This window comes from Pseudomonas sp. 21615526, from assembly GCF_013386245.1.
Lineage (GTDB): Bacteria > Pseudomonadota > Gammaproteobacteria > Pseudomonadales > Pseudomonadaceae > Aquipseudomonas.
Map to the genome: position 1 here is coordinate 55,798 of NZ_JACAOM010000033.1, position 90,880 is coordinate 146,677.

The 90,880-nt window shown below is 60.4% G+C and carries 101 protein-coding genes and 2 tRNA genes (1 of these 103 cut by a window edge); 78 read left to right on the top strand and 25 right to left on the bottom strand.

Going from position 1 to position 90,880, the window contains the following annotated elements:
* The 23 genes from HX786_RS11990 to HX786_RS12100 form a co-directional block, all read left to right on the top strand.
* Window positions 1-1,319: the 3' portion of a phage portal protein gene (locus HX786_RS11990; RefSeq protein WP_178912113.1), read on the top strand. 163 nt of this gene lie to the left of the window's left edge; 1,319 of the gene's 1,482 nt are visible here — the last part of the coding sequence; its start codon lies off the left edge, out of view; the stop codon is at window positions 1,317-1,319.
* On the top strand, window positions 1,316-2,455 hold the full coding sequence (locus tag HX786_RS11995) for a head maturation protease, ClpP-related (protein WP_178912114.1): 1,140 nt from the start codon (window positions 1,316-1,318) through the stop codon (window positions 2,453-2,455). Before HX786_RS11990 ends, HX786_RS11995 begins: the two co-directional genes overlap by 4 nt.
* On the top strand, window positions 2,452-2,790 hold the full coding sequence (locus tag HX786_RS12000; RefSeq protein ID WP_178912115.1) for a head decoration protein: 339 nt from the start codon (window positions 2,452-2,454) through the stop codon (window positions 2,788-2,790). Before HX786_RS11995 ends, HX786_RS12000 begins: the two co-directional genes overlap by 4 nt.
* Window positions 2,791-2,853: 63 nt before the next feature.
* Entirely contained in the window at window positions 2,854-3,849 is a 996-nt protein-coding gene (locus tag HX786_RS12005) for a major capsid protein (RefSeq protein ID WP_178912116.1), read from the top strand.
* 2 nt (window positions 3,850-3,851) lie between these two features.
* Complete coding sequence (locus HX786_RS12010) at window positions 3,852-4,172, top strand: hypothetical protein (RefSeq protein WP_178912117.1); 321 nt, start codon at window positions 3,852-3,854, stop codon at window positions 4,170-4,172.
* Window positions 4,169-4,828 carry a hypothetical protein gene (locus HX786_RS12015; protein ID WP_178912118.1) on the top strand — a complete coding sequence of 220 codons (660 nt, stop codon included), beginning with the start codon at window positions 4,169-4,171 and terminating at the stop codon, window positions 4,826-4,828. Before HX786_RS12010 ends, HX786_RS12015 begins: the two co-directional genes overlap by 4 nt.
* Window positions 4,818-5,336 (top strand): hypothetical protein, encoded by a 519-nt coding sequence (locus HX786_RS12020; protein ID WP_178912119.1) that lies wholly within the window; start codon window positions 4,818-4,820, stop codon window positions 5,334-5,336. The genes HX786_RS12015 and HX786_RS12020 overlap by 11 nt, the downstream gene beginning before the upstream one ends.
* Window positions 5,333-5,926: a phage baseplate assembly protein V gene (locus tag HX786_RS12025; protein ID WP_178912120.1), complete on the top strand. Its 594-nt coding sequence runs from the start codon at window positions 5,333-5,335 to the stop codon at window positions 5,924-5,926. Before HX786_RS12020 ends, HX786_RS12025 begins: the two co-directional genes overlap by 4 nt.
* Before the next feature lie 55 nt (window positions 5,927-5,981).
* Window positions 5,982-6,188: a hypothetical protein gene (locus HX786_RS12030; RefSeq protein ID WP_178912121.1), complete on the top strand. Its 207-nt coding sequence runs from the start codon at window positions 5,982-5,984 to the stop codon at window positions 6,186-6,188.
* Window positions 6,189-6,193: 5 nt separating this feature from the next.
* Window positions 6,194-6,520 carry a GPW/gp25 family protein gene (locus HX786_RS12035; protein ID WP_177120606.1) on the top strand — a complete coding sequence of 109 codons (327 nt, stop codon included), beginning with the start codon at window positions 6,194-6,196 and terminating at the stop codon, window positions 6,518-6,520.
* Window positions 6,517-7,398: a baseplate J/gp47 family protein gene (locus HX786_RS12040; RefSeq protein WP_178912122.1), complete on the top strand. Its 882-nt coding sequence runs from the start codon at window positions 6,517-6,519 to the stop codon at window positions 7,396-7,398. Before HX786_RS12035 ends, HX786_RS12040 begins: the two co-directional genes overlap by 4 nt.
* A 1-nt stretch (window position 7,399) precedes the next feature.
* Window positions 7,400-8,005 (top strand): phage tail protein I, encoded by a 606-nt coding sequence (locus HX786_RS12045; protein WP_178912123.1) that lies wholly within the window; start codon window positions 7,400-7,402, stop codon window positions 8,003-8,005.
* The gene (locus tag HX786_RS12050; protein WP_178912124.1) at window positions 8,002-9,930 is read left to right on the top strand and encodes a phage tail protein; all 1,929 of its coding nucleotides are present in this window, start codon (window positions 8,002-8,004) and stop codon (window positions 9,928-9,930) included. The genes HX786_RS12045 and HX786_RS12050 overlap by 4 nt, the downstream gene beginning before the upstream one ends.
* A gap of 12 nt (window positions 9,931-9,942) precedes the next feature.
* Complete coding sequence (locus HX786_RS31895) at window positions 9,943-10,377, top strand: phage tail assembly chaperone (protein ID WP_256735286.1); 435 nt, start codon at window positions 9,943-9,945, stop codon at window positions 10,375-10,377.
* A gap of 102 nt (window positions 10,378-10,479) precedes the next feature.
* Window positions 10,480-11,643 carry a phage tail sheath family protein gene (locus tag HX786_RS12060; protein WP_178912125.1) on the top strand — a complete coding sequence of 388 codons (1,164 nt, stop codon included), beginning with the start codon at window positions 10,480-10,482 and terminating at the stop codon, window positions 11,641-11,643.
* 18 nt (window positions 11,644-11,661) lie between these two features.
* The gene (locus HX786_RS12065; protein WP_177041966.1) at window positions 11,662-12,165 is read left to right on the top strand and encodes a phage major tail tube protein; all 504 of its coding nucleotides are present in this window, start codon (window positions 11,662-11,664) and stop codon (window positions 12,163-12,165) included.
* Window positions 12,166-12,176: 11 nt separating this feature from the next.
* Complete coding sequence (locus HX786_RS12070) at window positions 12,177-12,482, top strand: phage tail assembly protein (RefSeq protein WP_178912126.1); 306 nt, start codon at window positions 12,177-12,179, stop codon at window positions 12,480-12,482.
* A gap of 142 nt (window positions 12,483-12,624) precedes the next feature.
* Window positions 12,625-15,126, top strand: a complete 2,502-nt coding sequence (locus HX786_RS12075) for a phage tail tape measure protein (RefSeq protein ID WP_178912127.1) — start codon at window positions 12,625-12,627, stop codon at window positions 15,124-15,126.
* 12 nt (window positions 15,127-15,138) lie between these two features.
* Window positions 15,139-15,984, top strand: coding sequence for a phage tail protein (locus tag HX786_RS12080; protein WP_178912128.1), 846 nt, complete (start codon window positions 15,139-15,141; stop codon window positions 15,982-15,984).
* Window positions 15,959-16,165: a tail protein X gene (locus HX786_RS12085; RefSeq protein ID WP_177041855.1), complete on the top strand. Its 207-nt coding sequence runs from the start codon at window positions 15,959-15,961 to the stop codon at window positions 16,163-16,165. The genes HX786_RS12080 and HX786_RS12085 overlap by 26 nt, the downstream gene beginning before the upstream one ends.
* An 81-nt stretch (window positions 16,166-16,246) precedes the next feature.
* Window positions 16,247-17,290 (top strand): phage late control D family protein, encoded by a 1,044-nt coding sequence (locus tag HX786_RS12090; protein ID WP_178912129.1) that lies wholly within the window; start codon window positions 16,247-16,249, stop codon window positions 17,288-17,290.
* Between the two features lie 73 nt (window positions 17,291-17,363).
* Window positions 17,364-18,011, top strand: coding sequence for a glycoside hydrolase family 19 protein (locus HX786_RS12095; protein WP_178912130.1), 648 nt, complete (start codon window positions 17,364-17,366; stop codon window positions 18,009-18,011).
* Complete coding sequence (locus tag HX786_RS12100) at window positions 18,008-18,532, top strand: lysis system i-spanin subunit Rz (RefSeq protein WP_178912131.1); 525 nt, start codon at window positions 18,008-18,010, stop codon at window positions 18,530-18,532. Before HX786_RS12095 ends, HX786_RS12100 begins: the two co-directional genes overlap by 4 nt.
* Before the next feature lie 81 nt (window positions 18,533-18,613).
* On the opposite strand, the gene HX786_RS12105 is transcribed toward HX786_RS12100, so the two are convergent.
* Entirely contained in the window at window positions 18,614-18,967 is a 354-nt protein-coding gene (locus tag HX786_RS12105) for a hypothetical protein (RefSeq protein ID WP_178912132.1), read from the bottom strand.
* 409 nt (window positions 18,968-19,376) lie between these two features.
* Here HX786_RS12105 and HX786_RS12110 point away from each other — a divergent pair, with 409 nt between their 5' ends.
* Together HX786_RS12110 and HX786_RS12115 are read left to right on the top strand one after the other, a co-directional pair.
* Window positions 19,377-20,060, top strand: coding sequence for a response regulator transcription factor (locus tag HX786_RS12110; RefSeq protein WP_218647732.1), 684 nt, complete (start codon window positions 19,377-19,379; stop codon window positions 20,058-20,060).
* The gene (locus tag HX786_RS12115) at window positions 20,057-21,394 is read left to right on the top strand and encodes a HAMP domain-containing sensor histidine kinase (RefSeq protein ID WP_178912134.1); all 1,338 of its coding nucleotides are present in this window, start codon (window positions 20,057-20,059) and stop codon (window positions 21,392-21,394) included. The genes HX786_RS12110 and HX786_RS12115 overlap by 4 nt, the downstream gene beginning before the upstream one ends.
* A gap of 634 nt (window positions 21,395-22,028) precedes the next feature.
* Here the strand turns inward: HX786_RS12115 and HX786_RS12120 are convergent.
* A complete protein-coding gene (locus tag HX786_RS12120) occupies window positions 22,029-22,199 on the bottom strand; it encodes a hypothetical protein (protein WP_003208685.1) in 171 nt (56 codons plus the stop codon).
* On the bottom strand, window positions 22,199-22,951 hold the full coding sequence (locus HX786_RS12125) for a zeta toxin family protein (RefSeq protein WP_256344341.1): 753 nt from the start codon (window positions 22,949-22,951) through the stop codon (window positions 22,199-22,201). The genes HX786_RS12120 and HX786_RS12125 overlap by 1 nt, the downstream gene beginning before the upstream one ends.
* 142 nt (window positions 22,952-23,093) lie before the next feature.
* Here HX786_RS12125 and HX786_RS12130 point away from each other — a divergent pair, with 142 nt between their 5' ends.
* The 37 genes from HX786_RS12130 to recX all read left to right on the top strand — a co-directional run bounded on the left by HX786_RS12130 (window position 23,094) and on the right by recX (window position 51,574).
* Window positions 23,094-23,828: an XRE family transcriptional regulator gene (locus HX786_RS12130; RefSeq protein WP_032899152.1), complete on the top strand. Its 735-nt coding sequence runs from the start codon at window positions 23,094-23,096 to the stop codon at window positions 23,826-23,828.
* Between the two features lie 610 nt (window positions 23,829-24,438).
* Entirely contained in the window at window positions 24,439-24,777 is a 339-nt protein-coding gene (locus HX786_RS12135; protein WP_003208680.1) for a phage holin family protein, read from the top strand.
* A 22-nt stretch (window positions 24,778-24,799) separates the two neighbouring features.
* Window positions 24,800-25,315, top strand: a complete 516-nt coding sequence (locus HX786_RS12140; protein WP_177041851.1) for a hypothetical protein — start codon at window positions 24,800-24,802, stop codon at window positions 25,313-25,315.
* A gap of 3 nt (window positions 25,316-25,318) precedes the next feature.
* Window positions 25,319-25,927: a phage baseplate assembly protein V gene (locus tag HX786_RS12145; RefSeq protein ID WP_102604888.1), complete on the top strand. Its 609-nt coding sequence runs from the start codon at window positions 25,319-25,321 to the stop codon at window positions 25,925-25,927.
* A gap of 12 nt (window positions 25,928-25,939) precedes the next feature.
* Window positions 25,940-26,272, top strand: coding sequence for a phage baseplate protein (locus HX786_RS12150; RefSeq protein WP_003208675.1), 333 nt, complete (start codon window positions 25,940-25,942; stop codon window positions 26,270-26,272).
* Window positions 26,269-27,264, top strand: a complete 996-nt coding sequence (locus tag HX786_RS12155; RefSeq protein WP_178912135.1) for a baseplate J/gp47 family protein — start codon at window positions 26,269-26,271, stop codon at window positions 27,262-27,264. The genes HX786_RS12150 and HX786_RS12155 overlap by 4 nt, the downstream gene beginning before the upstream one ends.
* Window positions 27,261-27,890 (top strand): phage tail protein I, encoded by a 630-nt coding sequence (locus HX786_RS12160; protein ID WP_008433535.1) that lies wholly within the window; start codon window positions 27,261-27,263, stop codon window positions 27,888-27,890. The genes HX786_RS12155 and HX786_RS12160 overlap by 4 nt, the downstream gene beginning before the upstream one ends.
* Complete coding sequence (locus tag HX786_RS31900) at window positions 27,891-30,014, top strand: phage tail protein (RefSeq protein WP_256735287.1); 2,124 nt, start codon at window positions 27,891-27,893, stop codon at window positions 30,012-30,014.
* A 2-nt stretch (window positions 30,015-30,016) separates the two neighbouring features.
* Window positions 30,017-30,652 carry a hypothetical protein gene (locus tag HX786_RS12170; protein ID WP_178912136.1) on the top strand — a complete coding sequence of 212 codons (636 nt, stop codon included), beginning with the start codon at window positions 30,017-30,019 and terminating at the stop codon, window positions 30,650-30,652.
* 98 nt (window positions 30,653-30,750) lie between these two features.
* Window positions 30,751-30,924, top strand: a complete 174-nt coding sequence (locus HX786_RS12175) for a hypothetical protein (protein WP_008433539.1) — start codon at window positions 30,751-30,753, stop codon at window positions 30,922-30,924.
* A gap of 2 nt (window positions 30,925-30,926) precedes the next feature.
* Entirely contained in the window at window positions 30,927-32,093 is a 1,167-nt protein-coding gene (locus tag HX786_RS12180) for a tail protein (RefSeq protein ID WP_003208663.1), read from the top strand.
* Window positions 32,093-32,599: a phage major tail tube protein gene (locus tag HX786_RS12185; RefSeq protein WP_003208662.1), complete on the top strand. Its 507-nt coding sequence runs from the start codon at window positions 32,093-32,095 to the stop codon at window positions 32,597-32,599. Before HX786_RS12180 ends, HX786_RS12185 begins: the two co-directional genes overlap by 1 nt.
* Before the next feature lie 51 nt (window positions 32,600-32,650).
* The gene (locus HX786_RS12190; RefSeq protein ID WP_008433541.1) at window positions 32,651-33,232 is read left to right on the top strand and encodes a phage tail assembly protein; all 582 of its coding nucleotides are present in this window, start codon (window positions 32,651-32,653) and stop codon (window positions 33,230-33,232) included.
* 127 nt (window positions 33,233-33,359) lie between these two features.
* Entirely contained in the window at window positions 33,360-35,558 is a 2,199-nt protein-coding gene (locus HX786_RS12195; protein WP_178912137.1) for a phage tail tape measure protein, read from the top strand.
* Window positions 35,558-35,941 carry a phage tail protein gene (locus HX786_RS12200; RefSeq protein WP_003208656.1) on the top strand — a complete coding sequence of 128 codons (384 nt, stop codon included), beginning with the start codon at window positions 35,558-35,560 and terminating at the stop codon, window positions 35,939-35,941. The genes HX786_RS12195 and HX786_RS12200 overlap by 1 nt, the downstream gene beginning before the upstream one ends.
* Window positions 35,934-36,146: a tail protein X gene (locus tag HX786_RS12205; protein ID WP_003208655.1), complete on the top strand. Its 213-nt coding sequence runs from the start codon at window positions 35,934-35,936 to the stop codon at window positions 36,144-36,146. The genes HX786_RS12200 and HX786_RS12205 overlap by 8 nt, the downstream gene beginning before the upstream one ends.
* Before the next feature lie 9 nt (window positions 36,147-36,155).
* Window positions 36,156-37,163: a phage late control D family protein gene (locus HX786_RS12210; RefSeq protein ID WP_177067279.1), complete on the top strand. Its 1,008-nt coding sequence runs from the start codon at window positions 36,156-36,158 to the stop codon at window positions 37,161-37,163.
* A gap of 64 nt (window positions 37,164-37,227) precedes the next feature.
* Window positions 37,228-37,818, top strand: coding sequence for a hypothetical protein (locus tag HX786_RS12215; protein ID WP_177022718.1), 591 nt, complete (start codon window positions 37,228-37,230; stop codon window positions 37,816-37,818).
* On the top strand, window positions 37,815-37,997 hold the full coding sequence (locus tag HX786_RS12220) for a DUF2635 domain-containing protein (RefSeq protein WP_087695298.1): 183 nt from the start codon (window positions 37,815-37,817) through the stop codon (window positions 37,995-37,997). Before HX786_RS12215 ends, HX786_RS12220 begins: the two co-directional genes overlap by 4 nt.
* Window positions 37,997-39,493, top strand: coding sequence for a phage tail sheath subtilisin-like domain-containing protein (locus HX786_RS12225; protein ID WP_178912138.1), 1,497 nt, complete (start codon window positions 37,997-37,999; stop codon window positions 39,491-39,493). Before HX786_RS12220 ends, HX786_RS12225 begins: the two co-directional genes overlap by 1 nt.
* A 64-nt stretch (window positions 39,494-39,557) precedes the next feature.
* Window positions 39,558-39,905, top strand: a complete 348-nt coding sequence (locus HX786_RS12230) for a phage tail tube protein (RefSeq protein WP_010170089.1) — start codon at window positions 39,558-39,560, stop codon at window positions 39,903-39,905.
* Entirely contained in the window at window positions 39,902-40,198 is a 297-nt protein-coding gene (locus HX786_RS12235) for a phage tail assembly protein (protein WP_102369827.1), read from the top strand. The genes HX786_RS12230 and HX786_RS12235 overlap by 4 nt, the downstream gene beginning before the upstream one ends.
* 5 nt (window positions 40,199-40,203) lie before the next feature.
* A complete protein-coding gene (locus HX786_RS31905) occupies window positions 40,204-40,329 on the top strand; it encodes a hypothetical protein (RefSeq protein WP_010170085.1) in 126 nt (41 codons plus the stop codon).
* Entirely contained in the window at window positions 40,329-41,945 is a 1,617-nt protein-coding gene (locus tag HX786_RS12240) for a hypothetical protein (RefSeq protein WP_177036156.1), read from the top strand. The genes HX786_RS31905 and HX786_RS12240 overlap by 1 nt, the downstream gene beginning before the upstream one ends.
* Window positions 41,932-43,170, top strand: coding sequence for a DNA circularization protein (locus HX786_RS12245; protein ID WP_177022723.1), 1,239 nt, complete (start codon window positions 41,932-41,934; stop codon window positions 43,168-43,170). The genes HX786_RS12240 and HX786_RS12245 overlap by 14 nt, the downstream gene beginning before the upstream one ends.
* A 3-nt stretch (window positions 43,171-43,173) precedes the next feature.
* Window positions 43,174-44,211 carry a phage baseplate assembly protein gene (locus HX786_RS12250; RefSeq protein WP_178912139.1) on the top strand — a complete coding sequence of 346 codons (1,038 nt, stop codon included), beginning with the start codon at window positions 43,174-43,176 and terminating at the stop codon, window positions 44,209-44,211.
* Between the two features lie 16 nt (window positions 44,212-44,227).
* The gene (locus tag HX786_RS12255) at window positions 44,228-44,737 is read left to right on the top strand and encodes a phage baseplate assembly protein V (RefSeq protein ID WP_177019268.1); all 510 of its coding nucleotides are present in this window, start codon (window positions 44,228-44,230) and stop codon (window positions 44,735-44,737) included.
* Window positions 44,737-45,135 carry a phage GP46 family protein gene (locus tag HX786_RS12260; RefSeq protein ID WP_178912140.1) on the top strand — a complete coding sequence of 133 codons (399 nt, stop codon included), beginning with the start codon at window positions 44,737-44,739 and terminating at the stop codon, window positions 45,133-45,135. The genes HX786_RS12255 and HX786_RS12260 overlap by 1 nt, the downstream gene beginning before the upstream one ends.
* A complete protein-coding gene (locus HX786_RS12265) occupies window positions 45,125-46,165 on the top strand; it encodes a baseplate J/gp47 family protein (RefSeq protein WP_177022726.1) in 1,041 nt (346 codons plus the stop codon). Before HX786_RS12260 ends, HX786_RS12265 begins: the two co-directional genes overlap by 11 nt.
* A complete protein-coding gene (locus HX786_RS12270) occupies window positions 46,153-46,752 on the top strand; it encodes a YmfQ family protein (RefSeq protein ID WP_087695306.1) in 600 nt (199 codons plus the stop codon). The genes HX786_RS12265 and HX786_RS12270 overlap by 13 nt, the downstream gene beginning before the upstream one ends.
* 11 nt (window positions 46,753-46,763) lie before the next feature.
* Window positions 46,764-47,861, top strand: a complete 1,098-nt coding sequence (locus tag HX786_RS31910; RefSeq protein ID WP_372846727.1) for a hypothetical protein — start codon at window positions 46,764-46,766, stop codon at window positions 47,859-47,861.
* Window positions 47,861-48,298, top strand: coding sequence for a phage tail assembly chaperone (locus HX786_RS12280; protein ID WP_157721310.1), 438 nt, complete (start codon window positions 47,861-47,863; stop codon window positions 48,296-48,298). The genes HX786_RS31910 and HX786_RS12280 overlap by 1 nt, the downstream gene beginning before the upstream one ends.
* Before the next feature lie 28 nt (window positions 48,299-48,326).
* The gene (locus tag HX786_RS12285) at window positions 48,327-48,884 is read left to right on the top strand and encodes a glycoside hydrolase family 19 protein (RefSeq protein WP_177022727.1); all 558 of its coding nucleotides are present in this window, start codon (window positions 48,327-48,329) and stop codon (window positions 48,882-48,884) included.
* Window positions 48,872-49,384 (top strand): lysis system i-spanin subunit Rz, encoded by a 513-nt coding sequence (locus HX786_RS12290; RefSeq protein ID WP_177022728.1) that lies wholly within the window; start codon window positions 48,872-48,874, stop codon window positions 49,382-49,384. Before HX786_RS12285 ends, HX786_RS12290 begins: the two co-directional genes overlap by 13 nt.
* A gap of 71 nt (window positions 49,385-49,455) precedes the next feature.
* Window positions 49,456-49,956, top strand: a complete 501-nt coding sequence (locus tag HX786_RS12295) for a CinA family protein (RefSeq protein ID WP_003208648.1) — start codon at window positions 49,456-49,458, stop codon at window positions 49,954-49,956.
* A gap of 83 nt (window positions 49,957-50,039) precedes the next feature.
* Window positions 50,040-51,098 carry a recombinase RecA gene (gene recA, locus HX786_RS12300; RefSeq protein WP_003208645.1) on the top strand — a complete coding sequence of 353 codons (1,059 nt, stop codon included), beginning with the start codon at window positions 50,040-50,042 and terminating at the stop codon, window positions 51,096-51,098.
* Between the two features lie 8 nt (window positions 51,099-51,106).
* Complete coding sequence (gene recX, locus HX786_RS12305; RefSeq protein ID WP_003208644.1) at window positions 51,107-51,574, top strand: recombination regulator RecX; 468 nt, start codon at window positions 51,107-51,109, stop codon at window positions 51,572-51,574.
* Between the two features lie 166 nt (window positions 51,575-51,740).
* On the opposite strand, the gene HX786_RS12310 is transcribed toward recX, so the two are convergent.
* Together HX786_RS12310 and HX786_RS12315 are read right to left on the bottom strand one after the other, a co-directional pair.
* A complete protein-coding gene (locus HX786_RS12310; protein WP_003208643.1) occupies window positions 51,741-52,850 on the bottom strand; it encodes a TIGR00730 family Rossman fold protein in 1,110 nt (369 codons plus the stop codon).
* A 375-nt stretch (window positions 52,851-53,225) separates the two neighbouring features.
* The gene (locus HX786_RS12315; protein WP_003208640.1) at window positions 53,226-53,666 is read right to left on the bottom strand and encodes a PA3611 family quorum-sensing-regulated virulence factor; all 441 of its coding nucleotides are present in this window, start codon (window positions 53,664-53,666) and stop codon (window positions 53,226-53,228) included.
* Between the two features lie 205 nt (window positions 53,667-53,871).
* Here HX786_RS12315 and HX786_RS12320 point away from each other — a divergent pair, with 205 nt between their 5' ends.
* The 3 genes from HX786_RS12320 (at window position 53,872) to HX786_RS12330 (ending at window position 55,925) form a co-directional block, all read left to right on the top strand.
* Window positions 53,872-54,582, top strand: coding sequence for a tRNA-uridine aminocarboxypropyltransferase (locus HX786_RS12320; RefSeq protein WP_178912141.1), 711 nt, complete (start codon window positions 53,872-53,874; stop codon window positions 54,580-54,582).
* 254 nt (window positions 54,583-54,836) lie between these two features.
* The gene (erdR, locus tag HX786_RS12325; protein ID WP_003208636.1) at window positions 54,837-55,487 is read left to right on the top strand and encodes a response regulator transcription factor ErdR; all 651 of its coding nucleotides are present in this window, start codon (window positions 54,837-54,839) and stop codon (window positions 55,485-55,487) included.
* A gap of 75 nt (window positions 55,488-55,562) precedes the next feature.
* A complete protein-coding gene (locus tag HX786_RS12330) occupies window positions 55,563-55,925 on the top strand; it encodes a diacylglycerol kinase (RefSeq protein WP_003208635.1) in 363 nt (120 codons plus the stop codon).
* On the opposite strand, the gene HX786_RS12335 is transcribed toward HX786_RS12330, so the two are convergent.
* Window positions 55,922-56,848: a LysR family transcriptional regulator gene (locus HX786_RS12335; protein ID WP_003208633.1), complete on the bottom strand. Its 927-nt coding sequence runs from the start codon at window positions 56,846-56,848 to the stop codon at window positions 55,922-55,924. The two genes, HX786_RS12330 and HX786_RS12335, sit on opposite strands and share 4 nt — an antisense overlap.
* Window positions 56,849-56,972: 124 nt before the next feature.
* On the opposite strand from HX786_RS12335, the gene fpr reads away from it, so the two are divergent.
* Window positions 56,973-57,752, top strand: a complete 780-nt coding sequence (fpr, locus tag HX786_RS12340; protein WP_003189055.1) for a ferredoxin-NADP reductase — start codon at window positions 56,973-56,975, stop codon at window positions 57,750-57,752.
* Window positions 57,753-57,855: 103 nt separating this feature from the next.
* On the opposite strand, the gene tsaA is transcribed toward fpr, so the two are convergent.
* From tsaA to rimO, 5 genes are all read right to left on the bottom strand, one after another.
* A complete protein-coding gene (tsaA, locus tag HX786_RS12345; protein ID WP_178912142.1) occupies window positions 57,856-58,551 on the bottom strand; it encodes a tRNA (N6-threonylcarbamoyladenosine(37)-N6)-methyltransferase TrmO in 696 nt (231 codons plus the stop codon).
* Window positions 58,552-58,555: 4 nt separating this feature from the next.
* A complete protein-coding gene (locus HX786_RS12350; protein ID WP_003208629.1) occupies window positions 58,556-59,017 on the bottom strand; it encodes a DUF1456 family protein in 462 nt (153 codons plus the stop codon).
* A gap of 77 nt (window positions 59,018-59,094) precedes the next feature.
* The gene (locus HX786_RS12355; protein ID WP_178912143.1) at window positions 59,095-59,805 is read right to left on the bottom strand and encodes an rRNA pseudouridine synthase; all 711 of its coding nucleotides are present in this window, start codon (window positions 59,803-59,805) and stop codon (window positions 59,095-59,097) included.
* Window positions 59,806-59,876: 71 nt separating this feature from the next.
* Entirely contained in the window at window positions 59,877-60,350 is a 474-nt protein-coding gene (locus tag HX786_RS12360; RefSeq protein WP_003208626.1) for a GNAT family N-acetyltransferase, read from the bottom strand.
* Window positions 60,351-60,453: 103 nt separating this feature from the next.
* The gene (gene rimO, locus HX786_RS12365) at window positions 60,454-61,794 is read right to left on the bottom strand and encodes a 30S ribosomal protein S12 methylthiotransferase RimO (protein WP_218172220.1); all 1,341 of its coding nucleotides are present in this window, start codon (window positions 61,792-61,794) and stop codon (window positions 60,454-60,456) included.
* Between the two features lie 301 nt (window positions 61,795-62,095).
* Between rimO and HX786_RS12370 the strand changes: the two genes are divergently transcribed.
* Complete coding sequence (locus HX786_RS12370; RefSeq protein WP_003208622.1) at window positions 62,096-63,997, top strand: potassium transporter Kup; 1,902 nt, start codon at window positions 62,096-62,098, stop codon at window positions 63,995-63,997.
* 54 nt (window positions 63,998-64,051) lie between these two features.
* Here HX786_RS12370 and HX786_RS12375 read toward each other — a convergent pair whose 3' ends face one another.
* The 4 genes from HX786_RS12375 to HX786_RS12390 all read right to left on the bottom strand — a co-directional run bounded on the left by HX786_RS12375 (window position 64,052) and on the right by HX786_RS12390 (window position 68,620).
* Window positions 64,052-65,338 carry a virulence factor family protein gene (locus HX786_RS12375; RefSeq protein WP_003208620.1) on the bottom strand — a complete coding sequence of 429 codons (1,287 nt, stop codon included), beginning with the start codon at window positions 65,336-65,338 and terminating at the stop codon, window positions 64,052-64,054.
* Window positions 65,338-67,980: a bifunctional lysylphosphatidylglycerol flippase/synthetase MprF gene (mprF, locus tag HX786_RS12380; RefSeq protein ID WP_178912144.1), complete on the bottom strand. Its 2,643-nt coding sequence runs from the start codon at window positions 67,978-67,980 to the stop codon at window positions 65,338-65,340. The genes HX786_RS12375 and mprF overlap by 1 nt, the downstream gene beginning before the upstream one ends.
* Before the next feature lie 280 nt (window positions 67,981-68,260).
* Window positions 68,261-68,337: transfer RNA gene (locus HX786_RS12385), tRNA-Met, on the bottom strand.
* A 206-nt stretch (window positions 68,338-68,543) separates the two neighbouring features.
* A tRNA-Met gene (locus HX786_RS12390) sits at window positions 68,544-68,620 on the bottom strand.
* 291 nt (window positions 68,621-68,911) lie between these two features.
* Between HX786_RS12390 and dinB the strand changes: the two genes are divergently transcribed.
* Entirely contained in the window at window positions 68,912-69,970 is a 1,059-nt protein-coding gene (dinB, locus tag HX786_RS12395) for a DNA polymerase IV (protein ID WP_134327257.1), read from the top strand.
* Between the two features lie 115 nt (window positions 69,971-70,085).
* Here dinB and HX786_RS12400 read toward each other — a convergent pair whose 3' ends face one another.
* The 4 genes from HX786_RS12400 to HX786_RS12415 all read right to left on the bottom strand — a co-directional run bounded on the left by HX786_RS12400 (window position 70,086) and on the right by HX786_RS12415 (window position 74,854).
* A complete protein-coding gene (locus tag HX786_RS12400) occupies window positions 70,086-71,039 on the bottom strand; it encodes a hypothetical protein (protein WP_003208616.1) in 954 nt (317 codons plus the stop codon).
* 20 nt (window positions 71,040-71,059) lie between these two features.
* On the bottom strand, window positions 71,060-72,775 hold the full coding sequence (locus HX786_RS12405) for a proline--tRNA ligase (RefSeq protein ID WP_008433579.1): 1,716 nt from the start codon (window positions 72,773-72,775) through the stop codon (window positions 71,060-71,062).
* A gap of 179 nt (window positions 72,776-72,954) precedes the next feature.
* Complete coding sequence (locus HX786_RS12410) at window positions 72,955-74,496, bottom strand: AmpG family muropeptide MFS transporter (RefSeq protein ID WP_008433581.1); 1,542 nt, start codon at window positions 74,494-74,496, stop codon at window positions 72,955-72,957.
* Between the two features lie 43 nt (window positions 74,497-74,539).
* On the bottom strand, window positions 74,540-74,854 hold the full coding sequence (locus HX786_RS12415) for an MGMT family protein (protein ID WP_218166212.1): 315 nt from the start codon (window positions 74,852-74,854) through the stop codon (window positions 74,540-74,542).
* A 202-nt stretch (window positions 74,855-75,056) separates the two neighbouring features.
* On the opposite strand from HX786_RS12415, the gene HX786_RS12420 reads away from it, so the two are divergent.
* The gene (locus HX786_RS12420) at window positions 75,057-76,064 is read left to right on the top strand and encodes a DUF481 domain-containing protein (RefSeq protein ID WP_003208606.1); all 1,008 of its coding nucleotides are present in this window, start codon (window positions 75,057-75,059) and stop codon (window positions 76,062-76,064) included.
* Between the two features lie 15 nt (window positions 76,065-76,079).
* Here HX786_RS12420 and HX786_RS12425 read toward each other — a convergent pair whose 3' ends face one another.
* The gene (locus HX786_RS12425) at window positions 76,080-76,838 is read right to left on the bottom strand and encodes an SDR family oxidoreductase (RefSeq protein WP_178912145.1); all 759 of its coding nucleotides are present in this window, start codon (window positions 76,836-76,838) and stop codon (window positions 76,080-76,082) included.
* Between the two features lie 75 nt (window positions 76,839-76,913).
* Between HX786_RS12425 and HX786_RS12430 the strand changes: the two genes are divergently transcribed.
* The 4 genes from HX786_RS12430 (at window position 76,914) to groL (ending at window position 80,428) form a co-directional block, all read left to right on the top strand.
* Window positions 76,914-77,645 (top strand): HugZ family protein, encoded by a 732-nt coding sequence (locus tag HX786_RS12430; RefSeq protein ID WP_003208603.1) that lies wholly within the window; start codon window positions 76,914-76,916, stop codon window positions 77,643-77,645.
* Window positions 77,646-77,711: 66 nt separating this feature from the next.
* A complete protein-coding gene (locus tag HX786_RS12435) occupies window positions 77,712-78,188 on the top strand; it encodes an FxsA family protein (protein ID WP_008433587.1) in 477 nt (158 codons plus the stop codon).
* A gap of 249 nt (window positions 78,189-78,437) precedes the next feature.
* Entirely contained in the window at window positions 78,438-78,734 is a 297-nt protein-coding gene (gene groES, locus HX786_RS12440; protein ID WP_003208599.1) for a co-chaperone GroES, read from the top strand.
* Between the two features lie 50 nt (window positions 78,735-78,784).
* Window positions 78,785-80,428, top strand: a complete 1,644-nt coding sequence (gene groL / locus HX786_RS12445; protein ID WP_003208597.1) for a chaperonin GroEL — start codon at window positions 78,785-78,787, stop codon at window positions 80,426-80,428.
* 131 nt (window positions 80,429-80,559) lie between these two features.
* Here the strand turns inward: groL and HX786_RS12450 are convergent, their stop codons facing one another.
* The 5 genes from HX786_RS12450 to HX786_RS12470 all read right to left on the bottom strand — a co-directional run bounded on the left by HX786_RS12450 (window position 80,560) and on the right by HX786_RS12470 (window position 86,877).
* Window positions 80,560-81,987 (bottom strand): glycosyl hydrolase family 8, encoded by a 1,428-nt coding sequence (locus tag HX786_RS12450; protein ID WP_178912146.1) that lies wholly within the window; start codon window positions 81,985-81,987, stop codon window positions 80,560-80,562.
* A gap of 85 nt (window positions 81,988-82,072) precedes the next feature.
* Complete coding sequence (locus tag HX786_RS12455; protein WP_177022732.1) at window positions 82,073-83,368, bottom strand: HAMP domain-containing sensor histidine kinase; 1,296 nt, start codon at window positions 83,366-83,368, stop codon at window positions 82,073-82,075.
* Window positions 83,358-84,056 (bottom strand): response regulator transcription factor, encoded by a 699-nt coding sequence (locus HX786_RS12460; RefSeq protein ID WP_102369812.1) that lies wholly within the window; start codon window positions 84,054-84,056, stop codon window positions 83,358-83,360. Before HX786_RS12460 ends, HX786_RS12455 begins: the two co-directional genes overlap by 11 nt.
* Window positions 84,057-84,129: 73 nt before the next feature.
* A complete protein-coding gene (locus HX786_RS12465; RefSeq protein ID WP_003208590.1) occupies window positions 84,130-84,873 on the bottom strand; it encodes a phosphatase PAP2 family protein in 744 nt (247 codons plus the stop codon).
* A 54-nt stretch (window positions 84,874-84,927) separates the two neighbouring features.
* Window positions 84,928-86,877: an LTA synthase family protein gene (locus HX786_RS12470; RefSeq protein ID WP_178912147.1), complete on the bottom strand. Its 1,950-nt coding sequence runs from the start codon at window positions 86,875-86,877 to the stop codon at window positions 84,928-84,930.
* A gap of 201 nt (window positions 86,878-87,078) precedes the next feature.
* Here HX786_RS12470 and colR point away from each other — a divergent pair, with 201 nt between their 5' ends.
* From colR to HX786_RS12495, 5 genes are all read left to right on the top strand, one after another.
* A complete protein-coding gene (gene colR / locus HX786_RS12475) occupies window positions 87,079-87,762 on the top strand; it encodes a two-component system response regulator ColR (RefSeq protein WP_003208587.1) in 684 nt (227 codons plus the stop codon).
* Entirely contained in the window at window positions 87,752-89,032 is a 1,281-nt protein-coding gene (locus HX786_RS12480; RefSeq protein ID WP_008433601.1) for a HAMP domain-containing sensor histidine kinase, read from the top strand. Before colR ends, HX786_RS12480 begins: the two co-directional genes overlap by 11 nt.
* 188 nt (window positions 89,033-89,220) lie before the next feature.
* Entirely contained in the window at window positions 89,221-89,901 is a 681-nt protein-coding gene (locus HX786_RS12485; RefSeq protein WP_003208584.1) for a class I SAM-dependent methyltransferase, read from the top strand.
* A 4-nt stretch (window positions 89,902-89,905) separates the two neighbouring features.
* Window positions 89,906-90,622 carry a lipopolysaccharide kinase InaA family protein gene (locus HX786_RS12490; RefSeq protein ID WP_023659223.1) on the top strand — a complete coding sequence of 239 codons (717 nt, stop codon included), beginning with the start codon at window positions 89,906-89,908 and terminating at the stop codon, window positions 90,620-90,622.
* On the top strand, window positions 90,622-90,852 hold the full coding sequence (locus tag HX786_RS12495; protein WP_008433604.1) for a hypothetical protein: 231 nt from the start codon (window positions 90,622-90,624) through the stop codon (window positions 90,850-90,852). Before HX786_RS12490 ends, HX786_RS12495 begins: the two co-directional genes overlap by 1 nt.
* Window positions 90,853-90,880 lie beyond the last annotated feature (28 nt).

Genomic DNA, 90,880 nt, shown 5'->3' on the forward strand with positions numbered 1-90,880 from the left:
CGCGTTCGCGGGCGGCGGTGCGCAATGACCCGTACGCGTTCAACGTCATCGACAAACGCGTCAGCAACTTGATTGGCACCGGCATCACGCCCAGGCCGACCACGGACGACGACGAGCTGCGCAAGCTCAAGCAGCAGCTGTGGGATGACTGGGTGGATGAGGCGGACGCCGATGAGCTGACCGACTTCTACGGCATGCAGGCTCTGGTGGCGCGCACCGTTGAAACGGCCGGTGAATGCTTTGTGCGATTGCGACCCCGCAGCCCGAGCGAAGGTTTGGCTGTGCCGCTGCAATTGCAGGCGCTGGCCCCTGAATTTGTCCCTCACGATAAATTCGAGATGGCCAAAAACGGCAACGTGATCCGCGCCGGTATCGAGTTCAACCCGGCGGGCAAGCGGGTGGCGTATTACATGTACCTGTCGCATCCCCGCGACTCGTCGTCGTTGAACGCTGGCTACAACCAGTTGGTGCGCGTACCGGCAACACAGGTGCTGCACATCTTCGAACCGATGGAGCCTGGGCAACTGCGTGGCGTGCCGCGCTTGGCGCCGGTATTGAAGCGCTTGCGTAGCCTGGACAATTACGACGACGCGGTGCTGTTCCGTCAGGAAGTGGCGAACTTGTTCGCGGGGTTCATAAAGCGTCCCGCACCGGAGGCTATGCAGCAGCCTCGCGATCCCACTACTGGTATGCCATTGAACCTTGACCGTGACGGCTTCACGCCGATGGTCGCCCTTGAGCCCGGCACCATGCAGGAGCTGGGGCCAGGTGAAGAGGTGGAGTTCTCCAAGCCACCGGATGCCGGCAACAACTATCCGGACTTCATGCGGCAGCAACTGATGGCTGCAGCGGCGGGTTCTGGTACGCCTTACGAGATACTCACCGGTGACATGCGGGAGGTCAACGACCGTGCGCTGCGGGTCGTACTCAACGAGTTCCGGCGGCGTCTGGAGCAGCTGCAATTCGGCGTGTATGTGCATCAGCTATGTCGCCCGGTTCGGGCCGCCTGGATGGACATGGCGGTGTTGTCGGGTGCCCTGGTACTGCCGGATTACGCGCAACGTCGACGCGAATATTTGCGCACGCGTTGGGTGCCGCAGGGATGGGCCTACATCCAGCCGGTGCAGGACGTGCAGGCGCGGCGGATGGAAGTGCAGGCGGGCTTTGCTTCACGTAGCGAGATGGTGCTGCGTACCGGCTACGACGCGGAAACGGTCGACACGGAAAACGCTGCGGATCTAGCCAGGGCCACGCACCTCGGACTCAACTACACGACTCTTGAAGCCATCGAGACGATTGATGACAAGGAACAACCATGAGCAAAAAAGCCAAGTCCCGCGTTTATGACAAAGCGGGCAAGCAGGTAAAGGTCGCTGATAAGAGCTGGTACACCTTCCAGGCCAGTGGCGAAGCCGAACAGCGCAACATCGAGATCTTCGTCTACGGCGAGATCGGCGCCTGGGGCGTCACCGCCAATCAGTTCGTGCAGGACCTTCGCGCCATGGATGATGGCGTGTCGCCGGTGATCGTTGCATTCAACAGCATCGGTGGCGATCTGTTCGATGGTCTGGCGATCCACAACGCGCTGTCGCGCCTGGGTGAGCGCTGCACCGGCCGTATTGACGCCCTGGCTGCCAGCGCGGCCAGTGTCGCGGTGTGCGGCGCTCACCGGGTAGTGATCGCGGCCAACGCCATGTTGATGATTCACAACCCTTACACCTTCACCGGTGGGGACGCTGAAGACTTCCGCCGTGTCGCCGATGTGCTGGACCAGACCCTGGAAGCGATCATCGCGGCCTACAAAGCTAAGGCACCGGACATTGACGAGGCCGAACTGCGGCGCATGGTTAATGCTGAAACCTGGCTCACCGCAAATGAGGCTGTGGCCTTGGGCCTTGCTGATGAGGTGGGTGACGGCCTGAAGGTTAGCGCCTGTCTCGGCCAGGGCATTGTATTGCAGCGTTTCCAGCATACCCCGCCTGAGCTGCTCGCCCAGCTCGATGAAGAGCCAGAGGTGGAGCTGCCAGAGCCGAACGATCCACCGGCGCCGGTTCCCGTGCTGGACGCGGCAAAACTGGCGCTGATGGTCACGCAAGGTTGCGCAGCAGCAGGCATCAGCAACCTGGTGGAACCGCTGCTCGCCGCCACCAAGCTCGAAAGCGAAGCGGTGATCCAGGCCGCCCTGACCAATGCAAAAGCGCTGCATGGCCTCTGCGTTGCGGCGCGGCTGCCAGAGCTGACCGGCGAATTTATCACCGCTGGCCTGGACGAAGCCGCAGTCCGTGCGCGGTTGTTCGACAAGCTGGTAAGCAGCGGCGGCACTTTTGAAATCAACAGCAGCCTGCCGCTGGACAATGACCCCGTACCGGTCAAGGCCAAGCAGGTTGATCCCCAAGCAATTTGGAGCAGTCGTCAGGCGGCTCAGAATGGAAAACCGAAAGGAGAAAGGGCATGAAAATTGAATTGATGCACGCGGGCGAATTCGTGCTGTCCGAAGGCAACGGCAACATTTCCCGCGAAGCGATCAACGTCGCTGCAGGTGCCGCCCTGGAGCCGGGCCAGATCCTTGGCCTGGTCACCGCGACCAGCGAGTTCGCGCCATACCAGCCGACCGCCGAGGACGGCACTGAAAACGCCATAGCTATCCTCTACGGCCCGCTGAGCGAGTCTGATGTTGTTCGGCGAGGTCGTGCCATCGTGCGCCTGGCCGAGGTCAGCGAAGCGCATTTGACCAGCCTTGATCCCGCCGCTGAAAAAGCGCTGGGCGTCAATCACATCATCGTCCGCTAAGGCGACAACCCCCGTTTATCCATCCCGCCAAGTGCGGGATTTTTCGTTTCTGGAGAGTACCCCATGGCCGATATCGCCATTTTTGAAGACGATGCGTTCACCGTCGCCTCGCTGACCGCTGCAATCAACGAACAGGAATACCTGCCGGGCCGCATCAGCAGCCTCGGCCTGTTCCGCGAAGAAGGCATCACTACCCTGACTGTTCAGATTGAAAAGGACGGCGACACCCTGGCCTTGGTACCGGCAGGTGAGCGCGGCACCTCGGGCTTGGTAGTCGGTGCGACTAAGCGCACCCTGATCCCATTCAACACCGTGCACCTGCCGGAGCGCTTCACCATCAAGGCTGATGAGATCCAGGGCATCCGTGCCTTCGGTACGCGCACTGAGTTGCAGTCGGTGCAGGATGTGGTCAATAAACGTCTGGCCAAGGCCCGTCGTCAGTTGGACGCCACTCACGAGTTTCAGCGCATGGGCGCATTGAATGGGCAGGTTCTGGACGCCGATGGCAAAACGGTTCTCTTGGACATCTATAAGTCTTTCGGGGTGAGCCGCAAGAAGCTGCCGATGGAGTTGAACAATCCTGATACAAAGGTCCGTGTCAAATGTGGCGTGGCGCTGGATATGCAGGAAGAGGCGTTGGGAAGCGTCACCAGCTCCGGTTCCCGTGCGTTCTGTGGCAAGAACTTCTGGAACAAGCTCATTGCTCACAAGTCGGTAGAAGACACCTATCTCAACACCTTGCAGGCCGCTGCATTACGCGGTGATGCCCGTGAAAGCTTCGAGTTCGGCGGGATCGTCTGGGAGCGCTACCGTGGCAAGGTCGCTGGTATTTCGTTTGTCCACGACGACAAGGCGTTGCTGATTCCCGAGGGCGTGCCGGATTTGTATATCTCGACCTTCGCGCCGGCGGATTATATGGAAACGGTCAACACCGAAGGCATTCCGTATTACAGCAAGATCGAGCCGCTGCCGTTCAACAAAGGTATGGCCGGTGAAGCCCAGTCCAACCCGCTGCACCTGTGCACCCGGCCCCTGGCGCAGATCCTTCTGGAACTCTGATCGTGGCCTTCCGCGATCTGATCGACGACATCGACGACGTGGTGTTCGAAACCCTGGGCGATTCCGCCCAGATCGAAGGCCGCGCCGAGCCGGTGCTGGGCATGTTCATGGCGCCATGGATGGCGCCGAAGTTTGGCAAGACCCAGACCGCCATACGCGAACCTCGCTTTGAGGTTCGCGTCCGTGATTCAGACGGTCTCAGCAAAGGCCTGCGCGTCACCGTCGATCTGCCGGCCCTGGACGGTGGCGGCGAATACGACCTGCTGCAGCTGGAGCCCGGCGGCGATGGCTTGGTGGCCCTGATCTTGAGGAAGCGTCCATGAGTGTTGGCAGCTACGCACAGCAGAAACGCGACGGTGGCTTGATCAACATCCAGCCGTCACTGGCGGATCTGAAGATCTTTCAGGACTTCGCTCGGCTTGTACCGAAAGCCGCGGCTGCAGCGCAACGGCGAGCGATCAACAAAACCTTGGGGTGGTTGCGTACCCACATTGCCAGGGCGGTGGGCAAGCAAGAGCGCATCGCCATTGGCGCCGTCCGGCAACGATTGCGCGCGTACCCCACCAGTGGCGGCGCGATGCGCGGCAAGTTGTGGTTTGGCCTCAACGCGATTGAGGCCAGTCGCATCGGTCGGGCACGTCAGACGGGTAGGGGCGTTTCGGTGGCAGGACGGCGCTACCAGGGTGCATTTTACAAACAGGTGTACGGCAACAGCGCCGATATCTGGATCCGTACTGCCAGCAAACACTTCAATAGTGATGACTACCCCGAGGCGACTCAAGGCCGGCGGCGCAGTGGTTTCGTTCAGGAAAACGACAACCGCTTTCCGTTGGCGAAGGCCAAGGTATCACTGGAGCAGGCCCGGCCGCACTTTGAGGCGTGGATCAAACGCGCCGATGAACAGCTGCTGGTTGTCCTCGAGCAAGAGCTCAACTACGAACTGCAGAAGTATCTGAAGGGGAGCGCCAATGTCAGATGAGCCGTTCAGCCTAAGCCAGTTGTACCAGGCTATCGAACAACACCTGACGCAGCATCTATCGGGTATTCAGGCGGTAGTGTTTTGGCCGGATATTCAGGAAAACCAAGGCATTCCACTGCCATCTGTGTTTCTGGAAATGGCCGAGCTTGAGCCCGGTACCGATATCGGCACCGGCGAAACCAGCGTGGTCTGTAAGTTCGAGGCGCGAATCATCGTTGACCCGATTCAAGCCAATCATCACGAGCAGGCTGTGCACCTGGTGTCGCAGCTGGCGGTGCTGCTCCGACAGCAAAGCTGGGGGCTTGAAGTCAACGTCGCGGAATTTGTGCGTGCTACTCAGGACTGGACCAAGCCTGAGCTGGATGGCTATGTCGTGTGGGTGGTTGAGTGGACTCACCAGGTCTATTTGGGCCTTGAGGTTTGGCCTTTCCCTGAAGAGAAGCCGAGCATGCTCAAACTCAATCTGTCGGCCTTCCCGGATGCCGATAGCTCAGGGGGCGCGCCATGAGTTATCAGACGGGCGAGCATGACCGGATGATCGCGGCGATGTTGATGCCGTGTGTGGTGGTCGGGGTGGATCTGGCGGCCCCGGCCGTGCGGGTCAAATCGGGCGACTGGGTTAGCGCCTGGGTGCGCTGGCACAGCCAGGCTGCCGGCAAGGCCCGCCACTGGCGTGCGCCGACCATGGGCGAGCAGGGAATTTTGTTCAATCCCAGCGGCCAGGCCGGTATGGGCACGTTTGTTCCGGGGCTGTACGGCGGCGCCGGTGCCGCACCGGATAACCGGGATCATGTCGAGGTGTGGCGCTTTGATGATGGCGGCTCTCTGGTCTATGACTGGGAGGCCAACAGCTACACGATCACTTTGCCCACGGGTACGGTGAGCATCAAGGTAGGGGCGACCGAGGCGGTCGTTACGGATAACGCGGTGACGGTCACAACGACCAACGTCAAGTTGATTGCAGACGTTGCAATTGAAGGTTCGTTATCCGTAACGAAAGACGTCTCTGTCCAGGGCGCTTTGCATGCCGTGAAAGGCATCACCAGTGCCGGCAAGATCATCGACGCCGGCGGCAACAGCGCGAACCACAAACACTAGCTGTTCAATTTCACTGGCCCGCCGCGTGCGGGCTTTTTTGTGCCCGGGAGAAACCATGGCCAAGACTTCTGATAACCCCGTCGCCGGCGTCGCGCCTGGTTTAACGTTCCGCGACAAGCGCTACACCTCACGCACCGTGATTCTGCCCGACAGCGGCCGCGCTTTGGCGGTCACCAAGGCGCAGGTATCGGTCCCGGCAGCGGATACCGAGGCGCGGGCTTACCTCGAAACCAACGAGGAATTCGAACTACTGCAGGAGTGATTTAGATGATCGGAATGGACCGCCACACCGGCCAGCCGATTTCGGGCCTTGCGCATTTGCGCCAGTGCATCGAGGACATTCTAAGCACCCCGTTGGGAAGTCGTCGGGAGCGGCCGGAGTACGGCAGCAAGCTGCGTCGTTACGTGGATATGCCGGTTAACGAGGGCTGGAAGGGGGCGGTTCAGGCCGAGGCGAGCAGGGCGCTAGGCCGCTGGGAGCCCCGCCTGAAGCTGGAACGCGTGCAAGCCGTCTCTGTCCTGGGCGGCCTGATCAAGATTCAGGTCACCGGTAGCTACCGGGGCGAAAGCGTACTGCTAGAGGTAAGTGTATGAGTATCGTTGACCTGTCGGAGTTGCCGGCGCCTGACGTGCTTGAGCCCCTGGACTTTGAAGAGGTCTATGCGGAAAGGCTGGGTGTCTTTCGCGAGTTCATGGGCGACAACTGGAGTGCACCGCTTGAGAGTGATCCGGTGGTCAAGCTGCTGGAGGTCGGTGCCTATGTGGGCATCGGTGATCGCGCCCGGGTAAACGATGCCGCCAAGGCGTTGCTGTTGGCCCATGCAATCCGTGGCGACCTCGATCAGCTCGGGGCGAACGTGAACACCCCGCGCCTGGTGATCCAGGCGGCGAACCTTAGCGCTATACCGCCGGTGGAGGAGGTCAGGGAGGGCGACGATGCTTACCGCGAGCGGATCCAGTTGGCCTATGAGGGCCTGACCACGGCGGGGCCGCGCAACAGCTACAAGCTGCATGCCCGCAATGCGTCTGCCCTGGTGGCGGATGCATCGGCGGAAAGCCCCTCGCCGGCGTGCGTTACGGTGACGGTGCTGGGCCTGTCGGGGGACGGGGCGGTGGGCCCTGAGTTGTTGGCCGTGGTAGCCAGTGCGCTCAATGACGAAAACGTTCGGCCCTTGGGCGACCGGGTGACGGTGCAAAGCGCCCAGGTGCTGCCGTATCGCGTTGACGCCGTGCTGCATATGAAAGGCCCCGGCCCTGAAAGCGCCGTCGCGCGGGATGAGGCGGAAAGACGACTCGCTGCCTGGATCAACCCGCGCAGACGCTTGGGGGTTGAGGTGGCGCGCTCCGCTGTGGACGCGCAGCTGCACGTCCCAGGCGTTTCGCGCGTTGAGCTGACCGGGTGGAAGGATCTGGCCCCTACAACGGCTCAGGCGGCGTTCTGCACCGGCTATAGCGTCAAGCTGGGGGAGTGACATGAAAAGCCTACTGCCGATCAACAGCACCCAGCTTGAGCGTGCGATTGAGGCGGCGAGCGCGGATAAGACCGTGATCCCGCTGCGTTCGCTCTACAACCCCGCGACGTGCCCCGTTCCTTTGCTGCCGCACCTGGCGTGGGCCTGGTCTGTCGACCGCTGGGATGACCGCTGGACGGAGGCGGCCAAGCGCAACGCCATAAGGTCGTCGTTCTACATCCACTCCCGCAAAGGAACCATTGGCGCGTTGCGCCGTGTGGTGGAGCCGCTTGGCTACCTGCTGGAAGTGACTGAGTGGTGGCAGACGGTGCCCGAGGGGGCGCCGGCCACCTTCGCCCTGAAGGTCGGTGTGCTGGAAAGCGGCATTACCGAGGAAATGTATCAAGAGCTAACCCGGCTCATTGATGACGCCAAGCCCGTCTCGCGGCATATGACGGGATTGGCCATCAGCCTGGAAGCGCAAGGCACCATCAATATCGGTGTTGCCGTTTATGACGGCGACGTACTCGACGTCTACCCACCCGCAGCGCGTGACATTGAAGTCAGCGGCTACATCGGTGTGGCTGGGCGCGAACACAGCATTGACACCCTGGACGTGTACCCATGATTGATAAGAACTCGCAATTTATGGCGATCCTCACCAATGTGGGGGCCGCCAAACTGGCTAACGCTAACGCCTTGGGACTTCCCTGGAAGATCACCGCTCTGGCGGTTGGCGATGCCAACGGTACCGATCCGGTCCCTAGTGCCACGCAAACAAAGCTGGTCAATGAGCTGCGGCGTGCACCGCTTAACCAGCTTGTTCCTGACCCGAAAAACGCTGCTGTCATTGTGGCTGAGCAGGTCATTCCCGAGAACGTGGGCGGCTTCTGGATCCGTGAAATCGGTTTGTATGATGAGGACGGCGATTTGGTGGCAGTTGCCAACACTGCCCCGACCTTCAAGCCTTTGCTTGCGCAGGGATCCGGCCGGACGCAAATCATTCGGATGAACCTGATCGTCTCCAGTGTGACCAACATCGAATTGAAGATTGATCCGTCGGTGGTACTGGCTACCCGCGACTATGTTGAGTTGGCAATCACCGAGGCTTTGAACAAGCAAGATTTCAAGCACTCCGTACTGGTAGCCACGACAGCCAACACCACGTTGAGCGGTCTTCAGACCGTTGACGGCGTGGCGTTGCAAGCCGGGGCCCGAGTTCTGGTGAAGAACCAAGTGACGGCCAAGGACAACGGCCTGTGGGTAGTTTCCTCAACTGGCCCATGGAAACGCGCCGAGGATGCAGATACCAGCATCGAGGTGACGCCAGGTCTATTTGTGAGCGTCGAGACGGGCACGCTCAACAGCGACAGCGTTTGGCAGTTGGTAACCGATGCGCCAATTGTCCTGGGCACTACCGCGCTGACCTTTGAGATGGTGGCGGGGCGTACGGGAGTCAACGCGGGTTCATATGGCAAGGTTACTGTCGACAAGTACGGGCGGGTCATTGCCGGCACGAACCCGACTACGCTCGCTGCGGCCGGGATCACCGATGCACTGTCGATTAATGGCGGCACCCTGCAAGGCAATGTCCAACTGACGGAGAACAGCAGATTCTATATCGGGCCGGGAAATACGCCCTCATGGGGATTGGGAGTGTTTGCCGGGGTGCCCGGGTCAATTAAGGGGGGCGTTGGCTTCTACGGTGGCTCTGACGGTGCATTCAAGACCGCATTCCTGGGGCTGGGAACTGATCCTTGGTCCAGCGGCCCCGGCATCCGGATCAAGTCGGAGGGAATTGTTGAGATCAGCGGCACGATCACTGGAAGCGGAGCTGGTTTGTACTCTGTGCCCTTTGCTGCGCTGACAGGCCTGCCGAACACCTTGTCTGGCTACGGCATTGCATCGGCGAGCCAAACGGAGGCTGAGCAAGGCTCTGACACGACCAAGCCGATGACGGCGCTACGGGTCTGGCAGGCAATCGCGGCCAAAGTTGTGCAGGCGACAACAAGCATTGCCGGCATCGCCCGTATCGCGTCGCAAACCGCTGTTAACACAGGTACTGAACCGACGACGATAGTCACCCCGTTAACCCTCGCTACCCGTCTGAGCGCGCTGTGGCAGGCAGCTCAAGAGGGTGTCCTGGGCGTTATACAGCTCGCCACTCAACCGGAGGTCAATGCCGGGACCGACGACACAAAAGCTGTGACGCCCAAAAAGCTGCGCGCTGGTGTTTCATGGGTGCTTGGCGCGAATGGCTACATTGCAATGCCGACCTGGCTGGGCGGCTGGATTCTGCAATGGGGGTTAGCCGTCGGGGTTGGACAGGCGACCAACAGCGGTACGTCTCAAGGCCCTGGTCGTGACGTGTCTCTTTCCGTGACGTTCCCGACCGAAATCATGTGGGTGGGCGCCTGCATGGCCTTTACGACGATGATCACCGGAGCAGCATTCGCGCCTGGAGCAGGGTACGTGTCGAGGTCTGTAATACGGGTTCAAAACAACTACACCCAGTCAGCAGGCGACATCGCTTGGCTGGCGCTTGGCCGATAAAGAGGTACACCTATGGCAGCGTTTTACAGCCCCTCAGAGCGTGGTTTCTTCGACACTGCGCTCAATAGCAAAAAGCAGATTCCGACAGATGCGATTGCGATCACCGAGCCGCAGCGAAGCGAGCTGCTGGCAGGGATAGCGCGCGGTCTGATCGCGCAAGTGTCCGAGAGTGGTTCGCTTCAGCTGGTCGAACCGCCGGTTGATCCCGATGCCGTGGCCCTGGCTGAACGCGCTTGGCGTGATGGAGTACTGACGTCAGCAGCTTGGCTGCGTGATCGGCACCGCGACCAGCTTGAAATTGGCGCGCCGACAACGCTCACCGCCGAGCAGTTCGAAGGGCTGTTGGTGTTCATGCAGGCCCTGCGCAATTGGCCGCAATCGCCAGATTTTCCTGACAGTAACCGTCGACCAGTCGCCCCAAGTTGGATCATTGAGCAAACTGAATAGCGCCCCGCACTGACGGGGCGTTTTCTTTCCCATTACGCGTAACAACGAACATCCCCCACGGCCTCGCTTATGCGGGGCTTTTTCGTTTCTGGAGATTGCCCTATGAGTTTCTTTCACGGTGTGACTGTCACCAATGTGGACACCGGCGCACGCACTATCTCGCTGCCCTCGTCTTCGATTATCGGTCTGTGCGATACCTTCACCCCAGGGCCGAAGGTGACGGCCAAACCTAACCAGGTGCTGCTGATCACTCGCGAAAGCGAAGCGGTGGCGGCCTGGGGCGAAGACGCGGCTATCACCAAGTCCATCAAGGCGATCTACATGCGCGCCAAGGCGGTGATCGTGGCGTGCGGCGTTGAGAAGCTGACCACCCCGGCCTTGCAGACCTCGGCCATCATCGGCGGCGTCCTGGCTGACGGTCAGCGGACCGGCATGCAGGCCCTGTTGGACGGCAAGAGCCGCTTCAATGCTCAGCCCCGTTTGCTGATTGCCCCAGGCCATAGCGCGACCCAGGCCGTGGCCACCTCGATGGATGCACTCGCCGGAAAGCTGCGAGGCATCGCCATCGTTGACGGCCCGAACACCACCGATGAGGCGGCCATTGCCTACGCCGAGAACTTCGGCAGCAAGCGTGTGTTTCTGGTCGACCCGGGTGTACAGAGCTGGGACACCGTCCTCAGCGAGACCGTTGATGCGCCGGCGTCGGCCTGGGTGGCCGGTCTGTTCGCCTGGACTGACAACGAGTACGGCTTCTGGGCCTCGCCGTCGAACAAGGAGTTTGTCGGCATCACGGGTACCGCGCGGCCGATTGAGTTTTTGGACGGTGACGCGACATGCCGGGCCAACCTGCTGAACAACGCCAATATCACCACGATCATCCGTGATGACGGCTATCGCCTGTGGGGCAACCGCACCTGTTCCAGTGATCCGAAGTGGGCTTTTGTCACGCGCGTACGCACCCAGGACATCGTGATGGACGCGATTCTCTACGGGCACAAGTGGGCCGTGGACCGCGCGATCACCAAGACCTACGTCGCTGATGTGACGAATGGCTTGGAAAACTTTATGCGCGACCTGAAAAAGCAGGGCGCGGTGATCAACTTCGAAGTGTTCCCGGACGACGAGCTGAACACGGCCAGCCAATTGGAACAGGGCAAGGTCTATTGGCGCATCCGTTTCACCGACGTGCCGCCGGCTGAAAACCCGACATTCCTCGTTGAAGTCACGAACCAGTGGCTCACCGAAGTCCTGGAAAACAAAGCCTAAGGAGGCTTCGCAATGTCCATGATTCCCCAAACGCTGTTCATGATGAACATGTTTATTGACGGCATGAACTTCGCCGGTGACGTGCCTACCTTGAGCTTGCCCAAGCTGAAAATCAAAACCGCCGAGTACCAGGCCGGCGGCATGGACGCCCCGATCGATATGGACCAGGGCATGGAAAAGCTGGAGGCGTCTTTCAGCACCAAGGGCGTTCGCCGCGACGCGATGAAGTTCTTTGGCCTGGCTGATCAGACCGCGTTCAACTCGGTGTTCCGTGGTTCGTTCAAAGGTCAGAAAGGAGCCACCACTGCGGTGGTCGCCACACTTCGCGGCATGCTCTCCGAGCTGGATCCGGGGGAGTGGAAGCCAGGCGGCGATGCTGAGTTCAAGTATGCCGTCAGCGTCAGCTACTACAAGCTGGAAGTCGGCGGTGTGCTGATGTTCGAAATCGATCCGGTCAACGCAGTACGCGTCATCAACGGCGTTGACCAACTCGCTGGTGTTCGCCGCGACCTCGGCCTTTAAGGAAATTACCCATGGCTCAAGACGTAAACAAAATCCCTGAATGGCTGACCGTCAGCGCTGACTCCGCAATCATCAAGCTGTCCAAAATCGTCAAGGTCAATCAGGTCGAAACTGATCAGTTGACCATGCGCTCCCCAACGGTCCGTGAGGTTCGCCATGCAACCAAAGCGGCCCCGGATGATGAAGAACAAAGCGAAATGATCCTGTTCGCCAGCCTGACGGATGCGGGCACCAACGATCTGGGGGAACTGAGCGTGCGTGACTACAAACGCCTTCAGGCTGCCTATTTTCGCCTGGTGCGCGAGGACCGGGTTTAACGAAGAAATACAGAGAAAGCTGGCTCAGCGGCTGGCCCGGGAAATGTCTTTCTCGGCCAGCGAGATTGAGGCCATGTCTTTCTCAACGATGATCTGGTGGCTCAAGGAGTGAGCCGCCTGGACCTTTTCGGAGTGACCCCCCATGGCGAACAACCTGGCGCTTGGCGTAGTCATCGGCGGCGCTATCAGTTCAACCGTTGGCGCGGCCTTCAAGGACGTTGAAGGGCGCATCAAGAAACTCAGTGATCAGGGCACGAAAGCCCGGGTACTGCAAAACACCATTGGCGACACCATCCGCTTGCGGGATGAGTGGAAAAAAGCCCATGACACCGGATCTGCCTCGGCAGACGGTCTGCTCAAGAAACTGGAATCCAACCTCAGAACCTTGAAGGATCAGGGCGTTGAGGTCAGCAAGCTGCGCAACGAGTACCAGAAACTTGGCCAGGTGGCCCGTGGTGCTGAGCTGAAGGCTCTGGGTCATACGCAAATCAAGCAAGGCAAGGATGGACTAAAGGGCTCGCTTGGCCAGGCTACGGCGCTGTCAGCGGCGATTGCCATTCCCACCAAGATATCCGGTGACTATCAGGCGCAGATGCGCCAGATGTCGCTGTGGGCGCATACGGCCGGCACCGAAGACGAAGGCAAGATGGCCGAGATGGTTTCGACCATCGCGGACGACAAGGGTATGAGTCGGCAACTGCTGGCCCAGGCGGTCGGTGGGCTGATCGAAAAGGGCGTTGAGTGGCAGGAGGCCAGCGAATACGCCGGGCAAATTGCCGACCTGATCGACGGTCAGGGTATGGAAGCCGAGACCATCGCGACTTTGATCAACTCATTCAAGGAGGCCGGGGTTAAGAAAGAGGACATGGCCGGCATGCTGGGCCAGGTGGCGGCAGCGGGGGATATCGGGGCCTTCGGTCCGAAGGACATGGCCCGGTACCTGCCGGCCATGCTCGGCAACATCAAGCGGCTGGGCATGGAAGGCCCGGAGGCGGTGCGCTTTCTCGGTGCCAGCTTGCAGTCGCAGTACTCGCAAACGCAGGATTCGGCGGCCGCAGCGACCAACATGAACAACCTGTTGAGCGCCGTGATCAGCAGCACCAGCCAGGAACGGTTTGCCAAGGAAGGCTACGACCTGGCCGGCTCGATCATTGCCGCGACCAAAAGCGGTAAGGCGGCCAACCCGGTCGATGCATTCATCATGCTCAGCCAGGAAATGATTAAGCGTCAGGATCCAGCGAAGGCCAAAAAGATCGAAGCCCTCAAGGCCAAGATCAAGGCAGCAGCCGACGGCAGCGCCGAGGAACAGCAGGCCATGGTGGCCCTGACTGAAGCGGCGGGGCTGGCCAACATCGTCAGCGATCAGAGCGCCAGTGCGGGCCTGCTCGCGCAAATCAAATACGGCGACAAGATCAAGGCCGATATGGTCACGATCAAGGAAACGGACGGTAAGACCAAGATCGAGGCGGACGCCGCCAAGGCTCGCGAAACGTCCAACCGCAAATGGTCGGCGGCAACGGCGGGCATGGAGGCATCCATGATCAGCCTCGGGGATGGTCTGCGGCCGTTGACCGACAAGGTCGCGGATGGCTTGGGCAAGGTTGGCTATGCGCTGGCTGAGTTGGCCAACAAGTACCAGCCGGTGACGGCGGTGATTGCCGGCGTAGCGGCTGGCGCCGTCACATTGGGCGCCGCGCTGAGTGCGCTGAAGATTGGCCGGGGCCTGCTGAATGTGGGCCGTGGTTCTCTGATGGGCAATCCGAACATCCCTCAAAAGGTGATCGTGACCAACCTGCCTGCCGGCGGGCTGGGCGGCGTTGATGGTGGTGGGGCAGACGGCGGCAAGGGTAGGAAGGGGGGCAAGTCGGGTGGCAAAGGCGGCGCGATGCTGAAGGGCATCGGCGCCCTGGCAGTCGTTGAAGCCGGTTTCAAGGTCAAAGACACCTACGACAACGCCACGACCCGGGATGAAAAGGCAGAAGGCTACGGCGAAGCCGCCGGGGGCTTGGCGGGTACGCTTGCGGGTGCTGCGGCAGGTGCGGCCATTGGCTCGGTGATACCGGTGATCGGTACTGTGGTCGGTGGGTTGCTGGGCGCTTACCTGGGCGGAATGGGCGGTGATGCGCTCGGCGGGTACCTGGGGAAAGCGGCATTTGGTGGTAACGACGGGCTGAAGAAAATGCCCGATGCGGGTCCGCTGATGATGGCCAATGCTGGGCAGGATATCCCGCCGGTGCTGGGCGATATCGCGGCATCGTTTGCGCCGAAGGACAAGTGGCTTGTGCCGCTCAAGATGGCGGCTGATAGCAGCGGCGCCGGCGCGGCACCCTCGGGGCCGTTGTTGATGCCCGCGGCCGTCAAGGCGCCGGGGCCGGTTGGTGGTGATGTGGTGCGTTCGCTGGCTTCGCCGCCGGCATCGAGCGCGCCCGCTGCGGTTTCGCTCATGGCGGTACCGGTCAAGCCGCCGGCGCCGAAGATTGAGCAGAAGGTCGATATCAGCGCGCCTATTCAGGTGACGGTGCAAGGGGATGTGAAGGATCCGGCGCAACTGGCCCGCGAGCTTCGACCGTACATCGAGCAGCAACAGCGGGAAATCACCCAGCAACTGGAGAGCCGCAAGCTCTACGACGACGCGCATCTTTGACCAGGGGGAACTATGGGCTACATGGAGCAGTTGCAATCAAGCGTGAAGTCCTTGGCGGCGGCGGGTGAGACCGGCCGCCGTAGCCTGGATGGGATGATTGCGCCGGTGGATGGCGCAATCAGTGAACTCAGCGGTGCGGCCTCGGAGCTGGAGGGCTTGCCCTTTGTGGGGCCGGCCGTTGGCGAAAAGCTGCAGCGTGTTATGCGTGGCGTAACGGCGGCCCAGGCGAAGGTTGGCCAGGTGGTGTCGGTGTACAGCTCGGCCACCCGGGCAGCGTCTCAGATTGATGAGCGCTTGGGTGCGCTGAAGGAGCAGGCCGGCCGGGCGGCAACGGCAATCAACAACATCGCCGGCAAGGTCAGCCCCTCACTGTCCGGCATTGTCCCGACCGGGGCCTTTGCTGCGGATGCCACACCGGCGCCGGAGGCGGTGAAACCCTTCCCGCACCTGATGATCATGCAGCCGCGTGATCCTAAGCAGCAGCCGTACTTCTTCAATCTGGACACGGCGGCCTTTGATGAGCTGCGGCGTTCGTCTGCCTTTCGCTGGGCCTCCCAGGAGCGGCTGACGCGTCGACCGGCGCAACAGGCTATCGGTATGGGTGACGAGAAACTGACGCTGAAGGGCGCCATCTTTCCGGGCTTCAGGGGCGGTATCAAGCAACTGGATACCCTGCGCAGCCTGGGAGCCAAGTTGCAGCCCCTGACGCTGACCACCGGTTACGGTGACGTGCTGGGCACCTGGTGCATGACCAGCGTTGAAGAAGAACAAAGCGCGCTGCTGGCAGGCGGTATCCCGCGCAAGCAAGGCTTTACCCTGGAGTTTGTACGCTATGGCGACGACATGCAGAACGTCTGACGGGGATCTGTTGGACACCATCTGTCACAACTACTACGGGCACCTGGGCGGTACGGTGGAGGCCGTGCTGGATGCCAATCAAGGTCTGGCTGATGAGGCCCAGCCGTATCGGGCAGGCGTGGTGATTGTGCTGCCAGATATGCCGGCACCGACAGAAGAACTTGTGATGCTTTGGGATTAGCCAGGTCTGGCTGTCCTTTTTTCCGTTACGCGTAACGGCCGTCAACATTCCCCCGCGTTGGCGGGGTAACCGGGTGAACCTATGACCCCTCGCTTTCGCGTCGTTGCAGACGGTAAAGACATTACCGCGCTGATCAATGACCGCCTGTTGCTGCTGAAAACCACTGACAAGCCTGGTATGGAGTCGGACGACTTTGAGTTGCGCATCGATGACCGCGACAGTGCCGTGGCGCTGCCCAAGCGCGGCGCAAGCATTGAGATTTACATGGGCTATGGGGAGACATCCATGGCGCGCCTGGGGCGTTACATGGTGGATGAAGTCGAGATATCCGGGCCGCCTGACACCATCGTCGTGCGCGGCAAGGCCGGAGACATGCGCGGTTCAGGAAAGACGGTGCGTAGCGGCAGTTGGGAGGACGTGCCGCTGTCCAAGATCGTGGCCGACGTCGCTGCTCGCAACGGCTGGACGCCGGTATGCAACGTGTCCACGAATGTGCCCCGGGCTGACCAGCTCAGCGAATCGGACTTTAACTTCATCACGCGCATTGCCAAGCAGCACGACTGCACGGCCAAGGTGGCTGATGGGAAGTTGATCGTCATGACGCGCGACGGCGGCACCAGCGCGAGCGGCAAGGCCTTTGGCGCCGTTACCATAACGCGCGCGGACGTCAGCCGGTGGCAGTTTCGCTTAGGCGATCGCAATACACACAAGGCGGTGGCCACCAAGCACCAGGACAAGAAAACCGGTGAGCTGAAACTCATCAGCCTGGACAACACGGACGCGCCCGACGGGCTGCCGGCGGTGCACACCGACCGCCATATCTACCCCAACAAAACCGCAGCGGAACAGGCCGCCAAGGCCCGGTTGACTGCGTTCAATCGGTCCTCTGCTGGTGTGCGCCTTGAAATGCCTGGGCGTACCGATCTGTTTGCCGAGCGGTCGGTAAACGCCACGGGCTTCAAGGTCGGCATCGATGGCGAGTACTTGGTCGACTCGGTTGAGCAGGTATTCACCCAGGCGGGCTGGTCCACCACCGTGGAGTGCAATGGCGGCAAGAAAGGTAAGGCCAAGGCCAAAAGCAAGAAGACGAAGCAAACCAAGGAGGTCAAGGTTCTAGAGCTTTGACGTCACTCCCAGGAACACCCGTTTAACCACACTAACCGCCGCCGATTGGCGGTTTTTTTTGCCTGGAGAAAACATGTCTATCACCCTGCAACAATTGCTGTTGATCCTCCCGAACGCTGGCCGCCAAGCCGGACTTTTTGTCGCCGTGCTGAACACCGCGATGAGCAAGTACGGCATCGTCACGCCCAAGCGCATCGCGGCTTTCATTGCCCAAATCGGGCACGAGTCCGGCCATTTGACGCGCCTGGTCGAGAGCCTGAACTACAGGGCGGACCGAATCGTTGCCTTGGGTAATGCCGCCAGCCCGGGTTCCCGCTGGCGGTCCCTGGTGCCGCGTGCCGCCGAGCTGGCGGGAAGCTCCGCGCGGATGGGGAATGCCGTCTATGGCGGTCGTATGGGCAACGGCCCGGAGGCATCTGGTGAGGGTTATATCTACCGGGGTCGCGGCCTGATCCAGATCACCGGCAAGGACAACCATCGGGCGTGCGGTGAGGCCTTGGGCGTCGATCTGATCAATCACCCTGAGCTGCTGGAGCAACCCCGATACGCCGCGCTGTCTGCTGCCTGGTACTGGTCCGTATACGGGCTGAACACTCTGGCCGATGCTGGCGACATCCAGAACATCGGAAGCCTCATTAACACCGGGAGCAAGGGCAAGGTGCCGAATGGCGCAGCCGATCGCCTGGCGCTGTATCAAACGGCATTGCGGGTGCTGGCATGACGCCCGTGCAGAAGCTTGCCGGGCTGCCTGCGTTGATCCTGTTGGCCATGGCTACGAGCTTCGGCATTGCCTGGCAGGTGCAGGATTGGCGCCTCGGGAAGGTTCTGGCAGAGCAGGGCGCCCAGTTCGAGACGGACCTGACCGCGATCGGCAATGCCGCTGCAGCTCAGGCCCGTACCGAGCAAGACAAGCGGCTGGCCACCGAGCAGCAACTGGCCATCTCCGACCAACAACACACCAAGGAATTATTCGATGCCCAGCGCAACCAGGCTCTGCTGCGTGACCGCCTTGCTACTGCTGATGTGCGGCTGTCAGTCCTTCTCGACGCCACGGATTCAGGCAGTGGCTGCGACGTGCCTGACACCGCCAGTACCGTCGGCGTGGTTCATGCAGCCCGTAGAGCCCAACTTGACCCAGCGCATGCTCAACGAATTATCGGAATCACCGATACCGGCGATCAAGGATTGATCGCCCTGCGGGCCTGTCAGGCTTACGCAAAAGAAGTCTCTACACCGAAGTAAAAGTCGCGGCCGGGCAGGATGCGTCAACACCCAGCCCGGCGCTCCGTCCTGCTAGAACAATGCCCCAGTGTTGCCGTTTTTTCAGTAAGGATTTCGCAAGTGTTCCTTGAGGATGTCTGGCATACGCTCGACGCACGAACTAAGCTCCCGGCCGGTAATACCCAGGCGTGTGCAGGCCTTGACGTTTGCCCAGGTGTCTTCAACGTTGTCGCTGCTTTTCTGGCGATGGTTGAGCACCCGTGGCAGCAGTGTCACGCAGGTATCAAGGTGAGGGCCGATGACACCCAGGCGGGCGCAGGTTTTAGCTTTGAGGGCGGTGCTGTCGTTACTCGGGGCGCATCCTGTCAGAGCAATGACCGCGAGCATGAGCGCAATGCTGAATGTTTGAAAGGCCCTTAGTGTGCGAGTACGGGTTGCGGTGTTGTTGGTCTGCATTTAAGTAGGTTCCTCTTCGTCGGCTAAAATTCTTGGGGCTGGCGCAACGCTCAATCCTGTGGCGAGATCGATCCGTTTCGTCTGAGGGTAAGTGCTTGCTGGCGCCGTCGCTGTTTGCCTGGAGCTGGCGGACTGCGTCTGGCTGGAACACGAGAACGGAAAGGGGAGAATCCCGATACATAGCCAGAGTGCCCTCAGGGACGGCGCTCGTAGCGTGCGGCGGGGCGTAGGAAGAGGTCGGCTCATGGTGGTTGTGTCGCTCCTTGGCTGACGGGTTGCAGGCGTATTGCTCAATGGCCGACAGGTTCCCATGCAAGGATTGCCCGAGCATTGCGGCGAAAAAAATGTGATGGCGGCGGGCGGCGCAATGTTCGCGCAATGCAAACCGGTTATTAGGTAGCCACGGAGGATGTATCGGGTGCGCTTATTACTTGTGGAAGATGAAATCGAAATGGCCAGCGCATTGCGCGCGGCCTTGTCACGTTACAACCTGGTGCTAGATCACGTGGTCACGCTCCGAGATGCCAAACGTGCTACGGCTGAAAAGGTTCACGATGTGATTCTGCTCGACCGCCAGTTGCCGGATGGGGAGGGCACCGGTTTGCTGGCTTACTTGCGCAGCATCGACTCCAGCGTCCCGGTGATTATCCTGACGGCCCAGGGCGCCGTCGCAGATCGCGTGACAGGTCTGGAACTCGGCGCAGACGATTACCTGGTCAAGCCGTTTGCCGTCGAGGAGTTGGTGGCGCGGGTGCGTGCCTTGCTTCGTCGGCCGTCCATGGTGGCGCCGGGTGCGGCATGCATCGGTTGCCTGGAATTTACGTTCGCGGACATGGACGTGCGGGTCAACGGCGAGTGTCTGGACTTGCCCCGTCGCGAACTGTTGGTGCTCGAGGCGCTGGTGCGCCGGCAAGGCCGGACGGTGTTACGCGGGGTCCTATGCGAAGCGGTCTATAGCTTTGACGACGAGATCCAGTCCAACGCCCTTGATTCCCATGTATCCCGGCTGCGCAAAAAACTCAGCGACGCCGGGGCCGGAGTTGAGATCCATGGGGTCAGAGGCGTCGGCTATTTACTTAGAGCGGCGCCATGAAACTGTACCAACGGTACTCGCTACGCTGGCGGCTGACCTGGCAACTACTGTTGTTCCAGGCGGCGATCCTGCTGTGTTTCATCGTAGCACTGGTGATCTACGTGTTGTCGCTGGATGGCCGCTATGTGATTGTCGACCCGGAAATCACCACCGTCGCCGCACGCGCCATCGTGCGCGATGACCAGGGCGCCCTTAGCGTCAGCACCACACCAGAACTTGCGGAACTGCGGGCGTCAGTTCCGAACCTGTGGTTCATCGCACGGAGTGAACGTGGCGAGTCTATCCAGGAAGGGCCGGTGCCCGAGGTCTATCGCGATTTCGGCGAGCAACTCGAACGCATCCGTTTTGCAGAGATTCGCGATACGGTCAGCCCCGATCTGTATTCGGCGGTAATCCGGGAGGCAAACGGGCCCGCGGGGCGTTTTACGGTCCTCGGTCAAGGGCACCTGCTGCGCATGCCGTGGTTGGTGTTTGTACTGTCCAACATAGTCATTGTTCCGGTGCTGACCCTGCTGGTGCTGGTCACATTGGTGACGCTTCCGCTAATTGTGCGCCGTGGGCTGTCGGGGCTTTCCGCTGCGGCGGATCAAGCTGAACTCATCGACGTAGACCGACGCGGTGTGCGGCTTGGCGAAGTGCATGTGCCAGTGGAAATCCGTCCCTTGGTCGAAGCGTTCAATCGGGCTTTGTTGCGCCTTGATGAAGGCTATGAGCGCCATCAGCGGTTTATCCTGGACGCGGCCCATGAACTGCGCACGCCTATCGCGATCCTTCGGGTGCGGATAGATGCGATGCCCGGCGGACCGTTGAGAAATCGTCTGCTGGCCGACGCCCATCGGGTTTCATCCCTGTCTGAACAACTGCTCGACTTGCAGCGAATTGATCGAACCCTGGTGCTTTGCCCGGTCAACGTGCATGACCTATGTGAGTCGGTGGTTGCCGACCTGGCGCCCATAGCCATCGACAACGGATACCAACTTGCACTGACCGCGGACGAGCCTAACGCTGCAGTATTGGGCGATGACAGTGCCCTTCAGCAGGTACTTGCCAACCTGATCCAGAATGCAATCGAGCACGGGGGAGGGCAGGGAACCATCTGCGTCACCGCACGTGATGGCGGGGTAATCGAGGTCAGCGACGAAGGCCCCGGTATTCCCGAGGCCGAGCGGGAACGCGTCTTTGAACCCTTTTACCGGCTGCACCCCAGAACGAGGGGCGCCGGTCTGGGCTTGAACCTCACGCAGGAAATCATCCGGCGGCATAATGGGATCATTTCGGTGGTTCCAAGTGAAAAGGGGGCGTGCATCCGGATTGTGCTGACGACCGCCCTATAGCTGCTATGACGAGGTACCAGCCAGGTGCGGTGGCAAACGGCGGAGCGTCCATAGCGTGGTGAAGAGTGACGCCCCCCGCGCTATGTATACCGCCATCATTATTACAGCGTACGCATTTGGTATGGGATTTTGCTGGGTGAAAGGAAGTGTTGTGTGGCGTATTTGAAAATGCATGTGGCTAGGTTGTGTTTGCGGAAGCTGTCCCCGCCGGAGACCAGCGCTGAGGATGTAGGATGGGGCAAAAATGGGGCAATCAATACGCCAATCTATGCCATCCAATGCCCATTATGCATTTATGCAACCTGTCTTGAGCAAGCGTCACAGCCAGTAACCACGGGCTTATCCCCCAAAATTCCCCACATACCCTTACACAATCGGGGTGTGGCTGGAGAGGTCGGTCATACGCGGGGTTCAGCTCTTCCTGTCGATTTTTGGCAAGGGTAAATAGGCTAATGGTACATTGATTTTTTATGCATTGTGGGCGGCTATACGATGTTGAATTCTCGCTACGAGCCTTATAAACGATGTGTTTGTCCTATGGCTTACGATGGAAACCAAGACAGATCGGGTTCGGTTGATCAATAAAAAAACCCGACGCTGGGTCGGGTTCTTTATTGCAGTGCCTTAGTAGATGTCAGGCTCGTTTTGCCTCAGCTGCCATCAATACAAGGTTCTGCTGTTTGGTCGCTTCGGTCAGCACTTCGCTGTATACGCGCTTTTTTTGATCAGATTTAGCGTTACGAATAAAGTCGGCAAAGGGGCTTTTTGCACCTTTGGTCAAGCCCAGCTTAATCGAAATCATCATTACGCTCCTGATGGTTGCCCGAGTCTGGCCTCAAGATCGGCCCGCGTGTGTCGCTCAGGAATATGGTAGTCAATTTTTTCGACACCGGCTTTGTACAATCGTCCCGAGTTGTCAATGTGCTTGAGCAGCAAATCCACGTGGATATCGCCGCCGTACTCTAGCTTAAGTGCGTTGACGACGTCACGTGCGGCAAAGTACTGGTCGATGAAATGCTCTTTACGAATCCTTCTTCCTTCTGCTTCTTCGCGAGCTTTGACGAAGTCCCAAGCGAGCCTCGGATCCTGGTAGACGTACAGAATCTGTACGAACCTGCCTTTTCTTAAGGAACGATCCACATTCCGCCTGGCGACATCAATGTTTGAAAATGTTCCGTCAAGGAGGAACGACTGCTGTTGGTCCATCGCAAAATCCAGAATCTTCTCCACCAAAATAGAAACCCCTCTCTGGAATAACCAGGAGTTACCGCCGGTATAGGCAACAAATTCGCTACGAAGCTCATCGGGGTCAATTCGAAGGATCGGGGTGTCGGCAAAAAGATTCACGAGCGCGATTGATGCCTCGGTTTTTCCTGCACCCGGTGAGCCGGCCATGTAGACCGATACAGGCGCCTCTTCCGGAGGATAGATAGCTTTGTCGGTCAGACGCCTGGCAATCATTTTCTTGTTTGAGCGAGCAAAGCGCAGCGCTTCGTCTGAGACTTCTTGCTCTGACTGCGTCATGACTTTTCTGATTGGATCTGCAAAGTGCGTCATCAACAAACCCAGCATTTTTCCGATAGGCGCAGGTTAGCATGCGAGGCAGACCACAAATGGTTAGGTAAAAATCTGCAATCAATGCATTAAATATGCAAATAAGCATTTGCCAAGCATCAAAACTGCCTGCACTATCCGCGTTATGCAAAAACGCAACGTTTCTATCGTCTTAAGAGAGCTGCTGGACCGCGACCGGATCTCCCCCACGGAGCTTCACCGGCGTACCGGCGTGCCTCAATCCACACTGTCCCGGATCCTCAGCGGCAAGATCGTTGATCCGTCGGACAAGCACATCTCGCGCATCGCCGATTACTTCCAGGTCAGCACCGATCAGCTGCGCGGGCGCGCAGGGCTGGTGCCGGTGCGGTCGGACGAGCGTGACCCGATGCATTCGGAACTCAAGGACATAAGCCTGTGGGACGACGAAACACCCGTTAATGATGACGAGGTGTCGATCCCCTTTCTGCGCGAGGTTGAATTGGCTGCTGGATCAGGAAGATTCGTCATTGAGGAAAGCGAGAAGGCCAGCCTGCGATTCGGCAAGCGCAGCCTGCGGCATAACGGTGTGCAGTTCGACCAGGCCAAGTGCGTGACGGTGCGCGGCAACAGTATGTTGCCGGTGCTGCGCGACGGCGCCACCGTAGGTGTCAATGCGGGCAAATGCGGGATTGGTGACATCGTCGATGGCGATCTTTACGCCATCAATCACAACGGCCAGCTACGGGTGAAACAGCTCTATCGCCTGCCTTCCGGGATTCGCCTGCGTAGCTTCAACCGCGATGAACATCCGGACGAGGACTACAGCTTCCAGGAAATCCAGGATGAACAGATCAGCATCCTTGGTCACGTTTTCTGGTGGGGCATGTACGCCCGCTAACCCTTCTGTGTAAGACAAAGCCCGCCAGTGAGCGGGCTTTTTTTCGTCTGCGTAAAACCACCAAACCCTTTGCCTGCGGGGCTATAAATGCACCTGTGCATTTCTTGTGCAAAAATAAATGCATTTGTGCATTGACTGTATATGCATACATGCATATTCTTCATCTCAAGCCAGCCAAGAAGGCCTGGTGGAGGCGGCAAGGATGCTGCCAAGGAAGACAAGGACGTTACGCAGCACCGGCAAGGACGCCATCGAAGCGATGGCAAGGATGCCAGGCAATACCGGCAAGGATGCCGACGCTCTTTAGTTTCAAACCGCTTCAAGAACAGGCAGCGATGAACCGGCCTTAACGGTTCAGAGGGTTGGCAACTGGCCCGGGTGTGCAGCGTAAAGCACCAGAAGCAGTTATCCGGCAGACAGGGATCGTGGTCGGAAAAACATTGAGGAAAGAACCGTACCGCGCCAGTAGCGCCGAAAGTTCGAGGACATCATTACTGAAAAGCCCGGGCAACCGGGCTTTTTGGAATGCCTACCTAGAGAACCCATTCAAATTGAAACAAACACCTACAACCGGCGACCTGCCGGTATCACTCATTCCAGGAGGCGTGACATGACAAACGAGCAGCAAGCGTTGGCGGAAATGCCTATCTGGCTGGTCATCGTATTGGCGGTGATTGGCGGGGTTTCCGGAGAAATGTGGCGCGCCGACAAGGAAGGCGCCCGCGGTTGGTCGCTTATGCGGCGCCTGGCCCTGCGTTCGGGGGCCTGCATGGTGTGCGGGGTATCAGCCCTGATGCTGTGCTACGCCGCCGGCATGTCGATCTGGACGGCCGGCGCCATTGGGTGCCTGACCGCCATGGCCGGCGCCGACGTGGCCATCGGCCTTTATGAACGCTGGGCGGCCAAGCGCATCGGCGTCAACGAAGGCCCTGGCCGGGACCCGCAGTAACCGTTGCAAGGACGCTACTTAAATGACACTTATCGAAAAACCCTCCCAACTGCCCCAGGCCATCAGCGAGGCACTGCGCAGGGCGTTTCCGGAACTTAAGGTCGGCACTCATCAGGACTTTCAGGGCGCCGCGAACGACACCGGCGTGTTGATCACGGTCGAAGGCAATGGGCCGGGCCTTCGCTCCCGCGAGGGGCGCAAGGCCCATGCCCTGGGGATTTCACTCAAGGCCATGGTGGCCCCGGGTGCCTTGCCCTTTGATGCCTGCGACCTGGCCAGCCAACTGATGGACCTGGTGCTGGATAACCGCTGGAACCTGCCGCAGGCGCAGTGCGACCTGCCGACCAGCATTGTCGCTGCGCCTTCAATACGCACCAGCGCGGAGACGGACTACGACACCTGGACCGTCACCTTCACCCAAACCCTCTATATCGGGCCGCCGTTGCTCAACGATCCCACAGGCAAGCCGCTTTTTGCCTGCACCTGGGACGTCTCGAACATCGACGACCCCGACCAATACAAGCCGCTGGCGGAGTAGCCCATGTTCGACGCGCTGTTACGCATGCAGCTGGGGCCGATCGTGGAGCGCCTGGCGGAAATGGAAAGCCAGCTCGAAGACCTGTATCGACGCGCCGAAAGTTTCTGCCGAATCGGCGTGTGCCAGGAGGTCGACGCCGCCAGCAATACCTGCAAGGTCAGCCACGGCGAACTGCTCACCCCGGCGATCCGCTTTTTCAACCCCAGCGCCGGAGCGCAGACGGAAACCCGCATCCCGTCAGTAGGCGAGCAATGTTTGCTGCTCAACTACGGTGCCGGGGAGGGCGGGGCGCAATCGGTGGCCTTGTTCGGCTTGAACAGCGACCGCTTTCCACCGGTCTCCAGCGCTTCGACACTGACCCGGCGCCGCCATCAGGACGGTACCCAGAGCGACTACGACGACGCCAGCCATACCTTCAACTGGGTCAATGGCCCCACCACGTTCACAGGTTCGCGCGAACAGGTCGACATCAAGGTCGGCGCCGCCAGCCTCACGATGAGCGCCCAGGGCATCACGCTGCAAGTCGGCGGCAGCAGCCTGTTGCTGGACGCCGGCGGCGCGCACTTCAGCGGCCCGGTGGTGGACCACCAGGGTCGAGTCATCAGCCCCTGACAAGGACATCCCATGATCGGAATCGATAGAAACACCGGGGCGGCGGTCGATGACTGGCTGCAATTTGTGCAGCGCGCTACCCGAGCGCTGACCACGCCCTTGGGCACTCGCCAGAAGCGCCCGCTGTACGGCTCGATGATCCCGCAGCTGCTCGGGCAAAACCTCGGCGATGACCTGCTGATTCTCGCCCAGAGCCATGCCGCCCAGGCGTTCTACAACCCGCAGAACGGCATCGCCGACTTCGAGCCGCAAGTCATCGTCGCCAACCGCCAGGGCGCCGGCCTGTTGCTGCGCTTCGCCGGCACCTGGAAAAACCGCAAGCAATCCTTCGAGGTGGTGACATGAGCATGCTGATACCCGGCCAGAACCAGCTGGCTGAGCCAGCGATCATTGCCGTCGATGAGTTCGAACCGTTGCTGGCGGAGTTCAAGGCGTTTGTCGTCGATTACGTCGCCACTCGTGCACCAGAAAATGCCGCCAAGCTGAAGGTCAGCCTGGAGAGCGAGAGCGAGTTGCTGACGTTGGCGCTGGAAGCTTTTTGCGTTCGCCTGCAAACCCACGAGCGCAAATACAACGCCCGCATCAAGCAGATGCTGGCGTGGTGGGCTACCGGCAGCAACCTCGATGCGCGCCTGGCGGACATGGGCCTTGAGCGCCAGGTGCTCGACCCTGGTGACCCGGCGGCTTTCCCGCCGGTACCGCCAACATTGGAGAGCGACGATGACGCCCGGTTGCGTTATTACCTCGCGCCTCACGCTCCGGCGGCGGGCTCGCGGATGCAGTATCGGCGGGAGGTTTTCACCCTCGGTGAGCGTCCATCGGTGAAAGTGCAAAGTGCTACGCCGGGTGTGGTGACGGTCACTTATACCTTCGACCCGGACGGCTACGCGGCACGGGTCAAGGATGGTAACGGCCGTCGAACCGCGCCCGGCGAAGTGATGGTCACGGTCCTGTCCCGAGACGGGGATGGTACACCTTCTGCGGATCTACTCGACGGTGTACGCCGGCATTTCGCCCGGCCTGACGTGCGACCGGAAACGGATCTCGTCACGGTGCAGGGGGCGCAGATCCTGCGCTACAAAATCCGCGTGGTGGCCAAGATCAACGCGGGCCCGGATTCCGGGCTCACTCAAGTCGCCGCGCGGAAACTGCTGCAAGACTACGCAGAGTCCTGTCATCGCCTGGAAGGGCGGGTGGACCCGAGCTGGATCGACTACGCCATCCACTCGGCGGGAGCTGCACAACTGCAAATCCTTGAACCGCTGGAGCCGATCGTCACCACCGCGTTCCAGGCTCCGTATTGCACGGGTGTCGAGGTGGAGGTGCGCACGCTATGAGTGAGCCCAAGGGCAGTTTGCTGCCCGCCAACAGTTCGCCGTTGGAGAAGGCGCTGGACCTGGGTTTCGGGCAATTGCTCGATCGGGTGACGCCACCCTTTCCCGCCTTGATGAATCCGCTGCAGACGCCAGTGGAATTCTTACCGTACCTGGCTGCAGATCGTGGTGTTACTGAATGGAGTTCCAGTGCTCCTGAGGCTGAAAAGAGGGGCACGGTGAAGCTCGCTTGGCCGACCGCTCGCCAGTCCGGTACACGTAAAGCGCTGGAAAACGCCGCTACAGGGCTGCAGTTGGTCCCGCAGGTTCGCTCGTGGTACGAGCAAACGCCAATCGGTGCGCCTTACAGTTTTTCGGTGAGAGCGTTCACAAGCCTGGCCTACAGCGAAGAAATGGACGCTCGACTGGACCAGCGATTAGTCGCTGCAAAAAGCGAACGCGACATCCTGTCGGTCTCTGTGGGATTGAGCGCATCTGGTACCCATTCCATCGCTGCCGCGACGGTATGCGGCGAACTTACCATTATCCATCCGATTGTTATCGACGGTCTGAAAGCCGCCGGCAATGCATTCTCTGCCGCGGGGCTTTATAGCGTCGAGACACTCACTATTTATCCACAGAGGTCCTAAATGGCCGACTTTTATACTCTTCTTACCAATGATGGAATTGCCTACGAAACTGCCTGCAAGGCTGCTGGGCTTCCGATCAAGCTTGCACAAATTTCGGTTGGTGATGGAAACGGCGCTGTCTATAACCCGGATGCGACCGCCAAAGCATTGAAGCGTGAGGTATGGCGGGGGCCATTGAATGCCCTTTTCCAAGACGAGAAAAATCCCAGCTGGCTCCTGGCAGAGGTGACGATTCCGTCAGATGTCGGTGGGTGGTATGTGCGCGAGGCGGGTATCTGGACCGATAGCGGCGTGTTGTACGCCATCGTCAAGTATCCGGAGTCGTTCAAACCCGTACTGGCGACATCTGGGTCGGGCAAAGAGTTTTACATCCGCTCGATTTTCGAAACGAGTAATGCGTCTCTGGTGACATTGCTGATTGATGACACTGTCGTCAAGGCAACTCGGGCATGGGTTGTTGATTATCTCGGCGACGAGCTGGCCAAGCTTGATAGCAAGCAGTCGGTTCGTGTGGCGGCTACGGCAAATATCGTCCTGAGTGGCGCGCAGCAAATCGATGGGGTTGCAGTGATTGCTGGCCAACGCGTACTGGTCGCAGGTCAGACGTTGGCGAAGGACAACGGTATTTATATTGTTGCCAATAGTGCCTGGTCGCGCTCGATGGATGCCAGCTCCAGTCAAAGAGTCACTCCTGGACTTAGCGTAATTGTCGAAGAGGGCACTGCCTATGGAGGCTCTTTGTGGCAGTTGGTCAGCAAAGGGGTTATCGCGTTGGGCTCCACCCCGCTGGTATTCGAGATGCTGGCGGGAAGAAGTGGTGTTCAGGCGGGCACCTACAAAGTTCTGACTGTCGACAAATATGGTCGAACCATAGGCGGCACGAACCCTGGAACGTTGGCTGAGATGGGCATCAGGGATGCCTATACGAAAGATGAAGTTGCGTCGATGTTCGGGAAACTGACGGATGAGTCGAAGTTGCCCGTAAAAGGCGGAACTATGACTGGCGCAATCAGCGCAGAGTTTTCTGGCATGGGAGGGGCCTTTGTCGATTGGCAAAAGCGTATCCCCGCCATCCAGATCAATTGTCCGATCAACTCGTATGGTTACTCTATTTGGAAGGGGACGATGTGGGGGGAACGTCATCTGGCGTCCATGGATGTCTACTCTGGTGGAACGTCGACCTCGCTCCCGGTAGTAGCACTTCATATGGGAGCTGTGCCGAGCGCTTTCCTATTTGAAGGCCAAGGTAACTTGACCATCAAGGGCGCCTACATCGGCGAGGGTGGCCAACTCATTAACCTTAACGCGAGCGCCCTGACGAAGGGGGCGGTACCCGCTGCACGACTGCAAGGTTCCTACAATATTGATGTGTCCGGAAACTCCGGAACAACCTCCCGGCTGGCAACACCACGCCAAATCAATGGTGTGCCATTCGATGGCACGGCCAACATCGCGATTTCCGACAACTCCAAGTTACCCACCACGGGTGGCTTGATGTCAGGCACCGCCAGCTTTGAACTACCTGACATGGGCGGCGGATTTGTAGCATGGCGAGGCCGCTCGCCAGCTGTGCAGATCAATGCGCCGGCAAACTACTTGGCATACATGGTGTGGCGGGCAACGTGCTGGAATGAGCGACACCTCGCGGCAATGGAGGCCTATTCCGGCGGAACCAGCACCTCGCCGGCACAGGTCGTCACTCATGTGGGCGGAACGAATAACGCCATGACCCTTACCGAAGGGGGGCATTTGTCGATCTCAGGCATCTACAGCGGCAACGCCGCCGGCCTGACAAACCTGCCGCCGGCCACAGCCGACGTGCCGGGAGCCGTGCTTAAAAATACGGCCTCACTTGGGCCCAATGGTTGGTGGAAGTGTGCCCAGACGGGAATGATCAAGCAGTGGGGAATTACCTTGGGCGCTTCGGATACCGTCACCCATCGCAGTTTTCCTATCGCGTTCCCCAATCGGTGTGCATCGCTTGTTGCAAGCCGGACGAGTCTCTTTTATTCCGATGCCGCAACGGGCACTAATACCTTGATCGTCAGCAATACGCAGTTTTCGGTTATTTCCGGCCCGTTCAACTCACCTGATGATATTTACTGGGAGGCCACAGGCTACTGACTATGACGATTTTCTTTCATGCCCAAACATTAGGTTTTTACGATACCCGAGCCCATGGCGAGCGGACACTTCGGATCCCCGATCCGACGTGGGAAAGGCCTATGGTCAACATTCCGGATCCCGCTTGGGAAGTTGACCCCAGCGCCCCTGAAGCGCAACGGCCTACCGTTGGCATTGCAGATGTCACGGCAGAACCACCCTTGATTGAAGTGGCAAATCCGGACTGCTGCCTGCCGCTCGCAGGAGAGCTGCGGGAAGTCAGTCTTGAAGATTACCAAGCACTTTTCGCAGCTCAAGCCTCTGGCAAAGTGATCGGGGCCGATGGTAATCGCCCCATTATTTTGGAACCGCCCGAATTGACGTGGGAACAGCGCAAGCTTGAGTGTGTTGCGGTAGTTCAGGCGTTTCTGGATCAGACGGCCAGGTCCGCAGGATATGACGATATCAAGAATGCGATTAGCTATGCCGATGAGCCGGCAGTACCGCGCTTTCAGGCTCAGGGCCAGGCCTTCCGTTCCTGGCGGTCGCTGTGCTGGGCTTACTGCTATGAGCAGTTTGATGCCGTCGAGCAGGAGACGCGCGAGGTGTTCAGTCCGCAAGATCTCGTTTCTGAATTACCACAACTAGCACTTCCTTAAAAAGAGCGTTAGCAGATCGCCTAACGGTCCCATGTTCCATTCTCGTGACAGTCACACAAAACCGCCTTCGCGGTTTTTTTTCGCCCGGAGATCCACCTATGGCCAATCGCCAAACCTACACCGTCCTCATTCCATTCCCCACCGGCAACGGCCACTGGTCTACCGCCGGCGAGGAACTGGAACTGCTGGACGTCGAAGCATCCGCCCTGCGCACCGCTGGCCGCCTGGAACTGACCAGCGTCCTCAACTCCACCCCGAAGAAGGCTGACTGATCATGGCTGAGGTTTTGAACTTCGAACATAACGGCATCACCGTGAATGCCACTGAATCCCCCGAGGCCATGGGTGGCCTGGGCGATAACGTCATCGGCCTGGTGGGCACTGCCCCCAACGCCCATGCGTCGATTCCGAAAAACGCCCCGTTCCGCATCAACAGCTTCACCACCCAGGCGCTGCTGGACCCTACCGGCGCTGAAACCGGCACGCTGTTCCACGCCGTTTACCAGATCCTCAAAGTGGTCAAGGTGCCGGTCTACGTTGTGATCGTCGACGAGGGCACCACCCCGGCCGACACCATCAATAACGTAATCGGCGGTGAAGAGCCGGTCACCGGCCGCAAACTGGGCCTCGCCGCCCTGGCCAGCGTCCCCGAAGACCTGACCATCATCGGCGCCCCGGGCTTCACCGGCACCAAGGCCGTGGCCGGCGAATTCGCCTCCTTCGGCAAGCGCATCAAGGCCCGTGTGGTGCTGGACGGCAAGGACGCAACCGTCGCCGACCAGGTGACCTACAGCGGCGAACTGGGCGGTGCCGATCTCGGTTTCGACCGTTGCCTGCTGGTGCACAACATGCCGTCGGTGTACTCCAAGGCCGCGAAGAAAAACGTGTTCCTGGCGCCGTCGTCCCTGGCCATCGCCGCGCTGGCCAAGGTCAAGCAATGGGAAAGCCCGGGCAATCAGGTGACCTTCGCCGAAGACGTGTCCCGCGTGGTTGAGTACAACATCCTCGACACCTCCACCGAAGGCGACCTGCTCAACCGCTACGGTGTGAGCTACTACGCCCGCACCATCCTCGGCGGCTTCTCGCTGCTGGGTAACCGCTCCATCACCGGCAAGTTCATCAGCTACGTGGGCCTGGAAGATGCGATCAGCCGCAAGCTGGTCAAGGCCGGCCAGAAAGCCATGGCCAAGAACCTGACCAAGTCGTTCATGGACCAGGAGGTCAAGCGCATCAACGACTGGCTGCAAACCCTGGTGGCCGACGAGACCATTCCCGGCGGCAGCGTGTACCTGCACCCGGAATTGAACAGTGTCGAGAAATACAAGAACGGCACCTGGTTCATCGTCATCGACTACGGCCGCTACGCGCCGAACGAACACATGATTTATCAACTCAACGCCCGCGATGAAATCATCGAGCAGTTCCTGGAGGACGTTCTCTAATGTTTACCAACCGAATCAGACAGGCCATGGCGGCCACCCTTCAAGGCCTGCCGTTGTCGGCGACGGTCACCTCGTTCGCACCGCCGAAGATCGACTTCGACATGGAGCAGATGACCGGCGGACGTTTCATCGCCGAAGAAATGGCCAAGAGCGCCAAAGTGCTCAACGCCACATTGGAGCTGCAAGGCGCGGGTCCGGAAATCATGCTTGCCTTGGGGGTGCGCCTGGGCGATGACATTTTGCTGAACGTGCGTGAAGCCGGCCAGGACCAGGACGGCAAGACTTACTTCACCTACCACACCATCGGCGGCAAGCTGAAAACCCTGACCGAGACAACCCTGAAGATGGGCGATAAACCCGCCATCACCCTGGAGTTCTCCTGCCGCACCTACAACCGCCTGGAAAACGGCATCCCGGTGATCGACATCGACGTGCGTACCCAGAAGTTTGTGCTCAACGGCGTCGACATCCTCGGCGATGCCCGCCGCGCGGTACTGATGCCTTAAGCCCCCGGGAGCGGGTTTTCCCGCTCCCATACTTCACCAAGGAATTGATTCATGGCCTGGATGCCTCCGCTGCACATCCTGCTGTCGCCGATCACCGCTGATACCGGCGCGCTGATCGAGCAGATTCAACTCAAGCCGTTGTTCTACGCCGCGCAAAAAGACGCGCTGGCCCGGGCCGGTGATGACGAGGACGATCAGTTCTTCGAACTGGCCAAACTCGCCACCGGCCTGTCGGAAAAAGAACTCGACCAACTCAAGCGTCCGGACTATGTGAGCATCGCCCAGTACGTGCACGACATGTCGACCCGGCCTGCCTCGTACTTCCTCGACGCCGACGAGCAGCCCCGCGAATCGGCGACCAGTGAGCACGTCTCGCTGCTGTTGCCGCTTGACACCGGCGGCCGCCGTCTCACCAGCCTGACCCTGGAAATGCCCGCCTTGCGCGCCACCAAGGCGATGAAAAAACTCGCCACCAACAAAGAGCGCGCCGAGTTCATCACTGCCCACTGCACCGGCCTGATGATCCCGGATCTCGCCGACCTCAGCGTGCCCGACTGGACCGAACTGCAGGGGCGCATCGACGATTTTTTAAACAAACCGGCGGACTTCTTTCGGAGCGCGACATCGAAGTAATTCTCGACATCGTGCCGCTCATTTACTCGGTAAATGAAGCGGAAATCCTGGACTGGGACGCCGGAAAAGCATTGCGCCGCTACGACATCGCGATCACTCGCCTTGGCGTCAAACAGGAGTAGAGCGGATGGCAGACAGTAAATTTGGATTGAGGTCGCTCATCGCCAGGGACGGCGAGGCGATTTACGGCTCGCTTGAAACGGCCGGGGCAGGCGCCAGCATCCAGCCGATTGCGCCGATGCTTGCCGGCCCGTCCTTGCTTGATGCCGTACCCAAGGACGTACCGGGCCAGGAACTGGCGAATGTCGGTGCGCAACTGACGCAACTGGTCACGGGGCAGACCCGGCTCATCGACACGCTGGAGAGGTTCAACGGCTCATTGCTCGATGTGATGGGTGCCCTGAAAACCGGCAAGGGCAATAGCACGGGCGGCGCCTCATCCGATACCGTCAAACCCTCGCAGGCGCTGGACACGGCGATGACCGACCTGCATGAAGTGGTGGGGTTTGCCGGGTATGAGCGCACACAACTGCGCGAAGCCAACCTGGCCTTGGCGTCCGACCCGATGGTTGCCGCGAGTGGCGCAGATGCTGTCGACCTGGCAAGGGTGGAGCAGGTGGGGGCCCGGTCCGGCGTAGGCAAGGACCTTGAAACTCGCCAGGCTGATTTGCTGCAGTTCGCCCGCGATAGCGCGCTCATCGCCGCGGCCTTTCAGACCGATATCAAGACGGCCGGCGAGATGATGGGCGGCTGGCGTGGGTCGATGAAGCTGGATCGCCCGCAGGCGCTGGATCTGGCTGACGCCACCAACGTGCTGGGTTCCCACGCTTCGCTCAAGGCCGATGCGGTGGATATTGGTTCGATTGTGCGCCAGAGCACTGCGGCGAGAACGTCGGGCATGAGCCCCGAGCAGGTAGCGGCGTTTTCGGCGGCGTTGCTGACGGTTGGTAACAACCGGGCGTCTGCCGGGCTTGCGGTGGAAAAAGTCGGCGCCGCGCTGGCCAAGGGTGACGGTGCGTCCGAGGGGCAGCGTGCTGCCTGGGCAGAGCTCAAGCTTGACCCGAAGGTGCTTGCGGCAGGCATGAAGCAGGATGCACCGCAAACAGTGCTGACGGTCCTCGAGGCGCTCAAGGCGCAGCCCCAGGAAAGGCAGGCGGCACTGGCCACGCAGTTGTTCGACGGTAACCGCTCGATTCTGAGCCTGGTGCCGGTGATCGACACGCTGAAGCAGGCCTTTACGGCGGTGGCCGACAAGTCGACTTACGCGACTTCGGTCCTGGGAGACCAGGGCTCGGTCATGCGTTCGGCCACCGGACGGGCAGACTCCACACAAGCTCATGAACAAGCCTTCCAGGCCAGCACCACCCGCCTGGAGACAGCTTCCGATACGGCGATTGCCCCCCTGAAAAACGGCGCACTGACGGTGCTGACCTCAGTGGTCAATGGCTTGGGCTGGCTGGCTGAATCGCTGCCCAAAGCCACGGCCGCCCTCACATTGGCCGCGGTGGTGATGGTGCCGCTGGCGAAGAAGCTCGGCGGCACTGTCGTGGACAAAGTCTTCGACAAGGTCGCCGGGAAAGTCCTGGGCGAGGGTGACGCGCCCCGCGATGCCAGTGGCAACAAGTCCGACCCGTCCGGCAGCAAAGGGAAGTCACAAGGCAACGACACACGCCAGGGCGAGCGCACGCCAGGCAAAAAATCAGGCCCTGATGCGCCCACGAAAACCAACAGGGCCAGCCGAATCGCGAAGCGCGGTTCGTTGGCGTTGGTGGTGGCAGACGCGGGTGTCAATCTCATCAAGGGCGCGAGCAATGGCACCCTGAAAGAGTCCGTTGGCGCCAGTGTGGGGTCGATAGGCGGTGGCGTCGCGGGTGGTGTGGCCGGCGAGGTTGCAGGGCTGGCCATTGGGCGAGCCGTTGGCACGCTCGCCGGGGCGGCGCTGGGTTCGATTATTCCGGGCGCCGGCACAGTGTTGGGCGGTGTGATCGGCGGCTTTGCCGGCGGTGCAATCGGTAAGGTGGTGGGCGGCGTAGTCGGCACCTTCGTCGGCAGCGACGTCGGTGCGAGCCTGGGCGAGAAAGTCATGAGCAGCGACGACCGTCTCCCGCCACCCGAACAGGTCAGCCAAAGCCTTCCCAACGCTCAAACAGACAACCGGCAAATCAACTTCGCCCCGCAGATCAACATTACCGCACCCGAGCAGACCAGTTACCAGGCGCTGGCGGCGCTCGTCGTGCAACAGATCGAGGCGCAGTTTACGCCGCTGTCGATGGACAACCTGCTGGCGACGCGACGCGACGCGGCACTCACCGATGGAGCGGTTTAATGCGACAACAAATGGTGTTGGGCAGCTTTATTTTCGGGCTGTCGCGCGGGTTTGCCTACGCGACCCTCGACCGTAACAGTAGCGGTGGCTGGGTCGCGCTGGACATCATTGCCGGCAAACCCAAGTCCAGCCAGACCGGCCAGGCCCTCGAAACATTGACCTTTGCCGGCAAGGCGGCGCGTGGCATTGGCATGGCCAGGCTCGACGAACTGCGCGACTTGCAGGCCTTGCGTACACCGCTGCCGTTGGTGGACGGGATTGGCCGTAACTGGGGGCTGTGGACGATCAAATCGGTGGACGAGAAACAAGCCAACGTGATCGACGACGGCACCGCCATGCTGATCAATTGGACGTTGATACTGGAGGAATTCGTCAATGCGTAGAGTCCGAAGTATTGCCGGTGACTCCGTCAACCTGCTGCTCTACCGCGAACTGGGTCGCAGCGACGACGCTGCCGAGGAAGCACTGTGGCATCTCAACCCGGACCTCGCGGAACACGGGGCGGTATTGCCGGCCGGCATCGGTGTAATCGTACCGGAGCTGGACGCGCGGCCCGCCGCAAAAAAACCGGTTTCGGTTTGGGATTAAGGAGGAACCATGGCACTTGGATTCACACCGGCGGTGGAAATTTACGGGACCAATGCCGCGCTGCTCAACGAGCGATTACTGGAGTGGGAACACACCGATGCCGCAGGCTTCGTCTCCGACCAGCTCAAGCTGACCCTCGACATCGAAGGGCTTGAGGGATTGCCCAGCCTGGGTGGGAGGATCGGCCTGCGGGTCGGTTACCTGGAGACCGGCCTGGAGGACAAGGGGCTCTTCAAGATTACCCAGCGCACCCCGTACCTGTTCCCCCTGCGCCTGGTGTTGGTGGCCACGGCGGCGCCGTTCGACCAGGACGAATTCAAACAGCGCCGCACAGCCAGCCATGGGCCGACCACCCTGGGCGCACTGTTCCGCCAACTGACCATACGTTATGGATTCTCACCCAGGGTCGCGCCGGATCTGGACGCTGAAAAGATCGCTCACATCGACCAGACCAACGAAAGCGACATGAGCTTCCTGACCCGGCTTGCCAAGCGTTTTGATGCGGTGGCCAAGCCTGTCGACGAGCTGTATGTGCTGGGCCGTAAAGGCCAGATCGCCTCGCTGTCGGGCAAGCCGCTGCAAGAAGTGCGGCTGTCGGTCACCCGTGATAACCGTCCGGGCGACCGCGCGTTTATCAGCGCCAGTTTTACCGAGACCAGCCGGGCCAAGTTCAAAGGGGCCAAGGCGTCCTGGTGGGATGCCGCTACCTGCAAGAAACGTGAGGTGGAGGTGGGCGGTGCGCCGTTCAAGGTCCTTGCCCAGCGCTACCAGAGCGAAGACGAAGCCAGGACGGCGGCCGAAGGCGAGATGCGCCGGGTTAGCCGTGAAGGCCTGCAGATCAATGTGATATGCCCCGGCAACCCGGCGTTCCAGGCCGAAGGGCTGCTGGTGCTGGATGAAACCTGGCCCGGCTTCATGCAGGGGCGCTGGTCCATCGACACGCTGACGGCCGTCGGCAAACGCAAGGAAAGCTACCGATGCACGATCAAGGCGAACGGATTGTCGTCACCGCAATGACGTGCTCGATCGGTTCCTTCTACCCACCCGCTTCGGCGGGTTTTTTATTGCCTGGTGAGATGCCATGAAGATAACCCCTCTGGTCAGTCATCTTCGGGATCACTGCCCATCGTTCAACCAACACATCGGCGCCGGCCTCGACCTCGACGCGCTGCAAAACCTTCCAGTGCTCGACTCACCCCAGGCGGTCGTGACGCCGATCAGTGACAAGGCCAGCCCTAACGCTGCGCAAAACAGCAGTCGCCAACCCCTGCGCGAACATTTTGGCGTGGTACTGGTGCTGGATTTGCCGGAGGGCCAGCAAGCCCAGGCGATGGACCAGCTGCATGCCTTGCGCGCCGAGGTCTGGCGGGCGCTGGTGGGCTACAGGCCCGAGGGGTTCTACGAGCCCATCCAGTACGACGCTGGCGAATGGCTGTTGCTCAGCAAGGTTCGCGGGTTGTACCGGCTGCGGTTTTTTCTCGAGAGCCAGTTGGGACGCAACCTCAGCACGCAGCCGGCGGAAACCTGGCTCGAGCTTGAACTGGACGCTTTGCCGTCCTTCAACGGGGTGACGGTGCGGGTCGATGCCATCGACCCAGCCGACCCCAACCTGCAACGCCCAGGCCCCGACGGGCGCCTGGAAATGACGTTTTCTGCCGAGGTAAAACCATGAGCAAACGCATCACCGTACTGCCGGTTTCCGGCCGTGCCGTACCTGACCCGGAGGCGGGCGATCTGTTGCCCGCCGAAGGCCGCGAAGTCCCGGACAACGCCTGGTGGCGTCGACGTCTGGCCGATGGCGACATCACAACCAAAGCCGTCAAGGCGGCAAAAACACAGGGAGCCAAGTAATGGCGATCGGATTCAGTCATATTCCGGCGGACATTCGTGTGCCGCTGTTCTACGCCGAGATGGACAATTCGGCGGCCAATAGTGCGTCGTCGGCCCTGCGCCGGCTGATCGTGGCCCAGGTCAACGACAACGTCACCAGCCCGGAAATCGGCAGCCTGGTGCTGGTATCGAGCGCGGCCATGGCCAAGCGTATCGGTGGCCAGGGTTCGATGCTGGCGTCGATGTACGAGACGTTCCGCAAGAGTGACCCGGTGGGCGAGATCTGGTGCCTGCCGCTGCACAGCACCGAAGGCAGCGCGGCCAAGGCCGAGCTCAAGCTGACCGGCGCCGCGACCCAAGGTGGCATTCTCAGCCTGTACGTCGGCGGCACCCGGGTTCAAGCGACCGTGATCAATGGTGCGACGGCTGCCGTGGCTGCCACCGCCCTGGCGCTGAAAATCAACGCCAGTGCCGACCTGTCGGTCAGTGCGGTAGCCGCCGATGGCACCGTCACCCTGACCGCCAAGTGGACCGGTGAGAGTGGCAACGACATCAGCCTGCAGCTCAACCGCCTGGGCCAGAGCAACGGCGAACAAACCCCCGACGGCCTGACCGCCGTGCTCGGCAAAATGGCGGCGGGCGCCGGTGTGCCGGACCAGCTCGCGGCATTGGCTGCGCTGGGCGACGAGCCGTTCGAGTTCATCTGCATGCCCTGGGCCGACACCACCAGCCTCAACGCCTGGCAAGCGGTGATGGATGACAACAGCGGTCGTTGGTCGTGGGCCAAGCAACTGTTCGGCCACGTTTACACCGCCAAGCGCGGCACTATCGGCACCCTGGTGGCGGCCGGGCAAGGGCGAAATGACCAGCACGTTACCATCCAGGCCATGGAGCCGGGCGTGCCGCAACCGTTCTGGGTCCAGGCGGCAGCATTGGCTGCACGCACGGCGGTGTTCATCTCTGCCGATGCCAGTCGTCCGACCCAAAGCGGCAGCTTGCCGGGCCTCGATCCGGCCGACGCGAGCGAGCGCTTCACTCTGACCGAGCGCCAATCGCTGCTCAACTACGGCATCGCCACCGCTTACTACGAAGGCGGTTACGTGCGCATTCAGCGGGCCATCACCACTTACCAGAAGAACGCGTTCGGCCAGGCGGACAATTCCTATCTGGACAGCGAAACCCTGCACCAGTCGGCCTTTATCGTGCGCCGCCTGCAGAGCGTGATCACCAGCAAGTACGGGCGCCACAAACTCGCTGCTGACGGCACGCGCTTTGGCGCCGGCCAGCCGATCGTCACCCCGAGCACCATCCGCGGTGAGCTGATTGCCCAGTACGCCAAGCTCGAACTGGAAGGCCATGTGGAGAACGCAGAGCTGTTCGCCGAGCACCTGATCGTCGAGCGCGACAGCCAGGACCCGAGCCGGGTCAACGTGCTGTTCCCGCCGGATTACGTCAACGGGCTGCGGGTGTTCGCGCTGCTCAACCAGTTCCGTTTGCAGTACGACGCGGCGGTGTAGGCCCCGCGCTTTTCGCAACTGATTCCAGCCCGCCGAGTGCGGGCTTATTTTTGGGAGAAACATCATGGGTCAACTGATTGCGGGCACCTGCTACGTCAAAGTGGACGGCGCTCAACTGACCATCAACGGCGGCTGCGAAGCACCGTTGATGGCCGTCAAGCGGGAAACCGTGGTGCCGGGTTTCTATAAGGAAACCGACATCACCCCGTCTTTCAAAGTTACCGCGCTGCACACGCCGGACTTTCCATTGAAGCAACTGATCGCCGGCACCGACATGACCGTCACCTGCGAATTCAACAACGGCAAGGTCTACGTGCTGGCCGGTGCCTACCTGGTGGAAGAGCCGGTGGCCAAGGGCGACGATGCCGTGATCGAGCTGAAATTCGAAGGCATCAAGGGGACCTGGCAATGACCGATACGGTGAAGCTGCAAGCGGCCATCGAGGCCCACGGCGAGTCATTGACCGAACTCACCCTGCGCCGCCCGACGGTGCAGGAGGTGCGGGCAATCAAGGCGCTGCCGTACAAGATCGACAAGGGCGAAGACGTGAGTCTGGACCTTGACGTCGCCGCCAAGTACATCGCCGTGTGCGCGGGTATCCCGCCGTCGTCGGTCAACCAGCTCGACCTGATGGACTTCAACGCGCTGAGCTGGGCCGTCGCCGGTTTTTTCATGAGTGCGGCGCAGGCTCCGTCGCCGAGCTGATTGCGGTGGCCTATGACCTGGCCTGGTTCTGGAAGGTTGATCCCGAACAGATGCTGGCCAGGCCTTTGGATACGCTCCGGGAATCCCTGGAGCATGCGCAACGGATCAATGCGATGCAGCAGGTGCAGTGATGGCAGAAGCTCAGAAAGTAGAAAGTACCGCCGTGCGCCTGACCGGCATCGACCAGCTGTCGCCCAAGCTTGCTGCGCTGCAGGCCATGGTCGGGCGCTTCAGGCAGAACCTGGAACAGACCGGTCTCGGCAAGCTGGATATCGCCGGTTTGGTAAAGGGCGGTGGGCTGGCGGCACCGTTTATCAGCGGTATCAAATCGGCGCTGGCGTTCAAGGCTGAGGTCGGCGAGGTCAATGCCGCCGTGGGGCAGGGCGTTACCGAAACGGCGGCGCAAGGGCTGAAGGATTTCAACGCGTCGCTGGACAAGGTGTCGGTGGCGTTTGGTACTGCGCTGTTGCCGGCCGTCACGGCGGTGGTGGTCGGGTTGGAGCCGTTGCTGACGACGGTGGCCCAGGTGCTCACCGAAAATCCGCAACTGGTGCAGGGCCTGGCTGCCGGCGCAGTAGCGTTTACCGCGATGCAGGCGGCCGTCACCGGCGTGTCTCAGGCACTGGGCTTGATGCAGCTGGTGCTCAGCGCCAATCCGATAGTTTTGGTGGCTGTAGGCATTGCCGTGGCGGCAGGCTTGATCGTTGCCAACTGGAAGCCGATTTCGGCATTTTTTGTCGGGCTCGGCGAACGGGTGATGGCGGCGATTGGAACCTTGGGCGAGTTTTTCCAGACGGTCTTTGCGTTTCGTCCGCTGGAACAGGTGATGCGCTTGTGGGGGCCGATCACAGGCTTTTTTGCCGGGTTGTGGACGTCGCTGAAGGTGATGGCGCAGCCCTTGGTCGGCTTTTTCACCACACTGTTTTCCTGGTCGCCAATGGGTTTGATCGTCAACAACTGGACGCCGTTGAGCGGCTTTTTTGCGGCCCTCTGGGACTTGCTCAAGGCGCTGAGTGTGCCGGTGGTCGAGTTCATGAAAAGCCTGTTCAGTTGGTCACCCCAAGGGCAAATCATTGCCAACTGGGGCGTGATCAGTGAGATGTTTGCGGCGATCTGGAGTGACTTCAAACTCACCGCGCTGGCGGCTTTTACCATCGTCAGTAGTTACTTCGATTGGTCGCCCCTGGACAAGGTTTCTGCCGTCTGGGGTAGCGTCAGCGGTGCATTCGCCTCGATCTGGGGCGATATCAAGTTGCAGGCCCAGGACGCCTTTGTAGTGTTGAGTGGCCTGTTCGACGACTGGCATCCGATGGAGCAACTTGAAGCCATGTGGGCACCGGTGCTGAGTTGGTTCACCGCGCTGTCGGAGAAGCTTGCGGTGATCACCGCACCGATTCGCAAGCTGTTCAACGGTGGGCTGGGTGAAGTGATCAACCAGGCGACCGGCAGTGTGCTGGAGTTGACCACCGAGCAACAGGAACGTAATGCCGAAAGCGCGCGCGATCCGTCCTGGTTCCGCAAGGGGCCTGGCTTGGTGTCACCGCTGGCGTCCAGCTCCAGTTCGCTGCTGCAACAAACCGCTGCCAACAACCGCACGCAGCTCAACGGCGATTTGCGGGTGAGCTTCGACAATGCACCGGCGGGCCTGCGGGTCGACCAGCCCAGAACCAACCAGCCCGGCCTGAGCGTCACCCCACGTGTCGGCTACCGTTCCCTGTCCCTTGGAGGCTCCAATGAGCTGGCGTGATCGTTTGTTGCCGGCGTCGTTTCGTGGCGTCGGGTTTTGGGTTGACCAGGCGAAAGTCCCGGTCGGCAAGAAGGGCCAGTTGCACGAATACCCTCAGCGCGACCTGCCTTTTTTTGAAGGGCTGGGCCAACAGTCCAGGGTGCATGAGCTGACTGCATTTGTAGTGGGCGAGGATTGCCTGGAGCAACGCGACAAGTTGCTCAAGGCCCTGGAGGAGGGCGCCGGCGAGCTGGTGCACCCGTGGCTTGGACGGTTGCAGGTCAAGGTCGGCGAATGCGAGATGACCCAAACCCGCCAGGACGGCGGGCTGGTGACCTTTGCCCTGAAGTTCTATCCCGACGAACCTTTGAAGTTTCCCACTACGGCGGTCAATACCCGCCAGCTGTTGCTGGTGTCGGCCGACAGTTTGCTGGGTTCGGCGGTGCTGCGCTTTGAGCAGGCCGTCGCACTGGTGAAGCAGGCGCGGGTGGGCATCCAGGCGTTGCGCAATGGCCTGGCAGAGGTTTACCAGGTAATTGAGCAGCAGTTTGCCCCACTGATTCAGTTGTATGGCGACCTGAATGCCTTGGTCAAAGCCATCAAGGAAGTGCCCAAGGAATTGAGCACCGAGTTCAAGGGCTTGCTCGGCGATGTGAAGGAGTTGAAGGCATTTGCCCGCAGCGGCTATCGCGGCATGCTGGCCAACCTCTCGCAGCAGGTGGAAGCGGCTCGGAATATCGACGTGCCGAAGCTGACCACCGGCAAGGACAGCGTGGCGGCGGTGCAAGCCACTGCCAACCTGGTACAGGATGCGTTGTGGGTGAAGATCGCCCATTGGCTGGCGGACGTACCGGTGGCGACCAAAGCGGTGACCCTCAGTACCACGCCATCCGTGGCGCAACAGGCGGCACAGCCGGTGCAGCGCCGCGAAGTGCCGGTGGCCGACGATGTGCTGGTGCTGCGTGACCTTCTGAACGAAGCCATGTGGCAAGCCGCATTGAAGGCCGACGCCGGGCACTATGTTGCGCTGAACGACCTGCGCCAACAGATGTTCGCGCATCTGACGGCGGTGGCTTCGTCCGGTGTCCGGCTGGTCAATCTGACGCCGATGCGCAGCATGCCCGCCTTGCTGTTGGCCTATCAGCGGTTCGGTGACGCGACGCGAGTGGGCGAGGTGGTGCAGCGCAATCGGGTGGCCCACCCGGGCTTCCTGCCACCGGCGGACCTGCAAGTGGTCAGGGAGTAACCCATGAACAAGTTGGACAATGCCGTCACCCTGACCGTGGACGGCCTGGATTATGGCGGCTGGAAAAGCGTGGAAATCAGCGCCGACCTGGAGCGTCAATTTCGCACCTTCACCCTCAACATCACCTGGCAATGGCCCGGGCAAACCCTGGCGGCGCCGATCAAGCCCGGCGCCCGTTGCCAGGTACGCATCGGTTGCGACCTGGTGCTCACCGGCTTTGTCTTCAAGGCGCCCATCAGTTACGACGGCCGACAGATCAGCCTGAGTATTCAGGGCGGCTCAGTGACCCAGGACCTGGTGGACTGCGCAGCGATAAACCAGCCCGGCCAGTGGCGCGGGCAAAGTGTGCTGAGCATCGTCCGGGCGCTGACGGCCGCCTATGGCGTGGAGGTGCACAGCGAGATTGCCGAAACCGCGCGCCTGCATACCCACAGCATCGTGCCCGGGGAGACGGTATTTCAATCCATCGACCGCTTGCTGACGTTGTATCGGGTGTTCTCCACCGACGATGCGGATGGGCGCCTGGTATTGGCATCGCCCGGTAGTGCAGGGCGTGCGAATGACAGCCTGGAACTGGGCCAGAACATCCTTTCGGCTAACGCACCGATGGACTTCAGCTCGGTATTTTCCGAGTACCGCGTCATCGGCCAGCACAAGGGCGATGATCAGAAAAGTGCAGCGGCGGTCAGTGAGGTTTCAGGGATTTCCCGGGATGAAAAAGCCACGCGAAAACGCGTCACGGTGATCAGCGAACCGACGCAGTTGACCCCCGAGCTGGCCCAGCAACGCGCCGACTGGGAACGCGCCACCCGTACCGGAAAAGCCCTGACCACCACCTACACCGTGCAAGGCTGGCGGCAGTCCAACGGCGATTTGTGGCGCCACAACCTGTTGGTGCGGGTGATCGATCCGGTGCTGGGCTTTGACCAGGACATGCTGATCTCCAAGGTCACCTGGTCGCTCTCCGACCAAGGTTCGATCACCACGCTACAGGTGGCGCCGCCGTCCACCTTTGATGCCAATCCGTTGCCATCCGCTTAACCACCAAGGAATTTCCATGAGCTTACTGACTCGCCTGCTGGCGCGCGGCACTGTCGTGCTCGCCCACTCGGCCACCAAGCTGCAATCGCTGCAAATGCGCCTGACGGCAGGCGAAGTGAACGACGACATGGAGCACTTCGAACCCTACGGTTTTACCAGCAACCCTCTGGCGGGTGCTGAAGGCATCGCCACCTTCCTGGGCGGTGACCGCTCCCATGCCATCGTGCTGGTGGTGGCAGACCGTCGCTATCGCTTGCAGTCCCTGGCGCCGGGTGAAGTGGCGATCTATACCGACGAAGGCGACAAAGTTCATTTCAAGCGCGGGCGGGTAATCGACATTGAAACCGGCACCTTGAATATCCGCGCCAGCCAGGCGGTGAACATTGATACGCCGACCCTGACGCAGAGCGGCAAGATCATCTCCCAGGGCGATCAGATTGCCGGCGGCATCAGCCAGATCCAGCACGTGCATGTGGGCGTCCAGCCCGGCAGCGGTCAGACCGGTGCGCCGGCGGGAGGCCAGTGATGTTTGTCTCCGACAACCTGAAAAAGGCCCTGACCCGCTCGGTGCTGATCAGCCTGTTCACCTGGCGCCGTGCCGCACCCGACGATGCGGTTGACGATGACGAGCGCTTCGGCTGGTGGGGCGACAGTTTTCCCAGCGTGGCCGACGACCGTATCGGCTCAAGGTTGTGGTTGCTGCGCCGGGTCAAGCTGACCCGCCAGACGCAACTGGACGCCGAATTCTATGCCCGCGAAGCCTTGCAATGGCTGATCGACGACGGGCATTGCAGCGCCATCGAAGTCCTCAGTGAGCGCCTCGACGCCCAGCGGCTCAACCTGCGCACGCAGCTGACCCTGGCCGATGGCGAGCGCCTGGACATCAACCCTGATAACAGTTGGCAGGTGATCTATGCCGTTTGAAACCCCTTCGCTGCCGGTGCTGATCAAACGCACCCAAAGCGACCTGGCCAGCGATTCGCTGCGCCAGTCCGATGCCCAGGTCCTGGCGCGCACACTGAGTGGTGCGGCGTTCGGCCTGTACGGTTATCTCGATTGGATCGCTGAGCAGATCCTGCCGGATACCGCCGATGAATCCACCCTGGAACGCATCGCTGCGCTGCGTTTGAACCAGGCACGCAAGGCGGCGGTAGCCGCCAGTGGCACCGTGAGTTTTACCGCAGCGGCGGGCGCGGTGCTGGATGTGGACACGGTGCTGCAAGCCAGTGATGGTCGCAGCTTCAAAGTCACCGCTGCCGGTACCACCCATGCAGGCCTCAACACCGCCACGGTGCAGGCGATTGATGCCGGCACGCTGGGCAACGCTGATGCCGGGCTGAGCCTGATCGCGGTCCAGCCGCTGCAAGGTATTGGTTCGACCTTTACCGTGCTGGCGCCGGGGCTGACCGGCGGTGTGGCACGAGAAACCCTGGAGTCGCTGCGGGCGCGGGTGATTCGTTCCTATCGCGTTATTCCCCAGGGCGGTTCGGCACAGGATTACGAGACCTGGTCCCTCGAAGTGCCCGGCATTACCCGCGCGTGGTGTCGCGGCAATTACCTGGGGCCGGGGACGGTGGGGGTGTTCGTGATGCGTGACGACGACCCGCAGCCGATCCCCAATGCCGCGCAGCTGGCGCAGGTTCAAGCCCATATCGAACCGCTGCGGCCAGTGACCGCTGATGTGTATGTGTTGGCGCCGGTGATGAAACCAGTGGCTTATCAACTGCGCTTGACCCCCGACACCAGCGCCGTGCGTGCGGCCGTCGAGGCCCAACTGCGAGACTTGCACAATCGCGAGGCGGGGCTGGGCGACAGCTTGTTGCTGACCCACATCGCCGAAGCCATCAGCACCGCCACCGGTGAGACCGATCACAAACTGACAAGCCCGCTGGCGGACGTTACGGCGGCGACAAACCAGTTACTGGTGTTTGGAGGTATCACATGGCTGGGATAAGGACGGCTGGCCAGTACGAGGAGCAACTGATCGCCCTGTTGCCCAGCGGGCCGGCCTGGGACCTGGAGACCATGCCGCAGTTGCAGACGGTGCTCAAAGGCATCGCCGAAGAACTTACGCGCATCGACGCCCGCGCCTGCGACCTGCAAAACGAAATGGACCCCGTGACCGTCAGCGAACTGGTGCCGGAGTGGGAAAGGGTGATGCAACTGCCGGACCCTTGCCTGGGCTTGAGCCCGCTGTACGACGACCGTCGCCTGGCGGTGCGTCGACGTCTGTTGGCGGTGGGCAGCCAGCGCGCCGCGTACTACATCGAAATCGCCCGCAGCCAGGGTTATCCCGACGCCAGTGTCACTGAACATCGCGCCCCGCGCATGGGCCGCTCACGGTTTGGCGCGGCGCATTTTGGCACCTGGCAGGCGCACTTCATGTGGACGCTCAACACCGGCGGCCGCCAGCACCTGGGGCGGCGGTTTGGGGCGAGTTATTGGGGAGAGCGGTTTGGCGTCAACCCGGGCAATGCCCTGGAGTGCCTGATTCATCGCAGCGCACCTGCTCATACGCAGGTGCACATCAATTATGACTAGAGGATAGAAGCGTGGATTATCCAAAGAGTGTGCCCAGCGTTGGGCTGGTGAATGGCAAGTTTGTGGATGAAAACCCGGTGACCGGGACGCCGGGGAGTTTGATTCCGGCGGCTTGGGGGAATGGGGTTACGCAGGAGATTTTGAATGTGCTGGCGGCGGCGGGGATCGCGCCGGACGAGACGAAGACCGATCAGCTGGCGCAGGCATTGAGTGTTTTGAGTGATTGGTTGAAGTTGAGGAATAAGCCCACGACGTTGGCGGGGTTTGGGATTACCGATGCGCTGCTGGTTGGACGTACAACAGACCAACGGCCTAGCTTGTCCGCCAGTGATTTGACTGATACCGGTAATGGTCTTGGTGGTGCGCTGGAAATCCGTGAGGCTCAACAGGTAGAAAGCAAAAAGCTGACGTTCGAGTACGCCCCGAAAATCATGTTTCATTGGAAGGACCGCTGGGCGAAAGCGTTGGCGATGGATGCTAACGGAGAGATGGTATGGGGGGGGCAGAAAGTTTGGACTGCTGCCAATTTGGATCTGACAAACAAGGCGGATAAGGCAACCACTCTGGCGGGATATGGGATTACCGATGGCCTTGTAGTGGGCCGCACCAGCCGTCAGCGGGTTAGTTTATCTGCAGAAACACCGGGGGACTGGAGTAATGGGCTGGGTGGCGCCATTGAAATTCGAGAAGCCCAAGAAGTTACTAATACCCAAAGCGGATTTGAATATGCACCCAGAGTGCTCTTTCACTGGGGGGGGATAATTGCCAGGTCTTTGGCGATGAACTCTGCAGGGGAACTCATGTGGGGATCACAGACAGCTTGGACTTCCGGGAATTTTGACCCCGCGCGTAAAGCGAACGTGGCTACTACGCTGGCGGGTTACGGGATTACCGATGCGCTCTCAGCTTCCAGCTTTCTCAAACCTGTAGCTGGGCAATGGATCCAGATAGGGGGGAGCGGTGTGCTTCCAGCAGGCGGAACGTGGGCCTTTTTCTGTGCCAATTACAACGGTAACGGGGCTGCGCTTGGTGGCAACGCCGGAGTGGCAGCTGGTGGCACTGCGGTAGGTAATGGAAACTGTGTCGGTTTTGCATGGAGGATTCAGTAATGGATAACGAACAACGTCCTGAGCAGTACAACATAGAGGACATTTATCTTAAAAAGGACGGTAGCTACTTAGTCACCTTGGATGGCTATCCCTACCATGTGACTGAAGCAGAAACTCCGGACGTTTATCGTGCAGTGCGTTTACTGATTGATTCGGGTGAGCAGTGCCAGGAGTACATCGATCCCGTCATTTCCGATGCTGAAGCCCAGGCAAATGAGCGCATGTGGCGTGATTCAGAAATACAGCGCATTAGTTGGGTAAGTGATCGTCATCGTGATCAGTTGGACATGGGATTGAAAACGACGCTTTCCACTGAGCAGTTCAAAGAGTTGCTCAAATACACTCAAGCATTGCGTGACTGGCCTCAGGCTGAGAGCTTCCCCTTGATTGCCAAACGGCCCGTTGTATTGCCTTGGTTGGATGCTGTTACTCAGTAAACGTGTCGGCGTGAGAGAGTAGAAATCAATGGAGATAACCCTTCCCCAACTTATCCAAGTAATGCCTGGAGCCCGCCTTAGAGCGGGCCTTTTTTTAGCTTCTTTAAATGCGGCTACCGCAGCTCACCAAATCACCACCCCCAAACGCATCGCCGCCTTCCTCGCCCAAATCGGCCACGAATCCGGCGAACTGCGTTACGTACGTGAGCTGGGCAGCGATCAATACCTGAGCAAGTACGACACCGGCACCCTGGCCGCGCGCCTGGGCAACTCCCCCGAAGCCGATGGCGATGGCCAGAAGTATCGCGGGCGTGGCCTGATCCAGATCACCGGCCGGCGCAACTACCTGGCATGCAGCCAGGCGTTGTTCGGCGATGAGCGTTTGTTGCAGCAACCGGAGTTGCTGGAGCAACCGCAATGGGCCTGCGAATCCGCCGCGTGGTTCTGGCAGAGCAATGGCTTGAACGAACTGGCCGACAAAGACCAGTTCACCACCATCACCCGGCGTATCAATGGCGGCCTCAATGGCTTGGAAAACCGTATGCAGTTGTGGGCTCGGGCGAAGGCGGTTCTATGGGCTTCCTGACGTCATATCGCCTGCTTGGCTTTTTCCTGTTGGCGGCGGTCTCGGCGGGTATTGCCTGGCAGGTACAGGCTTGGCGGTATGGCATCCAACTTGAGCGCCTGGAGGTGCTGCACGCCGAAGCGCTGAGCCAACAAAGCCTGTCGGCTCAGCGTCAACAACGGTTGGAACAGGACAAACGGCTGGCACTGGAGCAACAACTCAGCGCCAGCGACCAACAACACACTCGGGAGCTTTCCGATGCACAGCGTGATCAGGCTCATCTGCGGGATCGTCTGGCCACTGCTGATGTGCGGTTGTCAGTCCTTCTCGACGCCAGCGACTCAGCCAGCGGCTGCCCAATGCCAGCCACCGCCACCCCCGGCAGCGTGGTTCATGGCGCCCCGCGAGCCCGACTTGACCCGGCGCATGCTCAACGAATTATCGGCATCACCGACGACGGCGATAACGCAATGATTGCCTTGCGCGCCTGCCAGGCGTATATCCGGGCCGTCGCGCGTTAGTCTCTTGTAACTTGCATGGCCCATGGGCTCCTGTAGGGTAGGCGAATGCCCGTCCACTCCAGGAGATGACCGTGAAGGAAATTACTCAACTCGCCGCTGAACTTGGCCGACGCTTGCAGGTTCTCAATGCCCACGTCACGACGGCCGAGTCGTGCACCGGCGGCGGTATCGCCGAGGCAATCACGCGGATTCCCGGGAGTTCGGCCTGGTTCGAGGCGGGCTATGTTACGTATTCCAATCGCCAGAAGACCCGGCAACTGAATGTACCGGAAGCCCTGTTCCCCAAGGTCGGTGCCGTCAGCCGCGAAGTGGTGGAGGCGATGGTGCGGGGTGCCCAGGAGAAAAGCCTGGCGCGTTTTGCCGTGGCAGTCAGCGGCGTGGCCGGGCCCGATGGCGGTTCGCCGGACAAGCCGGTGGGCACCGTATGGCTGGCCTGGGGCGTGGGCGATGAGGTTACCGCCGAGCTCGAACACTTCCCCGGCAACCGCGACGAGGTCCGCCGACAAACGGTAAAGGCCGCGCTAGAGGGCTTGTTGCGACGAGCTGCAGCAGAAATAGAAAATCAGGGGTAGGCGATCACGGATCTTTGTGGAACAATACTGTCTACTTATACAGGTGTTGGCCGCCAGGCCTTATTGATTACGTGAGGACTTTAATGGACGACAACAAGAAGAAAGCCTTGGCTGCGGCCCTGGGTCAGATCGAACGTCAATTCGGCAAGGGTGCCGTAATGCGTATGGGCGATCACGACCGTCAGGCGATCCCGGCTATCTCCACTGGCTCTCTGGGTCTGGACATCGCGCTCGGCATTGGCGGCCTGCCAAAAGGCCGTATCGTTGAGATCTACGGTCCTGAATCTTCCGGTAAAACCACCCTGACCCTGTCGGTGATTGCCCAGGCACAAAAAATGGGCGCCACCTGTGCGTTCGTCGATGCCGAGCACGCCCTGGATCCTGAATACGCCGGCAAGCTGGGCGTCAACGTTGACGACCTGCTGGTTTCGCAACCGGACACCGGTGAGCAAGCGCTGGAAATCACCGACATGCTGGTGCGCTCCAACGCCATCGACGTGATCGTGGTCGACTCCGTGGCAGCCCTGGTACCCAAGGCTGAAATCGAAGGCGAAATGGGCGACATGCACGTGGGCCTTCAAGCCCGCTTGATGTCCCAGGCCCTGCGTAAAATCACCGGTAACATCAAGAACGCCAACTGCCTGGTGATCTTCATCAACCAGATCCGGATGAAGATCGGCGTGATGTTCGGCAGCCCGGAAACCACCACCGGTGGTAACGCGCTGAAGTTCTACGCTTCGGTCCGTCTGGACATCCGTCGTACTGGCGCGGTGAAGGAAGGTGACGAGGTTGTCGGTAGCGAAACCCGCGTTAAAGTCGTGAAGAACAAGGTGGCCCCGCCGTTCCGTCAGGCCGAGTTCCAGATTCTCTACGGCAAGGGTATCTACCTGAACGGCGAGATGATCGACCTGGGCGTGCTGCACGGTTTCGTCGAGAAATCCGGTGCCTGGTATGCCTACAACGGCAGCAAGATCGGCCAGGGCAAGGCCAACTCGGCCAAGTTCCTTGCGGATAACCCGGATGTTGCCGCTACGCTCGAGAAGCAGATCCGCGACAAGTTGCTGACCCCGGCACCTGACGTCAAGGCTGCCGCCAACCGCGAGCCGGTTGAAGAAGTAGAAGAAGTCGACACTGACATCTGAAGCAAACGATGAGCGTTGTCCTGGATACACCCGTCGCCGTAAGGCGCACTGCAATGGACCTGCTCGCACGGCGCGAGCATGGTCGAGTCGAGCTGACGCGTAAGCTGCGTCAGCGTGGCGCAGATCCCGAGATGATCGACGCAGCCCTTGACCGTTTGACGGAAGAAGGGCTGCTGTCGGAGTCCCGTTACCTCGAAAGTTTCGTCTCCTACCGAGCCCGATCCGGCTATGGCCCTGCACGAATTCGTGAAGAGCTGAGCCAGCGTGGCCTGCAGCGGGCTGATATCGAACTCGCGTTGCGTGAGTGCGGCATCAGTTGGCAGGCACAACTGGAAGAAACCTGGCGGCGCAAGTTTGCCGGTCATCTGCCTATTGATGCGCGTGAGCGGGCTAAGCAAGGTCGCTTCCTGAGTTATCGCGGGTTTTCGATGGAGATGATCAGTCGCTTGTTGAGCGGTCGGGATATGGATGACTGAAGGCTGCGCCTGGTAAATGGTAGCTCTGATCACTATGGGGCTTGGTGTGGCGAGGGAGCTTGCTCCCGCTGGGCTGCGCAGCGGCCCCAACCTGCGCATCTTCTACTGGCACAACCCAAAAGGCCCGCTATGAAAATAGCGGGCCTTTTTTCGTTTCAGTGTCAGGTCACGCCGTCTCAGTCACCCGCTGCTGCGTTTTTCCCTGAGCCTGGGCCCAGTTTTCCGGCAAGTTGATGTAATCCACCAATTCCCGCAACCGTCCCTGATCACGCCCGTTGAAGTTGAACACCAGCCGCGTCAGATGGCTGAAGCTTGGCTCGTCATGCTCTTCGCCGGTGTACGCGATTTGTTGGAAGTCGCCACTGAGGCGAAGGCTGGCGAACGCCTCCTGCAGGTGGGCCAGTGCGCGGTCACTCAACGGATGATTCATGCGAATCACAAACTGGCGCTTCAGCCAGCGGGTGGAGTGGAAGTTGGCGTAGAACTGGTTGATTTCGTCCACCGCCTCTTCGGCGCTGTACACCAGGCGGACCAGCTTGAGGTCGGTGGGCAGGATGTAGCGATTGGCCTCAAGCTGGCTGCGGATAAAGTCCAGTGCGCCTTGCCAGAAGCTACCGCCTGGTGCATCCAGCAGCACCACCGGTACCAGCGGGCTTTTGCCGGTCTGGATCAGGGTCAGCACCTCCAGCGCTTCATCCAGGGTACCGAAACCGCCCGGGCACAGGATCAAGGCGTCGGCTTCCTTGACGAAGAACAGCTTGCGGGTAAAGAAGAAGTGGAAGGACAGCAGGTTCTCGGTGCCATCGATGGTCGGGTTGGCGTGCTGTTCAAAGGGCAGGGTGATGTTGAACCCCAGGCTGTGCTCCAGGCCGGCACCCTCGTGGGCCGCCGCCATGATGCCGCCGCCACCGCCGGTGATCACCATCAAATCCGAACGGGCCAGGACCGCGCCCACTTCCCGGGCCAGTGCGTACAACGGGCTTTCCACCGGCGTGCGCGCCGAGCCGAACACCGTGACTTTGCGCCGCCCCTTGAACTGTTCGAGCACGCGGAAGGCGTGGTCCAGTTCCCGGATCGCCTGCAAGGTTATCTTGGCATTCCAGCGGCTGCGGTCGTCCTGGGCCATGCGCAACACGGTGAAGATCATGTCGCGATAAAGGGGGATATTTGGACTGTTGGGCGCAATCAAGTGGAGTTGCGCGTCGACCTGCTGCGTGAGGTCGGTGCCGTTTTCTTCAAATTGACGGATCAGGAGTTCATTCGGTTCGTAAGGCATTCAACTTCTCCTTCTTCACAGAACCCTGGGTGCCGGCGAGAAATTCGTCGGGACCACGACACTGCATGTGTCGTTGCCTCTGATTAACGAGGTGGGCGAAACCGGTTCTGTATATTCCTTATGATTAAAAACCTTTGCATTGCACGCTCAGGAGGGCAACCCTCTTTTGCCCTGAAAATGTTACAGGACGGTGTGAAAACCCGATGTTCCAGGCGTTCAGGATGAATTGATCATGAGCCTATAAAGTCTTGGCTGGCAACCGCTTATTGATCACTTCTGAGGGAGTTTAGACGCTGCCGCGGGCGGGCAATGGCGGAGAGTGCAGAGGGGTATATTGCGCGCCGCTGGTCAGCGGCGCGCGACAGGAGTTATCGCTTACTTTTTCTTCTTCGCGGCAGCCGGTGCCGGGCAATCTGCTTCCTGGAACTTCACCGAGGCTACCGGGCGGTTGGTTTTGTTCTCGGTGATTTCATAGCGCATGATCGCGCCCTTGGCCATCAGCTCGCGGTAACCCTTGTTCAGGCACACACTTTGGCCGAGCTGGAAGTACACAGCCTTGGGGTTGGCGCGCATTTGCTCGGCGCGGTCGGGCAGTACGCTCAAATGGTCAATCAGCTGCAAGCCTTCAACGGTGTAGGCAACTTCCAGGGTCTTTTCGTCAATTTCCCGTGGCAGTTCTTTGTTGGTTTCCTCTGCGACGCTTTGCAGCTTCCTGTTCAGTTGAGCCTCCAGCAACGAGGCCGCTTGGGCACCCAGAGGCAACACCAGCGCGAGGGCGACGGACGGAACTACAAGGCGTGGCATAAGACGCAGCATGAAACTCTCCTGATTCGGTTACTGGTGCATAGACCAGCCACTGCGCTGTGCGTTCAGTGGCGCGGGATTATAGGTGACCGCTTGCCCCTAGGGCCAGCCTATTGCCGGGAAGTGCAGGTGGCCGGGGGCGGCTCTGGTAAACTGCGGTAACTTTTGCCTTCCGAGTTCTATCCGTGTCGATTTCCACTTCCCTGCGGCGCTCCCGATGAGCCATGCCGTCTCCCGTTTGCGCACGCAGCGCCTGGCCCGTGCCGTAAAACCGTTTGTAGCGCGAGGCTCGCGGGCCGAACGCTGCCCCGGCTGCCGGGTGATTCCCGAGTACTGCCTCTGCGCCTGGCGGCCCAAGGTCCAGGCCAGATCCGGCATGTGCCTGCTGATGCACGACGTAGAGCCGATGAAACCCAGCAACACCGGCTGGCTGATTGCCGATGTGATCAACGACACGACTGCGTTCCCCTGGTCGCGCACTGAGGTTGAGCCGGAGTTGCTGACCTTGCTGGCCGACCCGCAATGGCAGCCATACATCGTCTTTCCCGGCGAATTCGTGGCCCCGGAGCGGGTGGTCCATCAGGTCAAGTTGGAGGAGGGCAAGCGCCCGCTGTTCATTTTGCTGGACGGCACCTGGAGCGAGGCGCGCAAGATGTTCCGCAAGAGCCCGTACCTGGAGCACTTGCCGGTGCTGAGCCTGGCGCCCGAGCAACTGTCGCGCTACAAGCTGCGTCGCTCCAAGCGTGATGACCACTTCTGCACCGCCGAAGTCGCCGCGCTATGCCTGGAGCTGGCTGAAGATGCCGCAGCCAGTGAAGTCCTGGATGCCTACCTGGACGTATTCAGCACCCACTACCTGGCCGCCAAGTTTCAACTGGCGCTGGCCCCGGCCGATGTCGTCCATACTCGCCTTGCACCTTATCTATAGGTGTCATGGCCAGCCGACCTTTGCATGATGGCCGCGCAAACGCGCAGCCCGCTAAAATAGCCACGGGCGTAGCGCTTGACCACCCAGGCTACGCTGGGCATGCTTGGCGCCGATTGGGGCGCTGTCACAGATTGGATACGTCGCTTTTTGACGTTGAGCGCGCCCTTTGGTGACTGCTGGCCTGGCAGCCACCTTGCGCGTTGGCGAGCACTGAACCCATCAGTGCCGCCCTAAAAAACAGGATCATTTAATAAATGGCCACATACGAAATCCTGATTGCCGATGACCACCCGCTGTTTCGCAGTGCGCTGCACCAGGCGGTCACGCTGGGCCTGGGGCCGGATGTACGCCTCGTCGAAGTCGCCAGCATTGCCGAGCTGGAAACCCGCCTTACCGAAAAGTCCGACTGGGACCTGGTCCTGCTGGACCTGAACATGCCGGGTGCCTACGGTTTTTCCGGGCTGGTGCTGCTGCGTGGGCAATACCCGCAGATACCAGTGGTGATGGTATCGGCCCAGGAAGAGGCGTCGGTGGTGGTGCGCTCCAAGGAGTTCGGTGCCAGTGGTTTCATTCCCAAGTCCAGCTCCATGGAAGACATCCAGAAAGCCGTGCGCACGGTGCTGGATGGCGATGTCTCCTGGCCGCCGCAAGCCTTTGAAGAGATCAACGTCTCCGACGAAGCCAAGGCCGCGCGTGATGGCCTGGCCAGCCTCACGCCCCAGCAGTTCCGCGTGCTGACCATGGTTTGCGAAGGCCTGCTGAACAAGCAGATTGCCTATGAGTTGAGCGTGTCGGAAGCGACCATCAAGGCTCACGTCACGGCGATCTTCCGCAAGCTCGGCGTACGTACGCGAACCCAGGCGGCGCTGCTCTTGCAACAACTTGAGTCAATTTCGCAGCATTAAGACGCTGTTCATTCACGTTTTTTTGACTTTGCTTGCTCTAGTTTCCCCACACCTTTTTGCTCAGTTGCCTACTCTATGTCGCCTTTCAAGGGTCAAACCGGTATCAAACGTATTTTCAACGCAGGCGGATATTCCCTGGATGGCCTGCGTGCGGCTTTCACCGGCGAGGCGGCGTTTCGTCAGCTGGTGTTGCTCAATGTCATCCTGATCCCGCTGAGTTTCTTCCTTAACGTCAGCCGGGTAGAGCGGGCGCTGCTGATCGCCGTGTGCCTGCTGGCATTGATCGTCGAGTTGCTCAACTCCGCCGTCGAAGCGGCGATCGACCGGATTTCCCTGGACCTGCACCCCTTGTCGAAAAATGCCAAGGACATGGGCAGCGCCGCGCAGTTCGTAGCGCTGACCATGATTACCCTGGTGTGGGCCGTGATCCTGATCTAGGCAATGGTCGGCAGTACGATCTCGTCGCTGCGCTGCACCCCGGCGGTGAACGACCGGCACAGCTCGAGGAATTCGCGCATCGCCGAGGTCTGGTACTTCTGCTTGTGCCAGATGAAGTAGAACTGCCGGGCCAGGTCCAGGTCCGGGGTTTCCACCGGTACCAGGCTGCCACGCCGGAAGGCGTCGCGCAGCGCCAGCCGGGAAATGCAGCCAATCCCCAAGCCTGATTCCACCGCGCGTTTGATTGCCTCGGTGTGTTCCAGCTCCAGGCGGATATTCAGCGCGCTGCGGTGATGCCGCATGGCCTGGTCAAAGGTCAGGCGTGTTCCAGAGCCTTGTTCCCGCAGGATCCAGGCTTCATGGGTCAGCTCTTCCATGGTCGCCTGGCCGCGCTTGGCCAAGTGATGCTGGGGGGCGCAGAACACCACCAGTTCATCTTCCACCCAGGTTTGCACCTCGATGTCCGGGTGGCTGCAGTCGCCTTCGATTAGACCCAGATCAATTTCGTAGTGCGCCACCTGATGCACGATATGCGCAGTGTTCTGCACATGCAGCTTCACCTGGCTCTCGGGATGCTGCTGCATGAAGCTGCCGATCAGCAGCGTGGCCAGGTAGTTGCCGATGGTCAGCGTGGCCCCGACCGCCAGGGAGCCGAAGCCCGACTTGCCGTTGAGCAGGTCCTCGATCTCCTTGGCCTGGTCCAGCAGTGCCACCGCCTGGGGCAATAGCTGGTGACCGAGGGCGTTGAGGCTCAGGCGTTTGCCCGCGCGGTCGAACAACTGGCAGCTGGATTGACGCTCCAGCTCGGTAATCGACGTGCTGGCGGCGGATTGAGATAAGGCCAGAAGGCCAGCAGCGCGCGAGACGCTTTCCTGCTGGGCGACGGCGACGAAGACTTGCAGTTGACGTAGAGTAAATCGCATATCGATATAACCGATAACCCTTATCTTAATAATCCAGTTAACAGATATTGTCGCCGCCATTAGAATGCTGTGCAATTGCGCATCCATCATTTGGCGCAGACCCATTTCCAGGAGTCCCCCGTACATGAGCAACATGAACCACGAGCGTGTCCTCAGTGTTCATCACTGGAACGACACTCTGTTCAGCTTCAAGTGCACCCGCGATCCGGGCCTGCGCTTCGAGAACGGTCAGTTCGTGATGATCGGCCTGCAACAGCCCAACGGCCGCCCGCTCATGCGCGCTTACTCGATTGCCAGCCCGAACTGGGAAGAGCATCTGGAGTTCTTCAGCATCAAGGTGCCTGATGGCCCGCTGACTTCCCAATTGCAGCACTTGAAGGAAGGCGACGAGATCATCATCAGCAAAAAACCGACGGGCACCCTGGTGCTTGACGATTTGAAGCCGGGCAAACACCTGTACCTGCTCAGCACCGGCACTGGCCTGGCGCCGTTCATGAGCGTGATCCAGGACCCGGAAACCTACGAGCGTTTCGAAAAAGTGATCCTGTGCCACGGCGTGCGTTACGTCAACGAAGTCGCCTACCGCGAATTCATCACCGAGCACCTGCCGCAGAACGAGTTCTTCGGCGAGGCCCTGCGTGACAAGTTGATCTACTACCCGACCGTGACCCGTGAGCCGTTCGAAAACGAAGGCCGCCTGACCGACCTGATGCGCAGCGGCAAGCTGTTCAGTGACATCGGCCTGCCGCCGATCAATCCTGAAGACGACCGCGCCATGCTGTGCGGCAGCCCAAGCATGCTGGATGAAACCAGCGAAGTGCTCAACAGCTTCGGTTTGAAGGTTTCCCCGCGTATGCGTGAGCCGGGCGACTACCTGATCGAGCGTGCGTTCGTCGAGAAATAAGCGCGACGCAAAAAAATGTGGGAGCGGGCTTGCTCGCGAAAGCGGTGTAACAGTCACCAGATGTATTGACTGATCCACNNCCGCTCCCACATTTGTTTCCGGTTTACCCGGCCGACACGACTTCCAGCACATAAATCATCCCGGCTTCGGGATAGTGCCAGCGCACATCAACATCCCAGAACTGCGCCCCGTATTCCCGCTCCGGCCCCGGCGTCTGGTACGCCGGCCGTGGATCCTGCGCCAGGCACTGCTCGATCAACGCCACCAATGGCTCGCCAAGGCGCTGAGCGTGGCCTTCTGCCTGTTGCAGCGCAGTCTTCAGCCACTGCACGGGAATCAGCTGTGGCGCAGCGCTGGCGATGTTGTTGGTCGCAGTGTCAACTATGTCTGCGTACGGCACGTACGGCTTGATGTCGAGAATCGGTGTGCCATCCAGCAGGTCGATCCCGGATATCCACAGGCGCCCATCTTCCACCTTGTCCAGCTTGACCACTGACTGGCCGATGCCGTTGGGCCGGTGCGTCGCGCGGGTGGCGAACACGCCCATGGACGTGTTGCCACCCAGGCGAGGCGGGCGCACTTTCAGGCGGGGCTTGTCTTCCAGCGCCTGGTGGAACAGGAACAGCAGCCACACATGGCTGACCTGTTCCAAACCCTGCACCGCCTCACCCTGGTCGAATGGCGGCACCAACTCCAGCACGCCCCGGGCGGCAGGCGCCAGTTGTGGCTGGCGCGGGATGGCGAACTTCTCCTTGAAGCAGGAGCGGACAAAGCCGATGGGCGAGACGCTGTAGTTCACGGGTTTAGGCGCGAACGCGCAGGGTCAAGCCCTTGAGGAAGTTGCGCAACAGCTGGTCACCACAGGTGCGGTAGTTGGTGTGGCCGAACTTGCGGAACAGTGCGCTCAGCTCAGGCTTGGACACCGGGAACTCGGAGGCCTTGAGGATTGCGTGCATGTCGTCTTCCTTCAGTTCGAAGGCCACGCGCAGTTTCTTCAGGACGATGTTGTTGGTCACCGGCAGTTCGATCGGCTGCGGTGGACGGCTCTCGTCCTTGCCGCGCTTGAAGATCACCAGGCCATCGAGGAAATGCGCCATGACTTCGTCCGGGCAGAACACGAAGCCTTCTTCCTCGTCTTTCTTGAGGTAGGTCAGCAGGTCGTCCTTGGTGACTTCCATGCCGCCGAGCTTGATGATCTCGACCATCTTGTTGTCGCTGATGTCGAGCATGTAGCGCACGCTGCGCAGTACGTCGTTGTGAATCATGGTGGGCAATCCTGGTCATTCAACTGTGGATACCGCCCAGGCAGGCGGTATCGAGAGATTCGGCGGCGAAAAAAGTCTTAGAACTTTTCTTTGCCGGACAGATAGCGCCATTGGCCTATCGGCACTTTGCCGATGGAGACTCCGCCAATGCGGATGCGTCGAATGGCGACGACTTTCAGGCCGACGGCTTCGCAGAACAAGGCAATCACACCCGGTTGCGGGTTTTTCAGCGCAAAGCGCAGGCGGTTCTCGTTCTGCCAGCTGGCTTTCACCGCCGGCAATTCCTTACCTTTGTAGGTCAGGCCATGGTTGAGGCGGTTCAGGCCGTGGGCGACCATGTCGCCGGACACCTCCACCACGTATTCCTGTTCGATCTTGTTCGCGTCAGCGGTCAGCTTGCGCAAAATCTTCCAGTCCTGGGTGAACACCAGCAGGCCGCTGGCCTTGGCTTGCAGGTCACTGCTGGCGGTCAGGCGCAGGAAGTGGCCCTTGAGCGGGCGCTTGCTGAAGCGGTGTTCTTCCGACAGGGTCTCGGCGTTGATCGACGCCATGGCTGTCTCGGCATCCACGCCGGCGGGGGCGTGGAACAGGATGGTCACCGGCTCCGGCGCTGTGGCCTTGGCCTCAGGGTCAAGCTCGACCTTCTGGGTGGTGACCTTGAACTGCGGCTCGTCGATCACTTCGCCGTCCACCGTGACCCAGCCGCCTTCGATGAACAGCTCAGCCTCCCGACGGGAGCAACCGACCAGTTCGATGAGGCGTTTGGAGAGGCGTAGGGGTTCAGTCATGACAAGGGCCGAAACAAAAGGGGGCGGCTATTGTACCTGTGTGGCGCCGGTTAATCCCGGCTCCATTTCATTTAGCCGCGACGTGCCTGTGGCTGGGCCTGGCGCAAACGCATGTGCAGCAACGGATAAGGCTGGCCCATGCCGTCATGGTCCGTGCGTCCGATCACCTCAAAGCCCTGCTTGAAGTAAAAGCCCAGGGCCTGCGGGTTCTGTTCGTTGACGTCCAGTTGATCGGCATTCATCGACTCGATGGCATAGCGCAGCAATTGCCGGCCCAGGCCCTGGCCACGGTGCTCGGGGTCGATAAACAGCATCTCGACCTTGCCCGCGGCCACCCCGGCAAACCCGGTGATGCGCTGGCGTGAGTCCTTGGTGCAGATCAGCATCACCGCGTCGAGGTAGCGGGTCAGCACCAGGTTTTTCAGCAACTCGATGTAACTGTCCGGCAGGAAGTCATGGGTGGCCCGCACCGAAGCCTCCCAGATGCGGGTCAGTTCCTGATAGTCGCTGGATTTGGGTGTATGGATAACCGAATGCTGACGCATGCCCGCTGCCCCTTGCCGATGATTGGCGCCGATGGGCAAAACGATAGACCTAAAAAAGCCCCGCATCTTGTCCAGAGGCAGGGCTTTTTCAATTCTTTACACCTTATGCGCGTTTTTCAGCCCACAGGTCGTACTCGTCGGCGTCGGTCACGGTGCACCAGACCTTGTCGCCCGGCTTCAGGCCGCTGGCATCGTCGATGAACACGTTACCGTCGATTTCCGGCGCATCGAAGAAGCAGCGGCCTACAGCGCCTTGCTCGTCGACTTCGTCGATCAGTACTTCGATCTCACGGCCGATGCGCAGTTGCAGGCGCGCCGAGCTGATGGCCTGCTGGTGCGCCATGAAGCGCTCCCAACGGTCCTGCTTGACGTCGTCCGGCACGATGGCAGCGTCCAGCAGGTTGGCCGGAGCACCTTCCACCGGCGAGTACTGGAAGCAGCCGACGCGGTCCAGCTGGGCCTCGGTCAGCCAGTCCAGCAGGTACTGGAAGTCTTCTTCGGTTTCGCCGGGGAAGCCGACGATGAAGGTGGAGCGGATGATCAGGTCCGGGCAGATCTCGCGCCAGTTCTTGATGCGCGCCAGGGTCTTGTCTTCGAAGGCCGGGCGTTTCATGGCCTTGAGGATTTTCGGGCTGGCGTGCTGGAACGGGATGTCCAGGTACGGCAGGATCTTGCCGGCGGCCATCAGCGGGATCAACTCGTCAACGTGCGGGTACGGGTAAACGTAGTGCAGACGCACCCATACGCCGAGGCTGCTCAGGGCTTCGCAGAGTTCGGTCATGCGGGTTTTCACCGGCGCGCCGTTCCAGAAGCCGGTGCGGTATTTGACGTCGACGCCGTAGGCGCTGGTGTCCTGGGAGATCACCAGCAGCTCTTTCACGCCGGATTTGACCAGGCGCTGGGCCTCGTCCAGCACGTCGCCCACCGGGCGGCTCACCAGCTTGCCGCGCATCGACGGGATGATGCAGAAGCTGCAGCTGTGGTTGCAGCCTTCGGAAATCTTCAGGTAGGCGTAGTGGCGCGGCGTCAGCTTGATGCCCTGCGGCGGCACCAGGTCGATCAACGGGTTGTGGTCCTGGCGCGGCGGCACTACGTCGTGCACGGCGTTGACCACTTGCTCGTACTGCTGCGGGCCGGTCACGGCCAGCACGCTCGGGTGCACGTTGCGGATGTTGCCTTCTTCCACGCCCATGCAGCCGGTGACGATCACCTTGCCGTTTTCCTTGATGGCTTCGCCGATCACTTCCAGGGACTCGGCCTTGGCCGAGTCGATGAAGCCACAGGTGTTGACCACCACCACGTCCGCGTCCTGGTAGGTGGACACGACGTCATAGCCTTCCATGCGCAGTTGCGTAAGGATGCGTTCGGAGTCGACCAGAGCCTTTGGGCAACCCAGGGATACAAAGCCGACCTTGGGGTTGGCTTTTGCGATGGTGGTGGACATGTCTAACCTCGGTATTGAATGACGCCGCCCGTCGTGCACGAAAGGTGGCGGATGGGCACTTGGTGTGCCTCTGATCAAAAAGTGCGCAATTCTAGCGACGGGAATCGCTCTTGACCAGCTTTATGCAGGGAAATACGACGAGTGCTGCGCTATGCTTCGCGCCGTTGCACCTGAGTGAATTTCCTCGGTCAATAAATCGTCTGTAACGAGAAGTAAAACAGCGCATGCTGTGGACAGCATAGGCGCCCGCAGCAGGCGCGCTGTTTATAAAAGACCGCAGGTCAAAGGGCAGGAGTGGTTGATGGGTCAGGCAAGTAGTCAGGCAGCAGGTGCCGAGCAGTCCAACGCAAAGCCGATCGGCATGCTGGTGGCGGCAGTGGGGGTGGTTTACGGCGATATCGGCACCAGCCCGCTCTACACCCTTAAAGAGGTGTTTGCTGGCGGTTATGGGGTTCAGGTCAATCACGACGGGGTCTTCGGGATCCTGGCGCTGATTTTCTGGTCGCTGGTCTGGGTCGTTTCGATCAAGTACGTGCTGTTTATCCTGCGCGCGGATAACCAGGGCGAGGGCGGCATCATGGCCCTGACGGCTTTGGCCCGGCGGGCGGCGGCACCTTACCCCAAGTTGCGTTCGGTGCTGGTGATTCTCGGCCTGATCGGTGCGGCGCTGTTTTACGGCGACAGCATGATCACCCCGGCGATCTCGGTATTGTCGGCGGTCGAAGGCCTGGAACTGGCGTTTGATGGCCTTGAGCGCTGGGTGGTGCCGCTTTCGCTGGTGGTGCTGGTGGGGCTGTTCCTGATCCAGAAACATGGCACGGACCGCATCGGCAAGCTGTTCGGCCCGGTGATGGTGCTGTGGTTCCTGGTGTTGGCCGGCCTGGGCATCCATGGAATCATCCAGCACCCTGAGGTGCTCAACGCCCTCAACCCTGTGTGGGGCGTGCGCTTCTTCATCGTTCACCCTGGCATGGGCGTGGCGATTCTCGGTGCGGTGGTACTGGCATTGACCGGCGCCGAGGCGCTGTACGCCGACATGGGCCACTTCGGACGCAAGCCGATTGCCCGTGCCTGGTTCGCCCTGGTGCTGCCGGCGTTGGTGCTTAACTACTTTGGCCAGGGCGCGCTGCTGCTGGAAAATCCAGAGGCAGCCCGCAACCCGTTCTACCTGCTGGCACCGGAGTGGGCTCTGGTCCCGCTGGTGGCGTTGTCCACTTTGGCCACCGTGATTGCTTCCCAGGCGGTGATCTCCGGGGCGTTCTCCCTGACCCGTCAGGCGATCCAGCTCGGTTACATCCCGCGCATGCATATCCAGCACACTTCCAGCGCCGAGCAAGGCCAGATCTACATCGGCGCGGTGAACTGGTCACTGATGGTGGGCGTGATCCTGCTGGTGCTGGGCTTCGAGTCCTCCAACGCCCTGGCTTCGGCCTATGGTGTGGCGGTGACGGGCACCATGTTGATCACCAGCATTCTGGTGTCGGCGGTGATGCTGTTGCTGTGGAAATGGCCGCCGGTACTGGCTATCCCGGTGTTGATCGGTTTCCTGTTGGTGGATGGGCTGTTCTTTGCCGCCAACGTGCCCAAGATCGTGCAGGGTGGTGCGTTTCCGGTATTGGCGGGGATTGTGTTGTTTATCCTCATGACCACCTGGAAGCGCGGCAAGGAGCTGCTGGTGGACCGGCTGGACGAAGGTGGGCTGCCGCTGCCGATCTTTATCAGCAGTATCCGTGTGCAGCCGCCGCATCGCGTGCAAGGCACGGCGGTGTTCCTGACCGCACGCCCGGATGCCGTGCCCCACGCCTTGCTGCATAACTTGCTGCACAACCAGGTGCTGCATGAGCAGGTGGTGCTGTTGACGGTGGTCTACGAAGACATCCCGCGTGTACCGGCCCAGCGTCGTTTCGAGGTCGATTCCTATGGCGAGGGCTTCTTCCGGGTGATCCTGCACTTTGGTTTCGTCGATGAACCGGACGTGCCCGAAGCGCTGAAGCTGTGCCATCTGGATGACCTGGATTTCAGCCCGATGCGCACCACCTACTTCCTCAGCCGCGAAACCGTGATCGCGTCCCGCATCAAGGGCATGGCGCGTTGGCGCGAAGGGTTGTTCGCGTTCATGCTGAAGAACGCCAACGGCAACCTGCGCTTCTTCAAGTTGCCGGTTAACCGGGTGATCGAGCTCGGCACTCAAGTAGAAATGTAAGCCCAACAAAAAGCCCCCGGTGCCTTGCGGCAGCGGGGGCTTTTTTGTGGGCGCTTATTCGGCCGGGGTCTTGCCCTGGCGCTTCTCGATGATGTCTACCAGACGCTTGGCCAGCGCCGGGTAGTTCTCGTCGAAGTGATGGCCGCCAGGCAGCTTCACGGCTTCGCCGACAGCGGTCTTGTCGGTGCAGCCACTCTCGTCGACTTCTTCGGCACCGTAGATGCACACCACCTTGTCGGCCGGCAGCTTGGCCATTTCCGGGCCGGTCGCAGCTTCCTTGCCGGCGTTGCCCAGCCAGCCTTCCACTTCGATCTCGAAGCTGCCGGTGCGGGCGAAGGCCAGCAGGATGATCGCGTCTACACGCTGCTGCTCGTTTTCCGGCAGGCGGTTGTAGATGGCCGGCAGCACATCGGCGCCGAACGAGTAGCCGGTCAGCACGAAGCGCTTGGTGCCCCATTTCTGCCGGTAGTGCTGCATCAGCTCGGCGAGGTCCTTGGCGCTTTGTTCCGGGGTCTTGTGCTGCCAGTAGTAGCGCAGGGTATCGATGCCCACCACCGGGTAGCCGATCTTGGCCATTTCACCGGCCACGTCGCGGTCCAGGTCACGCCAGCCGCCGTCACCGGAGAGGAACAGGGTGACGGTGTCCTTGGCCTGGCCAGCCGGCACTTCGACCACCGGGATCGCCAGGCCGCCGTTGTCCGAGCCCACCAGTTGCTTGCGCAGCTCGTTGTTCAGCACTTGCGGGTAGTGAACGTCGTAGTCGCTGATGCTGGTGGTAGCACGCGGCGTGTCGCGTACGAAACTGGCAGCATCATCGTCAGGGTTATCGTTCCAGGCCACCAGCCAGCTACCGTGGGCCGAAGTCTTCGGCAACGGGTCGTTGCAGCCTGGCTGCGCCAGCGCGAAGCCGACGGAGATGGCATTGGCCTTGTCGTCGTTCTGTGCGGCCAGCCAGCGCCAGGCCAGGGCTGCGCCAGGGCCGATGCCGCTGACCAGGGTCGCCGGGCCGGCAAGCTGGCCCAGGGCGGTTTGCAGGGCTTGTTCCTGCAGCTTGCAGTCGTCCTTGGGCAGGATCACCTGGACGATCTGCGCTGCGCCGCCCTGGCTCAGGGCGATCAGTTGGCTGTCGGTCAGGGTTTCGTCGGCCAGCACGGCCACGGCCACGCGGGCCTTGGGCGCGGTACCCGGGGTGACGCGGGTCAGGACCGTGCCATCGGCCTGGGGCAGTTGTTCCAGAGTCGGTTGCGGTGCAGGGCGGTTCCAGTACCAGTAGCCGCCACCGAGGATCAGTGCCAGTACCACCAAAAATGCCAATACATACCGCCAGGAGCGTCGAATCATCAGCGTTTCACCAATCCAGTCAAGCCGCCCGCAATCAGGGCGGCGGTGTCGGCCAGTGCCACCAGCGGATCAAGTCCTGCGGGCACGGCCATATAACGGGGTTCCCAGTCAGGCTGGAACTTGTCTTTGAAGCGGCGCAAGCCTTGGAAGTTATACAGTTGCTCGCCACGGCGGAACACCATCGAGCCCAGGCGTTGGGTCAGCGGGGCGCCACGTCGTGGTTGCAGGCCCGACAACGGCACCATGCCGAGGCTGAAGCGGGCGTAGCCATGGTTCTTATAATGTTGAATCAGGCCGACCATCATGAATTCCATGGTCAGTTTCGGCGCGTCCGGGTGCGCACGCATCAGGTCGAGACTGGCCAGGTCGTGGCTGTAGGTCTCAAGCAGGTTCGCAAACGCTACCGGGCGCCCTTCGAAGCGAATGATCGCAATACGAAAGTGCTTGAGGTAGTCGTCGCTGAATCGTCCAAGGGAAAAGCCTTTTTCCCGCACGTTCTTGCCGGTCAGCCATGCGTCGGAGATGACTTTCAACTCATCCATCGGGGCCTGGCCGGGTTCGTGAATCTCCAGGGACAAGCCATCACGGGTCCCGCGGTTCCAGGTGTAGCGCAGGTCCTTCATCTCTTTGCCCTTGGCTTCCAGGTCAAAGCGTTTGAGGTCGACCCGGGCTTCTTCACCCAGTTTGATCGCGGTGAGGCCGATGTCCATGTAGTACGGCAGGTTCTCCGCGCGCACCTGGTAGAACACCGGGCGGGCGTGGTGAATGTCACACAGGTCGCGGAACTGCCAGATCATCTCGGCCCGTTGCAGGGTCGGGCCAATCGGATCGTACAAGGCCACCAGGCTGCGACCGCGACGAGCGTACATCAGGAACGCTTCGTCGTTGGGATGAAACAGCAGGGCCTTGTCGCCGGTCAGCGCCAGGCCGCCGTCGGGTTGTGCAGAGTTCATCAGGATCTTGGTGGCGCGCTCCAGTTCATCCGGTGTCGGCAAGTGGATGATCGGGCGCGCGGTACGCAGCAGCCAGGTCAGCGACACCACCACCAGCACCACGGCCGCGCCCAGCAGCGAACGCAGGCCCCGCGGGGCGTTGGCGTCGAGGGTGAACTGCCACCACAACTGATGGCTGTAGGGCACGTCCTGGTAGGCGAACAACAGCAGCCAGATCGACGCACCGAGTACGCACACGCTGGCCACCAGGTACAGCGGCGAGAACGGCAGTTCGGTCAGGCGGCTGGCGCGGTAGAACGAGCGCCGGAAGATCGCCAGCAGCACTGCCGTCATGGTCATCAGGCTGGCTTCTTCCCAGTCGAAACCCTTGAGCAGGGAGAGCAGGGCGCCGGTCAGCAGCAGCACCATGGTCAGCATCCACGCCGCGGACAACCGTCGACGCAGGCCCTGGGCCAACAGAAGGCAGAGCACGCCGATCAGGCTGGCACCAAAGTGCGACGCGTCAATCAGGCGATGAGGAATCAGGAAGCCGATGTTTTCCAGGCGTGAGTCGATTTCCGGGGTTGCGCCGGAAAACAGCAGGACCACGCCTGACAAAAAAACCAGTACGGCCAGGATCGGCGCAGCGAGGCCCGAGGCCGCGCGCAGGCTTTGTTGCGTATGGAACAGGCGCTGGGCTTCATTGACCAGCAGGAACACACAAGCGATCAACAGCGGCAGCACCACGTAGATCATCCGGTACAGCAGCAGTGCGGCCGCCAGTGGCGCGGCACCGAGCTTGTCGGCGAAGGCAGCCAGCAGGATTGCTTCGAACACCCCGACGCCACCGGGTACATGGCTGAGCACACCGGCGGCCAGGGCCAGCAGGTACACCAGCAGGAACGGGCCAAAGGGCGGCGCTTCCGGCAGCAGCATATACAGCACGGTAGCGGCCGCAGCCACGTCGAGGGCAGTGATGATCAGTTGCAGGAAGGTCAGGCGACGGCCCGGCAGGCGCAAGGTGCGACGCCCGGCCTTGACCAGCAGGTTGTCCGGATACGGTTGTTCCGGCAGGCGGCGGCGGTAGATGCCGATGCACAGTGCGGCTGTTAACAGCAACACAGCGCCGGCGATGCCGCCGAGCAGGCTGGCGGGTAGATGCAAGGCATTGGACGCGGCAGGCAGGTTGCTCAGGGTGGCCAGCGCAGCGAGCGGCGGCAGGGCGCAACCCAGGGCCAGGCTGGCAAACACGGTCATGCGCGCCACTTCCGAAGCGCCGATGCCATACCGTGCATATAAACGGTAGCGTACCGAGCCGCCCGAGAGCATCGACAGACCAATCGCGTTACCGATGGCGAATGCGGTAAAGCCGCCGTAGGCCAGGGTTTTGGCAGGCAGCTTCACGCCGGCATAACGGGCACCGGAAAATTCATAGCCCAACAAAATGATAAAGCCGGCGACAGCAGCACCGAACGCACCCAGCAGTGCAGGCTTGGGTACTTCAAGGATTGAATCGTGGAGCGCGTACAGATCCAGTTCAAGCAACAGGTGGCGACAGGCGATAAGGGCGATTGCGAACAGCAACAAGGTGACGGCCAGCCCGATGGGTTGGCGGTATTTGCTCAACAGATCCAGCCAGCGCAAACGGGTGGGAGTGATCGGTTGTGTCGCTGTGACAGAGTCTTGTGGTTCAGACGAGTTGGCGCGCATCAATCACCTCGTGGATTGTGCGCGACAGGATGGAGGTATCCAGCCAAGTTACCAATCCCTATGGACAAAATAATTACAAATATTAACGCGTATCGCGAAGTGCGGCGACAGCGCCCATTGGTCGTAGAAGGACAGTGCTTGAAGACTTAGCATAGCTTGCAATGAGATGGACTCTACAAACCGTGTACGGTTTCATGAAAGATGCCATGCCATTGTTTCAAAAGGACTTTTTCGTCAGATACAAAAAAGGCCACTCTTTCGAGCAGCCTTTTTTGATGTTTGGTTGCGGGAGCCGGATTTGAACCGACGACCTTCGGGTTATGAGCCCGACGAGCTACCAGACTGCTCCATCCCGCGTCTGTGTGGCGGCATTCTACAGAGCAACGGCGGGGTGTCAACCGTTAATCGAACGATGGGTCAAATAAGTGCAATTTAGCGTCGGATTGTCACGCGGGTGCGGTAAGTGCGCGATTGGGAAAGGTTTTTTGTCAGACAATCGACGCGAGGGCTAAAACAGACAGGCACAAAAAAGGCCACTCTTTCGAGTAGCCTTTTTTGATGTTTGGTTGCGGGAGCCGGATTTGAACCGACGACCTTCGGGTTATGAGCCCGACGAGCTACCAGACTGCTCCATCCCGCGTCTGTGTGTCGGCATTCTACAGAGGAACGCGAGTGTGTCAACCGCTGATTCAAAGAAAAGCGCTTGTGGTTCAATCGGTTAGCTCTCCAAGGTGGCCCCTTGATAGGCCGCGGGGCCAGTCTGGCCGAGGCTTTCAGCTCTATTGGGGGGTGTGTTTCGATTGAGAAAATGAATTCACCTGCGAATTTTCCTACCGCTTAAGCGGAAGATTCAAACTACTGGTGCTATATACAGGTGTGAGTGAGATACTGCCGGCCTGTCCGTTTTCTGCCCAGAACCACTGCCTTATATATGACGCAGCGCAAAATCATCCACGTCGACTGTGATTGCTTCTACGCCGCCATCGAGATGCGCGACGACCCGACCCTGGCGCAAAAGCCCCTGGCGGTCGGCGGTTCGGCAGACCGTCGCGGGGTGATCGCCACCTGCAACTATGAAGCACGGGCCTATGGTGTGCGTTCGGCTATGTCGTCCCGCCATGCCCTGAAGCTGTGCCCGGACCTGACCATCGTCAAGCCGCGCATGGATGCTTATAAAGAAGCATCAAAGGAAATCCAGGCGATCTTTCGCGACTACACCGACCTGATCGAACCGTTGTCCCTGGACGAAGCCTACCTGGACGTCTCCGACAGCCCGCATTTTGGCGGCAGTGCCACGCGCATTGCCCAGGACATTCGCCGGCGGGTCTCCAACCAGTTGCACATCACCGTTTCCGCGGGCGTGGCGCCGAACAAGTTTCTCGCCAAGATCGCCAGCGACTGGAAAAAGCCCAACGGACTGTTTGTGATCACCCCCGACCAGGTGGAAGACTTTGTCTCGGCGCTGCCGGTGAAAAAGCTCCACGGCGTGGGCAAGGTGACGGCCGACAAGCTGGCGCGGCTGGGGATCGAGGACTGCCTGCAACTGCGGGAGTGGAACAAGTTGGCGCTGGTGCGAGAGTTCGGCAGTTTTGGCGAGCGGCTTTGGAGCCTGGCGCGTGGGATTGATGACCGTGTGGTGCAGAACGACAGCCGCCGGCAATCCATCAGCGTGGAAAATACCTACGATGTCGACCTGCCGGACTTGCCCAGTTGCCTGGAAAAACTGCCGGAGCTGATGGACACCCTGGCCGGGCGCATGGCGCGCATCGACAGCAGTTATCGGGCGGGCAAGCCGTTCGTCAAAGTGAAGTTTCACGACTTTACCCAGACGACCCTGGAGCAGGCGGGGGCAGGGCGGGACCTGGAGAGTTACCGGCAGTTGCTGACCCAGGCGTTCAATCGCGGCGACAAGCCGGTGCGATTGCTGGGAATAGGCGTGCGTTTGCTGGATTTGAGCAACGGCAACGAGCAGCTCCAATTCCCCTGGTAGGAACCGAAAACCAAATGTGGGAGCGGGCTTGCTCGCGAATGCTGTGTGTCAGTTGACGCATGTGCTGGCTGACACGCCGCATTCGCGAGCAAGCCCGCTCCCACATTTAAAGGCTTCAGCGTGCTCCGGGATCCGCCACCAGGCGTCCGGCATCCTTGGTCAAGGCCTGCAGGAATTCCTGCTGCAACTCCGGATCATTGCGGGTCAGTTCGATCAGGCTCTGTTCCAGCTCGCTGGCTTCTTCTTCCAGGCCCAGCTCCGACAGGCGCTTGACCCGGTGCACCCACTCGTTGACCTCGTCGTCTTCCAGGTCGTCATAGATCAAACCGTGAGCTTCGAGCAATTTGCCCCGCAGGGTGCCGCTGATGGCCAGGGATGAGTCCGAGTGCACGTCATCCTGGGCATCTTCAACACTGATCTTCAGGGTGCTGATGCGGTTCAGGTCCTGCTCGGCAAACGGGCTGTCCAACAGGTTCAGGCGCAGCACGCCATCGCGGTCGGTGGTCAGCTCATGGGTTTGCTTGCCGGCAGTCACCTGTACCGGGCGCTCGCTCCAGGGCAGGCTCGAATACTCCACGCGCTTGTCGCGCTGGACTTCATCGATACCCGCCAGGTTCTGTTGCGCACGGCCGTTGGATTGCACGTTCATGAACGGGTTGAGCCCGTCCACGCCATAGCTGAGCCAATCCCGGGTCATGCTGGCAGGCAGGTTGCCCAGGGCAAACACATTCGCCACGTTGGCGCCGACGCCCGCCACCAGCGCGACCGCGCCCAGGGGCATCTCATAGAGTTTGCGCCAGGGCTGGTAGGGCGTGTAGCGGTCGTAGCGACGGGTAACTTCGAACTCGGTGACCTCAAAGGTCTTTTGCTCGTGAATGCGCACCCGGCGTTGCGGCAGCTCCAGCACCTTCGGCTCGCCCACGTCGATCTGCAGGCTGTGATCGAGCAATTTGCGCTCGATGCGTTCCTCGTGCTCGCTGCGTTGCGACATTTGGTTGGCGCAGCCGCTGACCAGCAGGGCGCCACATAACGTGGCGCCCCCCAGGGCTATGGTGTTTCGCTTGAACATGACGACTCTTGATCTGGTTTTCAGCGACGAATACGCGCCTGAAGGAAAGACAGCACGTCAGCCACCGGCAACGGTTGGGCCTCGGCTTCGGTCCGGCTCTTGTATTCCAGATTGCCATCGGCCAGGCCGCGGTCACTGACCACGATCCGGTGCGGGATGCCAATCAGTTCCATGTCGGCGAACTTGATGCCCGGGCTGGTTTTCTTGTCCCGATCATCCAGCAGCACTTCAAAACCGGCAGCCGTGAGTTCGGCATACAGTTTGTCGGTGGCTTCGCGTACTTGCTCGGTTTCGTAGCGCAGCGGTACCAGGGCAACCTGGAATGGCGCCAGGGCGTCGCTCCAGATGATGCCTTTCTCGTCGTTGTTCTGCTCGATGGCAGCCGCAACCACGCGGGATACGCCAATGCCGTAGCAGCCCATTTCCAGGGTGATCGGCTTGCCGTTCTCGCCCAGCACTTCGCACTTCATCGCCTTGCTGTACTTGTTGCCCAGCTGGAAGATGTGCCCGACTTCGATGCCGCGCTTGATTTCCAGGGTGCCCTTGCCGTCCGGGCTTGGGTCGCCGGCCACCACGTTGCGCAGGTCGGCCACGGTCGGAACCGGCAGGTCACGTTCCCAGTTCACGCCAAAGTAGTGCTTGTCATCGATGTTGGCACCGATGCCGAAGTCGCTCATCAGCTCGACCGAACGGTCGATGATGATCGGCAATGGCAGGTTCAGCGGGCCCAGGGAGCCGGCACCGGCACCAATGGCGTCGCGCAGTTCGGCGTCGGTGGCCATGACCAGCGGGCTGGCAACGCCTGGCTGCTGGGCGGCCTTGATTTCGTTGAGCTCGTGGTCGCCACGGATTACCAGGGCGATCAGCTTGCCTTCTTCCTCGGCGCGCACGATCAGCGTCTTGATGGTCTTTTCAATCGGCAGATTGAATTTCTCCACCAGGGCCGCGATGGTCTTGGTCTCGGGTGTGTCCACCAGGCGCAGCTCTTCGCTTGGCGCAGGGCGGGAAGTTTCCCGTGGCACGGCTTCGGCTTTCTCGATGTTTGCCGCGTAGTCGGAACCGTTGCTGAACACGATGTCGTCTTCACCGGACTCGGCCAGCACGTGGAACTCGTGGGAGCCGGCACCGCCGATGGAGCCGTTGTCCGCTTCAACCGGGCGGAATTTCAGGCCCAGGCGCGTGAACACATTGCAGTAGGCGGTGTGCATGCGGTCGTAGGTGACCTGCAGGGACGCCTGGTCAGCGTGGAACGAATAGGCGTCCTTCATGATGAATTCGCGGCCGCGCATCAACCCGAAGCGTGGGCGGATTTCGTCACGGAACTTGGTTTGGATCTGATACAGGTTGAGGGGCAGCTGCTTGTAGCTGCTCAACTCGTTGCGCATCAGGTCGGTGATCACTTCTTCGTGGGTCGGGCCGGCGCAGAAGTCCCGGCCATGACGATCCTTGAAGCGCAGCAATTCAGGGCCGTACTCTTCCCAGCGCCCGGATTCCTGCCACAGCTCAGCCGGTTGGGTGCTCGGCATCAACACTTCCAGAGAGCCGGCAGCGTTCATTTCTTCACGAACGATGGCTTCGACCTTGCGCATCACCTTCAAGCCCATGGGCAGCCAGGTGTACAGGCCCGAGGCCAGTTTGCGGATCATGCCGGCGCGCAGCATCAGCTGATGGCTGATCACGACCGCGTCGGAAGGCGTTTCTTTCTGTGTGGCGAGCAAATATTGACTGGTGCGCATGGTAGGCCGTTGTCGGTTGCTTGGACTTGAAATGACTTGGGATTGTACGGGCGCTTGCTGCCGACGTACAGGCATCTGGTTGCTGGAGCAGGGCTTCTGTGGGAGCTGGCATGCCTGCGATGCAGGCAACACGGTGTGTCAGTTACACCGCGGTGATGCAATCGCAGGCAAGCCAGCTCCTACAGTGATTCGTTTTCCTCGGGAGGATTCAAGCGAATCCGCCGGCTTTCCTGAAACCAGTGCAAGGCGATCAGGACCAGCGTCGGCACACCCAGCAGGCAGGTGATCATGAAGAAGTTGTGGTAACCGAACTTCTCGACCATCACCCCCGAATACCCGCCGATCAAGCGCGGCAGCAGCAACATGATCGAACTGAGCAGGGCGTATTGGGTGGCGGAGAACTTCAGGTTGGTCAGGCTCGACAGGTACGCGACAAACGCCGAGGTCGCCATGCCTGAACTGAAGTTATCCAGGGAAATGGTGAAAATCAGCATCTGCAGGTCCGGGCCCATGTCGGCGAGCATCACGAACAGCAGGTTGGTGCCGGCCGATGCAATGCCGCCGATGAACAGGATCGGCAGAATCCCGAAGCGCACGATCAACAGGCCACCCATGCCGGCGCCCAGCAAGGTCATGATCAGGCCGAAGACTTTGCTGACACCGGCGATCTGGTCCTTGGTAAAGCCCTGGTCGATATAGAACACGTTGGCCATTACGCCCATTACCGTGTCCGACATGCGGTAGGTGGCAATCAGCCCCAACAGCAGGAAGGCCTGCCAGCGGTAGCGCAGGATAAAGTCGTTGACCGGCGTGAGCACCGGCGCCAGGCCCCGGCGGCCCATGGTCGACAGGCACAGCGTGGTCAGGATGATGTAGAGGATGGCCCGCAGGAACGCGCGATCTTCCAGCAGCAGGTCCAGCAGGCTGACCCCATGGAACAGCACGCTGGCGAAGTCAGTGTTGTACAGCTGGGTGAACATCGCCGGTACCGAGACCAGCAGCACGATCAACACGAACACCGAGACCAGCTGGTGAGCAAAGCTGTAGCGCCCGGCCTGCAATTGGGTACGCAGCGGCACATTGGGTTCGCGCATGAACAGCGTGGTCAGCAGCGCAGGCACCATCAGTGCACCAAACAGCACGTACGTACCGGCCCATGCCGAATGCTTGTAGTTGAACCCGGTGGAACCGAAGCCTTCGGCAAAAAACAGCGCACCTGCGGTGGCAAGCAGCGCGGCCACGCGATAACCGGACATATAGCTGGCGGCAAGCGCGGCCTGCTGGCTGTCGCTGGCGATTTCCAGGCGGTAGGCGTCTACGGCGATGTCTTGCGTGGCGGAAGCGAAGGCCACGATCACGGCAATGGCGATCAGCCAGGACAGATGCTTTTGCGGATCACAGAAACCCATGCCGATCAATCCGAGGATCACCAGCGTCTGGGACAGTACCAGCCAGGAGCGACGACGTCCGAGCTTGCCGAGCAGTGGCAGGCGCCATTGGTCGAGCAGGGGCGACCAGACCCACTTGAAGGCATAGGCCAGGCCGATCAGGCTCGCATAACCGATGGTTTCGCGGGCCACGCCGGCCTCGCGCAACCATACCGAGAGCGTCGAGAACACCAACATGTAAGGCAAGCCGGCAGCAAAGCCGAGCAGCAACAGCACTAACGTCGAGGGGCTGGCATAGGCGGCGAGCGCGGCGCGCCAGGTTTTACGGGGCATGGGCTGGAGTCTGCCTCAGAATTACGCAAATAAAGCGCGCACTCTAACCGCTGTGCTCTACCGGGCGCCAGCCATGACGCTGAATATCAACACGATTGTTCAGGATGCTGACGCCTTCGCCGCGCAAACGCGCACGTTGCTCGTCACCCGAGGCACTGCCCACCGGCAGACTTATCCGACCACCGGCACCCAGCACGCGATGCCAGGGCAGTTTGGTGTCCTCGGGCAGTTGGCTCAGGGTGCGACCCACCCAACGTGCGGCGCGACCCAAACCGGCGAGGTGTGCCAGCTCCCCGTAGCTGATCACGCAGCCTTCGGGCACTTGGGCGAGGGTCAGGTACAGCACAGTGCGGCGCATTTCAGCGGGGCTTTGCGGAGCGTCGGTCAGTTCGTTCACGGTGGCATATCCGATGAAAATATCCGTCTATTTGTAAGAAATTTCTGCAAAATGGGGGGCTGAGAGCGGAACTCGATACGAATACCCGAGTCAGTCCTTGCTAAGAAGTTATCCACCCCGATAATGCCCGTTTTTTCGTCAAACTCGAGCCCCATATCCGCTTATGTTGTCCAGAACCCTGCTGTGCCTCGCTGTCTTCAGCGCCTCCACCCCGTTGCTCGCCGACACCGTCTGGTTGAAGAACGGTGACCGCCTGACCGGCAAGATCAAGGTTTTCGACGGTGGCAAGCTGCTGATCCAGACCGACTATGCCGGCGCGATCCCGGTGGACTGGAAGCAGGTCAAGACCCTGGAGAGCGATCAGGAATTGCTGGTCAAGCAGGATGCCTACAGCGGTGAGAAGGCCAAGTCCCTGCAGCCGGCCGACGATGGCAAGGTCATCCTGGCCAACGGCGAGGCGCCCAAGACCGTCGAGCTGGCGAGCATCCAGCAGATCATCAAGCCCAAGCCGGTGATCGAGGACCTGGTGTGGAAGGGCAATGTCGATATGGCGCTGGACTACAAGCGCGCGGAAAAAGACACCAACGACTACGACATCGACTTCAAGACCACTGCCCGCCATGGCCAGTGGCGCCATACCGCCGAGGGCGAGTACAACCGCGAATTCCAGGACGACGTGACCACCACCGACAACTGGGCGCTGGAGTACGACCTGGACCGGTTTATTACCGAACACTGGTTCTGGCAGGGCCGCTTGACCTACAAGCGCGACAAGGTCGAGGACCTGTCCCGCCAGCGCACCGTGGGTACCGGCCCGGGCTACCAATTCTGGGATGACGAACTGGGCGCGTTCTCCCTCGGTTCGCTGGTCAACCGCACCGACTATGAATACCAGGACGGCGGCAAGGACAACTTCTATTCGCTGGCCATGAAGTGGAACTACAACCGCTACCTGGTGGGCAAGACCGTTGAATTCTTCACCAATGGCGAAGTGGGCAAACCGCTGGCCGGGCCGTCCGAGTACTCCCTGGATGCGGAAATGGGCTTGCGCTACAAAGTCACCGAGTGGGCCTCCCTCAACCTCAAGGCCGAGCGCGACATTATTAGTGGCGACTCGGAAAGCGCGTTGAGCAAGACCCGCTACACCGCAGGGTTCGGCGTCGCCTGGTAACGAGCCGCCTGGTAATTAAAGGCGTAACCCGCCGTCCATTTCCAGAATCCGCCCGGTGTAGTAGTCGTTCTCGAAGATATACGCCGCTGAATGGGCAATCTCCTCAGGCCGCCCCATGCGCTTGAGGGGAATGCCGGCGGTCATCTTCTCCAAGGCCTCGGGCTTCATGCCCAGCGTCATCTCGGTCTCGATAAACCCCGGTGCGATGCCCGCCACGCGGATGCCGTAGCGCGCCAACTCCTTGGCCCAGGTCACAGTGGCGGCCGCTACACCGGCCTTGGCGGCGGAGTAGTTGGTCTGCCCGACATTGCCGGCCCGCGAGATCGACGAGATATTGATAATGGTGCCCTGGTTCTTCAGCTCCACCATTTTTGCCGCCACCTCACGGGTGCACAGGAACACCCCGGTAAGGTTGACATCGATCACCGCCTGCCACTGGGCCAGGCTCATCTTGGTCATCTCGCCGTCCTTGACCTTGAGCAGCAAGCCATCACGCAAGATCCCGGCGTTGTTGATCAAGCCGTTGATCGCACCGAAGTCTTCGGCGATCTGTGCCACGGTGTAGGTCACCTGCTCTTCATTCGCCACGTTGCACAGATAGGCGCGTGCCTTCACCCCATGGGCCTGGCAGGCGGCCACCGCCTGGTCGAGTTTTTCCTGATTGAGGTCCACCAGCGCCAGGTTGGCACCTTTGGCGGCAAAATACTCGGCCATGGAGCGGCCCAAACCCTGGCAACCGCCGGTGATAATGATTACTTTGTCGTTGAGATGCATTCGCAAGTCCTGTGGGCAGAATTAAGCGGCTATCCAAGTTTGTTTTTTGACGAAATTTATCGAAGGAGTCATAAGTTGAGCGCGCACGTTGCCAAGAATGCCCGAGAACTACTGCTCAAGGAATACCGTGGGGCACTCGCCACCTTGTCCAAGGCCATGCCCGGTTTCCCTTTTGGCTCGGTGGTGCCGTATTGCCTGGACGCCGAGGGTCGGCCGCTGATCCTGATCAGCCGTATCGCCCAGCACACCCACAACCTGCAGAAAGACCCCAAGTGCTCGTTGCTGGTCGGTGAGCGTGAGGCGGACGACGTGCAAGCGGTAGGGCGTCTGACCTACCTCGCCGAGGCCGAAAAGCTCGAAGACGGCGCTGCGATTGAAGCCGCCGCCGAGCGTTATTACCGCTATTTCCCGGACTCGGCGAACTACCACAAGGCCCATGATTTTGACTTCTGGGTGCTCAAGCCGGTGCGCCATCGTTATATCGGCGGGTTCGGCGCGATCCACTGGGTCGACCAACTGACCCTGGCCAATCCGTTTGCCGGCAAGGCCGAGCTGAGCATGGTCGAGCACATGAACAGCGACCACACCAAGGCGATTGCCCACTATGTCGAACTGGCCGGCCTGCCGACCTCCGAGCCTGCGCAACTGGCCGGTATCGACAGCGAAGGCATGCACTTGCGCATTGGCCAGGCCCTCTACTGGCTGCCCTTTGCCGAGCCTTGCAACACGCCGACACAAGTACGCGAAGCCTTGGTTTTCCTGGCTCACGCCGAGGTCTGGCCGAAAAAAGCAGCCGCTGAAGCTTGAATTCACGAAACGGCGACGTCATCTAAGGTGAAGTAGCAAGGCATTCTTGCGTTGAGGAACCATTTGATGCGCCCTTTTTTGTTGCTTTTTTTGTTGTTTCCGGTGCTTGAGCTGTTCGTATTCGTACAAGTCAGCGGGGCAATCGGGTTTTTCCCGGCGCTGCTGCTGATCATTCTCGGCTCGATGCTCGGCGTTCTGGTGCTGCGCGTCGCCGGCCTGGCCACGGCGCTGCGTGCCCGTGAAAGCCTGAATCGCGGCGAACTGCCGGCCCAGACCATGCTCGAAGGCCTGATGATGGCGTTGGCCGGTGGCCTGTTGATCCTGCCGGGCTTCATCAGCGATGTGGTTGGCCTTGTGATGTTGCTGCCATTCACTCGCAAGCTGCTGGCGGGCAAGATGCGCCAGCGTGCCGAAGAGGCTGCGATCCGCCAGCGCGCCTTCGCCGACGATCTGCAACCCCGTGGTGGCCCGGCCCCGCGCCAGCCACTGGGACGTGAAGGTGACGTGATCGAAGGCGAGTTCGAACACCGCGACCCCAAGTAATCCCCTCACTGGCACGGCACCCGCGGGTGCCGTGCGGCTTTTGAAGACGCCCCCCGACACAAAAATTTTCATCTCGGTACCCTTGTAATAAGCTTATGCGCCCTTATGTAACGGTCACCGCAAGGTTTCTGGTGGCGACACCAGACAGACTTCCGCGTTTCGCACCGCGAACCGCGACCGGCACCGCCGGAATTTAACTAGCCGGAATTGACACCGGCCGATGAAAAACACAATTAGGAGAGATCGACAATGAGCAAGCTTCGTCCTCTGCATGACCGCGTCGTCATCCGTCGCAGTGAAGAAGAAAAGAAAACCGCTGGCGGTATCGTGCTGCCAGGTTCGGCTGCTGAGAAAGCCAACCACGGTGTGATTCTCGCTGCTGGCCCAGGCAAGACCCTGGAAAACGGTGAAGTGCGTGCGCTGGCTGTGAAAGTGGGTGACAAGGTTGTTTTCGGCCCTTACTCCGGCAGCAACACTGTGAAAATCGACGGCGAAGACCTGCTGGTAATGGCTGAGAACGAGATTCTCGCTGTTCTGGAAGGCTGATTTCCCCGCTCATCTTCCCGTTACTACAAAGTATTTAAGGAATATCGATCATGGCTGCTAAAGAAGTTAAATTCGGCGATTCCGCCCGTAAGAAAATGCTCGCCGGTGTGAACGTCCTGGCTGACGCAGTAAAAGCGACCCTGGGCCCTAAAGGCCGTAACGTGATCATCGAGAAGAGCTTCGGCGCTCCGACCATCACCAAGGACGGCGTTTCCGTCGCCAAAGAAATCGAGCTGAAAGATCGCTTCGAAAACATGGGCGCGCAGCTGGTCAAAGACGTTGCCTCCCGTGCCAACGATGACGCAGGCGACGGCACCACCACCGCGACCGTCCTGGCTCAGTCGATCGTCAACGAAGGCCTGAAAGCCGTCGCTGCCGGCATGAACCCGATGGACCTGAAACGCGGCATCGACAAGGCGACCATCGCCATTGTCAAAGAGCTGAAGTCCCTGTCCAAGCCATGCGCTGACACCAAGGCAATCGCTCAGGTCGGCACCATCTCGGCCAACTCCGACAGCTCCATCGGCGACATCATTGCCGAAGCCATGGAAAAAGTCGGTAAAGAAGGCGTGATCACCGTTGAAGAAGGCTCGGGCCTGGAAAACGAACTGTCGGTTGTTGAAGGCATGCAGTTCGACCGTGGCTACCTGTCCCCGTACTTCGTCAACAAGCCAGACACCATGACCGCCGAGCTCGACGGCCCGCTGATCCTGCTGGTTGACAAAAAGATCTCCAACATCCGTGAACTGCTGCCAGTTCTGGAAGCTGTTGCCAAGGCCGGTCGCCCACTGCTGATCGTTTCCGAAGACGTTGAAGGCGAAGCCCTGGCGACTCTGGTTGTGAACAACATGCGCGGTATCGTGAAAGTGGTTGCTGTCAAGGCACCTGGTTTCGGCGATCGTCGCAAGGCAATGCTGCAGGACATCGCTGTTTTGACTGGCGGTACCGTTATCTCCGAAGAGATCGGCCTGAGCCTGGAAAGCGCTACCCTGGAACACCTGGGTAATGCCAAGCGCGTCACCGTGACCAAGGAAAACACCACCGTGATCGACGGTGCTGGTGTTGAAGCTGACATCCAGGCACGTGTTACCCAGATCCGCGCTCAAGTGGCTGATACCACTTCCGACTACGACCGTGAAAAACTGCAAGAGCGTCTGGCCAAGCTGTCCGGCGGCGTTGCAGTGATCAAGGTTGGCGCGGGTTCCGAAGTTGAAATGAAAGAGAAGAAAGCCCGCGTTGAAGACGCCCTGCACGCTACCCGTGCAGCCGTTGAAGAAGGCGTGGTACCTGGCGGTGGCGTGGCACTGGTTCGCGCTCTGCAGGCTATCTCCGAGCTGAAAGGCGACAACGCTGACCAAGACGTCGGTATCGCTCTGCTGCGTCGCGCTGTTGAAGCACCTCTGCGCCAGATCGTTGCCAACTCCGGCGACGAGCCAAGCGTAGTGGTCGACAAGGTTAAGCAGGGTTCGGGTAACTTCGGTTACAACGCTGCTACCGGCGAATACGGCGACATGATCGAAATGGGCATCCTGGACCCGGCTAAAGTGACTCGTTCGGCTCTGCAAGCGGCTTCGTCGATTGCCAGCTTGATGATCACCACTGAAGCAATGATCGCCGAGATCAAAGAAGATGCTCCAGCTGGCGGCGGTATGCCAGACATGGGCGGTATGGGCGGCATGGGCGGCATGATGTAAGCCAGCCTTACCCCGATACTGAAAAACCCCGCCTGCAGCGATGCAGGCGGGGTTTTTTTATGCTGATCGTTCCCACGCTCTGCGTGGGAATGCCGCCAGGGACGCTCCGCGTCTCTCTTTACGCGCACGCCTCAGCTGACGCCGCGACGCCCCAGCAGTTTCTTGAACATGAAGCCGCGAGCCAGCATCAGGTGCGAGGCGGGCGGCAAAGATGCCACGGGTCCCGGTGCCGCAGAGCCGGATGACGGACGGACAGGCACGTGTGCGGTTTTTTTGAGGGGCGCCGGTTGGGGCCGCTCCCAATGGCCGGACATGACCACCATGCCCAGCAGTTTGAGGGTATTGCCGTAATAGTCATGGTCACGGATGGACCGGCGTTGCAGGTTGTCCCAAAGGTTATTGAGCCACAGCTGATTGTTGGGGCTGATCATTGCGCTGACCCCGAGCGCCGCCACAAAGGCTGGCTCATTCTGCGCTTCCTCGATCGCACTGCCGTCGATTCGGTAGCCACTGTTGAAGTTGCCCGGCTCATCGTGGGTGGTGGCGCGTGCCCAGCGGTTGAAGGTGGTCAAGGTGTACAGCGCACGCGGGTCACCGTACATCAGGTAATCCAGGCCGATGCGCCACGGGTAGCGGGCCGCGTTCCACGAATAGCTGCCGTCGTATGGGCCTTCCACCAGATCGGGCCGCGCCGGGGTGATCGAGGTGTCCAGGTGGCTGATGAAGTCCGGCACCAGCCCGCTGTTGGCGCTGTACCGTTGGGTAAAGTCACTGATGATCGAATAGGTCTTGTCGCGCACCGCCTGCCAGCGCTTGTCCCCGGTCATGGTGAAAAAGCTGTAGAGGTGCGACTGCATGAAGTCCGAGCTGCGGGTGGTGTACTCAAGCTCTGCGTCACCGTCGGTACCGGCCCAGTCGCCGAGCATCAGGTGCTGAGTCCTGGGGTGCACCTCGTGTTTCATGATCGCCGCCATCACCGTGTTGGCCTCGCTGCGATAGTCAATGGTGCCCTCGCTGCCCCATTTCTGATCCGCCAGCAGCAGGGCGTAGGCGATGTCCAGGTCGCCATCGGTGGCACTGACGTCACCACGGAAAGGGTCGGTGGAGTCGCCGCATCCCTCGGTCTGGTTCCAGGCCATCAGGCCGGGATCGGACGCTGCCGGGTGATCCTGGAAGTAGCGCACCATGCCGTCGAAAACTCGTTGGGCCTGGTCATCGTAGTCGGCCATCATCACGGCAAGCAGCATGCCGTAGCCATGGGCCTCGGACACGGTGATGGTGTTGGGCGCGGCGCCACCACCCACGGGTTTGTGGTCGGCGTTGACCTTGATGAAATACCGGCCGCTGCCGCATTCCCCCGACAGGTAAACCGCCTTCCAGTCCTTGTAGAACGTGACCAGTTGTTGATCCATGGTCGCCTGGGGCTGGCGATTGGGCAGGATGGTGCCGGGGTAGTAGGGCGCGTGGACATTCTGGGCCGCAACGCCGCCTGACCATGAACCGGCGGCCATGCACAGTGATAACAGCAGCGTGGGCAGATGCCGTCTAGGGTGACGCATGAGCTGACTCTCCAACCTGATCCAAAGGGCAAGGTCGCGAGGTTAGCGGCAGCGCGGATGTTCCACTGTCACAGGCTGTAACAGCCTAGGCCGGGCGCAGTGCGAGGGTCAGGGTCAGGCGTGCGCCGCCCAACGGGCTGCGGGTGATCGACAGCTCACCCCCGTGCCAATGGGTGGCGCGCTTGGCCAGTGCCAGGCCGAGGCCAAATCCGCTGGGCTCGTCGCCGCCCATGGCCAGGCGCACGAAGGGTTCGAAGATCTTTTCGCGGTTTTCCGGCAGCACGCCCGGGCCGTCATCATCCACATGCAGCACCAGGTGCTGGCCCTGGCACGCAGCGCTGACGTTCACCCGTTCGCGGGCGTAGTTAATGGCGTTGCTTAACAGGTTGCGCACGATCAGATGCAGCAGGGCGCGGTCGCCGATCAGTTCCAGGTCGGCCGGGTCGGTGTCCAGGGTCAGCAAGCGATGGTGCCCGTCCAGCAGGGCAAACTCCTGCTGCAGCCAGGCATGGAGATTGATTGGCTCATGCTGCAGGTCGCTGGGTGCATCGGCCAGCCGGGCAAAGGCGAGGCTGGCGCGAACCAGCGACTCCAGTTCTTCGATATCGGTGTGCAGGCGCTCTTGCAGGCGGGTGCGGGTGTCGGGGTCGGCGCTTTTACTCAGCAGTGCCAGGGCAAAACGCATCCGCGCCAGGGGTGTGCGCAGTTCGTGGGACACCGCCTGGGAAACCTCCCGGTGGCGTTCGCCCATCGAGCTGATGTCCAGCGCGTGCCGTTGCAAGGTCAGCAGCAGCGGCGCCCACTCCTGGCTCATCGCGGGCAGCAGCGTGTTGGGCGAGCGGGCGAGGGTAGCAATGCAGGCATTGAGGGCATCGAGGTCATGGGTGTATTTGCGCCGGGCACGCAGGGCAATCCAGAGAAACAGCAGTACCGGCAGGCCGGCGACACAGGCGGTCACCCAGTACACCGGATATTGCAGCAGGTCCTTCACTTCGGCGGTTCCCCACAAGGGGCCGAATTGAATCACCGTGTCATCGTCCAGCGGGAAGTAGGTGACGTCCTCATCACTGTTCTGCGCCGGCTGATGGTGGTCGAGCATCACAATAGCTTCAGGCGGCAGCTCGATATCATCCTTTTTCACCAGGCTCACCGGGTACTGAAAGCGTGCTTGCAGTGACTCGATGCGCGCCTCCCGTTGTTCGGCGGGCAAGGCCTTGAGTTGCTCGGCAACCAGATAACCCGGCCCGGCCATCAGCCGCAGAAAACTGTAGTCCCCGATAAACACCGAGGCGTTCGAGCACAACCACAACAGGTAAAAAGTGAGGGCGGCCCAGCTGGTGCCGGCCGCGATGGCCATCCACGGGCGGACTTTAGACAGCATGCTGGCTCCCGGTCGGGATTTCGACGAACAGGTATCCCTGCGCCGTGATGGTCTGGATGGTCACGGGGCACTCAAGACTCATCAGCTTTTTGCGCAAGCGCGACACCCGCATATCAATCGATCGGTTCAGCCCGTCGTACTCCAGGCCGCGCAGGCGCTGGAGCAGCTTTTCCCGGGTCAGCAATACGCCGCAATGGCGGGCAAAGATGGCGAGCAACTCGAATTCGGCCACCGAAAACTGCAAGGGCGCCTCGCCAAGCCAGGCGAAGTGGTTGTTCAGGTCCAGCCGAAAAGCGCCCCACTGGTAGTAACTGCGGGGGGCCTGGGGATGGCGGCGCAGCAGCGAGCGGATCCTTGCCAGCAACAGTTGCGGGTCGATTGGCTTGACCACGTAGTCGTCGGCCCCGGCGGCAAACCCCACCAATTGTTCGGCGTTCTCGTCCAGGGCCGTCATCATCAGGATCAGCCCAGGGTAGTGGTCGCGAATCTGTCGGCACAGGGTAAAACCGTCGATGCCCGGCAGCATCACATCGAGGATCAACAGTGCCGGCTGTTCATCCTGGATACGCTGGGCGGCGTGGTCGCCACGGTGTTCCACTGCGACGGTAAAGCCTTCGGCGCGCAGGAACTCGGCCGTCAGTGCCGCCAGGGGCAGGTCGTCTTCGATCAGCAACAGGGTATCGGACATGGCTCAGCAGGATCGTTGCCAAAAAGTGCGCAGAGTGTTGCGCCCTTGCCCCCGGCTAGGCAAGGGCTGTTCATCACGGCGTCACGGGCTGCTTGCGGAAGGCGGGCTGCGGTGTTTTCACCGGCCGGTACAGCAGGAAGTAATAGGCGCCCAAACAAATCAGCCAGCTGAAAATTGCCGTCCACACGTTGTGGGAAAGAAAGTGCGCCCCTTGCATCGTGCGGCTCACCGAAAGCACCGTGCCCAGGCCCAGCGCAAACAGGAACGCCGAGCGCGCCATCCGCGGTCGGCGATCCCTCAGGGCAAAAAACAACGCAAACAGCGCAAACCCGGTCGCCGCATGTCCGCCCGGCCAGCAACGGCCAGGCTTGTCGGTCGGCGGCCTGGGGCTCAGCAGTTCGCTGTACGTCTCCTGGCCGCCAAACTCCTTGACGCTCCACGGGCATTGCACCCCGGTCACCGTCTTCAACGGTGAAACGAACGAGGTGGCCAGTGCCAGCGACAGCACCAGGCAGCCCAGTTCTCGGCGATAGGGTTTGAGTCGCTCAAAGACAAAGGCCCCGGCAAACCCGGCGATTGCCAGCACCGAAAACACGATCACCATCTGCTTGGCGCGATCGTGAAGAATGTCCTCCAGAAAAAAACTGTGCCGGCCCACGAAGCCGCCTTCGGACGCGTCGTAAAACAGCCTGGCGATGTCCATGTCCAGCGACGTCAGCTCCAGCAGCAACATGGCCACCGCCAGAACGGCAGGCACACCGAGGCACAGCCAGAAGTTGAGGGGTTGGGATAACGGACGAACAGCGATTGCGTGCATGGCGAACTCAGACTCTAAAAAAAGCCCCGGTCAGACCTGGCCGGGGCATTTTGGTTAGCGTGTACTCACTTGGGGAACCTCGTCCTTGGGCACCCTCCAGCTCAGCAACTGTTGCTTGTAGCCATAACTGGCGCCCTGGTAGTAGGTGATGGCCCGCTGGATCAACGGGTCATCGCTGCCAACGCGGATTTCGTGGCTGTCGCCCAGGGCCTGGTCATGCCGACGCAAGCCTTGGCGCGGGCTGAGAATCGCCAGGTCCTTGCCGTCGAACAACCCCAGGTACTGGTAATTGCCGACCACTACCCGTGGCGGCAGCGGGTTGTCTTGCAGCAGGTTGCGGCCAAAGAACGTCGACTCGTAGCTCAGGTTCAGCAAGCCCAGCAGGGTCGGGGCGAGGTCGATCTGGCTGGCCAGCTTCGCGTTCTCGCCGGCGTCTACCAGCTTGGGTGCGTAGATGAACAGCGGGATCTGGTAGTTGACCATCGGCAGGTCTTCCTTGCCGGCGCTGCCCGCCGTGTGGTCGGCGACGAAGATAAAGATCGTGTTGTCGAACCAGGGTTTCTGGCGCGCCGCCTCCAGGAACTGGCCGATGGCATGGTCGGTGTACTTCACCGCGCCGTCGCGACCGTCACCGGATTTGATATCAATGCGGCCAGCCGGATAGGTATACGGACGGTGGTTGGAGGTGGTCATCAGTTGCAGCAGGAATGGTTGCTGCTTGGCGTAGTCGGCGTCCGCCAGTTTCAGCGTCTGTTTATAGAGGTCTTCGTCGGCCATGCCCCAGGCGTTTTTAAAGCTGATTTCGGATTCGGGCACGCTGCTCTGGTCGACCACGCGGTAACCGTTGCCGCTGAAAAACGCGTTCATGTTGTCGAAGTAGCCCCGGCCGCCGTAGACAAACACGCTGTCGTAGCCGATGGCGTTGAGCTGCTGGCCCAGGCTGCCGAAACCGCTTTCCCGGCCGATACGCTTGACGATGGAGCGCCCGGGCGTTGGCGGGATGGCCAGGGTGATAGCTTCCAGGCCGCGGTCGGTGCGGGTGCCGGTGGCGTAGAAGTTATTGAAGTACAGGCTCTGTTTGCGCAGCGCATCGAGGTTGGGCGTGAGGTTATTCGGGTCGCCGTTGCTGCCCATGTACTTGGCACTGAAGCTTTCGATGGTCACCAGCACGATGTTGGGTTTGCGCAGCGTGCCCGGGTTGGTAATGGCGCGACGGATATCCAGCGGATCCGTGCCGATAAACCTTGCGTTGGGCTCGCTGAGTTCGGCGCGCAACTGCTTGGCGACTACATCCGCCGGCAGGCTCTTGTAGAACTGGGTGTAGTCCAGTTCGTTGTTACGGAAAGCGGCGAAGAACTGATAGGGGCCGTTGCTGGCCAATTCGTTGTTGTAGGCGTTACCGCCCTGGCTGCGCGGGCTGTCCTGGTTGATCACTTGCAGGCTCAGGCCGGCCACCAGCAACAGGCCAAGGGCACTGAGCAGACGCTTGCGCATCGCAGGCAACGGCGCGTCCATGGCCGCGTTGAACGGTTTACGCAAGGCCACGCTCAAGACGATCGCCATCACGGCCAGCAGACTCAGCAGCTTGCCGATCGGATACGACTCCAGCAGGTTGTTCAGCACTTCCTTGGAGTAGACCAGGTAATCCACGGCAATAAAGTTGAAGCGCACGCCGAACTCGTCCCAGAACAGCCATTCGGCCACGCTGGTGAAAAGCATGGCGAACAGGCTGACGGTGAGTACCGCCTGCAGGAACCAGCGATGGCCGCGACGGCGCCACAAGCTTGGCGGGCACAGCAGCAAATACAGGCCCAGGGGCAGGGCGGCATAGGCGAGGAAGCCGAGGTCATAGAGCAGGCCCACGCCGAATACCGGCAGCAGGTTACCGCTCACTTCATCCAGATGGGTTACCAGCAGCACGCTGCGGGTCAGTAGAAAAACCACCAGCCAGGCACCGGTTACCAACAGCAAATAGCGCATTGGCGCTGTTTTGGGAAAACCCATGTCAATGTTCCTTATTTTCGATGGGCGCGATCTTCGCGCTGACACTGTAGTCAGGTTGTGAACCTATAGTGAAAAACTCGTTAAGTCTCGCAATCGGTTGAAAACAGTAATCGGCGCGGCCTTCAGGCCTAGCCGTGAGCCATACTTGGCCTTAAGCTGCGCGAGCCAACACGGCCGTTACCGCGTACGGAGACACTGCCCATGCGAATTTTATTGGTTGAAGACAACCGCGATATTCTGGCCAACCTGGCCGATTACCTGGGGCTGAAGGGCTACACCGTAGACTGTGCGCAGGACGGTTTGTCGGGCCTGCACCTGGCTGCCACCGAACATTACGACCTGATCGTGCTCGACATCATGCTGCCTGGCATTGATGGCTACACCCTGTGCAAACGCCTGCGTGAAGACGCGCGCCGGGACACGCCGGTGATCATGCTCACCGCCCGCGACCAGCTGGATGACCGGCTGCAGGGCTTCAAGTCCGGCGCCGATGACTACCTGCTCAAGCCGTTTGCGCTGTCGGAGCTGGCCGCGCGTATCGAAGCAGTGCTGCGTCGTGCCCAGGGCGGCGGGCGCCGTGCCTTGCAGGTGGGTGACCTGAACTACGACCTCGACACCCTGGAAGTCACCCGCGAAGGGCGCCTGCTCAAGCTCAACCCGGTCGGCCTGAAGCTGTTGGCGGTGCTGATGCAGAAAAGCCCGCATGTATTGCGCCGTGAGATTCTCGAAGAAGCCCTGTGGGGCGATGACTGCCCGGACAGCGACAGCCTGCGCAGCCATGTCCATCAACTGCGTCAGGTGATTGATAAACCCTTCGCCAAGCCGTTGCTGCAAACGGTGCACGGTGTGGGTTATCGCCTGGCCGAGGGTCGTGATGGAGTTTAAGCAAAGCCTTGCCCAACGGATCATCATCGCCTTCGCCTTGATGAGCGCGTTGGTGGCGGGGGCCTTCGCCATGGGCATCGTCGCAACGGTGCACCTGGTGGAAGAAAAACTCATTTCGGCAGGCCTGGGCGGTGACTTGCAACGCCTGTTGCTGATGGACAGCGTCGAGGACTGGAGCCATCGCCCCGAGCCCGACCAGTTGTTCTACTTCAGCGGCGGCCCCGGCGATTTCGAACTGCCCAAGGACTTGCGCCACCTCGACGCCGGTTTTCACGAGGTGTTCCGCGAACAGCTTTCCTACCACGCAATGGTCGAAATCGTTGACGGTCGCCGTTATGTCCTGCTGCAAGACCAGAGCGATTTTGAAGAACGCGAGCGCGTGCTGTTTGCTGTCGTGCTGGTGGGGTTTGTACTCAGCCTGGCGCTGGCGGTATTTCTCGGTTGGGTACTGGCGCGCAAGGTAATGGCGCCAGTCGTACGCCTGGCCCGCCAGGTGCGGCACCGCGACCAGTTACTTGGCCTGGCACCCCCGCTGGCGCCGGATTACGCCGCGGATGAAGTCGGCGAATTGGCCGTGGCCTTCGACGCCACCCTGGGCCGTTTGCGCCAGGCATTGTCCCGGGAGCAACTGTTTACCAGTGACGTGAGCCACGAATTGCGCACCCCGCTGATGGTGCTCGCCAGTTCCTGCGAACTGTTGCTGGAGAACCCCGCGATTGACCAGCGCGGCCGCAAGCAGGTCGAGCGCATTGCGCGGGCCTGTGAAGAAATGCGCGAACTGGTGCAGACCTTCCTGATGCTGGCCCGTGCCCAGCGCGAGGAGGCCGGCATGTCGCCCCAGGCCAATCTTGCCCAGGTGGCCGAGGACCTGCTGGGGATCTGGCGTGAGCCGATCGAGCGCAAAGGCCTTGAGCTGATCTATCAACCGGGCAATCCACTGGATACCCGCTACAACGCGACCTTCCTGCACGCGGTCATGGGCAACCTGTTGCGTAATGCCCTGCACTACACCGAGCATGGCTTGATCCGCCTTACCCTGGAACCGAGCGGTTTTGTGGTGGAAGACACTGGCGTGGGCATTCCCGAGGACAAGCGCGAAGCGATGTTCGAACCGTTTGTGCGTGGCAGTGAAAAGCGCGGTGAAGGCCTCGGCCTGGGTTTGTCCTTGGTTCAGCGCATCTGCGAGAACCAGGGTTGGAGCGTCAGCCTCAGCACCATGGAGCCCAACGGCTGCCGCTTTCACGTCGAATTGAGTCAGGTCAAAGCCTGATGCCTGCCCTGCCGCTAAGCTGCGGCAGACTTCCTGATTTTCGCCGAAGATGGCATCATGCCACGACTTGTGTCTGCAAAGTTTTGTAATGTATACGATTCGACAGGACAAGTTTTTCACAACGTGTTGACCTGTTGATCACAGGATTCTTTTTAAGGTTGTAGGCATCAGTAACTGGAGACCCGGTGATGCCTACCCCGATCAAGCTCGAATTTTCCGAAAAGTACGACGATCAGCACGCGCAGAATTATTTACTCAAACATCAGGACAATCTGGCTCGCCGGTTGTCCCACAAACGCGACGAGCAATTGGCCCGTGGTGCGCTGGCCATGGCCGGTGAGCCTGGCCTGGTGCTGGACCTGCCATGTGGTGCCGGGCGTTTCTGGCCGTTGCTGGCAGAAAAGCCCAACCGCGTGATCATCGGCGCCGACAACTCCGCGTCGATGTTGAAGATTGCCACCGTCGCCCAACCGGCGGATGTGGTGAAACGGGTACGCCCCTTGCAAACGTCTGCCTTTGATATCGATTTGCCAGATAATGCGGTCGACAGTATTTTCTGCATGCGCTTGATGCACCACATTGGTGACCCCGAGCACAGGCTGGCAATACTGCGCGAATTTCAGCGTGTTACCCGTGACAGCGTGATTATCTCGCTGTGGGTGGACGGCAACTTCAAGGCGTGGAAACGCAAGCGTGCCGAAGTGCGCCGTCGCAAAAAAGGTGAGCAGGAAGGTTACCAAAATCGGTTCGTGTTACCGGCTGCTACTGTTGAGGCAGAGTTTGAGCAAGCCGGTTTCCGTGTTCAGGAATCCCTGGACTTCATACCGCTCTACGCCATGTGGCGAGTGTATGTATTGCGCAAGAGGTAACAGGATGGCTGTCGAGTGTTTACCAGGTAGTGAAGTAGCTCCCGAGGAGCGATTTGATTATTTCTGGCGCCAGCAGGGCGAGTGGGTCGAAGAGCCCAATCGTCGTCGCGGCGGTGAAAGTGGTGTGCAACGGGTAACGGGCACCAATGGGCGTTTGCTCTACAGCAAGCGCCAGACCGGTCATATCTACCGTAGTTGGCTCCATCCGTTTGGGCGCCCCACTGTGTTGCGTGAGCGTGACGCCCTGAAGGGCCTGCGCTTGCTGGATGTACGCGTGCCGGAGTTGGTGTTCTGCGAGGCCCGTCGCGATCCTGAGCACCAATGGAAGGCGTTGTTGGTGACGGCGTCGCTGGACGGTTTCGACGAGATCGAAAACTGGTACGCCGCCGGTGGTCGTGAGCAGTATGGCGAGTTGGTGCATGAGCGTTTGCTCAAGGAACTGGCTGGTACGTTGGCGCGGATGCACAAGGGGCGTTGGCAGCATGGTTGCCTGTATATCAAGCATATCTTTGTGCGGGTGACGGGTGAGGGTGACGCGGCGAAGGTTGAGGTGGCGTTGCTGGATTTCGAGAAGTGCCGGCAGCGCTTGACCGCTTTGCGGGCGGCCCGGCATGACATGTTGCAGTTGCGCCGCCATTCGTCGTGGAATGCTACGGACTGGCAAAAACTGAGCTACTTTTACGAGACGGCGTTTGGCAGCGCTATCAAGGGTTTAACGTAATGAAGCTAGAAATTGCACGAGGTTTGTTTCTGTTGGGGGCGTTGGGCATAGCTGCCCTGGCCCTGGCTGCCTGGGAGCAGCCCCGGACACAAGTTCTCAGTGCGGTGCAGGGTGTCGGGCAGCAATGCCCGATGCCGCGGATCGCCAAGGTCGGTGTCGCGGCCAAGCCTGATCATGAGTTGTTGTTGTTCATGTTTGGGATGTCCCAAGGGATGAGGCCACAGAGTTGAAGAGATTGAAGCCCAAATAAAAGGCCTC

What these genes read in the sequence shown, in the direction of transcription:
- HX786_RS11995 (WP_178912114.1), top strand. Translation starts at nt 1,316, where the DNA reads ATGAGCAAAAAAGCCAAGTCCCGCGTTTATGACAAAGCGGGCAAGCAG.
- HX786_RS12000 (WP_178912115.1), top strand. Translation starts at nt 2,452, where the DNA reads ATGAAAATTGAATTGATGCACGCGGGCGAATTCGTGCTGTCCGAAGGC.
- HX786_RS12005 (WP_178912116.1), top strand. Translation starts at nt 2,854, where the DNA reads ATGGCCGATATCGCCATTTTTGAAGACGATGCGTTCACCGTCGCCTCG.
- HX786_RS12015 (WP_178912118.1), top strand. Translation starts at nt 4,169, where the DNA reads ATGAGTGTTGGCAGCTACGCACAGCAGAAACGCGACGGTGGCTTGATC.
- HX786_RS12020 (WP_178912119.1), top strand. Translation starts at nt 4,818, where the DNA reads ATGTCAGATGAGCCGTTCAGCCTAAGCCAGTTGTACCAGGCTATCGAA.
- HX786_RS12025 (WP_178912120.1), top strand. Translation starts at nt 5,333, where the DNA reads ATGAGTTATCAGACGGGCGAGCATGACCGGATGATCGCGGCGATGTTG.
- HX786_RS12030 (WP_178912121.1), top strand. Translation starts at nt 5,982, where the DNA reads ATGGCCAAGACTTCTGATAACCCCGTCGCCGGCGTCGCGCCTGGTTTA.
- HX786_RS12035 (WP_177120606.1), top strand. Translation starts at nt 6,194, where the DNA reads ATGATCGGAATGGACCGCCACACCGGCCAGCCGATTTCGGGCCTTGCG.
- HX786_RS12040 (WP_178912122.1), top strand. Translation starts at nt 6,517, where the DNA reads ATGAGTATCGTTGACCTGTCGGAGTTGCCGGCGCCTGACGTGCTTGAG.
- HX786_RS12045 (WP_178912123.1), top strand. Translation starts at nt 7,400, where the DNA reads ATGAAAAGCCTACTGCCGATCAACAGCACCCAGCTTGAGCGTGCGATT.
- HX786_RS12050 (WP_178912124.1), top strand. Translation starts at nt 8,002, where the DNA reads ATGATTGATAAGAACTCGCAATTTATGGCGATCCTCACCAATGTGGGG.
- HX786_RS31895 (WP_256735286.1), top strand. Translation starts at nt 9,943, where the DNA reads ATGGCAGCGTTTTACAGCCCCTCAGAGCGTGGTTTCTTCGACACTGCG.
- HX786_RS12060 (WP_178912125.1), top strand. Translation starts at nt 10,480, where the DNA reads ATGAGTTTCTTTCACGGTGTGACTGTCACCAATGTGGACACCGGCGCA.
- HX786_RS12065 (WP_177041966.1), top strand. Translation starts at nt 11,662, where the DNA reads ATGATTCCCCAAACGCTGTTCATGATGAACATGTTTATTGACGGCATG.
- HX786_RS12070 (WP_178912126.1), top strand. Translation starts at nt 12,177, where the DNA reads ATGGCTCAAGACGTAAACAAAATCCCTGAATGGCTGACCGTCAGCGCT.
- HX786_RS12075 (WP_178912127.1), top strand. Translation starts at nt 12,625, where the DNA reads ATGGCGAACAACCTGGCGCTTGGCGTAGTCATCGGCGGCGCTATCAGT.
- HX786_RS12080 (WP_178912128.1), top strand. Translation starts at nt 15,139, where the DNA reads ATGGGCTACATGGAGCAGTTGCAATCAAGCGTGAAGTCCTTGGCGGCG.
- HX786_RS12085 (WP_177041855.1), top strand. Translation starts at nt 15,959, where the DNA reads ATGGCGACGACATGCAGAACGTCTGACGGGGATCTGTTGGACACCATC.
- HX786_RS12090 (WP_178912129.1), top strand. Translation starts at nt 16,247, where the DNA reads ATGACCCCTCGCTTTCGCGTCGTTGCAGACGGTAAAGACATTACCGCG.
- HX786_RS12095 (WP_178912130.1), top strand. Translation starts at nt 17,364, where the DNA reads ATGTCTATCACCCTGCAACAATTGCTGTTGATCCTCCCGAACGCTGGC.
- HX786_RS12100 (WP_178912131.1), top strand. Translation starts at nt 18,008, where the DNA reads ATGACGCCCGTGCAGAAGCTTGCCGGGCTGCCTGCGTTGATCCTGTTG.
- HX786_RS12105 (WP_178912132.1), bottom strand. Translation starts at nt 18,967, where the DNA reads ATGCAGACCAACAACACCGCAACCCGTACTCGCACACTAAGGGCCTTT.
- HX786_RS12110 (WP_218647732.1), top strand. Translation starts at nt 19,377, where the DNA reads ATGTATCGGGTGCGCTTATTACTTGTGGAAGATGAAATCGAAATGGCC.
- HX786_RS12115 (WP_178912134.1), top strand. Translation starts at nt 20,057, where the DNA reads ATGAAACTGTACCAACGGTACTCGCTACGCTGGCGGCTGACCTGGCAA.
- HX786_RS12120 (WP_003208685.1), bottom strand. Translation starts at nt 22,199, where the DNA reads ATGATGATTTCGATTAAGCTGGGCTTGACCAAAGGTGCAAAAAGCCCC.
- HX786_RS12125 (WP_256344341.1), bottom strand. Translation starts at nt 22,951, where the DNA reads ATGACGCACTTTGCAGATCCAATCAGAAAAGTCATGACGCAGTCAGAG.
- HX786_RS12130 (WP_032899152.1), top strand. Translation starts at nt 23,094, where the DNA reads ATGCAAAAACGCAACGTTTCTATCGTCTTAAGAGAGCTGCTGGACCGC.
- HX786_RS12135 (WP_003208680.1), top strand. Translation starts at nt 24,439, where the DNA reads ATGACAAACGAGCAGCAAGCGTTGGCGGAAATGCCTATCTGGCTGGTC.
- HX786_RS12140 (WP_177041851.1), top strand. Translation starts at nt 24,800, where the DNA reads ATGACACTTATCGAAAAACCCTCCCAACTGCCCCAGGCCATCAGCGAG.
- HX786_RS12145 (WP_102604888.1), top strand. Translation starts at nt 25,319, where the DNA reads ATGTTCGACGCGCTGTTACGCATGCAGCTGGGGCCGATCGTGGAGCGC.
- HX786_RS12150 (WP_003208675.1), top strand. Translation starts at nt 25,940, where the DNA reads ATGATCGGAATCGATAGAAACACCGGGGCGGCGGTCGATGACTGGCTG.
- HX786_RS12155 (WP_178912135.1), top strand. Translation starts at nt 26,269, where the DNA reads ATGAGCATGCTGATACCCGGCCAGAACCAGCTGGCTGAGCCAGCGATC.
- HX786_RS12160 (WP_008433535.1), top strand. Translation starts at nt 27,261, where the DNA reads ATGAGTGAGCCCAAGGGCAGTTTGCTGCCCGCCAACAGTTCGCCGTTG.
- HX786_RS31900 (WP_256735287.1), top strand. Translation starts at nt 27,891, where the DNA reads ATGGCCGACTTTTATACTCTTCTTACCAATGATGGAATTGCCTACGAA.
- HX786_RS12170 (WP_178912136.1), top strand. Translation starts at nt 30,017, where the DNA reads ATGACGATTTTCTTTCATGCCCAAACATTAGGTTTTTACGATACCCGA.
- HX786_RS12175 (WP_008433539.1), top strand. Translation starts at nt 30,751, where the DNA reads ATGGCCAATCGCCAAACCTACACCGTCCTCATTCCATTCCCCACCGGC.
- HX786_RS12180 (WP_003208663.1), top strand. Translation starts at nt 30,927, where the DNA reads ATGGCTGAGGTTTTGAACTTCGAACATAACGGCATCACCGTGAATGCC.
- HX786_RS12185 (WP_003208662.1), top strand. Translation starts at nt 32,093, where the DNA reads ATGTTTACCAACCGAATCAGACAGGCCATGGCGGCCACCCTTCAAGGC.
- HX786_RS12190 (WP_008433541.1), top strand. Translation starts at nt 32,651, where the DNA reads ATGGCCTGGATGCCTCCGCTGCACATCCTGCTGTCGCCGATCACCGCT.
- HX786_RS12195 (WP_178912137.1), top strand. Translation starts at nt 33,360, where the DNA reads ATGGCAGACAGTAAATTTGGATTGAGGTCGCTCATCGCCAGGGACGGC.
- HX786_RS12200 (WP_003208656.1), top strand. Translation starts at nt 35,558, where the DNA reads ATGCGACAACAAATGGTGTTGGGCAGCTTTATTTTCGGGCTGTCGCGC.
- HX786_RS12205 (WP_003208655.1), top strand. Translation starts at nt 35,934, where the DNA reads ATGCGTAGAGTCCGAAGTATTGCCGGTGACTCCGTCAACCTGCTGCTC.
- HX786_RS12210 (WP_177067279.1), top strand. Translation starts at nt 36,156, where the DNA reads ATGGCACTTGGATTCACACCGGCGGTGGAAATTTACGGGACCAATGCC.
- HX786_RS12215 (WP_177022718.1), top strand. Translation starts at nt 37,228, where the DNA reads ATGAAGATAACCCCTCTGGTCAGTCATCTTCGGGATCACTGCCCATCG.
- HX786_RS12220 (WP_087695298.1), top strand. Translation starts at nt 37,815, where the DNA reads ATGAGCAAACGCATCACCGTACTGCCGGTTTCCGGCCGTGCCGTACCT.
- HX786_RS12225 (WP_178912138.1), top strand. Translation starts at nt 37,997, where the DNA reads ATGGCGATCGGATTCAGTCATATTCCGGCGGACATTCGTGTGCCGCTG.
- HX786_RS12230 (WP_010170089.1), top strand. Translation starts at nt 39,558, where the DNA reads ATGGGTCAACTGATTGCGGGCACCTGCTACGTCAAAGTGGACGGCGCT.
- HX786_RS12235 (WP_102369827.1), top strand. Translation starts at nt 39,902, where the DNA reads ATGACCGATACGGTGAAGCTGCAAGCGGCCATCGAGGCCCACGGCGAG.
- HX786_RS12240 (WP_177036156.1), top strand. Translation starts at nt 40,329, where the DNA reads ATGGCAGAAGCTCAGAAAGTAGAAAGTACCGCCGTGCGCCTGACCGGC.
- HX786_RS12245 (WP_177022723.1), top strand. Translation starts at nt 41,932, where the DNA reads ATGAGCTGGCGTGATCGTTTGTTGCCGGCGTCGTTTCGTGGCGTCGGG.
- HX786_RS12250 (WP_178912139.1), top strand. Translation starts at nt 43,174, where the DNA reads ATGAACAAGTTGGACAATGCCGTCACCCTGACCGTGGACGGCCTGGAT.
- HX786_RS12255 (WP_177019268.1), top strand. Translation starts at nt 44,228, where the DNA reads ATGAGCTTACTGACTCGCCTGCTGGCGCGCGGCACTGTCGTGCTCGCC.
- HX786_RS12260 (WP_178912140.1), top strand. Translation starts at nt 44,737, where the DNA reads ATGTTTGTCTCCGACAACCTGAAAAAGGCCCTGACCCGCTCGGTGCTG.
- HX786_RS12265 (WP_177022726.1), top strand. Translation starts at nt 45,125, where the DNA reads ATGCCGTTTGAAACCCCTTCGCTGCCGGTGCTGATCAAACGCACCCAA.
- HX786_RS12270 (WP_087695306.1), top strand. Translation starts at nt 46,153, where the DNA reads ATGGCTGGGATAAGGACGGCTGGCCAGTACGAGGAGCAACTGATCGCC.
- HX786_RS12280 (WP_157721310.1), top strand. Translation starts at nt 47,861, where the DNA reads ATGGATAACGAACAACGTCCTGAGCAGTACAACATAGAGGACATTTAT.
- HX786_RS12285 (WP_177022727.1), top strand. Translation starts at nt 48,327, where the DNA reads ATGGAGATAACCCTTCCCCAACTTATCCAAGTAATGCCTGGAGCCCGC.
- HX786_RS12290 (WP_177022728.1), top strand. Translation starts at nt 48,872, where the DNA reads ATGGGCTTCCTGACGTCATATCGCCTGCTTGGCTTTTTCCTGTTGGCG.
- recA (WP_003208645.1), top strand. Translation starts at nt 50,040, where the DNA reads ATGGACGACAACAAGAAGAAAGCCTTGGCTGCGGCCCTGGGTCAGATC.
- recX (WP_003208644.1), top strand. Translation starts at nt 51,107, where the DNA reads ATGAGCGTTGTCCTGGATACACCCGTCGCCGTAAGGCGCACTGCAATG.
- HX786_RS12310 (WP_003208643.1), bottom strand. Translation starts at nt 52,850, where the DNA reads ATGCCTTACGAACCGAATGAACTCCTGATCCGTCAATTTGAAGAAAAC.
- HX786_RS12315 (WP_003208640.1), bottom strand. Translation starts at nt 53,666, where the DNA reads ATGCTGCGTCTTATGCCACGCCTTGTAGTTCCGTCCGTCGCCCTCGCG.
- HX786_RS12320 (WP_178912141.1), top strand. Translation starts at nt 53,872, where the DNA reads ATGAGCCATGCCGTCTCCCGTTTGCGCACGCAGCGCCTGGCCCGTGCC.
- erdR (WP_003208636.1), top strand. Translation starts at nt 54,837, where the DNA reads ATGGCCACATACGAAATCCTGATTGCCGATGACCACCCGCTGTTTCGC.
- HX786_RS12330 (WP_003208635.1), top strand. Translation starts at nt 55,563, where the DNA reads ATGTCGCCTTTCAAGGGTCAAACCGGTATCAAACGTATTTTCAACGCA.
- HX786_RS12335 (WP_003208633.1), bottom strand. Translation starts at nt 56,848, where the DNA reads ATGCGATTTACTCTACGTCAACTGCAAGTCTTCGTCGCCGTCGCCCAG.
- fpr (WP_003189055.1), top strand. Translation starts at nt 56,973, where the DNA reads ATGAGCAACATGAACCACGAGCGTGTCCTCAGTGTTCATCACTGGAAC.
- HX786_RS12350 (WP_003208629.1), bottom strand. Translation starts at nt 59,017, where the DNA reads ATGATTCACAACGACGTACTGCGCAGCGTGCGCTACATGCTCGACATC.
- HX786_RS12355 (WP_178912143.1), bottom strand. Translation starts at nt 59,805, where the DNA reads ATGACTGAACCCCTACGCCTCTCCAAACGCCTCATCGAACTGGTCGGT.
- HX786_RS12360 (WP_003208626.1), bottom strand. Translation starts at nt 60,350, where the DNA reads ATGCGTCAGCATTCGGTTATCCATACACCCAAATCCAGCGACTATCAG.
- rimO (WP_218172220.1), bottom strand. Translation starts at nt 61,794, where the DNA reads ATGTCCACCACCATCGCAAAAGCCAACCCCAAGGTCGGCTTTGTATCC.
- HX786_RS12370 (WP_003208622.1), top strand. Translation starts at nt 62,096, where the DNA reads ATGGGTCAGGCAAGTAGTCAGGCAGCAGGTGCCGAGCAGTCCAACGCA.
- HX786_RS12375 (WP_003208620.1), bottom strand. Translation starts at nt 65,338, where the DNA reads ATGATTCGACGCTCCTGGCGGTATGTATTGGCATTTTTGGTGGTACTG.
- mprF (WP_178912144.1), bottom strand. Translation starts at nt 67,980, where the DNA reads ATGCGCGCCAACTCGTCTGAACCACAAGACTCTGTCACAGCGACACAA.
- dinB (WP_134327257.1), top strand. Translation starts at nt 68,912, where the DNA reads ATGACGCAGCGCAAAATCATCCACGTCGACTGTGATTGCTTCTACGCC.
- HX786_RS12400 (WP_003208616.1), bottom strand. Translation starts at nt 71,039, where the DNA reads ATGTTCAAGCGAAACACCATAGCCCTGGGGGGCGCCACGTTATGTGGC.
- HX786_RS12405 (WP_008433579.1), bottom strand. Translation starts at nt 72,775, where the DNA reads ATGCGCACCAGTCAATATTTGCTCGCCACACAGAAAGAAACGCCTTCC.
- HX786_RS12410 (WP_008433581.1), bottom strand. Translation starts at nt 74,496, where the DNA reads ATGCCCCGTAAAACCTGGCGCGCCGCGCTCGCCGCCTATGCCAGCCCC.
- HX786_RS12415 (WP_218166212.1), bottom strand. Translation starts at nt 74,854, where the DNA reads ATGCGCCGCACTGTGCTGTACCTGACCCTCGCCCAAGTGCCCGAAGGC.
- HX786_RS12420 (WP_003208606.1), top strand. Translation starts at nt 75,057, where the DNA reads ATGTTGTCCAGAACCCTGCTGTGCCTCGCTGTCTTCAGCGCCTCCACC.
- HX786_RS12425 (WP_178912145.1), bottom strand. Translation starts at nt 76,838, where the DNA reads ATGCATCTCAACGACAAAGTAATCATTATCACCGGCGGTTGCCAGGGT.
- HX786_RS12435 (WP_008433587.1), top strand. Translation starts at nt 77,712, where the DNA reads ATGCGCCCTTTTTTGTTGCTTTTTTTGTTGTTTCCGGTGCTTGAGCTG.
- groES (WP_003208599.1), top strand. Translation starts at nt 78,438, where the DNA reads ATGAGCAAGCTTCGTCCTCTGCATGACCGCGTCGTCATCCGTCGCAGT.
- groL (WP_003208597.1), top strand. Translation starts at nt 78,785, where the DNA reads ATGGCTGCTAAAGAAGTTAAATTCGGCGATTCCGCCCGTAAGAAAATG.
- HX786_RS12450 (WP_178912146.1), bottom strand. Translation starts at nt 81,987, where the DNA reads ATGCGTCACCCTAGACGGCATCTGCCCACGCTGCTGTTATCACTGTGC.
- HX786_RS12455 (WP_177022732.1), bottom strand. Translation starts at nt 83,368, where the DNA reads ATGCTGTCTAAAGTCCGCCCGTGGATGGCCATCGCGGCCGGCACCAGC.
- HX786_RS12460 (WP_102369812.1), bottom strand. Translation starts at nt 84,056, where the DNA reads ATGTCCGATACCCTGTTGCTGATCGAAGACGACCTGCCCCTGGCGGCA.
- HX786_RS12465 (WP_003208590.1), bottom strand. Translation starts at nt 84,873, where the DNA reads ATGCACGCAATCGCTGTTCGTCCGTTATCCCAACCCCTCAACTTCTGG.
- HX786_RS12470 (WP_178912147.1), bottom strand. Translation starts at nt 86,877, where the DNA reads ATGGGTTTTCCCAAAACAGCGCCAATGCGCTATTTGCTGTTGGTAACC.
- colR (WP_003208587.1), top strand. Translation starts at nt 87,079, where the DNA reads ATGCGAATTTTATTGGTTGAAGACAACCGCGATATTCTGGCCAACCTG.
- HX786_RS12480 (WP_008433601.1), top strand. Translation starts at nt 87,752, where the DNA reads ATGGAGTTTAAGCAAAGCCTTGCCCAACGGATCATCATCGCCTTCGCC.
- HX786_RS12485 (WP_003208584.1), top strand. Translation starts at nt 89,221, where the DNA reads ATGCCTACCCCGATCAAGCTCGAATTTTCCGAAAAGTACGACGATCAG.
- HX786_RS12490 (WP_023659223.1), top strand. Translation starts at nt 89,906, where the DNA reads ATGGCTGTCGAGTGTTTACCAGGTAGTGAAGTAGCTCCCGAGGAGCGA.
- HX786_RS12495 (WP_008433604.1), top strand. Translation starts at nt 90,622, where the DNA reads ATGAAGCTAGAAATTGCACGAGGTTTGTTTCTGTTGGGGGCGTTGGGC.